This window comes from Streptomyces sp. NPDC041135, from assembly GCF_055592085.1.
In genome coordinates this window covers 56,549-143,096 of record NZ_JBVIYZ010000014.1, presented here as the reverse complement: position 1 = coordinate 143,096, position 86,548 = coordinate 56,549, and the positions used below count along the sequence as shown (strand labels likewise).

The following is an 86,548-nucleotide window of genomic DNA, read 5'->3' as shown; positions in this document are numbered from 1 at the left end:
CGGTCCGGGAGCAACGGCTCGATCCGCGTCCATTGCGCATCAGTCAACGGCACACCCGGACCAACGACCGACTGATCCAAACGAAACTGCCTAGTCCCCGTCCTCCCGCTCCTTCTCCGCCAGGTGGATCACGCACACGGTCACCGCGATCAGCAGCGCCGGGTCCGCGTCGTCCCGGACCACGTCCACGCCGTAGGTGTCCCGCAGGTGCAGCCAGCGGCGGGAGATCACCGCGAGCAGCTCACCGTCGTACTCGACGGCGAACTCGCGGTCCATGATCTTGCCGCTGACGTCCAGTTCCGTGCCGTCCACCAGGGAGACCCGGAAGTGGTGGCGCAGCAGGGACAGCCGCTTGCGCCTGATGGTGGCGAGGGGCTCGCCGTCCCGCTCGATCACCATCGTGTCGCGCAGCGCGAACATCTTCTGGTGGATGTCGATCAGGACCCGGCCGCGGGTGTCCTTCAGCTCGAAGGTGTCCCGCACCCGCATGGCCTTGCCGTCGATCAGGAACACCTTGTCGCCGTGCTCGTTCTCGATCCAGTAGTCGTCACCGAAGCCGAGGAGCCGGTCGCGCACGAGGAATCTCATGCCTGACGGATTCCCCGGACCCCGCCCCGGGACGCGGCCGGTAAGCCGATGGGATGACCCCCTCGGGCCGGGTGGCACCCTTGAGCCATGAGCGCGACGCCCCCGGCCCCCCGCCCCCGCCGCGCCCGTGTCCGCGCCCCCGGGCTGACCGGCCGGGGCGGCTGGCTGAACACGGGCGGCCGGGACATGCGGCTCGCCGACTTCCGGGGCCGCGTCCTGATCCTGGACTTCTGGACGTTCTGCTGCGTCAACTGCCTGCACGTCCTGGACGAGTTGCGGGAGCTGGAGGCGAAGCACCGGGACACCGTGGTGATCGTCGGGGTGCACTCGCCGAAGTTCCCGCACGAGGCCGAGCACCGGGCGGTCGCCGACGCCGTGGAGCGGTACGAGGTCACGCATCCGGTGCTGGACGATCCGGACCTGGCGACCTGGACGCAGTACGCGGTGCACGCGTGGCCCACGCTCGTCGTCGTCGACCCGGAGGGGTACGTCGTCGCCCAGTACAGCGGCGAGGGGCACGCCGCGGCCATCGAGCGGCTGGTCGGGGAGCTGGTGGCCGAACACGGGGCGAAGGGCACCCTGCGCCGGGGCGACGGCCCGTACGTGCCGCCGGAGCCGGAGGCGACGACGCTGCGCTTCCCCGGCAAGGCGCTGCTGCTGCCCTCGGGCACCTTCCTGGTCAGCGACACCGCCCACCACCGGCTGGTGGAGCTGGCCGAGGACGCCGAGACCGTGCTGCGGCGGATCGGGTCGGGTGAGCGGGGCCTGCGGGACGGGGGCCCCGGCGAGGCCCGGTTCAACGAGCCGCAGGGGCTGGCGCTCCTCGGGGACGGCTCGGTGGTCGTCGCGGACACCGTCAACCACGCCCTGCGCCGCCTGGACCCGGCGACCGGCGAGGTGACCACGGTGGCGGGCACGGGCCGGCAGCGGCGGCGGGGGTCGCCGTCCGGCGGTCCGGCCCGCGGGACCGGCCTCTCCTCGCCCTGGGACGTCGCGGTCCTCGGCGGCCGGGTGTGGATCGCCATGGCGGGCGTGCACCAGCTGTGGGTGTACGACCCGGCGCGGGACACCGTCGCGGTGGCGGCCGGGACCGCCGACGAGGGGCTGGTGGACGGCCCGGCCGGTGCGGCCCTGTTCGCCCAGCCCTCCGGCCTGGCGGCCACCGCCGACGGGCTGTGGCTGGCCGACGCCGAGGCGTCGGCGCTGCGCCGGGTGGACCCGGACGGCGGCGTCCGCACGGTCGTCGGCACCGGCCTGTTCGCCTTCGGCCACCGGGACGGCCCGGCCGGTCAGGCCCTGCTCCAGCATCCGCTGGGCGTCACCGCCCTGCCCGACGGCTCGGTGGCCGTCTGCGACACCTACAACCACGCCCTGCGCCGCTACGACCCGGCGACCGGTGAGGTGACCACGCTCGCCACGGACCTGCGGGAGCCCAGCGGCGCCGTCCTGGCGGGCGGGGACATCGTGGTGGTGGAGTCGGCCCGCCACCGGCTGACCCGGCTGCGGCTGCCGCCGCAGACGGTACGGGCCGAGCGGCCGGACACCCACCGCGCGGGGCGGGCGGTGACGGAGGTCGGGCCAGGAGCGCTGCTGCTGGAGGTCGCCCTGCGGGTCCCGGCGGGGCAGCGGCCGGACACCCGGTACGGGCCCGCGGCCCGTCTGCTGGTCTCCTCGGCCCCGCCCGGGCTGCTGCGCGCGGGCGCTGGAGCGGGCACCGCCCTCAGCCGGGAGCTGGTGCTCGACCCGGCCGTGCGCGAGGGCGTGCTGCACGTGTCGGCGACGGTCGCCGCCTGCGCCGGCGATCCCGCCGACGAGCACCCCGCCTGCCAGGTGCACCGGCGGGAGTGGGAGGTCGCGCTCCGCCAGGTGGACGGCGGCGCGAACCGGCTGCCGCTGGTCCTCGACGGGACGGACGGGCAGGAGCCGGAGCGGGCCCGCGTGCCGGGCCCGTGGGGAGGGGACGACCGGTCCCCGGGCTCACCGCCTGCGGTCAGCCCGCGGGACGGTCGTCACACGCCGTAGCCGTTGCTGTAGCCGTCACCGTGGTGGCGCTCCTCCTCGACGACGGTGGTCGTCGTCGCGGGCGGCACCATGACCCGCCTGCGCCGGGCGATGCTGCTGAACGTCGCGATGCCGATCAGGCCCACGGCCATCAGGATGACCCCGACGAGGTCGAGGTTGACCCCTTGCAGGTCCCAGTCGGTCGCGAACGTGAGGATGGCCCCCACGGCTATCAGGATGATGCATCCGCCGAGCCCCATGAGACGTCGCCTCCCCTTCCGGGTCCGGTCGTCCGGTCCTTCCGGACGTCCTGTCTCCCGGTCAACTCCGGGTACCCGGCGGCCCGCTGAACATGCGGAGGGCGGGCCTCACGCCGCGTCGGGGCGCCTGCCCCGGCGGCGCGGGGCCGGGGCGCTCAGGCCTCCAGGAAGGCCACCAGCGCGTTCGCCAGCAGGAACGGGTCGTCGGCGCCGCACAGTTCGCGCGCGCTGTGCATCGACAGGATGGCGACGCCGATGTCCACGGTCCGGATGCCGTGCCGGGCGGCCGTGATGGGGCCGATCGTCGTGCCGCAGGGCATGGAGTTGTTGGAGACGAAGGACTGGAAGGGCACGCCGGCCCGCTCGCAGGCGGCGGCGAACACCGCGCGGCCCGAACCGTCGGTGGCGTAGCGGTTGTTGACGTTCACCTTCAGGATGGGGCCGCCGTTGACCCGGGGGTGGTGGGTCGGGTCGTGCCGCTCGGCGTAGTTGGGGTGCACGGCGTGACCGGTGTCGGAGGACAGGCAGACGGTGCCGGCCAGGGCGCGGGCCCGGTCCTCGAGGGAGCCGCCGCGGGCGAACACCGAGCGCTCCAGGACGGTGCCCAGCAGCGGGCCGTCCGCGCCGGTGTCCGACTGCGAGCCGTTCTCCTCGTGGTCGAAGGCGGCCAGCACCGGGATGTACGGCGGCTCGGCGTCCGCGCCGGCCACCGCGGCCAGGGCGGCGGCCGCGGCGTGCACCGACAGCAGGTTGTCCATGCGGGGGCCGGCCACCAGCTCGCGGTCCCGGCCCAGGTAGGCGGGTTGCTCCACGGGGTGGACCATCAGGTCCCAGCCGGTCACCTCGCCGGCCGGCAGCCCGGTCTCCGCCTCCAGGAAGGCGATCAGCTCACCGTCGTCCGCCTGGCCGAGGCCCCACACCGGCTGGAGGTGCCGCTGCTTGTCGAGCTTGAGCCCGTCGGAGGACACCGCCCGGTCGAGGTGGATGGCCAGCTGGGGCACGCGCAGCAGGGGACGGTCGACGTTCACCAGGCGGCTGGAGCCGTCCCGCAGGGTCAGCCGCCCGGCCAGGCCCAGGTCCCGGTCCAGCCAGGAGTTGAGCAGCGGCCCGCCGTAGATCTCCACGGCGACCTGCCGCCAGCCGTGCGCGCCGCTGTCCGGCAGCGGCTTGACGCGCAGGTTCGGCGAGTCGGTGTGGGCGCCGACGATCCGGAACGGGGTGTGGGCCTCGGCGCCCTCGGGGACGTACCAGGCCACGATCGCGCCGCCGCGCAGCACGTACCGGCCGCCGCTCGTGCCGTCCCAGGCGTCCGTCTCCGCGACCTGCCGGAAACCGGCCTTGTCCAGCCGCTCGGCGGTGTTCGCCACGGCATGGTAGGGGGACGGGCTCGCCGCCAGGAAGGACATGAGGTCGTCGGTGTGGCCGCGGTCGAAGCGGGCTGCTGCGCTCATGCCGTTCACCTTAACCAGGACCCGGGTACGGCCGTGGGCCCGCTTCCCTCACGGAAGCGGGCCCACGGCCGTACGGGCGGCGTCCGGCCGGACGCCGCCCCAGGGGATCAGAACGCGGACTCGTCCAGCTCCATCAGGTCCAGGTCGACGTCGGAGGCCACCTTGCGGGCCAGCGTGACGCCGGGCAGGACGTTGGCGGCGAAGAACTTCGCCGCGGCGATCTTGCCCCGGTAGAACGCCGTGTCCTTGCTGGAGGCCGTCTCCAGCTTCTCGATGGCGACCGCGGCACCCTTCAGCAGCAGGTAGCCGACGATGACGTCACCGGAGGCGAGCAGCAGGCGGGTGGTGTTCAGGCCCACCTTGTAGATGTTCTTGACGTCCTGCTCGGTGGCGGCGAGGTCGGTCAGCATCAGGCCGACGATCGCCTCCAGTTCCACGGCCGCCTTCGCCAGGTGCTCGCGGGCCCCGGACAGCTCCTCGCCGCCGGTGCCGAGCGCCAGGAACTTCTTGATGTCCTCGGCGAGGGAGTTGAGCGCCGCGCCCTGGTTGCGGACGATCTTCCGGAAGAAGAAGTCCTGGCCCTGGATCGCCGTCGTGCCCTCGTAGAGGGTGTCGATCTTGGCGTCCCGGATGTACTGCTCGATCGGGTACTCCTGCAGGAAGCCGGAGCCGCCGAAGGTCTGGAGCGACTGGGCGAGCTGCTCGTAGCCCTTCTCGGAGCCGTAGCCCTTGACGATGGGCAGGAGCAGGTCGTTGAGGGCGTGCTCGGCGGAGGCGTCCTCGTCGGCGGCCTCCTTGACGGCTATCGCGTCCTGGACGGAGGCCGTGTAGAGGACGAGGGCGCGCATGCCCTCCGCGTACGCCTTCTGCGTGATCAGCGAGCGGCGCACGTCGGGGTGGTGGGTGATGGTGACCTTCGGCGCGGTCTTGTCCATGAAGTTCGCCAGGTCGGGACCCTGGACGCGCTCCTTGGCGTACTCCAGCGCGTTGAGGTAGCCGGTGGAGAGGGTGGAGATCGCCTTCGTGCCGACCATCATGCGGGCGAACTCGATGATGCGGAACATCTGGCGGATGCCGTCGTGCCGGTCGCCGATCAGCCAGCCCTTGGCGGGGTGGCGGTCGCCGAAGGTCATCTCGCAGGTGTTGGAGGCCTTCAGGCCCATCTTGTGCTCGACGTTGGTGGCGTAGACGCCGTTGCGCTCGCCCAGCTCACCGGTCTCGAAGTCGAACAGGTACTTCGGCACGAGGAAGAGGGACAGGCCCTTGGTGCCCGGTCCCGCGCCCTCGGGGCGGGCGAGGACGTAGTGGAGGATGTTCTCCGTCATGTCGTGCTCACCCGAGGTGATGAACCGCTTCACACCCTCGATGTGCCAGGAGCCGTCCTCCTGCTGGACCGCCTTGGTGCGGCCGGCGCCGACGTCCGAACCGGCGTCCGGCTCGGTGAGCACCATCGTCGAGCCCCACTGCTTCTCGACGGCGATCTGCGCGATCTGCTTCTGGGTGTCGTTGCCCTCGTCGTAGAGGATGCCGGCGAACGCGGGGCCGGAGGAGTACATCCACACGGCCGGGTTCGCGCCCAGGATCAGCTCGGCGTAGGCCCAGATCAGCGAGGGCGGAGCCGTCGTGCCGCCGATCGCCTCCGGCAGGCCCAGGCGCCAGTACTCGGAGTCCATGAAGGCCTTGAAGCTCTTCTTGAAGGAGGCCGGGACCGGCGCGGTGTTCGTCTCGGGGTCGAAGACCGGCGGGTTGCGGTCGGCGTCGGCGAAGGACTCGGCCAGCTCGTTCTCGGCGAGGCGGGTCAGCTCGTCCAGGACGCTCTTGGCGGTGTCGGTGTCCATCTCGGCGAACGGGCCGGTGCCGTACAGCTTGTCGCGCCCGAGCACTTCGAAGAGGTTGAACTCGATGTCGCGGAGGTTCGGCTTGTAGTGCCCCATGTGACGGCTCCGTATCGGACTCGGCGAGGCACTGGATCCTCGCATCTGGTTCAGCATCTGGTTCGCGTACCAACAAGTGGTTCCGATGATGCTACCCGTCGGTAATAAGAAGCAACCCCGGGCCGGTCATCTGTGACTGAGTACTCTTTCCGGCATGTACGGCTACGACCAGCCCATGAACGGGGGCGCTGCGCAGCAGCAGTACGGCGCCCCGCCGCAGCAGCCGATGTCCGGCGGCTACGGCCAGCAGCCGCCGCTGTACCCGGAGCCGTCCCCGCCCTCGCTCGCGGACGCGGTGCGCGCCTTCACCACGGGCCAGCTGTCCGCCGAGGACTTCCAGCAGGTCTTCGCCACCTCGAAGGTGTACTGCCCGCGCGGCGACAACCCCGGTTTCCTCGCGCTGCACAACACCCAGCAGCCGGTGATCCCGATGTTCACCTCCCTCAAGGAGCTGCGCCGGTACGCGGGCAAGGAGTCGAAGTACTTCGTCATCACCGGCGCCGAGGTGATCGACCTGCTGCCGACCGGCTACGGCTTCGTCCTGGACATGGAGGGTGAGCACCGGATGGTCTTCGATGCGAAGGCGGTCGAGCAGATGGTGGAGTTCGCGATGCGCAGGATGTACGGCTAGACGCCGTTGCCTCGCGGACGGCTGGACGCCGTTGCCCCGCAGACGGCTGAACCTGAGACCGCCCCGGTCGACCCCGGCCGGCGCCGGTGCCGTGAGCCCGGAGGGAATTCCCTCCGGGCTTTCTCTGTTCCGGCTGGCAGAAAGTTCAACGCTCAACTAAAGTGGGCGTACCAAGGAGGTACCGAGATGCCTGCAGTGACCGTCGAGAACCCGTTGACGCTGCCCCGTGTGACCGCATCCGCCGACGCCGTGGCACGCCCCGTGCTCGCCGTCACGACCGCTCCGGGCGGTTTCGAGGGTGAGGGCTTCCCGGTGCGCCGGGCGTTCGCCGGGATCAACTACCGCTACCTCGACCCGTTCATCATGATGGACCAGATGGGTGAGGTGGAGTACGCGCCGGGCGAGCCCAAGGGCACCCCCTGGCACCCGCACCGCGGCTTCGAGACCGTCACCTACATCATCGACGGCGTCTTCGACCACCAGGACTCCAACGGCGGTGGCGGCACCATCACCAACGGCGACACCCAGTGGATGACCGCCGGCTCGGGCCTGCTGCACATCGAGGCCCCGCCGGAGTCCCTGGTGATGTCCGGCGGCCTCTTCCACGGCCTCCAGCTGTGGGTGAACCTCCCGGCCCGGGACAAGATGATGGCGCCGCGCTACCAGGACATCCGCGGCGGCAGCGTCCAGCTGCTCACCTCCCCCGACGGCGGCGCGCTGCTGCGCGTCATCGCCGGCGAGCTGGACGGGCACGCCGGACCCGGCATCACGCACACCCCGATCACGATGGTCCACGCGACCCTCGCCCCGGGCGCCGAGATCACCCTGCCCTGGCGCGAGGACTTCAACGGGCTGGCGTACGTGCTGGCGGGCAAGGGCTCGGTCGGTCCCGACCGCCGTCCGGTCCACCTCGGCCAGACCGCGGTCTTCGGGGCCGGCGGTTCGCTCACCGTCCGCGCGGACGAGCGGCAGGACTCCCACACCCCGGACCTGGAGGTCGTCCTCCTCGGCGGACAGCCGATCCGTGAGCCCATGGCCCACTACGGCCCGTTCGTCATGAACACCAAGGACGAACTCATGCAGGCCTTCGAGGACTTCCAGAAGGGCCGTCTGGGCACCGTCCCCGCGGTGCACGGCATGTCCGCCGCCGGCCCCGCGTAGGCCCGCGCCCGGTCCCCGGCGGGCCGGAACAGACGAAGGAGCCCCGTCCGCCGTAGCGGACGGGGCTCCTCGCTGTCCGGGATGCGGGCGGGGATCGTCGCCGCGCCACCCGCCGGCGGGGTCATCGCGGCGGGCCGGCCGCCGGTCCGGCCGGTCCGCCGTGGCCGTCGGACTCGTAGAGGTCGAACCAGATGCTCTTGCCCTGGCCGCGCGGGTCCACCCCCCACGCGTCGGCGAGCAGCTCGATCAGCATCAGACCGCGCCCGGAGGAGGCCAGCTCCCCCGGGCGCCGCTTGTGCGGCAGGTCGTCGCCCGTGTCGGTGACCTCCACCCGCAGCCGCCGCCCGCCCGGCTCCCCGGCCACCTCGGCGAGCAGCAGCGCGTCGGCGTCGGTGTGCACGAGCACGTTGGTCAGCATCTCGGAGACCAGCAGGACCGCCGAGTCGACCTGTTCACCGGACGCCCAGTCGTGCAGCAGCTCGCGCAGCTGCTGGCGTCCCTCCGCGATCCGCTCGGGCTCGTCCTGGCCCACCGACAGCAGCGTGCGGCGCACCGTCGGCCACGTCTGCGGTGTGCCGGCGCGGCCGCGGTCCGCCCCGCCCCGGCACAGCAGCAGCAGCGCGATGTCGTCCTCGCGCCGGTCGGCCAGCGGACCGGTGGTGTGGTGCGACGACGGCCCGTGCACCCCCTGCACCAGGGAGTCGGCGAGCCGCTCCAGGGCGCCGTGGTCCGCCTCGCCGGCCGCCGGGTCGTAACTCTCCAGGATGGCGCGCAGCCGCCGCCAGCCGCTGTCCCAGTCGTGGCCGCCGGTCTCGATCAGCCCGTCGGTGCAGATCAGCATGGTTTCGCCGGGCTCCAGCGCGAACCGGGTCGTCGGGTAGTCGGCGTCCGGGTCGATGCCGAGGGGCAGCCCGCCCGCGGTCGGCCGCATCAGCACCGTGCCGTCCGCCATCCGGATCGCCGGTTCCGGGTGCCCGGCGCGGGCGATCTCCAGCATCCCCGTCGCCGGGTCGGCCGCCACGTACAGGCAGGTCGCGAAGCGCAGGTCGGCCAGCTCGTCGTCGTGGGTGATGCCGTGCAGGAAGCGGGAGGCGCGGGAGAGGACGGCGTCCGGGCGGTGGCCCTCGGAGGCGTAGGCGCGCAGCGCGATCCGCAGCTGGCCCATGAGCCCCGCGGCCCGTACGTCGTGGCCCTGGACGTCCCCGATGGCCAGCGCGAAGCGGCCGGCGGGCAGCGGGATCATGTCGTACCAGTCGCCGCCCACCTGGAGGCCGCCGCCGGTCGGGATGTAGCGCGCGGCCACGCTCATCCCGGGCACCTCGGGGCCGAGGGAGGGCAGCATGGACCGCTGGAGCCCCTCGGTCAGCTCCCGCTCCGACTCGGCCAGCCCGGCCCGGGACAGCGCCTGCGCCAGCATCCGGGCGACCGTCGTCAGCACGGACCGCTCGTCGGGCGTGAAGGCCACCGGGTAGGTGAAGGCCGCCATCCAGGCGCCGATGGTGCGTCCGCCCACCGTCAGCGGCAGGAACGCCCAGGAGCGGCGGCCGGAGTGCCGGCTGAGCGGCCAGGCCGCCGGATAGCGGGACCGGTACTCCTCGGACGAGCGCAGATAGACGGCCCGGCCGGTGCGGACGACCTCGGCGGCCGGGTAGTCGCTGCCGACGGACACGCGGGAGAAGGGCCCGTCGTCGCCCGGCTGGTGCCCGTGGTGGCCGATGGTCGTCAGCCGGTCGCCCTCCAGGCCGAACACCGCGAGCCCGTCCGGCGAGAAGCCCGGCATCGACAGCCCGCCCGCCACACGCAGCACCTCGGCCGTGGACCGCGCCTCGGCCAGCGCCCGGCCCGCGTCCAGCAGGAACGCCTCCCGGGAGCGCCGCCAGTCGCCGGTGACCGCGCGGCGGCCCGCCGGGGTGCCGGGCGCCGGTTCGGTGACCTCCTGGAGGGTGCCGATCAGCTCGTACGACCGCCGGGCCAGGTCGAAGGACGGCTTGGAGCGGCTGCGGACGACCCGCACGATCCGCCCCAGCTCGTCCATGATGCGGATGCGCACCTCGGCGAGCGTGTCCTCGGCGACCGCGAGCTGGATGACCCCGGTGATCTCGTTCCAGTCGACGGGGTGCATCCGGGCGCGGGCCTGGGCCTCGGTGAGGGTCGCCGGCTCGGCGGGGAGCCCGAGCAGCCGCGCCGCCTCCGCATCCACCGTGACCAGCCCGGTGGCGGTGTCCCAGTGCCACAGCCCGGTCGCGAGTGCGGTGAGGACGTCCCCGACGGAGGGCAGGGACTCGCCGGTGTGCATTGCCCCACTTTAAGAAGAGGGGATCGGTACGTGCCACCGTTGGCATGCGACACGGGAGCCGCCGGGCGGGCCCTATTGAGGAGAGCCGATCTTGGGGTGCCCGGTAGGCTTGGGGGAGTTTCACGTGAAACAACGCCCCGATCCGCGAAGACTGGATGAACGACGATGCATCGGTACAGGTCCCACACCTGCGGCGAGCTCCGCGCCTCTGACGTCGGCACCGACGTCCGGCTGAGCGGCTGGCTGCACAATCGGCGCGACCTGGGCGGCATCCTCTTCATCGATCTGCGCGACCACTACGGCATCACGCAGCTGGTCGCCCGCCCCGGTACGCCGGCGTACGAGGCCCTGGACAAGCTCTCCAAGGAGTCCACGGTCCGCGTCGACGGCAAGGCGGTCTCCCGCGGCGCCGAGAACATCAACACCGATCTGCCCACCGGTGAGATCGAGGTCGAGGTCGCCGAGGTCGAGCTGCTGGGTGCCGCGGCCCCGCTGCCCTTCACGATCAACACCGAGGACGGGGTCAACGAGGAGCGGCGCCTGGAGTACCGCTTCCTGGACCTGCGCCGCGAGCGCATGCACCGCAACATCATGCTGCGCACGGCCGTGATCTCCGCGATCCGCCACAAGATGGTCGCGCTCGGCTTCAACGAGATGGCGACGCCGATCCTGACCGCCACCTCCCCAGAGGGCGCCCGCGACTTCGTCGTCCCCTCCCGGCTGCACGCGGGCCGCTTCTACGCGCTGCCGCAGGCCCCGCAGCAGTTCAAGCAGCTGCTGATGATCTCCGGCTTCGACCGCTACTTCCAGATCGCGCCCTGTTTCCGCGACGAGGACGCGCGCGCGGACCGCTCGCCGGGCGAGTTCTACCAGCTCGACGTCGAGATGAGCTTCGTCGAGCAGGAGGACGTCTTCCGTCCCATCGAGCAGCTGATGACGGAACTCTTCGAGGAGTTCGGCGGCGGGCGGCACGTCACCTCGCCCTTCCCGCGCATCCCGTTCCGCGAGTCGATGCTCAAGTACGGCTCCGACAAGCCGGACCTGCGCGCCAAGCTCGAACTGGTCGACATCACCGACATCTTCGAGGGCTCGGAGTTCAAGGCCTTCGCGGGCAAGCACGTGCGCGCCCTGCCGGTGCCGGACGTCTCCGGCCAGCCCCGCAAGTTCTTCGACCAGCTCGGCGACTACGCGGTCTCGCAGGGCGCGAAGGGCCTGGCCTGGGTCCGGGTCGGCGAGGACGGTTCGCTCAGCGGCCCCATCGCCAAGTTCCTCACCGAGGACAACGTCGCGGAGCTGACCAAGCGGCTGTCGCTGGCCGCCGGCCACGCGGTCTTCTTCGGCGCGGGCGAGTTCGACGAGGTCTCGAAGATCATGGGCGCGGTGCGGGTCGAGGCCGCCAAGCGTGCCGGGCACTTCGAGGAGAACGTGTTCCGCTTCTGCTGGATCGTCGACTTCCCGATGTTCGAGAGGGACGAGGAGACCGGCCGGATCGACTTCTCCCACAACCCGTTCTCGATGCCCCAGGGCGGCATGGACGCCCTGGAGAACCAGGACCCGCTAGACATCCTGGCCTGGCAGTACGACATCGTCTGCAACGGCGTCGAGCTGTCCTCGGGCGCCATCCGGAACCACGAGCCGGACATCATGCTCAAGGCCTTCGAGATCGCCGGGTACGACCGGGAGACCACCGAGCGCGAGTTCGCCGGCATGCTGCGCGCGCTGCGCTTCGGCGCCCCGCCGCACGGTGGCATCGCGCCCGGCGTCGACCGCATCGTCATGCTCCTCGCGGACGAGCCCAACATCCGCGAGACGATCGCGTTCCCGCTCAACGGCAACGCCCAGGACCTGATGATGGGCGCCCCCACGGAACTGGACGAGTCGCGCCTGCGCGAACTCCACCTGTCGATCCGCAAGCCGCAGCCCAAGTAGGCGCCTACGCGCGGCGACGACAGCGACCCCGCACCACCCTCGGCCCCCTGCGGCATCCGGACCACCGGCCCGGACGCCACGGGGGGCCGACGCGTACCCTCCCCCGACCTGCCCAGCGCCTGCCACGCCCCGCTATCGACTCAGGCCGCCTGGGCGGTGGAATTGCCGAACAGATACGCGCGGCGGGCCTCCTGGTAACCCTCCTGCGCTCGGTCGGCATCCGTGATCTCCCAACGGGAATGGCTCATGGCGTGACCTCCGGCAGGTCAGGCTGGTGGTAGGTCGACTTCTGCCCATACGGTCTTGCGGGGGACCGGGCCGAGTCGTACGCCCCAGCGGTCGGCCAGGGACTCCACCAGGAGCAGACCCCGTCCGGACTCGGCGTCGGGTGCGGGCCGGTGGTGGCGCGGCAGCTCGTCACCGCGGGTGTCCGTGACCTCGACGCGGAGCACGGCCTCGGTGACCAGGAGGGCCAGGCGGAAGTCGCGTCCCCGCAGCCGGCCGTGCGTGGCGGCGTTCGCGGCGAGTTCGGCGACCACCTGCTCGGTGACCTCGGTGACCCGGTGGGGCAGGCCCCGGCTGCGGGTCCAGTCCGTGGCGAGCAACCGGGCGAGGCGGGCACCTCGGGGCGTGGGCGACAGCAGCACGCTGAAGTGGTCGACGGGCGAGAGAAGGTGGGTGGACTTTTCACTGTTCACCTCACCGAGCGTGGCCGCGCGTGCCTACCGTGAACAGTGACAGCGCTGATACGTAGGGTGACTGTCCGGAGCTTGTCGGTCGCTGTCCGGGCCGTCGGGAACGGGCCCCGCGCACAGCGCTGCGGCACGGCGGTACGACGGAGGGCGCGGTATGTCGGTGGACGGCGAGGCGGTACGGCTGCGGACCGAGGCGGACGAGCCGGGGTGGGAGGTGGACCCGGACGACGAGTGGGGCGTGGCCGTTCTCGCCACGGTGGGACGGCAGTTGAGGCTGCGACGCGAGTCGGTGGGGATGCGGGCCGCCGACTTCGCGGTGGCGGTCGGATACGGGGAGGACCTCGTCTACAAGGTCGAGGGCGGCAAGCGGATCCCCCGCCAGGAGTACCTGGACAAGGCCGACGAGGTGCTGGGCGCGGGCGGACTCCTCGCGGCGGCCTGGGAGGACGTGAAGAAGGTCCGATATCCGAAGAGGGTTCGGGAATTGGGGCAGTTGGAGGCGCAAGCGGTCGAGGTGGCGCTGTACAGCAATCACAACATCCATGGGCTGCTACAGACCGAGGAGCACATGCGGGCACTCTTCGACGCGTGGCTTCCTGCCTACTCGGACGAGGAGACGGAACGCATGGTGGCCGCGCGGCTGGCCCGTCGTTGCGTCTTCGAGCGGTCACCGGCGCCGACTCTGAGCTTCGTGCAGGAAGAGGTGACGCTGCGCCGCCCGGTCGGGGGCAGAATGGTGTGGCGGCGGCAACTCGAACGCCTGCTGGAACTCGGGCAGTTGCGGAACGTCTCGATCCAGGTGATGCCGACTGACTGCGAGGAGCACTTCGGCACCGGCGGATTGATCGAGGTGCTCAAGTTCTCGGACGGCACAGCGGTGGGGCGCTCCGAGGGCGCGTTCAGCAGCCGTCCGGTGTCCGAGCCGAAGCAGCTCAGGATCCTTGAACTGCGCTATGGCATGATCCGGGCGCAGGCTCTCACGCCCCGGGAGTCGCGGGCCCTCATCGAGCAGATGCTTGGAGAGACATGATCAGCACCTCAACCGGTCAGGACAGTTCCGCGCTGGTCTGGTTCAAGAGCAGCTACAGCAGCAGCGGCGACGGCAACGACTGCATCGAGATCGCCAAGGCCCCTGGCGTGGTGCACGTCCGTGATTCCAAGAACATAGGGGGCCCTCAGCTTCTGCTGACGCGCAATGCATGGGCCGACTTCGTCGCGTACACCTCCGGCTGAGTCCCACGGAGAAGAGGCCCGGAGACGCGTCGTCTCCGGGCCTCTGTGTGCGACTGCCTACGCGGTCGGCTTCTCCTCCAGGCGAGGGAAGAGCACCGCGCCCTTCGTCACCGTCGAGCCGGCCGGCAGGCGGCCCCACTCGCCGGCCTGCTGCACGCGCTGGTCGGCGAGGGCGCCCAGACCGGCCTCGGCGCCCAGGGAGTCCCACAGCTTCTGCGAGGTGTCCGGCATGACCGGGTTGAGCAGGACGGCGACCGCGCGCAGGGACTCGGCGGCGGTGTAGAGGATGGTCGCCAGGCGGGCCTTGCCCTCCGGCGAGTCGTCCTTGGCCACCTTCCACGGCTCCTGCTCGGTGATGTAGCCGTTGACCTGCTTGACGAAGTCGAAGACGGCCAGGATGCCGCCCTGGAAGTCCAGCTCCTCGCCGATCTTCCGGTCGGCCGTGGCGACCGCCTTGGCCAGACCGTCCTGGATCGCCTTCTCGGCCTCACCGGCGGCCGTCGCCGCCGGCAGCTCGCCGCCGAAGTACTTGCCGACCATCGCCGCCACGCGGGAGGCGAGGTTGCCGTAGTCGTTGGCCAGCTCGGAGGTGTAGCGGGCGGAGAAGTCCTCCCAGGAGAAGGAGCCGTCCTGGCCGAAGGCGATGGCCCGCAGGAAGTACCAGCGGTACGCGTCCACGCCGAAGTGCGAGGTCAGGTCCTGCGGCTTGATGCCGGTCAGGTTGGACTTGGACATCTTCTCGCCGCCGACCATCAGCCAGCCGTTGGCGGCGATCTTGCCCGGCAGCGGGAGACCCTGGGCCATCAGCATGGCGGGCCAGATCACCGCGTGGAAGCGGAGGATGTCCTTGCCGACCAGGTGGACGTCGGCCGGGAAGGTGGCCTCGAACTTCTCCTGGTTCTCGTTGTAGCCGACCGCCGTGGCGTAGTTCAGCAGCGCGTCGACCCAGACGTAGATCACGTGCTTGGGGTCCCACGGGATCGGGATGCCCCAGTCGAACGTGGACCGGGAGATGGAGAGGTCCTGGAGGCCCTGGCGGACGAAGTTCACGACCTCGTTGCGCGCCGACTCGGGCTGGATGAAGTCCGGGTTGGCCTCGTAGTGGGCGAGGAGCTTGTCGCCGTACTCGCTCAGCTTGAAGAAGTAGTTCTCCTCGCTGAGGATCTCCACCGGCTTCTTGTGGATGGGGCACAGCTTCTGGCCGGCGAAGTCGCCCTCGCCGTCGAGCAGCTCGCCCGGGAGCTTGTACTCCTCGCAGCCCACGCAGTACGGGCCCTCGTAGCCGCCCTTGTAGATCTCGTCCTTGTCGAAGAGATCCTGGACGAACTCCTGGACGCGGTCGGTGTGCCGCTGCTGCGTGGTGCGGATGAAATCGTCGTTGGCGATCTCCAGGTGCTCCCACAGGGGGCGCCACGCCTCGGTGACGAGCTTGTCCGCCCACTCCTGGGGGGTGACCCCGTTGGCCTCGGCCGTGCGCATGATCTTCTGACCGTGCTCGTCCGTGCCGGTGAGGTACCACACCTTCTCGCCGCGCTGACGGTGCCAGCGCGTGAGCACGTCGCCTGCGACGGTCGTGTAGGCGTGGCCCAGGTGAGGAGCGTCGTTGACGTAATAGATGGGGGTGGAGACGTAGTACGCCTTTCCACCCTGCTTCTCGGATCCAGTGGCCGCCATAAGTCGAAATCCTACTGGGCCGCCGAAGATCGGCTCACCCGCGTTTCGGGGGGTGGACGGGGGTGTCCACCCCCCGAAAGGGCGCGGGGCGGGGCTTACGGACGCCAGTTCGCCAGGAGACCCTCGTACAGCTCGGTGTCCGTCAGTTCCAGCGGGGCCGGGCCCGCGTGGAAGAAGGACGTGTTCGGGGTCTTCAGCTTGCGCAGGTAGTCGAAGGCCTTGTTGTCGTGCTCACCGAACGCGACGAAGGCGAAGAACACGGCGGGGTGCTTCTCCGCTGCCTCGGTGAGTGCCTGGGTGGCCGGGGTCTTGGCGTCCGGGGCGCCGTCCGTCTGGAACACCACCAGGGCGGGGGCGGCGGGGTCGGCGGACTTGCGGTGCAGGTCCAGTACGGCTTCGACGGCGGCGTGGTAGCTGGTACGGCCCATGCGGCCGAGGCTCGCGTGCAGGTCGTCGATCTTGGTCTCGTGGTCGGCGAGGGTCAGCTCGGCGGTGCCGTCCACCTCCGTGGAGAAGAGGACGACCGGGACCGTGGTCTCGGGGGCGGGGTCGAGGTGGGTGGCGAGGGCGAGGGTCTGGTCGGCCAGGGCCTGGGCGGAGCCGTCCTTGTAGTACGGGCGCATGGACGCGGAGCGGTCCAGGACGAGGTAGACCTTGGCTCGGGTGTCGGTGAGGTTGTTGGCGCGGAGGGTGTTTTCGGCGGCGGTGGTGGCTGTCGCCAGGCTTTGGGGGGTTTGGGGGGCGAGGTCGGTGGACTCCGGGTGCGCCTCGGCTTCGCCTTCGGCGGGAGTGTTCCCACCCGCACCACCCGTGCGGGTTTCGTCGTCGGGTGCGGGTGGCCCCTGTGGGGCGTCCTCGCCGTCGGCGGCCGACGGTGCGGTGTCCGCGGCCGGCGCCTCGTCCGTCTCGGGGGCCGTCTCGGGCTCTGCCTCAGCGACAGCCTCCGGCTGCGCCTTGGCCTCCGGCGCGACCTCCGCCTCAGCCTCTGCCTCAGCCTCGGCCTCCGGCTCAGCTTCTGCCTCCGGCTGAGCTTCAGCCTCCGGCTCGGTCTCGGGCTCCGCCTCCGGCTCGGCCTCGGCCTCCGGCTCAGCTGTCGGCTCTGCCTCGGCCTCCGGCTCTGCCTCCGGCTGCGGCTCGACCCCCGGCTCGGGCTCCGCCTTAGCGACAGCCTCCGGCTGCGCCTCTGCCTCCGGCGCGACCTCCGCCTCAGCCGCGGCCTCCGGCTCTGCCTCCGGCGCAGGCTGCGCCTCGACTTCAGTTACCGGCTCCGCCTGAGCTTCGGGCTCCGCCTCGGCCTCCGGCTCGGCCTCAGCTGTCGGCTCCGCCTCAGCTTCGGGCTCCGCCTCCGGCTCAGTGTCTGCCGTCGGCTCCGCCTCGGCCTGCGGTGCCGTGACCGCCTCGGCCTCGGGCTCGGGCTCCGGTGTCTCCTCGGTGACCGCGACCGGCTCCTCCGCCTCAGCCGCCGGCTCCGCCGCAGCCGGGGCTTCCGGCTCCGCCGCAGCCGGGGCTTCTGCCTCGGCAACCGGGGTTTCCAACTGAGCCACAGGCTCCGCCACAGCCGGGGCTTCTGCCTCGGCAACCGGGGTTTCCGGCTCCGCCGCAGCCGGGGTTTCGGCCTTGGTGGCAGGGGCCGGGGTCGCCGGGGGCGGGGTGGTGGTTACCTTGTCGAAGGCCGCTGCCACCAGCTCGTGTTCCCCGGCGGAGTCGTCCGCGGGGCGGGGGGCGGGGACCGGTGTCGTGGGCTCGGAGGGCTGCGACGGGCGTCGCTCCGCACCCTCTGCCTCGGCGGTGACGGGTTTGCGTGACCGGCCGAATGCGTTCCGCAGGAGAGTGAGAATGCCCATGTGCGCACCCCTTCGCGTAAGTTGATGCCCGTCGATCCCTGGCCAGGACGGACACGTAAGGTTAGCGGCCTCCCGGGGTGATCTTGGGGCGGGGCGGTGGGCCTACGGGTGGGCGTCCACCCGCGCCAGGAAATGCGCCAGCGCCTCGTTGAACTCCCGCGGCCGCTCCAGGTTGGGCAGGTGGGCGGCGCCCTCGATGATCCGGAGCGTCGCGTCCGGCAGCGCCGCGTGCAGGGTGCGGGCGCCGGAGACGGGGGTGTAGGTGTCGTCCGCGCCGACGACGACCAGCGTGGGCACCGGGGCCGCCGCCAGCAGGGCGCGGTAGTCGGGGCGTTCGGCGCGGCCGCGCAGCGCGGCCGCCGCGCCCTCGGGGGAGGTGGCCGTCATCATGCGGTGGACGTGCGCCTTCACCTCGGCCGGGGCGTACGGGGCGACCATCTTCTCCAGCACCTCGTCGGCGTACCCCCGCATGCCCTCGCGCAGCAGCCGGTCGGCCATGGCGGCCCGTGCGCGCCGGCCGTCGGGGGTCTCCGCCTCGGGGGAGGTGTCGGCCAGCACCAGGCCGCGTATCCGGTGCGGGAACTGCCGGTAGCACTCCATGACGATCTGGCCGCCCATGGACAGCCCGGCCAGCACGCAGCTGTCCACCGCCAGCTCGTCCAGCAGGTCCGCCAGGTCCCGGGCGAACGCGTCGAGCGGGGTGGTGCCCGGCGTCACCGGCGAGGCGCCGTAGCCGCGCAGGTCGGGGGCGATCACCCGGCGCCCGGCGGAGAAGGCGGCCAGCTGGGGCGCCCACATCGTGCGGTCGAAGGGGTGGCCGTGGACCAGCACCAGCGGGACCGGCGAGGGAATCGCGGGGGTGGCGGGAACCTGGGGAGCGGGGTGGACCGAGGGGACCCGGGAGACTGCTTCGGGGCCTTTGTCCTCATATGCGAGGAAGGGGCTCATGAGGACGACTCTAGGGCGGTCAACTCATCGGTGCAATAAGCTCTTTGCCCTCGGTGCAATGCACCGGCCGCGGACGGAGGAACCTGTGGACGACTACCGGCGCATCGCCGACCGCATCGCCGACGACATCACGCGCGGCCGGCTGCGGCCCGGTCAACGGCTGCCCCCGCAGCGGGCGTTCGCCCGGCGGCGCGGGATCGCCCCGTCCACCGCCGGCCGGGTCTACTCCGAACTGGTGCGGCGCGGACTGGTGGTGGGCGAGGTCGGACGCGGGACGTTCGTGCGCGCCACGCCGGCCGGTCAACCGGGCCGGGCCCTCACCGAGGCGACCACCGCCGCGCCGGTGAACCTGGAACTGACCTACCCCGCCGCGCCCGGCCAGTCCGAACTGCTCGCGCCCGCCCTCGCGCCCCTGCTGCGCGCCGACGCGCTGGGCGAGGCGCTGCGCCCGGCCGCCGCCGACGGCACCGCCGCCGCCCGGGAGGCCGCCGCCGAGGTGCTGGCCGCGGGCGGCTGGCGGCCCGACCCGGACACCGTGCTGTTCACCGGCAACGCCCGCCAGGCCATCGCGGCCACCCTCGCCTCACTGGTCCGGCCCGGCGGCCGGGTGGGCGTGGAGCCGCTGACGTATCCGCTGGTCAAGGAGATCGCCGCCCGGCTCGGCATCGTGCTGGTGCCGCTGGAGGCGGACGCGGACGGCCCGCTGCCGCGGGCGCTGGCCGCCGCCCACCGCGGCTCCCCCCTGTCCGCCCTGTACCTCCAGCCGACCCTGCACAATCCGACCGCCCTGACCATGAGCACCGGGCGGCGCGTCCAGCTCGCGGAGGCCGTGCAGCGGCTGGGGGTGCCGGTGGTGGAGGACCGCATCTGGTCCTTCCTGCACCCCGGCGCCGAACCCCCGTTCGCCGCCCTCGCCCCCGGCCTCACCCACGTCGTCGACGGCCTGTCCAAGCGGGTGGCGCCCGGTCTGACCGCCGGCTTCGCCGTCGTACCGCCCGGGCGGACCGCCGCGGTGGCCGCCGCGGTGCGGTCCGGGGGCTGGAGCGCGGGCGGGTTCGCGCTGGAGGCGGCCGTGCGGTGGGTGCGGGACGGGACCGTGGCGCGGCTGGTGGCCGCCAAGCGGCGGGACGCGGGGCGGCGGCAGCGGCTGCTGGCCGAGGAACTGCGCGGCTTCGCCGTACGGTCCGACCCGGCCGCCTACTTCGCCTGGTGGGAGCTGCCCGCGCCGTGGCGGGCCGACACCTTCACCGCGGCGGCCGCGGCGCACGGGATCGCCGTCACCCCGGGCACGGCCTTCGCGGCCGGCCCCGCCCGGACTCCGGACGCGGTCAGACTCGGGCTCGCGTCGGTGCCGGAGCCGGAGCTGACGCGGGCGCTGCGGACGCTCGCCGACGTCGCCCGCGCAGGACGCGCGGGCCGCCCGGACGGCGCCGGCACCGGCTGAGCCGGACGGCCAGGGCGACCGCGAGACCGGTCCCGAACAGCAGCCAGGCAACGGTGCGCAGGGTGGCGGTGAGCGCGTCGTAGACCGCGCCGGCGGCCGGGTGCGGGACGCCGGCGGGCAGGTCGGCGAGGGTCAGCCGGCGGCCCGCGGCGACGGCGAGGCCGAGGACGGCGCCGCCCAGGGCGATGCCGAGGGCGGTCGCGGTGACGGCGCGGCGGCGGCGGACGGCCAGGGCCAGACCGGCGACGGCGAAGACCGCCGCCGCCACCGGGAGCCAGAGACCGGCGACTTCGAGCACGCGGTATCCCTTCCGCAGCTCGGCCAGCCCGCTCGCGGGCAGCACCGCGACGGCGGTGTGCTGGACCGGGATGCGGGCGGCGAGCGGCATGTGGTCGTCGACGAGCTGGGCTCTGACCCGCGCGGCGACGGGGGCGAAGTCGACGGTGACCGGGCCCGGGGGCCCGGTCCGCTCGCCCGGCTCCTCGCGCAGCGCGCGCAGCACGGCGTCGTGGGTGACCCGGTTGCCGGTGTCCCAGGCGAGCCGGAAGGCCCGGGTGCGGGTGAAGGAGCGCACCGCGTCGTGCACGAAGGGCGCCACGCTGCCGCGTACCGGGGCCACGTCCATCCGCAGGTCGACCTCGCGCATGACGCCGTCCCCGAGGGCGGCCGCGACGGCGTCCCGCACGTCGGGGTCGGTGGCGAGGGGCGCCAGCGCGGAGACGTAGCGGCCGGTGTCGGCGAGCCCGTACGCCGCCCAGGCCGCCAGCGCGCCGAACGGCGCGAGGAGGCAGGACAGCGTGAGCAGGGCGGCCGACAGGACGCTCCGGGAGCGGGAGGACACCCCTCAAGGCAACGGCCCCGCGGGCGGGGGCGCGAGCGGGGCGGACCCGCACGGGTGAACGTCCCACCCGGCACGCGGCGGGCCCCGGCAGGAACGCCGGGGCCCGCCGCGTGCCGGGTGGGACGCGGTCAGTGGATGCGCTGTCCGCCCGCGTCCTCGCACGTGTAGTAGTGGTAGAAGCACGCGGCGAAGGTGGCCACGGCGATCGGCAGCCCGATGCTCGTCGCGCCGAGGACGGTGCCGCCGCTGGAGTTGTACAGGAAGCCCGCGGCGCAGCCGGCGAAGACGGCCCACATCAGGGCGTGCACCTCACGCGGCCGGCGCGGGGCGGCGTTCTGGATGAGCATGAACAGGGCCATGAACACGAAGGCGGTGACGAAGCCGTACAGCAGGTTCCAGCCGGTGACCGGCCCGCCCTGGCGGCGGTTGGCCGCGGCCCAGAGGCCGTAGACGAGTCCGAGCACCACGGGCACCACCACCCGGGCGATCGCGTGCGTGCGCGCGTCGAAGACGTCGGGCGTGCGGCCGTGCTGGACCGGGCCGCCGGACGTGGGTGCCGCTTGAGCCATCGGAGCACTCCTTCCTCTCCTCGCCCCCGGTTCCAGGGCACACCTGCGACCACGCCCTGGCAAGTCGGCCGGGGAGCCGGGCGGGGAGGCGGCCGGGCGCCCGGTTCCCCGGATGCGGGCCGTGCGCCGGCGTGCTTCGCTGAGGTGCGTGACGGACGAGGAGGATCTGCGGCGCCGGCAGACGCTGCGGTTCCGTGGCCGGAGCGTGTCCTGGCTGCCACCGCTGGCGCTGCTCGTCCTCATCCCCGCGGTCGACGACGCCACCCCCGACCGGCTGCGGATCATCTCCTGGATCGTGCTGGTGCCCAGCATCGCCGCCGCCATCTGCGGGGTGAGCACCACCGCCGTGTTCGCCGTGCTGGCGGTGATCACCTACGTCGTCCTGGACCGCACCTGGCCCCGCCAGTTCCAGGTCGGCTGGCCCGACCTGGTCCTCGTCGCCGTCGGCGGCGCCCTCGCCACCCTGGCCTGCACGGTCCGGATACGCGGGGAGCGCCGGATGCTGCACATGCGGGACATCGCCGAGACCGTCCGCCGCACCGTGCTGCGCCCCCTGCCACCGGGCTGGGGCGGCCTGGAGCACGCGGGCGTCTACCTCACCGCCGACACCGAGGCCCGGGTCGGCGGCGACTTCTACGACATCCAGCCCGGCCCGCACGGTGCCCGGGTGCTGGTCGGCGACGTCCAGGGCAAGGGGCTCGGCGCGGTGGAGACGGCGGCCGCCCTGCTCGGCACCTTCCGGGAGGCCGCCTACCACGAGCCGGACCTGGCGGTCGTCGGCTCCCGCCTGGAGGTGCGGATGCGCCGGCACCGCGGGCACAGCGCCGCCCTCGGCCGCGACGACGGCGACCGGTTCGCCACCGCCGTGCTGCTCGGCTTTCCCGCCGACGACCCCGGGACGCTGGAGTACCTCGCCTTCGGCCACGACGCGCCGCTCGTGGTGAGCCCCCGCGGCGTGAGGGCCCTGCCGCCCGGCGACCAGCTCCCGCTGGGCCTCGCCGAACTCGCCGGTGAGGGTCCCGCGCGGGTGCGGCGGCTGCCGCTGGCCCCGGACGAGACCCTGCTGCTGGTGACCGACGGGGTGACCGAGTCCCGGGACGGCACGGGCGCCTTCTACCCGCTGGCCGAGGAGCTGTCCCGGGCGGTCGCCAGGGACCCGCGCACCGCCGACCCCGACCGGCTGGTCGCCCTCGTGCGCGACGGCACCCTGCGGCACTGCTCCGGACGGCTCTCCGACGACACCACCGTGTTCGCCGTCCGGCGCCCGGACGCCGCCCCCGGCCAGGGCCCGCCGCGGGGTCCGGGCCCGGACCCGGACGCCGCCCCCGGAGAGGGACCTCCCGCGTTCTGACACCCCCGGCCGCGGCCGCAGCGGTTACGGTGCTGGCGTACTGATCGACAGGGGAGGGGACCATGCCCGGAACCGTGCTGCTGCTCGCGGCCTCGCCGATGGGCAAGGGACGCCTGGTGGACGCGGCCAGTGTGCTTCCCGTGCTGGCGGCCGTCGCCCCCGCCGTGCTGTCCGGCACCGACACCGCCAACGTGGTCGAACTCGCCGACCCGCTGGAACCGCAGGCCGTCCTCACCCGGCTGCGCGCCGCCGCGGCCGCCCCCGGCCCGCTGACCGTGTTCGTCACCGGGCAGCTGCACCTCGACCGCCGCCAGCGCCTGCCGCACCTGGCGCTGGCCCGCACCACCGCGGCGAGCCTCCGCTACACCGCCCTGCCCTGGCACTGGCTGCGCGAGGAACTGCGGCTGCGGCCCTCCGGCGCCACCAGCCTCTTCCTCGACCTGCACGCGGACGCCGAGACCTGGCAGTGGCTGGCGGCGCACCCACTGGACTGCGGCCGCAACAACGCCGTGCACGGCCGGGTGGCGCCGCCGCCCGCCCGGCGCGGGATCGCGCAGCCGACGTACATGAAGGCGGTGGCCACCCTGCTGCGCAGCGGGCACCGGCCGGCGGCGGCGGAGCTGCACCGGCTGGCGCTGGACCGGATCGCCGACGAGAGCGCCACCGGCCTGCTGCTGGCGGCGCACGCCCCGGACGCCGGTGACCCGCACGAGGCGATCAGCGCGGCCGTGCGGGACGGCAGGCACGCCGAGGCCGACGCGCTCGCCGCGCGGTGGGAGCAGGCGGCGGCGCGGGCGCACGGCCCGGGCTCGCCGGACGCCCTGCACTGGGCGGAGGTCCGGGCCGACCTCGCGATGTTCGCGGGCGACCACGTGCGCAGCTGCCGTACCTGGCTGACCGTCGCCGCCGCCCGGCTGGCCGCCGGGCAGCCCGCCGACGCTCCCGACGTGGAGGCGGCCGCCGACCGGGCCCACCACCAGTGGGGGCGGATCGACGACCGAGCGCGGGCCCGTGAACTCGGGCCCGCGCTCGCGGAGTTGAGACTGCGGGTGCCGGGCCGCCGGGAAGGCGCGCTGGACCACGTCCAGCAGCACCTGCGGCAGCTCCAGACCCAGGGCTGAGCCCGGCCGGAAACCGGGCCGGGCCCGGCCCGGCTCAGCTGGTGAAGGTGAAGTACTTCCAGCCGCCGTACGTCGTGGAGTTCACCGTGTCACCGGAGGTGCCGTTGATGTACGCCGAGCGCACCCGGAACCGCCAGCCGACGTCCTCGCCGTGGTTGCCGGTCAGCTCCACCGTGGAGGTGCCGTCCGAGGCCAGCGGGAAGTACTGCGAGCCGCCGTCGTACCAGGAACCCTGGTAGTACACCTCGAACTGCAGGCGCTGCTCGCGCTTGGGGTAGTACGACATCTTCGTCGTGAACAGCGGGTTCTTGGACTTGTGGAAGAAGTAGTACGTGTGGCCCCACGTGCTCTTCGTCCTGTAGTGCCGGCTGGGCGTGGTGGACACGCTCACCTTGGCGCCGACCGTGCTGGTCACCGAGCGCGGCTGGTAGCGGGCGTCACCGGCGAACTTCGCGGTGATCTTGGCGTCCCGCTTCAGGTCCAGGACGACCGACAGGTTGCCGTCGGAGTTGACCTTGCCGGACTTCACCAGCTTGTTGGGCTTGTCCCCGCCGAAGGGGTCGGCCCAGATCTCCACCGTGCGGTTCTTGTACGTCGTCCCCAGGTGCGCCGTGAACTTCACGTCGGCGCCGTAGGAGTACACCTTGCCGTTGTTGTTCAGCGACAGCACCGGCTTGGCGCGGGAGACGTCGACGCTGTCCTTGCCGGAACCGGCCGCGTGGTCGGCGTCACCGGCGTAGGACACCTTGTAGGTGACCTTGCCGCCGGCCGGCGGGGTGTCGCTGAAGGAGAAGGTGCCGTCGGCCTTGACCGCCACCGGGGTGAGGGCCTTGCCGTCCGGGGACTCCACGTCGGTCCGGGTGACCGCGAGCCGGGTGCCGGCCGCCAGCGGGATGGTGCTGGTGACCTCGCCCTTGACGGTGAGCGCCTTGGCGCGGGTGGCCGTGGCGGGCGCGTCCACCGTGATGGCGGTGGCCGCCTTGGCCGGGGCGTCGAACGTGCGCAGCGAGTACACGCCGCCGTCGTTCTCGGTCACCGCGAACAGCCGGCTGCCGTCGGGCGCCCAGGCCAGACCGCCCGGGGCCAGGGTGTCCGAGCCGGAGCTGTGCCCGGTGTTGGGGAAGTCGTAGGTGCGTACGGCCTCGCTGCTGCCCGGCCGGAAGACGTACACGTCCGGGTCGTACCAGGCGAAGCTGCCCCCGGCGACCGTGCCGTCGGCCGCGATGGCGACGGAGTTGGGGTAGGCGGTGCTGACGTACTTGCCGTCCTCGTCGAGGTCGGCGGTCTTGAACACCTGGTGGTAGTAGGGCGCCCCGCTGGCCACCACGACGTCCTTGCCGTCGGGGGTGACCTGGAGGTCGCCGAGGTTGTCGCCCGCCTCGCGGGTGCTCGCCAGCTTCTGCGCGGTGCCCGAGGAGACGTCGTAGGAGGCCAGCACGGCCGGGCTCTGCCCGAGTGCGCCCGCCACCAGCGTGCCGGAGCCCGGCGCGGCGTCCAGCACGGGGGCGGAGTACCAGTCGCCGTCCTGGTCGAGGGTGACCTCGTGCTGCTCGCCGGTCAGGTCGACGGAACCGAGGTTGCCCTCGGCGTCGCCGCCGTAGCCGAACCAGAGCCGGCCGCCCGCCAGGGCGACGCTCAGCGGCTTGTCGCCGACCGCGTAGCGGCCGGTCTCGGTGTCGGTCGCGGTGTCGATGACGGCGACCGCGTCGAGGTCCCGCACGGCCGCGTAGAGGGTGCCGGAGTCGGCGGACAGCTCCAGGCCCGTCACACCGGACAGGTTGGTGGCGAGCTGGGTGACGACGGTGCCCGAGTAGTCCGTGACGACGATCTTGCCGTTGGTCGGGTCACTGATGAAGACCTGCCGGTGGACGCCGTCGACGACGATGTCACCGCTCCGCGTCACGGGCAGGGTCCTGCTGGAGTCGGCGAAGGCCGGAGCGGCGGCCAGGGCCGCCGAGCTGAAGACGACCGCCAGGGTGGTGGCAGCCGTGAGAGTGCGCATACGCACGCTGATTCGAACCCCCCGGAACGAAAGCGAAAGGAAGAGTGAGGCGCCCCGGACACCGCAGCGACGTGCGTGTCCCGTGAGCCAGGTGGCGCATGAGGAGCCTAGGCGGCGAACACTAGGTCATGCCACTGACAAAAGCGCGGGGGACCCAGGGTTCCCCGGGCCGCCGCCGCGGTTTTGCCCCCCTCACCCCGGGTAGTCGGGAGGCCCCCGGGTGGGGACGCCGCCCGGAGGCTCCCTACTGCTGCGCCGAAGCGAAGGAGGCGACGGGTGTGCTGCGGGTCGCCGAGACCATCGCCGAACGGCTGCGGGACGCGGCGCCCGCGGACGTGCCCGCCCGGCTGTGCACCCTGGTGACCGAGCTGCTGCCGGTGCGCGGGGCGAGCGTGTCGCTGTTCAGCGAGGGGCTGCCCGTGCAGGTCGGCGCGAGCGACCCGGCGGCCGCCGGCATGGCCGAGATGCAGGCCACGCTGGGCGAGGGCCCTTGTGTGCACGCCGTCGAGACGGTCGCGCCCGTGCTCGCCCGCGATCTCACCTCGGGCCCGGACCTGCTGCGCTGGCCGGTGTTCGCCCAGCAGGCGGTGGAGGCCGGCGTCCGGGCGGTGTACTCGCTGCCGCTCGGCAACGACGCCGTCTGCGTCGGCACCCTCGACCTGTACGGCGCCGTGCCCGGCGAGCTGAGCGGGCCGGACCTGAGTACCGCGCGGCTGGTCGCGGGCGTGCTGACGGTGGCCCTGATGGCGCTGCCCGGCGCGGACGGCGACGACGAGGACGTGACCCGGCCCGGTTCCTCCTGGCTGAACGGCCTGACCACCGGGCACGACGAGATCCACCAGGCCATCGGCATGATCATGGCGCAGCTGGGCGTCGGCTCGGCGGAGGCGCTGGCCCGGCTGCGCGGGTACGCCTTCGCCCGCGACCGGACGGCGCTGGACGTGGCCCACGAGGTGGTCAGCCGCCGCCGGCGGATCGACCGCGACTGAGGCGCAGCGGCGCCGGGGCCGCCGTCAGGCCTGCGCCGTCAGCGTCGTCAGGCCTGGACCCGGCCCTGTTCGCGGACCTCGGCCAGCCGCCGGGCGCCGGTCTCCAGCGCCAGTCGCAGGGCGTCCATGGGCGGCGTGCCGAGGGCGCCGTCGGTGAGCACGATCGTGTCGTCGCCGAGTCGGACGGCGGCCACGTCCACGGTCAGGGTGAGCGGTGCCGTGTCGCCGTCGTTCCCGCCGCCCTCGCTGGTCAGGGTGACCCGCAGCGCCCCCCGGGCGTCCCCGAGGGCGGGCAGCTCGGCGCCGGTGACCTCCACGTACTGGGTGCCGGCCGCGGTGGTGGCCGCCGTGAATCGCGCGCAGGTCCGCGGCAGCGTGCGCAGCCAGCCCAGGGTGCGGTCCACGTCGGCGGGGCGCCGGGCGGAGACCTGGTAGCGCAGCTGGGCCACGTCGTCACCGTCGTCGAGCACGGTCACCGCCTGGCCGGCGGAGGGGCCGCCGAGCAGTTCGTCGGCGTACAGGGCGTCCAGCAGGCGCTGGCAGTCCGGGACGGCCGTGGTCGCCTTCAGCAGCCCGTCCCGCCAGGTCGCCGTCCCGTCGGCGGGCGTCCACGGCACGCCCAGGTCGGCGTCGGTGATCAGCGCGGCCCGCGCCTGGTCCGCGGTGAGCGCGGGGACCGCCACGGGGTCCGCGGCGCGCGGCGCGCCGGTGGGCGAGGCGGCCGCCTGCCGCGCGGCGGGCCGCGGGGCCCCCGTGCAGCCCGGTACGGCGAGCAGCGCGGCCGCCGCGAGACCGGCGGCGGTGAGGAGGCGGGCCGGGGGGAGGGACATGGGGGAGCCTCCAAGGGGTGCCGGGACCGGACGGGCGGCGCGCGGTGGGCCGGGGCCGACGGACGGTGCGGTGCGTGCTCCCACGGCACCACCGGCCCGCCCCGGCCACCAGCGCTCCGGGCCGTCCGGGTGAGCCCGCGGGAGGCACGAGTCGGGCGGGACCTCGCGGACACGACCTAATGTCGATCGTGACGGAAGGAGCCCGCCGTGACCGGTCAGCCCATCCCCGTGATCATCGACTGCGACACCGGTGTCGACGACGCCCTGGCCCTGCTGTTCGCCGTGCGCCACCCGGGCCTGGACCTGCGCGCGGTGACCTGCGTGGCCGGGAACACCGACGTGGACGGCGTGGTCCGCAACACCCTGACCGTGCTGGAGCGGGCGGGCGCGCCGGACGTCCCGGTGGCCCGGGGCGCCGGGCGGCCGCTGCTCGAACCGCCCCGCTCCGCCCGGCACGTGCACGGCTCCGACGGCATGGGCGACCTGGGCCTGCCCGCGCCGCTGAGGGCGCCCGTGGCCGAGGACGCGGTGAGCCTGCTGCGCCGCGAGATCCTCGCCTCGCCCCGCCCGGTCACCCTGATCCCGACCGCGCCGCTGACCAACATCGCGCTGCTGCTGCGCACCCACCCCGAGGTGACCCGCAACATCGAGCGGATCGTGTTCATGGGCGGTGCGGTCGCCGGCGGGAACGCCACCCCGGTGGCCGAGTTCAACGTCTGGCACGACCCCGAGGCGGCGGCGATCCTGCTCACCGCCGGGGTGCCGATCACGATGTACGGCCTCGACGTCTTCATGCGGGTCGTCGTCCCCGGCCCCGACGTCCACCGGCTGCGGGCCGGCGACGACCCCGGCACCCGGCTGGCCGGCGACCTGCTCGCGCACCGGCCGACCACCCAGGGCGGCCCGGCCGAGGCCGAGGAGGCGGGCGGTCTCGGCGACGCGGGCGCGGTCTGCGCGGTGGCCGACCCCGCGGGGCTGGTCACCCGGCCGCTGCCCGTCGAGGTCTGCCTGGCGCCGGGACCGGCCCGGGGCCAGACGATCGTCGACCTCCGGCCCCGCCCCGGCGAGTCCGAGATCCACGGCGGGGCCCGCGCCCGGCCGCTGGTGGACGTGGCGCTGGAGGTCGACGCGGACCGTTACGTCCGGCTCTACCTGGAGACGGTCACGCGCTGAGCCGCAGGCGGGCTGCGGACGGCCCGTCCGGCCTGATCCGCACGAGCGACCCTAGTCGGCCTCCGCCGCCCGTACCGTCCAGCGCTGTTCGACCTTGGCCACCTTCCAGTAGCCGATGGCCGCCGCCCACACCACCACGAACAGGGCCACGATGACGTATCCCACGCTGTCCAGGTTCAGGCCGGCTATCCAGCCGGTGACGGCGTCGCTCAGGTCGAGCTTGTCGTGCAGGACGCCGACCAGCTCGATGGTGCCGATGAAGAGGGCGACGGCGATGGACAGCCCGGTGATGGTGAGGTTGTAGAAGACCTTGCGGACGGGGTTGGAGAACGCCCACTGGTAGGCGAAGTTCATGAAGGTGCCGTCCAGGGTGTCGAACAGGCTCATCCCGGCGGCGAACAGCAGCGGCAGGCACAGGATCGCGTACCAGGGCAGCCCGGCCGCGGCGCCGGAGCCCGCCATCACCATCAGGGTCACCTCGGTCGCGGTGTCGAAGCCCAGCCCGAAGAGGAAGCCCAGCGGGTACATCTGGCCCGGCCGGGAGACGGACTTGGTCAGCCGGCCCAGGACGCGGTTCATGAACCCCCGCGAGTCCAGGTGCTGTTCGAGTTCCCGTTCGTCGTACGTCCCCGCCCGCATGGACCGGAAGACCCTCAGGATGCCGGCCAGCGCCACGACGTTGAGGACGGCGATGAGGTAGAGGAAGGTGCCGGAGACGGTCGTGCCCAGGAAGCCGAGCACCTGGTGGGTGGTGGAGTCCTCGCTGGTGATCCGGCCGGCGAGCTGTGTGCCGCCCGCGATCAGCGAGGCGAGGAGCACGACCACGCTGGAGTGGCCGAGCGCGAACCAGAAGCCGACCGAGACCGGCCGCTTGCCGTCGGCCATCAGCTTGCGGGTGGTGTTGTCGATCGCGGCGATGTGGTCGGCGTCGAAGGCGTGCCGCATGCCGAGCGTGTAGGCGGTGACACCGAGCCCGATGCCGAACGTCTCGCTGCCGACCCGGTAGTGGCCGGGGGCGACGAGCAGGAACAGGATGCCGAAGGCGGCGACGTGCAGGGCGGCGATGGCGGCCAGCAGGCCCGCCGTGCGGACGGTGTCCTCACGGCGCCAGCGGAAAACGGCAGGGTCGGTCATACGGTCACGCTCCAGCACCTCGTGGATCACTTCGTGAGCTGCCGTGGCCGGTCTCCTGGCTTGGGGGTCGTACGCCCGCCGTCCCTGCCTTCCCAGCCGGACGACCGGCCAGTGGCCCGGCGGCTGCCGGACGGGACGGGGACTTCCCCCTTCACAGTGGCGAGGGCCGCGTCGGCATGGGTCCTTGACGGACCGTCACCGACTTCCCGAGCACCACGGCCCGTCCACCGTAGGGGGGAGGGCCGTTCCCTGCATAGCTGCACATGTGCGCAGGTATGGAAGATCACAATCGGGAGGCCTGCGAGGATGAGGACATGCATCTCGTGCCTGCCGACCGCGCGGACCGTCGTTCCATCGACGGCCACCGGGTGTGCGACGCCATCGCCGCGATCGGCGAGCCGGGTCATCTGCGCGCCTGGTCCGACCGGTTCTCCCTGCTCGCCGACCCCAAGCGGCTGGCGCTGCTGCTCGCCCTGCACCGCACGGGTCCGCTGGCGGTGTCCGACCTGGCGATCGCCACCGGAATGAACGACCCCGCCGTCTCGCAGGCCTTGCGGCTGCTGCGGGCGGCGGGGGTCGTGGAGGGCGAGAAGGAGGGGCGGGTGGTGCGGTACCGGGTGATCGACCGGGACGTGCGGGCGCTGCTCGCACACTGCGCGGCGGACACCGCCTGACCCACCGGTCCACCTGTGTGACTTACCGGTCCACCTATGTGACCCCCCGGTCCACCGAGGTGACTCACCGGTCCGCCGGTGTCACCGCCTCACCGTCCGCCCGTCCGTCGTCAGCGCTGGGCCGTACGGCGGCGCCGGGTGGTCATGACGATCGCGGCGCCGCCCACCAGCAGGACCGCCGCGCCGCCGGCGATGACGCCGGTGTCGCCGCCGCCGCCGGTCTCGGCGAGGTCACCGTCGTCGCCGCCGGTGGCCGGGGCCGCGCCGGACTCCGAGGTGGCCGGGGCCGCGGTCGGGGTCGCTGAGGCGGCGCCGGACTCGGTGGTGGTGGGTGCCGGGGTGGTGCTCTGCGTCGCCGGGGCGGACGGGGTGGCGGAGCCGGACGCGGAGTCGCTCGGCGCCGGCGCCGGCGTCGGGGACTGCGACTCGGCGGCCGTGCAGTCCTTGGTGCCGCCGTTCCAGGCCGCGATCAGCTTGTCCTTGATGACCGCGTGGTCCGGGCCGGCCGGCAGGTCGCCGTGCTCGAAACCGTCACCGGCGTCCGTCTTGCCGTCGAACCTCACCGCGCCGCGGTAGAGGTCGATCTGCGCGAAGCAGCCCGCGTCCGGCACCGCGATGTCGAGGGTGTCGGTCGCGCCCGGCTTGACCGTCACGGTGTCGAAGTCCACGAACACCTGCTCGCCGGAGGTGGCGAAGGAGGAGCCGTGGGCGAGGTAGGAGGCGAGGGAGGCGGTGCAGGTGGCCGCGTCACCGGCGGCGCGCACGGTGATGTGCACCTTGCCGTCCGCGGAGGGCCGCAGGCTCTGGTCGTCGACCTTCACCGAGTCGAAGAAGCTGGTGCCGTCCAGGGAGAACTGGCAGCGGTCGGTGCCCGTCTCCGTGCCCGCACCCGTGCCCGGCTTGTAGGTGCCGCCGGCCTTCCAGCCCTCACCGCCGGGCGTGCCGTGGGCCCAGGCGCCGGAGGCGCCGGCGACGGAGGCGGCGCAGAGGGCGAGGGAGGCGGCGCCGGCCCCCAGCAGGCGGCGCGCGGTGACAGGTCTGGCTATGGACATGGGCATCCCATCTAGAAACAGAAGCTCAGCAGCTCACGCGGAGCGCGGCGGAGCGCGGCAGAGCGCGGGAGAGCCGAGGAAGGCTAGGAAGGCTCAGAAGACATGGCGGAGCGCTGGGCTCATTGGTCACATCGGCCACATCAGCCACAGGCTCCGGTCATGGTCATGCGCCCCGGCGATACCTGTCAACCTGCGGAAACGCAAGGAGACTTCGAAGAGTCGTCACCATGTCAGCACACAGGGAACGTTCCGCTCCGCATCGGTCCGCACCAGTCGGCACCACTCGAAGGTTCCCTTTCCGGGCAATGTGGACAGAGTCACTACTGTCGCTCTCTCGAAGGGAACCCGCGTGGCAGACCTCTCGTCCAGGAACCCCGACTGGTGGCGCCAGGCCGTCATCTACCAGATCTACCCCCGCAGCTTCGCCGACGCCGACGGCGACGGACTCGGCGACCTCAAGGGCATCACCCGCCGCCTCGGCCACCTCGCCGCCCTCGGGGTCGACGCCCTGTGGCTGAGCCCGTTCTACCCCTCCGAACTCGCCGACGGCGGCTACGACGTCGCCGACCACCGTGACGTCGACGCCCGCCTCGGCACGCTGGACGACTTCGACGCCATGGCCGCCGAGGCGCACCGGCTGGGTCTGAAGGTCATCGTCGACATCGTCCCCAACCACACCTCCCACCTGCACCCCTGGTTTCAGGAGGCGCTGCGCGCGGCCCCCGGCTCACCGGCCCGTGAGCGCTACGTCTTCCGCGCCGGCCGCGGCTCGCGCGGCGAACTGCCGCCCACCGACTGGCAGTCCGTCTTCGGCGGCAGCGCCTGGCAGCGGGTCCCGGACGGCCAGTGGTACCTGCACCTCTTCGCCGCCGAGCAGCCCGACCTCAACTGGGACAACGAGGAGGTCCGCGCCGACTTCCGCACCACCCTGCGCTTCTGGTCCGACCGGGGCGTGGACGGCTTCCGCATCGACGTCGCCCACGGCCTGGCCAAGGACCTCACCGAACCGCTGCGGGACGTCGGCGGCCTCGGCGCGACCGGCGAGGAGGCGCTGCTGCGGGTGGCGCCCGGCAGCCACCCCTACTGGGACCGCGACGAGGTCCACGAGATCTACCGCGACTGGCGCAAGATCCTCGACGCCTACTCACCGCCGCGCACCGCCGTCGCCGAGGCCTGGGTGCCGGGAGCCCGCCGGGCCCTGTACGCCCGCCCGGACGAACTGGACCAGGCCTTCAACTTCGAGTACCTCCAGACCGGCTGGGACGCGGACGAGCTGCGCCAGGTCATCACCGACTCCCTCGCCACCGCCCACGCGGCCGGCGCCTCCGCCACCTGGGTGCTGTCCAACCACGACGTCGTACGGCACGCCTCCCGGCTGATGCTGCCGCCCGGCACCGACGACAACGCCTGGCTGCTGTCCGGCGGCCGGGCCCCGGCCGTCGACGCGGAGGCGGGCCTGCGCCGGGCGCGCGCGGCGACCCTGCTGATGCTGGCGCTGCCCGGCTCGGCGTACGTCTACCAGGGCGAGGAACTCGGCCTGCCGGAGGTCGCCGACCTGCCCACCCAGGTGCTCCAGGACCCGATCTGGGAACAGACCGGGCACGTGCGCAAGGGCCGCGACGGCTGCCGGGTGCCCCTGCCGTGGACGACGACCGGCCCGTCCTACGGCTTCGGGGAGCGGGGTTCCTGGCTGCCGCAGCCGCCGTCCTTCGCGGCGTACGCCGTCGATGCCCAGGACGGCACCGAGGGCTCCACCCTGGAGCTGTACCGGGCGGCCCTGCGGCTGCGCCGCAAGCTGCTCGAGGGCGAGTCGCTGACCTGGGCGGCCGGTGCCCCCGACGGGGTGCTGCACTTCAGCCGTTCGGACGGCTGGCGGTGCGTCACCAACCTCTCCGGCGCGCCGGTCGAGCTGCCGCCGGGCGAGGTGCTGCTGAGCAGCGCCCCGCTGCCCGAGGGCGGAGCGCTGCCGCCGGACACGACCGTCTGGCTGTCCTGACCACCGCTTGGGCCCCCGGCCGGCCGGTCGGCCTCAGCCCACGGTTGGGCTGGGGCTGGGGCCGGGCGCGGGCGTGGTGCTCCTGGTGCCGCCGCCGGTGCCCGCACCGCCTCCGAGGAGACCGCTGAGGTCCAGCGGGGTGGAGGTTTCGGTCGGCGGCGGGGTGAGCACCACCTCGGGCTGGCCGGCCGGCGGGGGCGGCGGGGTCAGGTCGGAGGACGGCAGCTTCGGCGGGGTGGTCTGCTGGAAGATGGTCTGGTCGAAGTCGACCAGACCGGTCTTCTCCATCACCGTCATGTGGTCCAGCACCGTGTCGTTGGCCTGGTCGGCGAGCGCCCGCACCAGGGAGTTCTTGGTGGTGGAGCGGATCTTCGCGATCGAGTTGAAGATGGAGCCGTGCGTCATCCGCAGGATGTTGGCGAAGTCGGTGTCGAACTGCTTGCCGCTCTCCGCCTTCAGGGTGGTGACGAAGGACTCCTGCTGGGGACTGGCCACATTGGGCAGGGTGATGTTCAGCATCGGGGCGATCTTGCGGCAGGAGGCGTCCAGCGCGGCGTGCCCGTCGATCAGGTGCTTGCTGGCGGTGATCACCCCGGGCGTGCTGCCCTTGCTCAGTCCGATCTGGCCGAGCGGGTACTCCCACAGGCCGGCCGCGCGCACCCTGACCACGAAGTCCCGGTCGCCCTCGGTCAGGGGGCCCCACTGGGTCTGGGCGACGATGCGCGTCGGTGAGCTGGAGACGGTGTCCAGACCGAGCATCCCCGGATACGCGAGCGCCGCGAGTGTCAGGGCCATCGCACCGCCCACGAAGAGAGTTCCCGTCGCGTTCCGCGAAAAGCGCACCGTGCCTCCTGCCCGGTCATGAACCCGCCCGCGGGCGGCTCGACACACAGGAGTACGGACGGAAGGGCGAGTTGTCTCTGCCGCGCCGGTAAAAAAATCTCCCGGCGGGTGCTGCCGGCCCGCCGGGGGGGGGCTTCGCGCGCCAAGCGCTAGTAGCGCAGGGCCGTTCCCACCTCGGCCCGCACCTGGCCGGACAGCTTGCGCCTGCTGCGCGCCGTGGCGTGGCCGGACGAGCCGGCCTTCACGTCGCCGACCGTGACGACCACGACGTCGAGCGGATTGCCGCCGCTGTCCTTGAAGGTGACCTGGACGGCGAAGGACTTGGTGGAGCCGGCCGTGTTGCGGGCGGTGACCGCGGCCGTGGCCCGTCCCTCGGAGTCCGTGGCCACCGAGCCCAGCGTGACGTCCTTCTTCGCGTCGACGCCGCCCTTCACCTCCGCCAGCCGCCGCCCCGCCTCCGCGGTCGCCGACGCGTACGCCTCCGGGGCCCGGGAGGCGTACGACGCGGCCTTGCTCACCGTCGAGGAGGGGCTGCTGTCGTCGGAGCAGCCGCTCAGCGCCAGCGCCAGGGCGGCGAGCAGCGCCAGCGCCGCTCCGGTACGGGTCCTCACCATGTCGTCCTCCGTCCGCGTGCCGCCGCTCGGCGGTCCCGACCAGTCAAGGACCAAGGCGGCGCCCCCGCACCCCGGGTCACCCGTTCGGCCCACCCGCGTGGTCGTCTCCCCCGCCAAACCGGATCGTCGTACCCACGACTCATCACTGCTCCCCGGTGGAGGTAGGGCCATGGCACAACAGGCGAGGCAGGCGGGCGCGACGGACCGGCACGACGGCTGGGTGGCCGGAGGGATCGTCTTCGCGGGCGTCCTGCTGCTGCTGAACGGCATCCTCGCCGTTCTCCAGGGCATCTCGGCGATCGCCACCGACAACGTGTACGCGGCGATCAACAATTACGTCTACCGGATCAACCTCACCGGCTGGGGCTGGATCCTGCTGATCCTGGGCGTGATAGGCATCGTGGCCGGTCTCGGCGTGCTGCGGGGCGCCGAGTGGGCGCGGGCGGTCGGCATCGCCCTGGCGTCGCTGAGCATCATCGCCCAGTTCCTCTTCCTGCCCTACGCGCCCGTCTGGTCGCTGCTCATCATCGCCATCGACGTCTTCGTGATCTGGGCGCTGGCGACCTACCGCCCGGGCGGGGCGACGGGCCGGCCCTGACACCGGCCCGGCCCCGCCCCGGCCGCCCCGCCGGCCCGCCCGCCCGGACCTGTGACCAGGCGGGCGGTCCGGGCCGCGTCAGTGACGGGCCGGGCCGTGGTCCAGGATGACCCGGTGACAGACCAGACGACCGGGCGCGCCGCGCAGCCCGCACCCCGGCCCGCGCCCCTCCCCGTCCCGGCCCCCGCGCTGGAGCCCGTCGACCGGGTGGCGTGGCTCACCGTGGCGGCCCTGCTGCTCGCGGGCGCCGCCCGGGTGGTGCGGGCCGCGTGGGAGTTCCGGCTCGCGGCGGCCGGGGAGCCCGCATCGGGTCCGCCGGACCAGGGCGGCGGGGCGCACCGGCCGCCGACCGCGCTGGAGAACTCCTTCCACACCGTGGACACCCTCGGCAACGCGGCCGCGTTGCTGTGCGCCGTGGCGTTCCTGACCTGGATGGGCCGGGTATATCGCAACGGCCGCGCGCTGTCCGGGCAGCGGCCGCGTCACGCGGCCGTCTGGGTGTGGCTCGGCTGGCTCGTGCCCTTCGCCAACCTCTGGATACCGCGCGGCGTCATCGCCGACGCCTACCGCCGCAGCGCCCCCGGTCGCCGGCCGCCGTACTCCCTCACCTGCTGGTGGGTGCTCTGGCTGGCCGGCACCCTCGGTGGGGTGGGGCTGGTGTACGACGACTCGGTGGACGAGATCGTCGCCCGGGCCTACACGGACGTCTGGTCGCTGGCCGCCTGCGACGCGGCCCTGGCGGGCGCGGCCGTCGCCGGCGCGCTGGCCGTCCGCGCCGTCACGGCCGTACAGCTGGAGCGGACGGGCGGGCGGGGACGCCAGGCGGCGGCGGTGCCGACGGCGAGCCCGGAGCCGGCGCCGGAGCCGGTGCCTCAGGGGTGAGCCGGGGGCCGGGAACGGGTCACCCTGCGTGTGCGGCCGTTATGGGTGAACATGGTGATATTGGCCGTATTGCTCTCTTCAAGGGGGCCCAAAGATGGCTGTGGAGATCCCTCCGCTGATGAAACCCTCCCGGCTCAGGAGCCGCGGCGGGCTGCTGGGTGAATGCCTGGCCGAGTTCCTGGGGACCTTCGTCCTCATCTCCTTCGGATGCGGTGTCGTGGCCATGGCGGTCGCGGCGCTGCCCGGTTCGGGCCGCACCGCCGGGCCCACGACGTTCTTCCTCGGCGCCGGCGACTGGCTGCTGATCACCTGGGGCTGGGGACTGGCCGTGGTCTTCGGCGTGTACGTCGCCGGCGGCGTCAGCGGCGCCCACCTCAACCCCGCGGTGACCCTGGCCTTCGCCGTGCGACGCAAGTTCGCCTGGGCCAAGGTCGTCCCCTACTGGGTGTCCCAGATCATCGGCGCCTTCACCGGGGCGGCCCTGGTCTACGGCGTCTACCACGACGCGATCAACACGTTCGACCAGGCCATGAAGGGGCCGAAGACCAACGGGCACACGCTCGCCTCCTTCTCCATCTTCGCCACCTTCCCGGCGCCGTACTTCCACGGCGGCGTCTGGGGGCCCCTGATCGACCAGATCGTCGGCACCGCCTTCCTGGTCCTGTTCATCGTGGCCCTCATCGACCTGCGCAACACGGCGGTGAAGGCGAACCTCGGCCCCCTGGTGGTCGGTTTCGCCGTGGCCGCCATCGGCATGTCCTACGGCGCCAACGCGGGGTACGCCATCAACCCGGCCCGTGACTTCGGTCCGCGCCTGTTCACCTGGTTCGCCGGGTGGGGGCACCTGGCGTTCCCGGGGAGCGTGCCAGGGGCGTTCAGCGACTACTGGTGGATCCCGATCGTCGGGCCGCTGATCGGCGCCGTCATCGGTGTCCTGGTGTACGACCTGTTCATCGGCGACATCCTGCACGCCCGCGCCGAACAGGGCGAACTCCCCGAACCCGGCCGCACCCGGGAGGTGGTGACCGAGGACGACGAGTGACGGCCGCTCCACGGGCGCCGCTCACCAGCCGGTCAGGAGCAGGTGGTTGAGGAGCAGCGCGAGGACCGCCTGCGCGGCCAGCCACGCACGGGGACGCGACAGGTACGCGCAGGCCGGCAGCAGCCACGCGGCGAACGGCAGCCAGATGCGTTCGGTCTCCGCCTTGCTCATCCCGGACAGGTCGGCGATCAGCAGGCAGGCCAGGGCGGCACCCACCAGCAGCGCCAGCCGGGCGTCGGCGGACGCCGCCCGGGCCCCGGCGGACGCGGTGCCGGACGCGGGCCCGGTGGCGGCACCGGTGCGGCGGGGGAGGAGCGCGACGGCGGCGCGGCGCAGGCCGGCCGCCGTCGCGGGACCGGTGATCAGGGCCGCGCAGGCCAGGTCGGCCCACACCCAGTAGCCGTAGGGGCGGACACCGCCGACGCCCTGGTAGTAGCGGGTGACGAGCAGGCGGTAGCCCTCCCACCAGTCGAAACCGGCCACCGTGAACACCACCGGTACGACGGCGGCCCCCGCGAGCAGCAGCGCCGCGAGGGCGAGGGGGCGGCGCCGGACCCGGTCGCGGCCCAGCAGCAGGACGGCCGCCGCGATCGGCGCGAACAGCGTCAGGCCGTAGGAGAGGTAGCAGGTCAGGCCGAACAGCAGCCCCGAGGGCGCGGCCCACCACAGACAGCGGCCGGTGACCGCGAGCGCCAGCAGGGCCACCGCCCACGCGGCGACCGCCGTGAAGTACCCGTCGGCCGAGGTGCCCGTCCACACCGCCGCCGGGGCCAGCACCAGGAACGGCGCCGCCCGCCGGGCCCGCGCCTCCCCGGCCAGCGCGCGCACGGCGACCAGCACCGCCGCGCACGCCGTCGCCCCGGCGGTGATGCACCAGGCGCCCGCCCAGCCGCCGCCGTGCAGCCCGATCCGGTCGAGCAGGACGAAGGTGACCGTGGCCGCCGGGGGGTGACCGGCGACGTGGGCGGGCCAGGGCGCGGGGGACCCGGCGACGATGTGGCGGGTGAAGTCGCCGAGGGCGGCCGGGAGGTCGTGGAAGCGGCCGATGACGGTGAGGTACTCGTTGCGGGTGGTGAGCCGGCCGGCCACGCCCCGCCGCCAGCCGTCGACCAGCGCCAGCGACCAGGTCCACGCCATCGCCGTGGCCACGGCCGCCGCGAGCAGCGCCCGCCACGGCAGCCGCGCGGCGAGCGCGGGCCCGTACGCCACCACGGCCGCCGCCACCAGTACGGCCGCCGGGGTGCCCGGGCCCAGGTGCGGGTCCCACTCGGCGAGGACCGGGGGCCAGTGCACGAAGAGGGTGTGGCGGGTGTCCTGGATGTGGCGGCCCACGAGGGCGGCCGCCAGCACCAGCAGGGCGGCGGCGCCCGCGGCGCAGAGGTCGGGGGCCGCGCGGCGCAGGGCACCGCGCGGGCGGGGCGGTGCGGGGGCGGCGGCGGTGCGGCTGGGGCGGGTCACACCGGAACGCTAGGGCGGCGGACGGCGTCCGCACGGTCACCGGCGCCGGACGTCAGCGTTTCGTCATGGGTCGCGGGCCCGCGGAGCGGCCCGACCAGGCCTACCGTCGGACCATGCGAGACGACGACCCCCGGCTCCCCTCCTCGCCCGGCTTCTGGCGCAGTCCCGTGCGCGGGCCCCGGTTCACCGCCGTGCTGGGTCTGGTCCTGCTCGCCGGCATCACCGTGCTGTTCGTGACGGGCCTGCTCAGCTACGCCGCCTACAACCCGGGCCTGTCCCGGGTGAACGACCAGACCCCGGGCAAGGGCCTGCTCGGCTTCTACCTCTTCGCCTGGCCGACCGACCCGCCCTGGCTGTACCGGCTCACCCAGGGCACCCACGTCACCCTCGGCATCGCCCTGGTCCCGGTGCTGCTGGCCAAGCTGTGGTCGGTCGTGCCGAGGCTGTTCGCGCTGCCGCCCGCGCGCTCCCTGACGCACGCCCTGGAGCGGCTCTCGCTGCTGCTGCTCGTCGGCGGTGCGCTGTTCGAGTTCACCACCGGCATCCTCAACGTCCAGCTCGACTACGTCTTCCCCGGCTCCTTCTACCCCCTGCACTTCTACGGCGCCTGGGTCTTCTTCGCCGCCTTCCTCGCCCACGCGGCCCTGAAGACACCGGCGGCCGTCCGCACGCTGCGGCAGGCGCGCGAGGCGGGAGAGGCCGGAGAGGTGACGCACACGCCGGGGGCGCGGGAGGCGGGGGAGGCGGCCGGGCTGGTGTCGCCGCGGCCGGATGCCCCGACCGTCTCCCGGCGCGGCGCGCTGTGGTTCGTGGGCGGCGCCTCCCTGCTGCTCCTCGGCACGACGGCCGGGCAGAGCATCGGCGGCCCGCTGCGGCGCACCGCCCTGCTCGCCCCGCACGGCGGCCCCGACCCCGGCACCGGCCCCCACCGCTTCCAGGTCAACAAGACGGCCCGGTACGCGGGCATCGACCCGGGCGAGACCGGCGAGGAGGCGTGGCGGCTGGTCGTCACCGGCCGCTCCGGCACCGTCCGGCTCGGCCGCGCCGACCTGCTGCGGATGCCCCGGCACGACAGCGCGCTGCCGATCGCCTGCGTCGAGGGCTGGTCCACCGGCGACCAGTCGTGGAGCGGCGTACGGCTGCGGGACCTGGCGGCCCTGGTGGGCCACGGCGACGACGGCGACCCGCCGGACGTGCTGGTCGAGTCCCTTCAGCGGCACGGCGCCTTCCGGCACGCCGCGCTGCGCGGCAACCAGGTCGCCGACCCGCGGTCCCTGCTCGCCCTGCACGTCAACGGCGCGGACCTGTCCCCCGACCACGGCTACCCGGCGCGCGTCATCGTGCCCGCGGCACCCGGTGTGCTGAACACCAAATGGGTGGCCCGGCTGACCTTCGGAGACCTGTGATGCCCCGCCGCCCCGCACCCGCGCCCCCGGCCCGCCCCGGCCGCCGCCTGCCCACCGGCTTCCGGCTCCCCGCAGGCCTGCGCCGCGTCCCTCCCGGCCTGCGCCGCGTCCCTCCCGGCCTCCGGCTCCCCCTCGGCAGTCCCCTGCACCTGCTGCTGCTCGCCTGCTCGTTCGCGCTCGCCGGGTACGCGGGCGTACGGCTCCTCGCGGGCGACCCGCTCGGCGTGGCGCTGTGGTTCGCCGGCGCGGCGCTGCTGCACGACCTGGTGCTGGTGCCGCTGTACGCGGTCGCGGACCGGGCGGTCGTCCGCGGACTGGGCGCGGCCGGGCGCCGGTCGTGGGCGCTGTACGTCCGGGTGCCGGCCGCGCTGTCGGGGCTGCTCCTGCTGGTGTGGTTCCCGCTGATCAGCGGTGCGGTGGACGCGCGCTACCGGTCGGCCACCGGACTGTCCGCCGACGGCTTCCTGGCCCGCTGGCTGCTGATCACCGCCGCGCTCTGCGGCGGCTCGGCGCTGCTGCTGGCGGTGCGGGTGGCGCGCGAGCGCAGGGCGACGAAGCGGCGCGAGCCCGACGTCCACTGAGCGGCCGTCCGCCACCCGGCCTCCCGGGCGCGGCCCAGCAGGGCCGGGGTGCCGAGCCGCGCCCACGGGAACGGGCTGCCGGCCGCCTCCTCGCCGGTGACGCCGACGACGCGCACCAGGGACCGCTCGTCGACGTCCACCGCGGCCGTCTCGGCGATCAGCAGGCCACCGGGGGCCAGCAGCCGGGCCGTCCGGTCGAGCAGGGCGCGCGGATCACCGCCGATGCCGACGTTGCCGTCCATGAGCAGCACGGTGCCCCAGCGGCCCTCGCCGGGCAGCGGCTCGAAGACGGAGCGGCGCAGCGCCTGCCCGCCGAGCGCGACGGTCCGGGCGACGGCGGCCTCGCTCACGTCGATGCCGAGGACGCTGCGACCGCGCCCGGCGAGATCCGCGACCAGCCGGCCGGGCCCGCAGCCCACGTCCAGCACCGCGCCCTCGCAGCGGTCCAGCACCTCCCGGTCGACCCGGTCGGCGCGCGCGCACCAGCGTTCCACCTCCAGCGGCAGCAGCCATCCGTCGGCACGCCGCAGGAACAGCGGGCCCCGCCCGGTGCGCAGCGCTGCGGCGTAGGGGTCGGCGGCGGCCCAGGCGAGGGCAGGGGCGGGGGCGGAGGCCGTGGCGGGTGCGGTGCTCATCGTGCGTCCGCCGCCCCGCAGCGGGCCAGGCGGGCCGCGAACCGGCTGTGCGGGGCGAGGGCGGCCACCTCCCGGGCGTCCGCGGCGGTGTCGACGTCGCGCAGCGGGGGCAGGTCGCGCACCCGCAGCCCGGCGCCGGTCAGCCGGGCCCGCTGGACGGCGCCCGTCCGCGCCACCGACATCGGCACCCCGAGCAGCAGGGCCGGGTCGGGCCGGGCCAGCCCCAGCGCCCAGAAGCCGCCGTCCCGGGCCGGCCCGAAGTACGCGTCGCACCCGGCGAAGTCCACGGTGAGCAGCTCCGGCGTCACCTGCGGGGTGTCCATGCCGATCAGCAGGGCGGGGCCCGGGCAGCGGGCGAAGGCGTCGGCGAGCCGCACGTCCAGGCCGCCCGGGCACTGCGCCACGACGTCGAAGCCGGGCGGCAGCCAGGCGCCGGGGCGGCCGTCGAGGACCAGCACCCGCCGGTCGGCCGGGGCGGCGGCGACCGCGCCCAGGGTGTCGGTGAGGGCGGCCTCGGCGAGCGCCGCCGCCTCCTCGGGCGTGAACGGCGGGGTCAGCCGGGTCTTTACCCGGCCCGGCCGGGGCTCCTTGGCGATGACGAGGAGAGTGGTCACCGGGGCGTCCCTCCCGGCGTCGGGGCCGGTGGCCCGGCCAGGACGCGGCTCATGTCACGGACCGCCTGCCACGTGCCCCGCCAGGTGCCGGTCACCTTCGAGGCGCCGGTGCGCGGCAGGTACGGCACGTCGTGCTCGGTGACCCGCCAGCCGGCGTCGGCGGCCCGGACCACCATCTCCAGCGGGTACCCACTGCGCCGGTCGGTGAGACCGAGGCCGAGCAGCGGCTCGCGGCGGGCGGCGCGCAGCGGACCGAGGTCGTGCAGGCGCAGGCCGGTGCGGCGGCGCAGCATCCGGGCGACGGCGAGGTTGCCCACCCGGGCGTGCGCGGGCCAGGCGCCCCGGCCGCGAGGGCGCCTGCGGCCCAGCACCAGGTCGGCGGCGCCGGAGCGGACCTCGGCGGCGAACGGCACCAGCAGCGCGGGGTCGAGGGAGGCGTCGCAGTCGCAGAAGCAGACCACCTCCGCGGTGGCGGCGCTCAGCCCGGCGTGGCAGGCGGCGCCGAAGCCGCGGCGCGGTTCGTGCACGACGCTCGCGCCGAGGGCGCGGGCCACGTCCGCCGAGCCGTCGGTGGAGCCGTTGTCCACGACGATCGCGCGCCAGCCGGGCGGGATGCGGCCGAGCACCCAGGGCAGGGCGCCGGCCTCGTTCAGACACGGGAGCACGACGTCGGCCACGGCGGCGCCGGCGCGGGGCGCGGCCGCGGGCCGCGGGGGCGGGGAGGGGGTCGTCACGGCTTTCACCCTACGAACGCGAAGAGGACTTACCGGACTTCGGCTCCTTACGAAACGCGGACGTCGGGGCCCGTCGTGCACCGGGCCGCCCCGCCGCCGGCCCCGCGGTGCCAGGCTGGCGGCATGCAGCAGCCGTACCAGCCCCCGCCCCCGGGCGCCGCCCGCGTCCTGGTCGTCGACGACGACCCGACCGTCGCGGAGGTCGTCGCCGGATACCTGGACCGGGCCGGGTACGTCGTCGACCGGGCCGACGACGGCCCGTCCGCCCTGGCCCGCGCCGCCGAGCAGTGGCCGGACCTGGTGGTCCTCGACCTCATGCTGCCCGGCATGGACGGGCTGGAGGTGTGCCGCCGGATGCGCGGCCAGGGGCCCGTGCCGGTCATCATGCTCACCGCCCGGGGTGACGAGGACGACCGCATCCTGGGCCTGGAGGTGGGCGCCGACGACTACGTCACCAAGCCCTTCAGCCCCCGCGAGCTGGTCCTGCGGGTGGAGTCGGTGCTGCGCCGGGCCCGCCCCGCCGCCCCCGGACGGGCACTGGCCGCGGCCGGTCTCAGCGTCGACCCCGACGCCCGCCGCGCCTCCCGGAACGGCACCGCGCTCGCCCTGACCCTGCGGGAGTTCGACCTCCTCGCCTTCTTCCTGCGCCACCCGGGACGGGCCTTCGGCCGCGAGGACCTGATGCGCGAGGTGTGGGGCTGGGACTTCGGCGACCTGTCGACGGTGACGGTGCACGTGCGCCGGCTGCGCGGCAAGATCGAGGACGACCCGGCCCGGCCCCGGCTGATCCAGACCGTCTGGGGAGTGGGCTACCGCTTCGACCCCGGCCCGGAGCCTGCCCCCGGCCCCGACCCGGCCACCGACCCCGGCACCGCCGGCCCTGGTACCTCCTCCGGCGGAGAGGCGGACCGGCCGTGAACACCATGGTCCTCATCGCCCTGTACGCCTTCGCCGGCGCCGCCGTGACCGGGCTGGCCGGAGCCGTGGTGCTGCGGCTGATCCGGCGGCGCTCGCTCACCGCGTCCCTCGCCGTGGTCGCGGCGGTCGGGGTGGTCGCGATGCTCGCCGGGACGCTCGCGGTCGCCTGGGCGATGTTCCTGTCGCCGCACGACCTGAGCGTCGTCACCACCGTCGTGGCGATGGCCGCGGTGGTCTCGCTGGCCACCGCGCTGCTGCTGGGCCGCTGGGTCGTCGCCCGCAGCCGGGCGCTCGCCGTCGCCGCCCGCTCCTTCGGCGACGGCGGCGACTTCGCCGCGCCCGCCGGCGCCGCCACCGCCGAACTGGAGGCCGTAAGCCGTGAACTGGCCGCCACCAGCGCCCGCCTCGCCGCCTCCCGGGACCGCGAACGCGCCCTGGAGACCTCCCGGCGGGAACTCGTCGCCTGGATCTCGCACGACCTGCGCACCCCGCTCGCGGGCCTGCGCGCCATGGCGGAGGCGCTGGAGGACGGCGTGGCCGCCGACCCCGACCGCTATCTGCGGCAGATCCGCACCGAGGTGGAGCGGCTCAACGACATGGTCGGCGACCTCTTCGAACTCTCCCGCATCCACGCCGGCACCCTCCCGCTGAGCCCGATGCGGATCTCCCTGTACGACCTCGTCGGCGACGCCCTCGCCGGCGCCGACCCGCTCGCCCGGGAGCACGGGGTGCGGCTGGTCGGCGACCGGGTGGAGCCGGTGCCGGTCGAGGTGGACGGCAAGGAGATGAGCCGGGTCCTGGGGAACCTGCTGGTCAACGCCATCCGGCGGACCCCGGCCGACGGGACGGTCGCGGTGGCCGCCGAGCGTTCGGCGCACGGCGTGGTGCTGTCGGTGACCGACGGCTGCGGCGGCATCCCCGAGGAGGACCTGTCCCGCGTCTTCGGCACCGGCTGGCGCGGCACGCACGCCCGGACCCCGCCGGCCGGGGCGGGCCTGGGCCTGGCCATCGTGCGGGGCATCGTGGAGGCCCACCGGGGCCGGGCCACCGTCCGCAACATCCCCGGTGGCTGCCGCTTCGAGGTGACCCTGCCGGCCGCGCCCTGACCGCGCCCGGCGGCCTCGCCGGGGCACCCGTCACTCGCTCCGGGCGAACTCCCGCATCCCCTCCGCGAAGCCGACCCGCGGCCGCCAGCCCAGCGCGGCCCGCAGCCGCGCCGAGTCCGCGGTGATGTGCCGCACGTCGCCCAGCCGGTACTCCCCGGTGACCACGGGCTCGGGCCCGCCGCAGGCCAGCGCCAGCGCCCGCGCCATCTCGCCGACCGTGTGCGGCTCGCCGCTGCCGGTGTTGTAGACGGTGAGCACCCCGCCCGGCGCGTCCGCCTCCAGCGCCGCCACGTTCGCCGCGGCGACGTCCCGCACGTGCACGAAGTCCCGCCGCTGGCGGCCGTCCTCGAAGACCCGGGGGGCCTCGCCGCGGGCCAGCGCCGAACGGAAGAAGGAGGCGACCCCGGCGTACGGCGTGTCCCGGGGCATCCGGGGGCCGTAGACGTTGTGGTAGCGCAGCGACACCGCGCCGCCGCCCGTCGAGCGGGCCCAGGCGGCCGCCAGGTGCTCCTGGGCGAGCTTGGTGGTGGCGTACACGTTGCGCGGGTCGGCGGGCGCGTCCTCGCCGACCAGCCCGGGCGCCAGGTCCGCCCCGCACGCCGGGCAGCCCGGCTCGAAGCGGCCCGCGTCCAGATCGGCGACGGCCCGCGGACCCGGCCGCACGGCGCCGTGGCGGGGGCACTCGTAGCGGCCCTCCCCGTACACGACCATCGACCCGGCCAGCACCAGACGGCGTACGCCCGCCCGGGCCATCTCGGTGAGCAGGACGGCGGTGCCGAGGTCGTTGCGGGAGACGTACTCCGCCGCGTCGGCGAACCCGGTGCCCAGGCCCACCATCGCCGCCTGGTGGCACACCGCCCCGGCACCCGCCAGCGCCCGGGCGACGGCCGCCGGGTCGCGCACGTCGGCGCCGGGATCGCCCCGCACGTCGAACACCACCGGCTCGTGCCCGCGCGCCGCGAGCGCCTCGACGACATGGGACCCGATGAACCCGGCACCGCCGGTGACCAGTACACGCATGCCGCCACGCTAGGCACGCCGCCATCCGGACGCGGTGTCCGCGCCGCGCACGTCATGACTTCGTAAGGCGGCGGCGCCGGCCGGGGCGTTCGGAAATCTGTGGCTGCCGAGGCAGGGATTGCACCGGAGCGACTAGAGTTTCCCAGGGGAGTCCAGTAACCCCGCGGCGGGCCGCTGCCTCCGATGGCCCGCGGAAAGGCGCACATGCCCTCGGAAGACCGGCCGCACGCCCTCGACCGGCTCGACGACGACGACCACCCGGCGTACACCATGGGCCGGGCGGCGGAAGTCATCGGCGCCTCACCCGGTTTCCTGCGGGCCCTGGGGGAGGCGGGGCTGATCGAACCCGTGCGGTCCGACGGCGGGCACCGCCGCTACTCCCGCCACCAGCTGCGGCTGGCCGCCCGCGCCCGCGAGCTGGTCGACCAGGGCACGCCCATCGAGTCCGCCTGCCGCATCATCGTCCTGGAGGACGACCTCGAGGAGGCCCTGCGCCTCAACGAGGAGCTGCGCCGCCCCGAGGGCGACTGAAAATCTCCCGTCGCCGGAGCAGGATTCCCGCAGACGCCGAATAGAGCTTATATCCCGCACGCCAGTCGGTATTTCGCGACACGGCGAATTACCCGGGCCGGCCGATCGACCCCGTGCTAGGCTGGAACGCAGTTGCAGATGTGGTTGCCATTTTTCCGGTTTCCGGTGGGTGATCATCGCAGCGATGAGGATTCTCACGAGGTGTGGGTTTCCAGCACTGCGTTACAGGAGAAATGACATGGCCACGGGTACCGTGAAGTGGTTCAACGCTGAAAAGGGCTTCGGCTTCATCGAGCAGGACGGCGGCGGCGCCGACGTCTTCGCCCACTACTCGAACATCGCCACCTCGGGCTTCCGCGAGCTCCAGGAAGGCCAGAAGGTGAGCTTCGACGTCACGCAGGGCCAGAAGGGCCCGCAGGCGGAGAACATCGTTCCGGCCTGACCCTCGCTTAGAGAGTCTCGCGCGTAATCGCGTAACAGGGACCCGCACCTTGGGTGTGGGTCCCTGTTTCGTTTACCTGTTTTTCAGCTTTACTTCTCCGCCCAGGGTTTTCACTGGAGGCACCATGCGCTGTGTAATCGCCCGTTACCCCTTCGAACTGGTCAAGTCCGACGTGGAGACGGCGGTGGCGGGCATCCGGCCCGAGCCGGTCACCGGGGCCTGCGTGGCCATCGGACGCGAGCTGTACCCGGTGAAGCAGGTGGGCCAGGTGGTCACCGGTCAGGACCGGCGTGACTTCACCGCCCTGGAGATGACCAACGCGCTGACCCGCCTCGGCTTCACCTGCCACGCCACGCCCCCGCAGCAGCCGGCCGCCGACTTCGCCTAGACCTCCGGGTCCGAAGGCTTTCCGGGGTGGAGGCGCTTGTCACAGAGCCCGCCCCGGGGTCCCGTGCTAGTGTTGATATCAGTTGCAGTTATGGTTCCCAGCACTTCCAGTGCTCCCAAGCGCTCCCAAGTGCTTTTGTGTGGCCCGGATTCTCCGGACGGGGTAATCATCGCAGCGGCGCGGGGCTCGCACAGTGCGGGCCCCCGGGTACTGCCCCGAAGGAGAAAAATTATGGCTACCGGCACCGTGAAGTGGTTCAACTCGGAAAAGGGCTTCGGCTTCATCGAGCAGGATGGTGGCGGCCCCGACGTGTTCGCCCACTACTCGAACATCGCCGCCCAGGGCTTCCGTGAGCTCCAGGAGGGCCAGAAGGTGAACTTCGACGTCACCCAGGGCCCGAAGGGTCCGCAGGCCGAGAACATCACGCCTGCCTGACGCTCACGCGTACTTCGTGGCTGGGGCCCGCACCTTGGGGTGCGGGCCCCAGCCCATTGCTTTGACGGGGCGGCTCGCCCGCGGGGTCCTCACCTCATGAGGTCCCTCCGACGGGGTAACGCCGCCCATCCGTTCGTCCAGTCCCCCGGACGGCCGCCCCCGGCGTTCCGCACGCCCGAGGCAGGCTCCGTCCGATCACCGGTTCGTTCATGCGGTCCCGGCAGCCGCGCGCACCCCGCGCGGCCCTTCTCCCCGCCGGGAATTCCTTGCAACGTGCCGCACACAAGGAAGGTTCTGCGTGAACCGCACAACCCGTAGGAACAACCGGTACGACAACCCCCGTTCGGAGGGCTCGGCCGGCTACCGCGGCGGCGCCCCCGCCCAGGGCCGAGGCCGCTCCGGCGCCGGCAGCCGCTCCACCGCCAAGGGCGGCCGCCGCCCCAGCGCGGTGCAGGGCGAGTTCGCCCCGCCGGTCACCGTCACCCCGGCCCTGCCGGCCGTGGAGTCGTTCGCCGACCTGGACATGCCCGCGCCGCTGCTGGCCGCGCTCGCGTCCGAGGGCGTCAGCGTGCCGTTCCCGATCCAGGCGGCCACCCTGCCGAACTCCGTCGCGGGCCGCGACGTGCTCGGCCGGGGCCGTACCGGCTCCGGCAAGACCCTGGCCTTCGGGCTCGCCCTGCTGGCCCGCACCGCCGGCCGCCGCGCCGAACCCAAGCAGCCGCTGGCCCTGGTCCTCGTCCCCACCCGGGAACTGGCCCAGCAGGTCACCGACGCCCTCACCCCCTACGCCCGCTCGCTGCGGCTGCGCCTGACGACCGTGGTCGGCGGCATGTCGATCGGCCGGCAGGCCAGTGCCCTGCGCGCCGGCGCGGAGGTCGTCGTGGCGACCCCCGGCCGTCTCACCGACCTCGTCGAGCGCCGGGACTGCAGCCTGGACCAGGTGGACATCACCGTCCTGGACGAGGCCGACCAGATGACCGACATGGGCTTCATGCCCCAGGTCACCAAGCTGCTCGACATGGTGCGCCCCGGCGGCCAGCGGATGCTGTTCTCCGCCACCCTGGACCGCAACGTCGACCTCCTGGTCCGCCGCTACCTCGACGACCCGGTCGTGCACTCCGTCGACCCCGCCGCGGGCGCGGTCACCACGATGGACCACCACGTGCTGTACGTGCAGGCGACCGACAAGTACGCGACCACCACCGAGATCGCGGCGCGCGACGGCCGGGTGATCATGTTCCTGGACACCAAGCACGCCGTCGACAAGCTGGTCAAGCACCTGCTGGCCAGCGGCGTCCGCGCCGCGGGGCTGCACGGCGGCAAGTCGCAGCCCCAGCGCACCCGCACCCTCGCCCAGTTCAAGAGCGGCGCCGTCTCCGCGCTGGTGGCGACCAACGTCGCCGCGCGCGGCATCCACGTCGACGACCTCGACCTGGTCGTCAACGTGGACCCGCCCGCCGACCACAAGGACTACCTGCACCGCGGCGGCCGTACCGCGCGGGCCGGCGAGTCCGGCAGCGTCGTCACGCTGGTGCTGCCCGAGCAGCGCCGCGAGATGAGCCGCCTGATGTCGGCCGCGGGCATCACGCCCCAGGCCGCCCAGGTCCGCTCCGGCGAGGCCGAGCTGAGCCGCATCACCGGTGCCCGGCGCCCGTCCGGCGTCCCGGTCACCATCCCGGCGCCCGCCGCTCCCGAGCGCCCCAAGAGCGCCGGCGCCGGCTCCTCGCGCGGCCGCCGTGGCCGCCCCGGCCGCTCCCGCCGCGCCGGTACCGCATCCACCGGCGGCAACCGGTCCGGCACGGGACAGCAGGGACGGTCCTCGTACAGCAGCGCCGCGTAGGACCGGCCCTCACCCGGACCGGAAGGCGTCCCTTGACCCTGACCGCGGTACCACCGCTGCGGCCGCAGCGCACGCACAGCGCCACGGCCACGGCAGCGGTCCCGGGCACGGCGACGCCCTCGGGGACGGTGCCGGCGACGGGCAGGTGCGCGGGCCTGGTGACCCGGGACCAGCTCACCGCCCACCGCGGCGGGACCTGGTACACCGAGCGCGCCCGGCTGCGGGACGTCGCCCACGACCGGGGTCCGGGCGCCTCGCCCGTGGTCGGCCCCGACGGCTGCGCGCCGGGCGTGCTCGCACTCCCGGCCTGACGGCCCGCACCACCTCGCACCACCGGCCTCCGGTCGGCGGGCCGCCGCATCGCCGGCGCCCGCCGTACCGGGGGCTCACTTCTTGGCGGAAGGTTTCTTCGCCGCCGGGGGCTTCACCGTGACCGGCGCCTTCACCACGTCCACGTCGTCCGCCCGGACATAGGCGAGCCGGTAGCCGAACTGGATCTCGTAGTACTGCTGACGGCCCTTCACCACCAGGTTGGGCAGCTCGCCGAAGGACTTGCCGGTCCACGAGCCGACGACCCGGGAGCGGGTGACGTACCGCTGGCCCGCCTGGAGCCCGTACGGCAGCGGGGACTCCGGCTGCTCCGGCACCCCCTCCGGATAGGCGTCCTCGTCCGGCAGCGCCCGCCCGTACACCGGGATCTCGCTCAGACCCGCCTTCGGCGTCACCATCTCCCCGCCCGCGCCGACGGCCGTCGGATGCGCCTTCGGATTGCGGAACCACGCCTTGCGGCCCAGGTACCAGATCGCCGTCCAGTCGCCGCTGCGCCCGGCGACCGCGTAGCTCTGGCCGGCCGACACCCGCGAGCCCAGGTCGCTGACGTCCAGCGTGGAGTCCTCGCCGTCCGGGCGGCGGCCCGGGTCCTGGATCAGCGGCGCGTTGTCGCCCGGCTCGGTGTGCAGCCGTACGGCGCTGGAACCGTGCGGCGCGCACGGCTCACCGTCCTCGACGCAGCCCGTGTACGGCGGCTTGTGCGTGGCGTAGTCCGGCAGCACGGTGACCATGGGGCTGTCCGGTCCGGCCGTCGCCTTCAGCGGCGCGCCGAGCAGGTCGAAGTAGTGCCGCCAGTCCCAGTAGGGGCCGGGGTCCTCGTGCATGTCGGGGATGCTGTCGCCGGTCGGCGCCGGCACGCTGTCGTGCCCGAAGATGTGCTGCCGGTCGAGCGGGACGTGGTACTTCTTCGCCAGGTAGCGCACCAGCCGGGCCGAGGAGCGGTACATCCGCTCCGAGAACCAGGTGTCCGGATGCGTCAGGAAGCCCTCGTGCTCGATGCCGATCGAGCGGGCGTTGACGTACTGGCTGCCCGAGTGCCAGGCCTCGTCCCGGGTCCTGACGTGCTGGGTGACATGGCCGTCACGGGAGCTGATCGAGTAATGCCAGGACGACTCCGTGGGGTCCTGCACGGTCTCGAACATGCTCCACAGCGGCGCCTCGGTGTCGTGGATGACGATGTACTCGATCTTCTGGTCCCGGGGCCGGTCGGCGAGGTCGTGGTTGCCGTAGTCGCCCTCGCCCTCGTCCAGTTCGGCGTAGGGCGCGCCCAGCCAGGAACAGGCCAGCTCCGGCGGGCACTCGGCCTCCGGCGCCCGTGTGCTGCCCGCCCTGGCCGTGGTCCGCGGGCGCACGCGCGGGCTGGCGGCGAGGCTCACCTGCTGCCCCTCGGCCGTGGTGCGGTGCGCGCCGGTCCGGATCACCTCGAAGACGTCCCGCGCGTAGGCGGCGGCCGACGCGGTGTCGGTCGTGCCCGAGGAACGGGCCACCGCCTCCCACCAGTCGGCCGGGTCGGTACTGAGCCGCCTGCCGAGCGCGCGCTGCGTCGCGGCGAGCAGGGCCGCGCCGCCGCGCACGTTGGCGGGCGGGTCCGTCCGCAGCCGCTCCGCCGGCGTCCGGGTCAGCCGGGAGGCCCGCTCCAGGTCCGCCCACTGCTCGGAGTGGCTGTCCGAGGAACGCGCCGGCACCGGCGACCTGGCCGCGCCGGCCGCGCCCGCGGCACCGGTGTCACCGTCCGCGCCGGTGCCGGTGACCGTTCCCGCGCCGGTGGCCGTGTCACTGCCCGGCGGGGGCAGCTCGGGCAGGCCGTGGCCGGAGTCCACCAGGTGCATGGGCCCGTAGCCGCCGGCGACGCTCGGGGTGCCCGGGTGGGCGTCCCAGCGCGACTGCACGTACGACACGCCCATCAGCACGCTCACCGGCACGTGGTACGCGTCCGCCGCGTCCCGGAAGTCGCCCTGCAGGCGCCGCTCGGCCACTCCCCCGGAGTCGTCCGGTGCGGCGACGAGCAGCGGGACCAGCAGCGCGGCCGACGCGGCCACCCACACGATCCGGCTGTGCCCGCGTACGGCGCCGGCGACCCGGGTAATGACACGTCCGCCCATGTGCAAGTGCCTCCAACCACGCTTGTCGCGCCCGGCGCGAAGCCGCTCCGCACGCCACCTCGTACGCTTCCGTGTCCGCGGCGCCACGTCGCGCCGAGCGTCACTGGCGTGGACCAGTCGTCCGGCAGAGCCACCCGGTCGGCGGCAGCCGCGGCGGCACCCCGCGCGCCGGCGCCCGCCCCTCGGCCCACGTCCCGGCTCACTCCTCGACGGGGTCGCTCCGCCAGTCGGGGTGGCCGGGCATCGGCGGGGTCAGCGGCCCGTACAGCCAGGGACGCAGAAAGGCCGTCAGGTCCCGTCCGGCGACCTCGGACGCCAGCGCGACGAAGTCCCGGGTGCCGGCCGCCCGGCCCCGGTACCGCGTCACCCAGGATCGTTCGATCCGCCCGAACGTCTCCTCGCCGACCTCCTCCCGCAGGGCGTACAGCACCAGCGCCGAGCCGTCGTAGCGGATGTTGCGGAACAGCGTCGCCTCGGTGGGCTCGGCCGGGGCCCCGTCGTCGTGCCGCCACTGGTCGTGCTGCTCGTACGCCGCCCGCATCGCCTCCTCCAGGTCGGCGCCGCCGTGCGCGGCGGAGTACAGCCGCTCGTAGAACCGGGCGTGACCCTCACTCAGCCACAGGTCCGACCAGCGCCGGACGGCCACACTGTCCCCCGTCCAGTGATGGGCCAGCTCGTGCACCAGGTTCCGCTCGGCGCCGACCTGATCCCCCAGCAGGTCCTCCCTCGGCACCGCCGACAGCGACTGCGTCTCCAGCGCCACCGGCAGGTCGGTGTCGCCGACCAGCACGCCGTACCGGCGGAACGGATACGGGCCGAGCCGCTCCTCCAGCCAGGCCAGGTGATCGGGGGTGCGCGAGCGGTACTCCTCGGTGGCGTCGACGAGACCGTCCGGCACCGCGTCCCGCAGGGGCAGCCCGTGCGGTCCGGTGCCGTCCACGAACGCGAACCTGCCGATCGCGATCTGCACCAGCTGCGCGGCGAGCGGCTCCTCGGAGTCGTACGTCCACCGCACCCGCCCGCCGGGCCGCGCGAGCCGCTCGACGAGCCGGCCGTTGGCCACCGCGCTGACACCGGGCGGAGTGGTGATGCGGAAGGTGACCGGCGCGCGCAGGCTGGGGTGGTCGTCCGCCGGAAAGATCATCTTGGCGCCGTCGGGCTGCGGGTAGGTCATGACGCCGTCGGGCGTCGGCACCCAGCCGTAGGTGCGGATGGCGTCCCCGCGGTGACGCTGCCGCGTGGGGTCGGCGGTGTAGGCGACCCGCACGGTGAAGGCGCCGCCCTTCGGCACCGGCTTGGCCGGAGTGACGACCAGCTCGTCGCCCTCGCGCCGGGCGGCCGCCGGGGCACCGCCGACGGTGACCGTGTGCAGCGCGTTGCCCGCGAAGTCGAGGTCGAAGCGGGACAGCGCCTGGGTGGCGGTCGCCCGTACGGTCACCGCGGCCTCGAACGGCGTCCCGGGCGCCCGCCAGTCGAAGGCGAGTTCGTAACGCCGGACCGTGTACCCGCCGTTCCCGTCCAGCGGCAGCAACGGGTCCCCGATGCCCGGGGCACCGGGCGACGGCACGTCGGACCCCGGCGCGGTGCCGGAGGGGGCGGCGTGTCCCGGGGCGCGGGTGCGGCCGCTCCCGGGCGCGGGACGGCCACCGGCCCCGCAGGCGGCCATGCCGGTGCCGGCGAGGAGGGTGAGGGCGGTGAGGAGGAGGGTCGCGCGCGGGGGACTGCGGTGGCTGTGGGCGATCATGGCCGCAATATGCCAACGGGTGGGGGGCGCCGCGACTTTTGTGCCGGTATGCGGCCGGCGTGGTGACGGTGTGACCGTGTGACGGTGCCGGCCTCGTCACGACCGCACGCGTGGGGTCGTACACACCCACGCGACGGCGGTCAGGAAGCCGACGTACCCGGCCCGGGAGCGTACCCGGACGTGACGCCGTACCCGGCCATGGGGGCATGCCCAGCCATGGGGGCGACCTGGCGACAGCCCTGCGACAGCCCTGTACCGGCCATGGGCCCGTACCCGACATGGGCCCGTACCCACCTGGGTCCGTACCCGGCCATGGGTAGGACGGCCACCGTGTGTCCGGTGGCCGACGCCGTACGGCTAAGCGGCCTCGGGCCGCGCCGCACGCGTGCCGGACGCGGCGGGTTCCTGCGCGTCCTCGAGCGGCCAGGTGTCGTCGTCCCCGAAGTCCGGAGCCTGGAAGGGGTTCGTCGCCGGGGTCGGCGATGCCGCGGCGGAAAAGCGGAACTGCCCCTCCGGAGCGGAGAACAGCGATGTGGGTTCGATGAGAGGCCCTCTTTCGTCACAGGTCCCGGAAAGGGGCCCTTGGGTGCCGTGGCCGCGCGCAGCGGTCCTACAGCTTGGTCATCTTGGTGTACGGGCTCAGGATCCGCATCTGGGCGGAACCGAAGTCCACGAGCGCCGCGATGTCGTCCTCCACGCCGATCACCCGGCCGAGGCCGTATACGTCGTGAGTGACCTGGTCGCCCACGGCGAAGTGCTTGCGGGGCGGTGCGACCGGCGCTTTGAAGGGGCTGGTAGGCAAGTGCCGCTTAGGTGCTACAGGCTTAGTCATCAACCACAGTATGCGCCTAGGTGGGCGCAGTCCGCTGTGGTCACCGGCACAGTCCTGGCGGCGGCACGTCGCCTTCGGGCGCCGCGCGCTCGCCGATCCGGCCGACGCTCGATTCACGCGCCTGTGACCTGCGGGTTTCTCGTGGCACGGGTCAAGGGAGCCAAATGCCCCGGTCGGAAGATCACAAAATTCTCTTCCGGGATGATGGCCTCGATCTTCCCCGCGGCCGTCCCGCACCGGCCGCCGAGCGGTGTGGTGCGCGCCACAGGAACCGGGTGCGGGCCGCGGAGAGTACAGAGTGTGAGCCATACAGAACCAGCGCATGCGGAACTGGCGCAGTCGTCGAGGGCGCGCATCCGGGCGGGTGACCGTGCGGCGTTCGCCGAGATGTACGACCAGCACGCGCGGGCCGTCTACAACCACGCCCTGCGGCTGACCGGGAACTGGGCGGAGGCGGAGGAGGTCATGTCCGAGACCTTCCTCGCCGCCTGGCGCACCCGGGAGGCGGTGGAGCCGGAGGGCGGCTCGCTGCGGCCGTGGCTGCTGGGCATCGCGACGCACAAGGCGCACAACGCCAACCGCGGTCTGCGCCGGCGGCTCGCCTTCCTGGCGCGCAGCCCCGAACCCCGCCCCGTCGAGGACTTCGCGGAGGAGACGGCCGGCCGGATCGACGACGCCCGCCGCCTCGCCCAGGTCCACGAGGCCCTGGGCCGGCTGCGCCGCCAGGACCGCGAGGTGTTCACCCTGTGCGTGGCGTCCGGGCTGGACTACCAGCAGGCCGCCGAGGCGCTGGGCATCCCGGTCGGCACCGTACGGTCGCGGCTCTCGCGCGCCCGCGCGCGGCTGGCCCGGCTCAGCTCCGGGCGGTCCGGGCGGTCCGGGCGGGAGAAGAGGGAACCCCAGGGGTCCCGCGGAGAGATGGAGAGTGAGGCCGCGTTCGCGGCCCTGTTCCTGCAGGAGGAAACCCGATGAACGCCGAGCACACCCCCCGCGCCGGCTCCGCCCGGAGCGAGGCGGAGGAACTGCTGGCCTCGGCCGAATGGGACCTCCCGCCGGGCCGGCACCTCCGTCACAAGGAAACCCTGATGCGACAGATCGACCACGACCAGGCCCCCTCCACCACCGGGACCTCCGCTCCCGCGGCCCCGGCACCGCGCCGCCGCCGGCTCCCGCGCCCGGCCCTGCTGGTGCCCGCCGCGTCGCTGGCCCTGGCCGGGGCGCTCGTCGTCACCTTCTCCGGCGGCGGCCACGGCGACGCCCCGGCTGCCGGGTCCGGCACCACGTCCGCCCCGGCGAACAACGCCTCCGTCACCCTGGACCGCATCGCCGCCGCCGCGATGAGGACCGACGCGACGCCGGTGAAGGACGGCCAGTTCGTCTACGTCGAGAGCCTGGTGCGCGAGAACACCGGCGACTTCAACGGCCCCGTGCGGCTCGGCGCCCGGCACAAGCGCGAGGTGTGGTCCGCGCAGACCTCCCGCCCCGTCACCCGGTCCGGCTGGATGCGGGAGACCGGCAAGGACGCCGTCATGCCCGGCGAGCGGCTGCCCATCGAGTCCTCCGAGCCCGTCCCCGCGGGCATCCACCGCCCCACCTACACCTGGCTGGCCTCGCTGCCCACCGACCCCGACGCCCTGCTCCGGCTGCTCTACGCCCAGACCGAGGTGGAGTCCGGCGACTCCAAGGACCAGGCCGTCTTCGGGACCGTGGGCGACCTGCTCGGCGCGACCGTCATGCCGCCCGAGACCGCCTCCGCCCTCTACCGGGCCGTCGAACGCATCCCCGGCGTCACCCAGCTCCCCGACGCCGTCGACGCCGCCGGCCGCCACGGCATCGGCATCACCCGCGAGGACAGCGGCTCCGCGACCCGCGACGTCTGGATCTTCGACAGGCACACCCTCACCTACCTCGGCTCCCGCTCCTACATCACGCACGACCCGGCCCGGGACATCACGACCGACACCCTGTACGGCGTCGACGCGGTGATGACCCGAGCGGTGGTCTCCGACCCGAGCGGACACCGGACGACGCGCAGGAGCTGACCTGCGGGGGAGTCACGCCGGGAGCCGGAAGCCGCGGGCGTCCGCGGTCCTCGGCACGGGGCTGGGCGGCCACCCGTGCCGGGGACATCAGGCCAGGGCCGATCAGGACGAGGTCGTGCCGGCGCCGCTGAACGTCCACTTCTGGTTGCCGGCGCCCGCGGAGGTGTAGGTCCACCGCTGGTCGCCGCGTCATGAACGAGCACGGGGAGATCTCGTGTTCGCCCAGCGTCGGGGCGAGAGGACCGCACGGCTCTCGCACAGCGACGCGGACTGGAGATCCTCGTCGGCGACCACTCGAGTCGGCTCGACGGCCCGATGGACGGGATGATCACTGCCGCCGGCTTGATCATCACCCGCGAGGAGGCGACATGGCTGTCCTCCTGCCTCGCCGCCTCCCGCCACCTACGGCACGGACCTGCCTGACCGCCTCCTGGGGCTGAGGGAACGGGCCATGGGTGCGCCGGCAGCACCAACTCCCCCTGATGCGGGCCTCGATGCCATGGCCCGGGCTCTGTTCCAGGCAGCCGAGAACGAGAAAGTAACCGCCGAGCCCTCTGGCACGGATTCGGCACGCGAGCGCTGATCGCCTCGTACAGCAAAAAGGCCCAGGTCTCTGACCTGGGCCTTCATCATGGAGCGGGTGACGAGAATCGAACTCGCGCTCTCAGCTTGGGAAGCTGATGTTCTACCATTAAACTACACCCGCGTAAGACGGACGGACCCCGGTGAAACCGGTGGCCGAACGCTCGCTCACTGTACCTCATCGCAGGCCCCGGGCGCCCGAGCCCCCGGGGCCTGATTGTGTCTCAGGCATGGGATCGCGCTGCCGGGGAACCGAGTTGAGGCGTACGGTGTGAGGCGTGGGGGAGGGTCCGGGCGGGCCCGGGGTGCCGCCTGTCGAGTCGTCTCTTTGATCCCGTAATGTGGCTTTTGGCGTCGGGCGAGCAGCAGCCTGACGCGGCTCTTGGGGAAGGGACTAAAGGGACTTGATGGAACACACCGTCGTCCGTTGTGCCGATGGGCACATCTTCAGCACCGCTTCGTTCCCGATGCAGCAGGCCCAGCGGCTCGGCCCCGGCCGGCTGCTGAGGTGCCCGCGGTGCGCCCGGCTCCGCAGCGTGGTGCCGGTTCCGGTGGCCGTCCCGGCACCCGCGCCCGCGCCCGGGCCCACGTCGGCGGCCGCGCCCGTGCTGGGCGTCGTACCGGTGGCTCTGGAAGCGCGGTAACCGCACCCTCGGCAGGCAGGGCAGGCGCAACGTCACGCAGGGTACGGAGGCGCGCGGGGCCGTCGCGGGTGTCACGGCTCCGCGCGCCTTGCGTATCCTCGGGACGTGCTTCTCTCTGACAAAGACATCCGGGCCGAGATCGCCGCCGGGCGTGTGCGGATCGATCCCTACGACGAGTCCATGGTGCAGCCCTCGAGCATCGATGTGCGGCTGGACCGTTACTTCCGGGTGTTCGAGAATCACCGGTACCCGCACATCGACCCCTCGATCGAGCAGGCCGACCTCACGCGGACGGTCGAGCCCGAGGGGGACGAGCCGTTCATCCTGCACCCCGGGGAGTTCGTGCTCGCCTCGACGTACGAGGTCATCACGTTGCCCGACGATCTCGCCTCGCGCCTGGAGGGGAAGTCCTCCCTCGGCCGGCTCGGGCTCGTCACCCACTCCACCGCCGGGTTCATCGACCCCGGCTTCTCCGGGCACGTGACCCTGGAGCTGTCCAACCTCGCCACGCTCCCGATCAAGCTGTGGCCCGGTATGAAGATCGGGCAGCTGTGCATGTTCCGGCTCAGCTCGCCGGCCGAGTTCCCCTACGGCAGCGAGCGCTACGGCTCCCGGTACCAGGGGCAGCGGGGACCGACCGCCTCCCGGTCCTTCCTCAACTTCCACCGGACGCAGGTGTGAGCGGCGTGAGCGGCACCGAGGACGTACGGGAGAACCTCACCTACGAGGGGTTCGGCGCCGCCGTGCGGGAGCTGGCGCAGAGCATCGCCGACGACGGGTACGAACCCGACGTCGTCCTGAGCATCGCGCGCGGCGGGGTGTTCGTCGCCGGCGGGCTCGCCTACGCCCTGGACTGCAAGAACATCCACCTGGTGAACGTGGAGTTCTACACCGGCGTCGGGACCACCCTGCCGATGCCGTTCATGCTCGCTCCCGTGCCCAACGCGATCGACTTCTCCGAGAAGAAGGTCCTGATCACCGACGACGTCGCCGACACCGGCAAGACGCTCAAGCTGGTGCGGGACTTCTGCCTCGACGCCGTCGCCGAGGTGCGCTCGGCCGTGATCTACGAGAAGCCCCACTCGCTCGTGAAGTGCGAGTACGTCTGGAAGCGTACCGACGCCTGGATCAACTTCCCGTGGAGCGTCTTGCCTCCAGTACATAGGTCGGGAGGAGTGGCCAAGCCGAACAGAGAGGCCCTGTAGGTCGCCTCTGTCAAGGCCGGCGTGGGAGTGTCATGTGAAGTGTGCGAAATGCCCACTGAAACGTCCCAAGTGTCGGTCGGGCGCCGTGGATCAAGCCTCAGAGCGTCAGCACCGACCGATATGCTTCTGCCGTCCACTTCCGGTCCATCCCGAGCTTCGGACCTAAGAGCCGAAGACCCCTGTAACCGGGGGTTGGCACGACCGGACTGGAAGTGTGACATGGCAGATCTGCGAAAGCCGGAAGAGCCGGACCGCGATCGGAGGCCTCGCCCCGCAAAGGTCGAGATCTTGATGGCGATCCTCACGGCGATCACGGCGCTCGCAGGCTGTGTGGAGCAGCTGGCGCGCTAGCGTCAACGTTTAGCGGTGTGCCGGACGAAGGCAGGGTAAAGCAAAGCGAGCCCGGCCGTTAGATAGTCGGCCGGACCCGCTTAACGACTCCACGCAGGGGCCCGGATCCTGGCTGCAACCAGGACCGGGCTCCTTTGCGCAGAGCCAGCTTTTGGCGCTGAGAGCGTCTCTTCGAGCGAGTGATGAGCTCGCCTTGTGCACGCGTGCACATCCCGACTATAGGTTCATGGCCTAGGTGTGTGTCCGGACAGGTTGGTGACGCGGCTGGCCGGTGGTTGGCCGCTGATGCCGGTGTGGGGTCGGTGGTAGTTGTACCAGTTCAGCCGATCGGGAAACGCTGCCTGACGTTCGCTGTCCGAGATGTAGGGCCGCATGTAGGCCCATTCGTCGAGCAGGGTGCGGTGGAAGCGTTCGACCTTGCCGTTCGTCTGCGGCCGCCAGGGCCTGGTCCAGCGGGGGCTGATCCCCAGGTCGAGGCAGGTGTCACGCCAGGTGTTCTTGGTGTAGGCCCGAGCGTTGTCGGTCAGAACCCGCTCGACGGTGATGCCTTGCTGTGCGAACCAGGCAGTGGCGCGGGTGAGAAAGGCGGCGCAGGTTGGGGCGGTCTCGTCGGGGAGGTCTTCGGTGTAGGCGAGGCGGGTGTGGTCGTCCAGGGCGGTGTGCAGGTAGGCGTAGCCGGTCCCGGTCCGGTTGCGTCGGCCTTCGGCGCGGCCCTGGGTGCGGTGCCCGCCGCCGTCGGGAATCCGCCCCAGCTTCTTGACGTCGATGTGGATCAGTTCGCCGGGCCGTGCACGCTCGTATCGGCGGATGGGTTCGCCGGTGGCCCGGTCGACGGCGGCCGGGACGGGCAGGCCGTGCCGGCGCAGGATGCGGTGGGCGGTGGAGGCGGTGACGCCGGTGCGCGCGGCCGGCCGCAGCGGGCCGATACGGTGCTCGCGCCGCAGCCGCACGACCCGCGTGCGCTCGTCTTGTACGGACGAGCCTGATCATCAGTGCCAGACGGGCTCGATCAAGGTCGGATCAAAGATGCGGCGTCCCCGCCCTGCCGGATGAATGATCACGGCCGAGAGGCTGTGCAACACGAGCTCCTGTTGCCGCTCGATCGGTAGCCCGAAGAACTCGTCAACAGACAGCTTCGTTGTATCGCCCTTGGCCTCCGCCTGCCGTTGCTCCTTGTAAAAGCGGGCTCGCTCCAACTTCAGTTCGTCGCGCAACCGCTCCTTGGCCGGCAAGAGCTGCAAAAGGGTGGTCACGGTGATCTGCCTTGTACGCTCGGCCTCGACCAGTTGGGCAATGTCCTCGTTGACCTGCTCCAACTCGGCCTCTCTAGACCATCGCTGTTCGACAGGTATCCCTGTCACGGAGGCTCGTGCGCGCTGCTCCTCCAACACGAGTTGAGCTATCAGCCGGTCGACGGGCTCTCCACTGCGGCCGACCTTGCCGCAGCCCCCGTTCACCACCGAGCACTGGTAGCTGAACCTCGCCGCCTTGGATTCTGGCTTCCAGCGCTGGTTGATCTGGCCGCGGATCTTGGTCTTGCACAGCCCGCAGCGTGCAACCCCAGACAGCAGGTACTTGCGGGCAAGGGACTTCCCTGGGTGCTTCTGCTTCCGCTCGGCGACCGCCGCGCACACCGCTTCCCACTCTTCGAGAGTGTTGATCGGTTCCCACTCGCCCGTGACCGGGTGGCCGTCCTCGCCGTAAAGGATCTCGCCGTGGTAGGTCCGGTAACCGACCAGCCTGGGGTTGGTCAGGATGTGCTCGACGTGGTGGTGGGCCATGCGTTTGGTCCCCTCTCGGGGGTTCCCCAAGCCCTGCTCCTGCCAGCTCGTGCGGATGGTGCCGATGCGGACACCGGCCAGGATCTGGCGCTGAGCATCGCGGATGGCCTTGGCTGCTTCCGGGTCGACCTCGGCGCGGTCATCCTTCCGCCACCCGTACGGCGCCGGTCCGCCACTGTCCTTGCCTTGCTGGGCCAACTCCAAGTGCTTCCGCCTGCTGCGGCGCGAGGCGTCGTGCGACGACTTGTTGGCGAAGGCGACCATGATGCGTGCCATGGTGCGGCCGTCGGGCGACCCTAGGTTGATGTCGTTCGTGACCGTGGCGAACTCCAGCCGCGGGCGCTCGTCGAAGATTTCGATGAGGCGTTCCAGGTCCTTCGGCTGTCGAGCCAGCCGGTCAAGGTCGTACGCCATGATGCCGTCGATCAGTCCAGCGCGCAGGTCCTTCAACATCAGCTCGAACTCTTGGCGCACGACAGCGCGCTTGAACGCGGACACGTCGTTGTCCTCGTAGACCTTTACGGCCTGCCACGACCGCAGGTCCGCCAGACGCTCGCAGTCCTGTTGCTGCCGGGCGACACCGAGGGCGTCGCCTTCGTCGTCCCGCGAAATACGGGTGTAAATCCCCACCCTGCGTGCCAAGATCGGGCCTCCCCTGCCTCTGAGCAGGACTCAGGCTACTACCATCATCGAGTCAAGCCAGCCCGAGCGCCGAACCGCCCGTGGTGCGGCGGGACGGGCAGGTGCTCGACGCCTGACGACGGCCCCGGCGGCACGAGCGGCCCGGCAGCGCAAGATGAAGGACCCCCGGCGGATCGGCTGCCGGGGGTCCTTCGTCGTCGTGCGGCTCAGCGCGGGCGGGGCGCCGCCCAGGTGGTCAGAACGTGCCCAGCTTCACGATCGACAGCAGGGCGATCAGCTGGATCGCCGACGCGCCCAGCGCCTTCGGCCAGGGCAGGTCGTGGGAGCGGGCGACCATGCGGGTGAGCAGGAAGCCCGCGGCGACCCAGGTGACCCAGCCGAGGAGCTGGACGAAGGTCGCGTTGCCGCCGGCGAACATGGCGAAGACCAGGCGGGGCGTGTCCGTGAGCGACATGATCAGCATGGAGAGGCCGACCGTGGGCTGCCAGGCGCCGTCGCCGCCGAGCTGGCGGGCCAGGGTGTGGGTGACCACGCCCAGGACGAAGGCGCTGAGCACCATCGCCACGGCCGTCGTCAGGACGATCGGGACCGCGTTGGAGAGGGTGGCGGTGATGGCGTCCTCGCGGGCGCCGTCGAAGCCGAAGACGGCGAGCAGGCCGTAGAGGAAGGTGACGACGAGGGCCGGGCCCCACATCGTGTAGTCCCGCATCCGCAGGAAGGTCTGGTCGGGGGAGAGGACGATGCCCCGCAGCAGTTCCTTCCAGTGCAGGGGCGGGCCGACCGGGCCCGGTGCGGCGGCCGCACCGGCGTGGTAGGTCGCGCCCTGGGTGTAGTCGCTCTCGTCGATGGAGAACGCCTGGGTGTGGCCCGGGTTGTTGGCCGCGTACGGGTCCGGGGTGCCCTGGCCCGGCCGGCCGCCGTATCCGTCGCCCTCGCCGTCGCCGAAGTACTCCGGCCCGTCGCCGCCCTGACCGCCCTGACCGCTCTGTCCGCCCGGGTAGCCGCCGCCCGCCTGCTGCCAGGGGGCCGCGCCGCCGCGGTACGGCGGTTGCTGCTGCGGGTACGGCTGCGGCGCCGAGGGATAGCCGTACGACGGTCCCTGCGGCGCCTGCTGCTGTCCGTGCGGGGGGTGTTGCGGTCGCGCGTGCGGGGCACGGTCGTCCCGGCCGCCGCGTCCGTTCCTGAATCCAGCCACGTCATCGAACGTACCCGGTCCCGGAGAGCGGCGTGCCGGGGCGGGCGGTCCCGGGGCGGCTTTGCGGCTGAGCTGTGACATCCCCTAGGGGTTCCCGTACGGGAGGACCGGGAGCGGGAATGCGGGGCACCCGGTGCGCACGGACCGGGCGGCTGGGCCAGGATGGGCTCATGAGCGTAGTGAAGATCAATGTGCTGACCGTGCCCGCCGAGCAGCGGGAGACGCTGGAGAAGCGGTTCGCCTCGCGGGCCCACGCGGTGGAGAACTCCGACGGGTTCGAGTGGTTCGAGCTGCTGCGGCCCGTCGAGGGCACCGACCAGTACCTCGTGTACACCCGCTGGCGGGACGAGGAGGCCTTCCAGGCGTGGATGGAGGGGCCGATGAAGGCCGCGCACCAGGGCGGCGGCGAGCGCGGCGGCGAGGGCGGCGGCGAGGGCGGGCGTCCGAGGCCGGCGGCCTCCGGCTCGTCGCTGTGGTCCTTCGAGGTGGTCCAGCAGGCGGCGCCGAAGGGCGCGTAGGCGCCCCAGGGTCGTACCCGGGGTCGTACGGAACGGCGGCGCCCCCTGACCGACACGGTCAGGGGGCGCCGCCGTACGCGGTGGTGCGGGGCGGTTACTTCACCGGCTCCGGCTCCGGGGCGTTCTCGGAGTCGGCCGTGCCCGCGGGGGGCTCGTCGTCCGGGACCGGGGTCCTGACGGAGTCCAGCAGCAGCTGGGCGACGTCCACGACCTGGATGGACTCCTTGGCCTTGCCGTCGTTCTTCTTGCCGTTGACCGAGTCGGTCAGCATGACCAGGCAGAACGGGCAGGCGGTGGAGACGATGTCCGGGTTGAGGGAGAGGGCCTCGTCGACGCGCTCGTTGTTGATGCGCTTGCCGATCCGCTCCTCCATCCACATCCGCGCGCCGCCGGCGCCGCAGCAGAAGCCCCGCTCCTTGTGGCGGTGCATCTCCTCGTTGCGCAGGCCCGGGACCTTGCCGATGATCTCGCGCGGGGGCGTGTAGATCTTGTTGTGGCGGCCCAGGTAGCAGGGGTCGTGGTAGGTGATGATGCCCTCGACCGGGGTCACCGGGACCAGCTTGCCCTCGTCCACCAGGTGCTGGAGGAGCTGGGTGTGGTGGATGACCTCGTAGTCGCCGCCGAGCTGCGGGTACTCGTTGCCGATGGTGTTGAGGCAGTGCGGGCAGGTGGCGACGATCTTCTTCGCGGACCTCGGCTTCCGGGACTCCGCCGTGACCTTGCCCTCGTCGTCCAGCTCCTCGCCGAACGCCGAGTTCAGGGCCATGACGTTCTCCATGCCGAGTTCCTGGAACAGCGGCTCGTTGCCCAGGCGGCGTGCGGAGTCACCGGTGCACTTCTCGTCGCCGCCCATGATCGCGAACTTCACGCCCGCGATGTGCAGCAGCTCGGCGAAGGCCTTGGTGGTCTTCTTGGCGCGGTCCTCCAGGGCGCCGGCGCAGCCGACCCAGTAGAGGTACTCGACCTCGGTGAGGTCCTCGATGTCCTTGCCGACGACCGGGACCTCGAAGTCGACCTCCTTGGTCCACTCCAGCCGCTGCTTCTTGGCCAGGCCCCAGGGGTTGCCCTTCTTCTCCAGGTTCTTGAGCATCGTGCCCGCCTCGGAGGGGAACGCGCTCTCGATCATGACCTGGTAGCGGCGCATGTCGACGATGTGGTCGACGTGCTCGATGTCCACCGGGCACTGCTCGACGCAGGCGCCGCAGGTGGTGCAGGACCACAGGACGTCCGGGTCGATGACGCCGTTCTCCTCGGCGGTGCCGATCAGCGGCCGCTCGGCCTCGGCGAGCGCGGACGCCGGGACGTCCTTCAGCTGCTCCTCGGACGCCTTCTCCTCGCCCTCCACCGTCTTGCCGCCGCCGGCGAGCAGGTAGGGCGCCTTGGCGTGCGCGTGGTCGCGCAGCGACATGATCAGCAGCTTCGGGGAGAGCGGCTTGCCGGTGCTCCAGGCGGGGCACTGCGACTGGCAGCGGCCGCACTCGGTGCAGGTGGAGAAGTCGAGCAGGCCCTTCCAGGAGAACTGCTCGACCTGGGAGACGCCGAAGACGTCGTCGTCGCCCGGGTCCTCGAAGTCGATCGGCCTGCCGCCGGAGGTCATCGGCTGGAGGGCGCCCAGCGCGGTGGCGCCGCTGCTCTCCCGCTTGAACCAGATGTTGGGGAAGGCCAGGAAGCGGTGCCAGGCGACGCCCATGTTGGTGTTGAGCGAGACCACGATCATCCAGACGAACGAGGTCCCGATCTTGATCATGGCGACCAGGTAGACCAGGTTCTGCAGCGTGGCGACGCTCAGGCCCTTGAAGGCGAGGACCAGCGGGTACGACGCGAAGTACGCGGCCTCGTAGCCGCCGACGTGGTGCAGGGCGCCCTCGAGTCCGCGCAGGACGTAGATCGCCAGGCCGATGGTGAGGATGACGTACTCGACGAAGTAGGCCTGGCCGGCCTTGGAGCCGGCGAAGCGGGACTTGCGGCCCGGGCGCGACGGCAGGCTCAGCAGGCGGATGACGATCAGCACGGCGATGCCGAGGGTCGTCATCACCCCGATGAACTCGATGTACAGCTCGAACGGCAGGAAGTCGCCGAGCCACGGCAGCATCCAGTCGGCCTCGAACAGCTGTCCGAAGGCCTGGGCGAGCGTGGGCGGCAGGGTCAGGAAGCCCACGGCGACGAACCAGTGGGCCACGCCGACGATGCCCCAGCGGTTCATCCGGGTGTGCCCGAGGAACTCCTTCACCAGCGTGACGCTGCGCTGGTAGGGGTTGTCGGTGCGGCGGCCGGCGGGGACCGGCTGGCCGAGCTTGAAGTACCGGACGAACTGGCCGATGGCGCGTGCGAGCAGTGCAACGCCGACCACGGTCAGGACCAGCGACACGATGATCGCGGCGAGTTGCATGGGGGCTCCTCGGGCCTGCGCGGGAGAGATTACTAAGCGGTAACTTATGCAGTCCGTTCGAGACTACCCGTATCCGTTCTCGCACTGTAGTCAGGCACTGAGTGATCTGGGTCGCTGAGGGGGAGCGATCAAACCAACAGGCAATCCGATCGTGTTATTCATACCGAATTGGTGCATTCGCCCCTAACTTAGAGCCGTGCTCTACGGGATCGCAGCAGCAACCGCCGCCCTGCTCCTCACCGCCGTGCTCGCGGCGCTGCTCCGGGTGCCCGGACTGCGGGCCGGGATCCTGGACCGCCGGCGGCAGCGGCCGGTGCCGGTGCTCGGGGGCGTCGCCGTGGTGACCGTCACCTGCCTGGTCGCCTGGGTCGGGGACGCCAGCCGGGTCGCCCGGCTGGGTGAAGGCATCGGGCGACTGCTCGTCGCGGGCGCCGGGCTCGCCCTGCTGGGCCTGGTGGCCGACGTGTGGCGGCTGCGCGCGCGGGTACTGGTCGCCGGTACGGCCGTGGCGGCGGCCTGGGTCGTGCCGTACCAGGAGACCGGTGTCCCGGGCGGCGTCCTGGCGGTCGGCTGGATCGTGTTCGTCGCGCTCGCCTTCAAGGGGCTCGACCACGCCGACGGGCTGGCCGGCACGGTCGGGGTGGTCACCGCCTTCGCCGTGGGGGCCGTGGCGGCCGCCGAGGTGATGGACGGGCTGGCCGTGCTGCTGAGCGTGTTCGCGGCCGCCCTCACCGGGTTCCTGATGCACAACTGGCATCCCGCGCGCGTGGGCCTCGGCGCGTGCGGCTCACTGTTCACCGGGTTCCTGCTCGCCTCGGCCGGGGTCTTCGTGCGCGCCGGCTACGACCTGGGCGCCGGCGCGGGGGTGCTGTTCTGCCTGACCGTGGTGGCCAGCGCCGACGCCGTGCTGGTGGCCCTCTCGCGGCGGCTGGCGCGGCGGGCGCTGCTGCGCGGGGCGCCCGACCACCTGGCGCACCGGCTGCGCCGGATCGGGCTCACCCCGCAGGGCGGTGTGGTGCTGCTGGGTGCGGGTGCCTTCTCGGGGGCACTCGTCGGGGTGCTCGTGCACACCGGATGGACGGGCGAGGGGGCCGTGCTGTGGGTGGCCGGCGCGGTGCTGCTGGTGGTGCTGGTGCTCCTTCGAGTGCCGGTCTACGGGGCGCGGCGGCCCCCGGCCACACAGCTCGGCGCACCGGTGAACACGCAGGTCAGGCGGCAGATGGGCGAGCGGTCCGACACGCACTTGCGCGTAAGGAACGGATAAGACTTGAGCCCGATCGACTCAGGTCTGTTGACCGAGGGCCGGACCTCATGCACACTTGAGTCTGTTCCACTCAAGTCAGCTGGAGGAAATCACCATGGCACGTGCGGTCGGCATCGACCTGGGCACGACTAACTCCGTCGTCAGCGTTCTGGAGGGCGGCGAGCCCACCGTCATCACCAACGCCGAGGGTGCCAGGACCACGCCGTCCGTCGTCGCCTTCGCCAAGAACGGCGAGGTGCTGGTCGGCGAGGTCGCCAAGCGCCAGGCGGTCACGAACGTGGACCGGACCATCCGCTCGGTGAAGCGCCACATGGGCACCGACTGGAAGATCCAGCTGGACGGGAAGGACTTCAACCCCCAGCAGATCTCCGCGTTCATCCTGCAGAAGCTCAAGCGGGACGCCGAGGCCTACCTGGGCGAGAAGGTGACCGACGCGGTCATCACCGTTCCCGCCTACTTCAACGACTCCGAGCGCCAGGCCACCAAGGAGGCCGGTGAGATCGCGGGCCTCAACGTCCTGCGCATCGTCAACGAGCCCACCGCGGCCGCGCTCGCCTACGGCCTCGACAAGGACGACCAGACGATCCTCGTCTTCGACCTCGGCGGCGGCACCTTCGACGTGTCCCTGCTGGAGATCGGCGACGGCGTCGTCGAGGTGAAGGCCACCAACGGTGACAACCACCTCGGTGGTGACGACTGGGACCAGCGCGTCGTCGACTACCTGGTCCAGCAGTTCAAGTCCGGCCACGGCGTGGACCTGGCCAAGGACAAGATGGCCCTCCAGCGCCTCCGCGAGGCCGCCGAGAAGGCCAAGATCGAGCTGTCCTCGTCCACCGAGACCTCGATCAACCTGCCCTACATCACGGCGTCCGCCGAGGGCCCGCTGCACCTGGACGAGAAGCTCACCCGCGCCCAGTTCCAGCAGCTGACGGCCGACCTGCTGGAGCGCTGCAAGACGCCGTTCCACAACGTCATCAAGGACGCCGGCATCCAGCTGTCCGAGATCGACCACGTCGTCCTCGTCGGCGGATCCACCCGCATGCCCGCCGTCGCGGAGCTCGTCAAGGAGCTGACCGGCGGCAACGAGGCCAACAAGGGCGTCAACCCGGACGAGGTCGTCGCCATCGGCGCCGCGCTCCAGGCCGGTGTCCTCAAGGGCGAGGTCAAGGACGTCCTGCTGCTCGACGTCACCCCGCTGTCCCTCGGTATCGAGACCAAGGGAGGGATCATGACCAAGCTCATCGAGCGCAACACCACGATCCCGACCAAGCGGTCCGAGATCTTCACGACGGCCGAGGACAACCAGCCCTCCGTGCAGATCCAGGTCTACCAGGGCGAGCGCGAGATCGCGGCGTACAACAAGAAGCTCGGGATGTTCGAGCTGACCGGTCTGCCGCCGGCCCCGCGCGGTGTCCCGCAGATCGAGGTCGCCTTCGACATCGACGCCAACGGCATCATGCACGTGACCGCGAAGGACCTCGGCACGGGCAAGGAGCAGAAGATGACCGTCACCGGCGGCTCCTCGCTGCCGAAGGACGAGGTCGACCGCATGCGTGAGGAGGCCGAGCGCTACGCGGAGGAGGACCACAAGCGCCGCGAGGCCGCCGAGACCCGCAACCAGGGCGAGCAGCTCGTCTACCAGACCGAGAAGTTCCTCAAGGACAACGAGGACAAGGTCCCGGGCGAGATCAAGACCGAGGTCGAGGGCGCGATCGGCGAGCTGAAGGAAGCCCTCAAGGGCGAGGACACCGCCGAGATCCGCTCCGCGACGGAGAAGGTCGCCGCCGTCTCGCAGAAGCTGGGCCAGGCCATGTACGCCGACGCCCAGGGTGCGCAGGCCGCCGATGGCGCGTCCGCCGGCGCGGGTGAGGCCAAGGCCGACGACGACGTCGTGGACGCCGAGATCGTGGACGACGAGCGCAAGGACGGTGCCGCGTGACGGAGGAGACCCCGGGCTTCGAGGAGAAGCCCGACGTCCCCTCCGGCGCCACCCCCGACGACGCCGAGCCGAAGGCCGCCTCCCCCTCCACGGAGGAGGGGGCGGCCCCGGCCGGGGACGCAACAGCACAGGACGCCGGTCTGGTCGCCCAGCTGGACCAGGTGCGCACGGCGCTCGGTGAGCGCACGGCGGACCTCCAGCGGCTCCAGGCCGAGTACCAGAACTACCGCCGCCGCGTCGAGCGCGACCGCGTCGCGGTCAAGGAGATCGCCATCGCGAACCTCCTGACCGAGCTGCTGCCCGTGCTCGACGACATCGGCCGGGCCCGCGAGCACGGCGAACTGGTCGGCGGCTTCAAGTCGGTGGCCGAGTCGCTGGAGACCGTCGCGGCCAAGATGGGCCTGCAGCAGTTCGGCAAGGAGGGCGAGCCCTTCGACCCGACGATCCACGAGGCCCTGATGCACAGCTACGCGCCGGACGTCACGGAGACGACGTGCGTGGCGATCCTGCAGCCCGGGTACCGCATCGGCGAACGCACCATCCGCCCCGCGCGGGTGGCCGTCGCCGAGCCGCAGCCCGGAGCGCAGGGCGGCAAGGGCGACGAGGCGACGGAGGCGGCCGACGACAAGGAGAGCGGTGGCCCGGACGAGGGCTGATGTCATACCGGTGGGACGGCCCGCGGAGCTGACGAGGAAGGAGGGACGTCGGGGATGAGCACCAAGGACTTCATCGAGAAGGACTACTACAAGGTCCTCGGCGTCCCCAAGGACGCCACCGAGGCCGAGATCAAGAAGGCCTACCGCAAGCTGGCCCGCGAGTTCCACCCGGACGCCAACAAGGGCAACGCCAAGGCGGAGGAGCGCTTCAAGGAGATCTCCGAGGCCAACGACATCCTCGGCGACCCCAAGAAGCGCAAGGAGTACGACGAGGCGCGCGCGCTGTTCGGCAACGGCGGGTTCCGGCCCGGGCCCGGTGCCGGCGGCTCCTTCAACTTCGACCTGGGCGACCTCTTCGGAGGCGGCGCCCAGAGCGGGGGCAGCTTCGGCGGCGGCATCGGTGACGTCTTCGGCGGCCTGTTCAACCGCGGCGGGGCCGGCGGTGCCGGCGGCACCCGTACCCAGCCGCGGCGCGGCCAGGACATCGAGTCCGAGGTCACGCTCAGCTTCACCGAGGCCATCGAGGGCGCCACTGTGCCGCTGCGGATGTCCTCCCAGGCCCCGTGCAAGGCCTGTTCCGGCACCGGCGACAAGAACGGCACGCCGCGCGTGTGCCCGACCTGCGTCGGCACCGGCCAGGTGGCCCGGGGTTCGGGCGGCGGCTTCTCGCTGACCGACCCCTGCCCCGACTGCAAGGGCCGCGGCCTGATCGCCGAGCACCCCTGCATGGAGTGCAAGGGCAGCGGACGCGCCAAGTCGTCGCGGACCATGCAGGTCCGCATCCCCGCCGGGGTGACCGACGGCCAGCGCATCCGGCTGCGCGGCAAGGGCGCGCCCGGCGAGCGGGGCGGACCGGCGGGCGACCTGTACGTGGCCGTGCACGTCGGCGACCACCCGGTGTTCGGCCGCAAGGACGACAACCTCACCGTCACCGTCCCGGTGACCTTCACCGAGGCGGCCCTCGGCGGAGAGGTCCGGGTGCCCACCCTCGGCGGCCCCCCGGTCACGCTGAAGCTGCCGCCGGGCACGCCCAACGGCCGCACCATGCGCGCCCGGGGCAAGGGCGCGGTCCGCAAGGACGGCACCCGGGGCGATCTGCTGGTCACCGTCGAGGTGAGTGTCCCCAGGGACCTGTCGGGGAAGGCTCGTGACGCGCTGCTGGCGTACCACGAGGCGACCGCGGACGAGGACCCGCGGGCGGAGCTGTTCGAGGCCGCGAAGGGAGCTTGAGAGTGATGGACGGCCGTCGACGCAACCCGTATGAACTGACCGAGGAGACCCCGGTCTACGTCATTTCGGTGGCGGCCCAGCTCTCCGGGCTCCACCCGCAGACGCTGCGCCAGTACGACCGCCTGGGCCTGGTCTCCCCCGACCGCACCGCCGGCCGGGGCCGCCGCTACTCGGCCCGCGACATCGAACTGCTGCGCCAGGTGCAGCAGTTGTCGCAGGACGAGGGCGTCAACCTGGCCGGCATCAAGCGCATCATCGAACTGGAGAACCAGGTGGCCGCCCTGCAGTCCCGGGTGGCGGAGCTGCAGGCCGCCCTGGAGGGCGCGGCGGCCGCGATGCAGCAGCGCGAGGCCGCCGTCCACGCCTCCTACCGCCGCGACCTGGTGCCCTACCAGGAGGTCCAGCAGAGCAGCGCGCTGGTCGTGTGGCGGCCGAAGCGGCAGCCCTCGGCGGACTGACCCACGCACGACGACGAAGGGGCCCGGAATCCGGGCCCCTTCGTCGTCGCGCTTCTGGCCGGGTTCGTTCGGTCCTGTGCTCGGACCGGCGCAGCGGCCGGCGGCTGCCCGGGATCGCGACTCGCGGGGGATGGAGCCCGTTGTCCGGATCTTTACCGAGCCATGAGGCTCCGTTTGGAAGGAGGGTCCGTAAAGGGTGTGTTGAGACGGTTCCGCTCTTCCTTCACAGGTGCAGCGGAGCGTGGTGTTGCGCACTCGTTAAGTAGTTCCGCTTGACGCCGGGTGGGCCGTCCGCGTTGGCTTTTCAGACACCTGGGTCGTAAAGCAGCGCCCACGTCCGGATCGCACCTGAAGTGAGCCCCCGAATGCGTCGTATCGCCATATCCGTGGCTGCCTCCGCCATGACCCTTTCGCTCGCCGGCTGCGGCGTGTTCGACGCGGCGAGCGACGGTGCGAGCGCCGGCCCGACCAAGGGTGACGACATCACCGTGGGCCTGCTGCTGCCGGAGAAGGCGAACACGCGGTACGACAAGTTCGACTACCCCATCATCAAGAGCAAGGTCGCCGAGCTGACCCACAAGCGGGGCAAGGTCGCCTACTCCAACGCGGACGCGGACGCCGGGCGCCAGGCCGACCAGCTCCAGACGATGATCGACGACCACGTCGACGTCATCCTGCTCGACGCGGTCGACTCGCACGCCATCGCGAGCGGCGTGAAGAAGGCCGAGGACGCGGGCATCCCGGTCATCGCCTACGACCGGCTCGCCGAGGGCCCGATCGACGCCTACATTTCCTTCGACAACGAACTCGTCGGCGAGGTGCAGGGCCGCTCGCTGCTGGAGGCGCTCGGCTCGGACGCCGACACCTCAGACAAGATCGTCATGGTGAACGGCTCGCTCACCGACCCCAACGCCAAGCAGTTCAAGCAGGGCGCGCTGTCCGAGCTGAACGGCAAGGTGACCATCGCGAAGAGCTACGACACCAAGGACTGGAAGCCGGAGATCGCCCAGGAGAGCATGGCCAGGGCGATCAACGAGATCGGCAAGGACAACATCGCCGGCGTCTACTCCGCCAACGACGGCATGGCCGGCGGTGTCATCGCCGCCCTCAAGGCGGCCGGCGTCTCCCATCTGCCGCCGATCACCGGGCAGGACGCCGAACTGGCGGCCGTGCAGCGCATCCTGCTGGGCGAGCAGTACATGAGCGTCTACAAGTCCTACCCCGACGAGGCCGAGGCCGCCGCGCAGATGGCCGTCGCCAAGATCCAGGGCAAGGACATCCAGTTCGACGCCCTGACCCAGGACAAGGTCGACAGCCCCACCAAGAAGGACATCCCCGCCCAGCTGGTCGCGGTCAGCGCGCTGACCAAGAGCAAGATCGAGGACACGGTCGTCGCCGACGGCATCTACAGCGTGTCGGACATCTGCACCGCCAAGTACAAGGCGGCCTGCGCGGCGGCCGGCGTCAAGTAGCCCGCCCGCGGCCGCGGAGGCGGCGACCCGGGACGGCCCCGCCGCCCGCCCGTCCCCGCGCCCGTCTGCGCGGCCCCTGTCGCGCCGTCAAGGGCACGCCCCCGGGAGGTCACCCGCGCGGGTGGGACGGGCCCGGGAGCCCGGCAGGGGGCGCTCACGGCAGGCCGTGCCCGCGGCCGGGAAGGGCGCTCGCGGCCCGGTGGAGACGGGACGGCGGCGGGCCGGGCCCGGCGTTTACGACGGCCCCGCCGTGGAGAGCCGTGTTGCGGACAGGGTCGGGGCCGCGCATAGTTGCGCTGCGGATGTGGCAGCAGACCGGGGGGTGGAATGGGCGATGGCCGGGCACGGGGCCACAGAACATCCACACGGTGCCGACCGACTGTGCGCGGCCGGGGACCGCGTGTACTCCCGGGCCGTGCGCCGGGGGCGGGTGCCGCGCACGGACGCCGAGCCGGTGCCCTGCCTGCTGGAACTGGCGCTGCTGCACCCTGACCCGGACGACATGGACTGGCTGGTGCCGACCTCCCCGCAGGAGGTCATGACCCGGCTGCTGCGCGGCGTCCACGACGAGGTCAGGGAGAGCCAGCGCAGGGTGGGTTCGGCCGTCGCGGCCTTCGAGTGGTACGCCGGTCTCGGCCGCCAGCTCCAGGCGCTGTCCGCCCCCGGCGAGGGCACGGCGATCCGCGTCCTGGACGGGCTCTCCCGCATCCAGGCCGCGATGGACGAGGCCACGGAGGCGTGCACCACCGAGGTGCTGACCGTGCAGCCCGGCGGCATCCGGCGCGAGGCCGAGCTGACCGAGGGTCTGCACCGGGCGCTGGCGCTGCGCGGCCGGGGCGTGCGCATGCGCGACCTCTACACGCACGTGGCCCGGCACGGGCAGGGGCTGCTCAACTACCTGGAGCTGATGGGCGGCACGGTCGAGGCCCGCACGCTGGACGAGGTCATCGACCGGCTGATCCTCTTCGACCGCACGGTCGCCTTCGTGCCCGCCAACTCCGAGCGCACGATGGCGCTCGAACTGCGCCACCCGGCGCTGGTCGAATATCTTGTGACGGTGTTCGAGCGGCTGTGGCGCCTGGCCATCCCGCTGACCGCGTCACTGCCCGACACCGGCATCGAGGGCATCTCGCACCGGGAGCAGTCCATCGCCGCGCTGCTCGCGGAGGGGCACCAGGACGCGGTGATCGCCGAGCGCCTCGGCATCAGCGTGCGCACCTGCCGCGCGCACATCGCCCGCCTGTCGGAGACGCTCGGGGCGGCGAGCCGGACCCAACTGGGCGTGCGGATCGCCCAGGTGGGCCTGGACGGGCCGGCGCGCACCGCCGGCCCCGCCGAGGCGGCCGGACCCGCCGCGCCCCCGGCGTCCGCCGCGCTCGGCATCCCCGGGCAGGGGCCCCGGACGGTGCGCTGACGCACGGGCGGGGGCGGACGGGCGGGTGCGTACGGCCCCGCTGGACCGCCCGAAGGGGTCACCGGCAACGCCCCGAAGGGGTCATGGGGTCGAGCGGGTCACGGGGCCGTTTCGCCGTCCGAGGAGGAGGTGTCCTGGTTCAGGATGCCGGAGCGGGCGATGAGGTAGCCGAGCTGGGCGCGGCTGCCGCTGCCCAGGACCTGGGCCAGCTTGGCGATGTGGGCGCGGCAGGTGCGGACGTTCATGCCCAGCCGGCGGGCGATGGCCTCGTCGACGTGCCCCTCCACCAGGAGCTTGGCGATGGAGTGCTGGATCTCGGTGATGCCGTCCGAGGCGGGCTCGTACGGGCCGCCGGCGCCCATCGGGACGGCCCGGTCCCACAGGTACTCGAAGACCTTGGCCAGATACCGGACGATCCCCGGGTGCCGCAGTTCCAGGGCGACCTGCTGGTCCTCGCGGGCCGGGATGAAGGCGACCGTCCCGTCGCAGATGATCAGGCGCTCCACCAGCTCGTCGATGGTCCGGTACTCGACCTTGCCGTTGGAGAGCTGGGCCACGTAGGCCAGCTTCTCCGGGTTGTAGCGGGCCGTGTGCTGATAGAGGCTGCGGACCTTCACACCACGTTCGATCAGCGGGCGGTCCCGCTCCAGGCTGCGCAGCAGGCTGCTTTCCGAGATACGGTCGGTCGGCTGAACGGTCATCAGCTGGGACTGGCACTGGGCCGTGGCCAGGTTGAGGGCCGCGTTGATGCGCTCGCCGCCCTCCAGGACCGTGATGGAATCGCTGGAGGCGCCGCCCTCGGCGCTGAGTGCCATGAACGGCTCGAAGATGTGGGCGAGTTCGATCGACATCCGCCGTCGTTCGGTGATCTCCTGCTCTATCGGGTTCAGCCGCTGGGCCAGGGCGACCGCCGGCGGCACCGGCCGCAGCCAGGTCGGATCGTCCGGGTCCGGGTGGAGCAGGGCGAACTCCATCAGGCAGGGGGCGGCCGCGGTGTCCGCGCGGGCCACGCGTCCGGTGCGCAGGGCGATGGCGTAAAGGCGACTGCCTTCCTCGCACCAGTCGGTGACCGCGTGGGGATGTCCCGCTTCCGACCGATTCGTTGCCAAATCTCCACCCCCCAGGCTCCTGAACATGCAGGAACATGATGCACTGATTGTGTGGCCACCACGTGCCCGAATGAGCCATCGTCGTACCTGACGGGGGAAAAGGGGACCTTCAAGTGAGGACGAAGCCGACTATGGGTAACAAACTGCTTCGCTCGGTACTTGTCGCCGCCTTCTCCGCCGTGGTGGCCCTCGGGGCGCTGAATGGTCTGTCCGGCGCGAAGGGCGACGAGCGAGCGAATACCCAGTGGCCGACGGTGGCGGTGAACACCGGCGCCACGGTGAGTAGTGGTGAGGCATCTTCCGCGACAGCTGGAGTGGGGAGCTGATGTGACCACTCCACCTGACGACCGGTCCTTCCGGCGCGAGATGGCCACCGCCTATCGCTCGGGCTGGCACTTCATCGACCTGGTCACCGCCATCCCCCACAGCGGTGACTCGCTCATGGTGACCGTCTTCGGCGAGCCGGTCGTCGTCACCCGGGACGAGGACGAGGACGTGCGGGCCTACCGGTGCCTGCGCAAGCCGCGAGGCGCGCCACAGCCGGTACGGTGCGCCGTCCGGTACGGAATGATCTTTGTGAACCTGGACCAACGGGACCACCGGCTGGCAGAGCCGGACGTCCCGGACGTAAGGACCATCTCGGCCACCCCCCGCAGTGCCTGACGCGATTCCCCCGTCGTAAAAGATCGCTCAGGTACTTCCCCCCGCAGCGGCGTCACCGTGACCTGAACACGGTGACGCCGCTGTCGTTTCCGGGGACATCTCCGGGTATGGCGGCGTTTCGGCCGCGCCGCACGGTGGCTTGATCTCAGCCGCGCCCCAGGGTCCGCCGGACCTCGATCTCGATGACCACCCGGTCGGGGTTGGGCGCGGGCACCCGCTCGTAGCGCTCGGCGTAGCGCCGCACCGCCTCCGCGACCCGTTCCGGCTCGGTGCGGACGAGGGCCCGCCCCTCCAGGGTCGCCCAGCGCCGGCCGTCCACCTGGCACACCGCGACCGGGGCCCCCTCGGGACCGGCCGCCCGCACATGGGCGACCTTGGCGCTGGTCCGGTTGGTGATCACCCGGGCCAGCCGCGCCCCGGGGTCGTAGGTCACCCCGACCGGCACCACGTGCGGGCTGCCGTCGGGGCGGATCGTGGTGAGGGTGCACAGATGCCGCTCCCGCCAGAAGCCGAGGTAGGGCTCATCCGGGGCACCCGGGTCTACGGAGTACGTCGCCATGCCCGGAAAACCTAGTCCCCCGGCACCGCATCCGCCGCCTTGAGTGGAATAGACTCAACTTTGTGTACGTTGGTCAAGTCAGTGGGTGCGCAGCCCACGACGACACCGCGCGCCGGCGGTGTGCGCCGGCAACGGCCCCGCATCGGCCCTGGAGACGGAGGAGAGAGCGAACGTGGACGCCGAGCTGACCAACCGGAGCCGGGACGCGATCAACGCGGCCAGCAACCGGGCCGTGACCGAGGGACACCCGGACCTCACCCCCTCCCACCTTCTGCTCGCCCTGCTCCGGGGGGAGGACAACGAGAACATCACCGATCTGCTCGCCGCCGTCGACGCCGACCAGGCCGCCGTGCGCTCCGGCGCGGAACGCGTGCTCGCCGGGCTGCCCAGCGTGACCGGTTCCACCGTCGCGCCGCCGCAGCCCAACCGCGAGCTGCTGGCCGTGATCGCCGACGCCACCGAGCGCGCCAAGGACCTCGGCGACGAGTACCTGTCCACCGAGCACCTGCTCATCGGGGTCGCCGCCAAGGGCGGTGCGGCCGCCGAGGTGCTCCAGCGGCAGGGAGCGAGCGCCAAGAAGCTGCTGGAAGCGTTTCAGAAGGCCAGGGGAGGCCGCCGCGTGACCACCGCCGATCCCGAGGGTCAGTACAAGGCCCTGGAGAAGTTCGGCACCGACTTCACCGCCGCCGCCCGGGAGGGCAAGCTGGACCCGGTCATCGGCCGGGACCAGGAGATCCGCCGGGTCGTGCAGGTGCTGTCCCGCCGTACCAAGAACAACCCCGTCCTCATCGGAGAGCCGGGCGTCGGCAAGACCGCCGTCGTCGAGGGGCTCGCCCAGCGCATCGTCAAGGGGGACGTGCCCGAGTCCCTCAAGGACAAGCGGCTCGTCTCCCTCGACCTCGGCGCCATGGTGGCCGGGGCGAAGTACCGGGGCGAGTTCGAGGAGCGGCTGAAGACCGTCCTCGCCGAGATCAAGGACTCCGACGGGCAGATCATCACCTTCATCGACGAGCTGCACACGGTCGTCGGCGCGGGCGCCGGCGGCGACTCCGCGATGGACGCGGGCAACATGCTCAAGCCCATGCTCGCCCGCGGTGAGCTGCGCATGGTCGGCGCCACGACGCTGGACGAGTACCGCGAGCGGATCGAGAAGGACCCCGCCCTGGAGCGGCGCTTCCAGCAGGTGCTGGTGGCCGAGCCGACCGTCGAGGACACCATCGCCATCCTGCGCGGGCTCAAGGGCCGCTACGAGGCCCACCACAAGGTGCAGATCGCGGACTCGGCGCTGGTGGCGGCCGCCACCCTGTCCGACCGCTACATCACCTCCCGCTTCCTGCCGGACAAGGCCATCGACCTCGTCGACGAGTCGGCCTCCCGGCTGCGCATGGAGATCGACTCCTCGCCCGTGGAGATCGACGAACTCCAGCGCGGCGTCGACCGGCTGAAGATGGAGGAGCTCGCCCTCGCCAAGGAGACCGACCCCGCCTCCCGGGAGCGGCTGGAGAAGCTGCGCCGCGACCTCGCCGACAAGGAGGAGGAACTGCGTGGCCTGACCGTGCGCTGGGAGCGCGAGAAGCAGTCCCTGAACCGGGTCGGTGAGCTGAAGGAACGCCTCGACGACCTGCGCGGCCAGGCCGAACGCGCCCAGCGCGACGGCGACTTCGACACCGCCTCCAAGCTGCTGTACGGGGAGATCCCGCAGCTGGAGAAGGAGCTGGAGGCCGCCTCGGAGGCCGAGGAGGAGGTCAGCCGGGACACCATGGTCAAGGACGAGGTCGGCCCCGACGACATCGCCGACGTCGTCGCCGCCTGGACCGGCATCCCCGCCGGACGGCTGCTGGAGGGCGAGACCCAGAAGCTGCTGCGCATGGAGGACGAGATCGGCCGCCGGCTCATCGGCCAGAGCGAGGCCGTACGGGCCGTCTCCGACGCCGTCCGCCGCAGCCGCGCCGGGATCGCCGACCCCGACCGGCCCACCGGGTCCTTCCTCTTCCTCGGCCCGACCGGTGTCGGCAAGACGGAACTGGCCAAGGCGCTCGCCGACTTCCTCTTCGACGACGAGCGGGCCATGGTCCGCATCGACATGTCGGAGTACGGCGAGAAGCACAGCGTGGCCCGGCTGGTCGGTGCCCCGCCCGGCTACGTCGGCTACGAGGAGGGCGGGCAGCTGACGGAGGCGGTGCGCCGCCGCCCGTACAGCGTCGTGCTCCTCGACGAGGTGGAGAAGGCCCACCCGGAGGTCTTCGACGTGCTGCTCCAGGTGCTCGACGACGGCCGGCTGACCGACGGCCAGGGCCGCACGGTCGACTTCCGCAACACCATCCTGGTCCTCACCTCCAACCTGGGCAGCCAGTACCTGGTCGACCCGATGCTCAGCGAGGCCGAGAAGAAGGAGCAGGTGCTGCTGACCGTGCGCGCCTCCTTCAAGCCGGAGTTCCTCAACCGCCTCGACGACCTGGTCGTCTTCTCCGCCCTCGGCAAGGACGAGCTGGCCCGGATCGCCCGGCTCCAGATCGACCGGCTCGCCCGGCGGCTGGCCGAACGGCGCCTCAGCCTGGACGTCACCGACGAGGCCCTGGCCTGGCTCGCCGACGAGGGCAACGACCCGGCCTACGGCGCCCGCCCGCTGCGCCGCCTGGTGCAGAGCGCGATCGGCGACCGCCTGGCCAAGCAGATCCTCTCCGGCGAGGTCAAGGACGGCGACACCGTCCGGGTCTCCGCCTTCGGCGACGGCCTGCTGGTCGGCCCGGCCACCGGCAAGACGCTGTAACCGGCGCCCCCGCGATCCGGCCGGGCATCCCGCCGGCACCGGGCCCGTCACCCACCCGGGTGGCGGGCCCGGTGCCGTTTTCGCGGCGGTGTGTCAGGACCGCCCCGGCACGGGTACCCGGCCAGGTGAGCGCCCGGGTGACCGGATCGTGTCTGCCGTGGGCTGACAGGGCCGCCGGGGCTTGCCACGCCCCTCCCCGGATGGGGGAGGATGGCGGGATCCGTACGAAGGGAAAAACACGGTGACCATCGACCCGTCCTCGATTCCGAATTTCGGGGGCCAGCCCGAACCGCAGCCCCAGGGACCTGTGGGCCCCGTCGTCCCGGATCAGGACCTTGTGAAGCAGCTCCTCGAGCAGATGGAGCTGAAGTACGTCGTGGACGACGAGGGCGACCTCGCGGCGCCGTGGGAGCAGTTCCGTACGTACTTCATGTTCCGCGGGGAGGCCGAGCAGGCCGTCTTCTCGGTGCGGACGTTCTACGACCGCCCCCACCCGATCGACGTGAAGCCGCAGCTGCTGGAGTCCATCGACGACTGGAACCGGCGCACCCTGTGGCCCAAGGTCTACAGCCACACCCACGACGACGGCACCGTCCGTCTCATCGGTGAGGCGCAGATGCTGGTCGGCACCGGCGTCGACCTCAACCACTTCGTCTCCTCCACGGTGAGCTGGGTGCGCGCCGCGATCGAGTTCGACAAGTGGCTGGTCGAGCAGCTGGGCCTGGAGCAGGAGGTCAACGAGGCGGAGAAGCCCGAGGACGACGGCGAGTGACCTCGCGCTGACCCGGCGCGGCCCCGCGCCCCCGTACCGCGGGAGCCCGGCCAGGGCACCGGCCACCAGGCCGCGTGCCGCGCCGGGCTCCACCCGTTTCCGGGGCGCGTCCCCGGGTGCGTACGGCCCGTCACGGGACCGGGCCGCGCGAGGCCGTCACAGCCGCCGCAGGCGGTCCGCGGCCTCCCGCAGGACCTCTTCGCGCTTGCAGAAGGCGAAGCGGACGAAGGGGGCGCCCGCCTCGCGGTCGTCGTAGAAGACGGCGTTGGGGACGGCGACGACGCCCGCCCGCTCGGGCAGGGCGCGGCAGAAGGCGAAGCCGTCCTTCTCGCCGAGGGGGCTGATGTCGGTGGTGACGAAGTAGGTGCCGGCCGGCTTGAAGACCTGGAAGCCCGCCTCCGCCAGCCCCGCCGCCAGGATGTCCCGGCGGGCCAGCATGGAGGCGCGGAAGCCGGCGAAGTAGGCGTCCGGCAGGGCCAGCGCCTCGGCCACCGCGTACTGGAACGGGCCCGACGCCACATAGGTCAGGAACTGCTTGACCGAGCGCACGGCGGCCACCAGCGCGGGCGCGGCCGTCACCCAGCCGACCTTCCAGCCGGTGAAGGAGAACGTCTTGCCGGCCGAGCCGATGGTCACCGTGCGCTCGCGCATGCCGGGGAAGCCGGCCAGCGGCAGGTGCTCGGCGCCGTCGAAGACCAGGTGCTCGTAGACCTCGTCCGTCACCACCAGCAGGTCGCGCTCCACCGCCAGCTCGGCGATCGCGGCCAGCTCGGCGCGGGTCAGGACGGTGCCCGTCGGGTTGTGCGGGGTGTTGACCAGCAGCAGCCGGGTGCGGTCGGTGACCGCGGCGCGCAGTTCGTCCAGGTCCAGCCGGAAACTCGCGCCCGCCGCGCCCGTCTCGTCCGTCTCGTTCACGTGCGGCCGCAGCGTGACCGGGACGCGCGTGCCGCCCGCCATGGCGATGCTCGCCGCGTAGGAGTCGTAGTACGGCTCCAGGGCGACCACCTCGTCACCGGGCTCTACCAGGGCGAGCAGGGCGGCCGCGATGGCCTCGGTGGCGCCGGCCGTGACCAGGACCTCGGTGTCGGGGTCGTACGCCAGGCCGTAGTGGCGCTGCTGGTGCGCGGTGATCGCGGTGCGCAGTTCGGGGACGCCGGGGCCTGGCGGGTACTGGTTGCCGTGGCCCTCGCGCAGCGCGCGCACGGCCGCCTCCCTGATCTCCTCGGGGCCGTCGGTGTCGGGGAAGCCCTGGCCCAGGTTGATCGCGCCGGTGCGCGCGGCGAGCGCGGACATCTCGGCGAAGATCGTCGTGCCGAACGGGGCGAGCCGGCGGTTGAGGAAGGGGCGCGCTGAGGAGGTCATGCGGGCCATCCTGCGCCCAAGCTCTGGACTTCCTCAACTGTGCTTTGGCGGCGGTGGCGACCGGGCATCTCCCGGTCACGCGGCCGCAAGGCAGTGCGCGGAGCGCCCACGGGGGGCCGCTTCGGGGGAACGGAAAGAAGGTGACGCGCATGGGCACCGTCTTCATCGTGGCGGCGGCGGCGATCGTCTGCCTCGTCGTCGTCGGGTCCGCCGCGAGCCGGGGCGGACACCTCAAGGGCTCGGGCCGCCGCGGCGGCGGGTCGTCGTACGACGGCGGCAGCAGCTGGTGGGCGGGCGGGGGCGACGGCGGTTCGTCGTCGGGCGGCCACCACTCGGGCGGTCATCACTCCGGTGGCCACTCCTGCGGCGGCGGTCACTCGTCGTGCGGCGGGGGCTCGTCCTGCGGCGGCGGCTCGTCGTGCGGGGGCGGGGGCGGATGCGGGGGAGGCAGCTGACACGGGGCAGCTGAGCTTCACCAGCGGGGGGAACCGCGTCCGGGCCGCACGGGGCGCCCGCCGGAAGGACAACTTCCGGCGGGCGCCCGCCTCTTGTGTGCCGGGCCCCCGGCGCACGCGGGTGCTTGAACAGTTGAACTGTTGAGCCCTCTGAGGGATGGAAACCGCACGAAGTTGGGTAAAAACGCTGTGTGAAGACCGCAGTCCATGATTCCCTCTAAGCCACCGACGCAGCCCCTCGGGCGTCTCTGGGACACCCCCCGCCCGGCGGGGCCGGCTGAACCGACCGGGCTGACACGGCCGGTCATCCGGTGCCGACCGGGACGCGACGGACCACACTCCCTCCTCCTTGCGCGTTAGCGGAGCCGATCCATGCTCACGACCCTCAACACCTCCTACACCGACACCCGCGCGGACGACCTCGCCTGGGCCCTGGGACGCGAGCCGCTGCCTGCCCTGGCCACCCTCGACCTGGAGCTGGCCGGAGCCAGGCTCCAGCTGCGGCTGCTCGGCGCGTCCCACCAGGTGCTCCTGGAGGAGGAGCGGGGCGTCTGCTCGGAGACGGTGGCGTGCATCGCCGGGTCCAGCGACCCGCTGCCGCTGGGCGTGGCCAAGCGGATCGACGACTGGGAGTACGAGTTCGCGGCGCGGGTGGAGGTGCTGACGCCGGGTTCGTTCGCGGGCCGTGCCCAGGAGCTGCTGGCCCTCGTCTCCGACCATCCGCACGGCCTGGCCGGCGTCTTCCCCGGCAGCCCGCACGCCTTCACCGCCATGCTCGCCCGGTACCAGGAGGGCCAGGTCCACTGGCGCACCTGGCACGCCTACCCGCAGGACGGACAGCTGGTCGCCACCTGGACCCGGGTCGGCGCACGGGTCCCGGTGGGCATTCCCTGAGCCGTTGCGCGCGCCGGTCGCGCCGGTATAAACCCCGGATGCGTCGACTGCCCGTGATTCCACACGTGTGGGTGACGAAGCGTGCCGCACCGGTGACGTAACGTCGCAGCGTGATCGATTCGCACGCGCCCGCCCCGCCCGGCACCGCGCCGCCCTGGGGCGCGCCCGCGCGGCTGCCCGTCCGCCCCGCGACCGGGCGGTTCCTGGTCCTCGCGTGCGTCTTCGTCTGCGCGGCCTGCGGTCTGGTGTACGAACTTGAACTGGTCGCCCTCGCCTCCTACCTGATCGGCGACTCCGTCACCCAGGCCTCCGTGGTGCTCTCCGTCATGGTGTTCGCGATGGGCATCGGCTCGCTCGCCGCCAAGCGGCTGCGCTGGCACGCCGCCGCCGCGTTCGGCGCGGTCGAGGCCGTCCTCGCGCTGGTCGGCGGATGCAGCGCGATGGCGCTGTACGCCGTCTTCGCCTGGACCGGTGACTGGGGCGGCCTGTGGGCGCAGGGCCCGCGCTGCCTGCTGGTCGCCTTCTCCCTCACCATCGGCCTGCTCATCGGCGCCGAGGTGCCGCTGCTGATGGAGCTGATCCAGCGCATCCGCCACCAGGACGCGGGCGGCGCCGTCGCCGACCTCTTCGCGGCGGACTACGTCGGCGCCCTCGTCGGCGGCCTCGCCTTCCCCTTCCTGCTGCTGCCGTTCCTCGGCCAGCTGACCGGCGCGCTGCTGACCGGCACGGTCAACGTGGTCGCCGGCACCGCCCTGGTCCTCGGCCTGTTCCGGCGCGACCTGACGGGCCGGGCCCGCTGGACGCTGCTGGCCGCGAGCCTCGGCGTGCTCGGCGTGCTGGCCTGCGCCGCCGTCCTCGTCGGCGACTTCGAACGCGCCGCCCGGCACGCCGTGTACGGCGACGGCGTCCGCGTGGCGCTCCAGACCGACGTCCAGGAGGTCGTCCTCACCGGCGGCACCCGCGGCCGCCCCCTCGACCTCTACCTCGACGGCCGGCTGCGGGTCGGCGGGGCGGACGAGCGCCGCTACCACGAGGCGCTGGTGCACCCCGCGATGGACGGCCCGCACGCGCGCGTGCTCGTCCTCGGCGGCGGCGACGGCCTCGCCGCGCGCGAGGTGCTGCGCCACCGCGGGGTGCGCCGGGTCGACGTCGTCGAACTCGACGCGGGCCTGGTCCGCCTGGCCCGCCGCGACCCCGGCCTGTCGGCCCTCAACCACCGCGTCTACGACGACCCGCGCGTGCACGTCACCACCGCCGACGCCTTCGGCTGGCTGCGCGGGGCGCCGCGTTCGTCGTACGACGTGGTGGTCGCGGACCTGCCCGACCCGGGCATCACGGCCAGCACCAAGCTGTACGCGCAGGAGTTCTACGGCCTGACCCGGCAGGTGCTGGCCCCCGGCGGCCGGCTGGTGGTGCACGCCGGGCCCCTGTCGGCCCGCCGCCGGGCCTTCTGGACCGTGGACGCCACCGTGCGCGCGGCCGGGCTGGCCACCGCCCCCTACCGGGTGCCCGGCCAGGAATCCCGCTTCCCGGCCGGCCCCGACCGCTTGGCCGGTGCCGCCCGCGCCCCGCAGGACTGGGGCTTCCTGCTGTGCGCGCCGGGCCGCAGGGCGCCGACGCTGCGCCTGGACCCGCGCGGGCCCCGGCCGCGCACGCTCACCCCGGCGGCGCTGACGGCGGACGCGCGGGCGGCCCGCTCCACCCGCGTCCCCGGGCTGAGCGCGTCGACCCTGGTGCATCCGCGCTACTGATACGCCGTCGGCGGGGACCCGCGACGGGCCGCCGGCGCACGGGAGGGTAGCTTCCGGCCACCACTGGGTAGGCTCAGCCGACATGGAGCACCAGGTCTTCGTCCCGGTCCCGGCCGAGCGGCTCAGGGAGGCGCTGGCCGACCCCCTCCGGGTCGCCCGGGCGGTGCCCGGGCTCCAGCAGGACGCCGGTGCCGAACCCGTCGCGGGGCGGCTGAAGCTGCGCGTCGGCAGCCACTCCGTCACCTACCGGGGAACGGCGCGCGTCACGGCCGGGCAGGACGGCGCGTTCCGGGTCGAGGGCGCCGCCACCGAGGTCCGCGGCAGCGGCACGGCCCGCCTCGACCTCACCCTGCGCCTCGCCGGCACCGACGGCGGCTGCACCGTCACCGTCGAGGGCACCGCCTCGGCGGACGGACGCCTCGCGGAACTGCCGGCGGAGGCGGTGACCTCGGCGATGACCCGGCTGGTCAGCCGCTTCGTGACTGGGCTGGGCGAAGCCGCGGGGGCGCCGGACGCGCCGGACGCGCCCGGCGGGCAGCGGCCCGCCGGTGCCGAGCCGGTGCGGGAGGCCGCCGACCGCGATCCCGCGAGCGCGACCCCGGTGCGGGAGGCCGCCGACGCCGGTGACCCCGGCGAGGAGCCCGGCGAGGGGGACCCCGCCGATTCCGCGTCCGCCCCGCCGCCGGATGCCCCGCCCCCGGAGCGCGCCTCGGTCTTCGACGTCGACGTCCCGCCCTCCTCCCTCGGCCCGGACGAGGACGGCGAGGACGGCGAGGACGGCGACCCGCCCGGGGACGGGACGCGCAAGGAGCCGGGCGACGTGGCGGGCGGCTTCGCCGAGGCGTACCCGGAGGACTTCCCCGACCCCGCCGAGCCCCCGGCCGAGGCCGCGCACGCCCGCCGCACGATGATCGGCCGCAGCGCCGAGGAGGTGGACCACGCCCCGCCGCGCGGCCGTTACGCCCCCGTGCCCGCGCCGCAGTCCGCCGGGGCCCGCACCACGCTGCGCTGGGCGGCCCCCGCGGCCGCGCTGGCGGTGGCGTCGGCGATCGTGGTGGGCCGGGCGCTGCGCAGGCGCCGCTGACCGGACCGGCCGGGAGCCGCGGCGTCAGGAGGGTGCGGGCGAGGCCCTCTTGATCGCCCCAGTAGGGTCATCACGTGAGTAACGAAGACATCACGCTGACCGCGGGTGACGCGGAAGTGCGCGTGCAGCCCGGCAACGGCGGCCGCGTCGCAGGACTCCGGATCGGCGGCGTGGAGCTGCTGCGGCAGGGAGAGCGCTTCGGCTGCTTCCCGATGGTGCCCTGGTGCGGCCGGACCCGGGACGGCCGCTTCCTGGACGGCGCCACCGTGCGCCACCTGCCGCTCAACGCGCCGCCGCACGCCATCCACGGCACCGCCCGGGACGGCGCCTGGCGCACCGCCCGCGTCTCGGCGGACGAGGCGGTCCTCACGTACGAACTGACCGAGCCCTGGCCGCATCCGGGCCGGGTCACCCAGGTCGTGGCGCTCACC

77 protein-coding genes, 1 tRNA gene, 1 pseudogene and 1 riboswitch (1 of these 80 only partly in view) are annotated in these 86,548 nt (G+C 72.8%); of the genes and pseudogenes, 46 read left to right on the top strand and 33 right to left on the bottom strand.

Features of this window, described 5'->3' with window-relative positions:
- Positions 1–90: 90 nt before the first annotated feature.
- Positions 91–588, bottom strand: coding sequence for an LURP-one-related/scramblase family protein (locus ACZ6CZ_RS27540; RefSeq protein ID WP_469026298.1), 498 nt, complete (start codon positions 586–588; stop codon positions 91–93).
- 87 nt (positions 589–675) lie between these two features.
- Here ACZ6CZ_RS27540 and ACZ6CZ_RS27535 point away from each other — a divergent pair, with 87 nt between their 5' ends.
- The gene (locus tag ACZ6CZ_RS27535) at positions 676–2,610 is read left to right on the top strand and encodes an NHL domain-containing thioredoxin family protein (RefSeq protein WP_469026296.1); all 1,935 of its coding nucleotides are present in this window, start codon (positions 676–678) and stop codon (positions 2,608–2,610) included.
- Here the strand turns inward: ACZ6CZ_RS27535 and ACZ6CZ_RS27530 are convergent.
- From ACZ6CZ_RS27530 to ACZ6CZ_RS27520, 3 genes are all read right to left on the bottom strand, one after another.
- Positions 2,598–2,849 carry a DUF6458 family protein gene (locus ACZ6CZ_RS27530; protein WP_469026293.1) on the bottom strand — a complete coding sequence of 84 codons (252 nt, stop codon included), beginning with the start codon at positions 2,847–2,849 and terminating at the stop codon, positions 2,598–2,600. The two genes, ACZ6CZ_RS27535 and ACZ6CZ_RS27530, sit on opposite strands and share 13 nt — an antisense overlap.
- Before the next feature lie 155 nt (positions 2,850–3,004).
- The gene (locus ACZ6CZ_RS27525; protein WP_469026291.1) at positions 3,005–4,300 is read right to left on the bottom strand and encodes a M18 family aminopeptidase; all 1,296 of its coding nucleotides are present in this window, start codon (positions 4,298–4,300) and stop codon (positions 3,005–3,007) included.
- Between the two features lie 107 nt (positions 4,301–4,407).
- On the bottom strand, positions 4,408–6,234 hold the full coding sequence (locus ACZ6CZ_RS27520) for an acyl-CoA dehydrogenase (protein WP_469026288.1): 1,827 nt from the start codon (positions 6,232–6,234) through the stop codon (positions 4,408–4,410).
- A 154-nt stretch (positions 6,235–6,388) separates the two neighbouring features.
- Between ACZ6CZ_RS27520 and ACZ6CZ_RS27515 the strand changes: the two genes are divergently transcribed.
- Positions 6,389–6,865 carry an SseB family protein gene (locus tag ACZ6CZ_RS27515; protein ID WP_469026286.1) on the top strand — a complete coding sequence of 159 codons (477 nt, stop codon included), beginning with the start codon at positions 6,389–6,391 and terminating at the stop codon, positions 6,863–6,865.
- Between the two features lie 186 nt (positions 6,866–7,051).
- Positions 7,052–8,026, top strand: coding sequence for a pirin family protein (locus tag ACZ6CZ_RS27510; RefSeq protein ID WP_469026283.1), 975 nt, complete (start codon positions 7,052–7,054; stop codon positions 8,024–8,026).
- 121 nt (positions 8,027–8,147) lie between these two features.
- Here ACZ6CZ_RS27510 and ACZ6CZ_RS27505 read toward each other — a convergent pair whose 3' ends face one another.
- Positions 8,148–10,322 carry an ATP-binding SpoIIE family protein phosphatase gene (locus tag ACZ6CZ_RS27505; RefSeq protein WP_469026280.1) on the bottom strand — a complete coding sequence of 725 codons (2,175 nt, stop codon included), beginning with the start codon at positions 10,320–10,322 and terminating at the stop codon, positions 8,148–8,150.
- A gap of 165 nt (positions 10,323–10,487) precedes the next feature.
- Between ACZ6CZ_RS27505 and aspS the strand changes: the two genes are divergently transcribed.
- Positions 10,488–12,251 (top strand): aspartate--tRNA ligase, encoded by a 1,764-nt coding sequence (gene aspS / locus ACZ6CZ_RS27500; RefSeq protein WP_469026277.1) that lies wholly within the window; start codon positions 10,488–10,490, stop codon positions 12,249–12,251.
- A 266-nt stretch (positions 12,252–12,517) separates the two neighbouring features.
- Here the strand turns inward: aspS and ACZ6CZ_RS27495 are convergent, their stop codons facing one another.
- The gene (locus ACZ6CZ_RS27495) at positions 12,518–12,949 is read right to left on the bottom strand and encodes an ATP-binding protein (RefSeq protein WP_469026275.1); all 432 of its coding nucleotides are present in this window, start codon (positions 12,947–12,949) and stop codon (positions 12,518–12,520) included.
- 151 nt (positions 12,950–13,100) lie between these two features.
- On the opposite strand from ACZ6CZ_RS27495, the gene ACZ6CZ_RS27490 reads away from it, so the two are divergent.
- Both ACZ6CZ_RS27490 and ACZ6CZ_RS27485 read left to right on the top strand, forming a co-directional pair.
- Positions 13,101–13,976, top strand: coding sequence for a helix-turn-helix domain-containing protein (locus ACZ6CZ_RS27490; RefSeq protein ID WP_469026272.1), 876 nt, complete (start codon positions 13,101–13,103; stop codon positions 13,974–13,976).
- Positions 13,973–14,179, top strand: coding sequence for a DUF397 domain-containing protein (locus tag ACZ6CZ_RS27485; RefSeq protein ID WP_469026270.1), 207 nt, complete (start codon positions 13,973–13,975; stop codon positions 14,177–14,179). The genes ACZ6CZ_RS27490 and ACZ6CZ_RS27485 overlap by 4 nt, the downstream gene beginning before the upstream one ends.
- A 57-nt stretch (positions 14,180–14,236) precedes the next feature.
- Here the strand turns inward: ACZ6CZ_RS27485 and metG are convergent, their stop codons facing one another.
- The 3 genes from metG to ACZ6CZ_RS27470 form a co-directional block, all read right to left on the bottom strand.
- A complete protein-coding gene (gene metG, locus ACZ6CZ_RS27480) occupies positions 14,237–15,853 on the bottom strand; it encodes a methionine--tRNA ligase (protein WP_469026268.1) in 1,617 nt (538 codons plus the stop codon).
- Positions 15,854–15,948: 95 nt separating this feature from the next.
- Entirely contained in the window at positions 15,949–17,697 is a 1,749-nt protein-coding gene (locus ACZ6CZ_RS27475; protein ID WP_469026265.1) for a VWA domain-containing protein, read from the bottom strand.
- A gap of 102 nt (positions 17,698–17,799) precedes the next feature.
- On the bottom strand, positions 17,800–18,645 hold the full coding sequence (locus ACZ6CZ_RS27470) for an alpha/beta fold hydrolase (protein WP_469026263.1): 846 nt from the start codon (positions 18,643–18,645) through the stop codon (positions 17,800–17,802).
- An 85-nt stretch (positions 18,646–18,730) separates the two neighbouring features.
- Here ACZ6CZ_RS27470 and ACZ6CZ_RS27465 point away from each other — a divergent pair, with 85 nt between their 5' ends.
- Complete coding sequence (locus ACZ6CZ_RS27465; protein ID WP_469026260.1) at positions 18,731–20,089, top strand: aminotransferase-like domain-containing protein; 1,359 nt, start codon at positions 18,731–18,733, stop codon at positions 20,087–20,089.
- Here the strand turns inward: ACZ6CZ_RS27465 and ACZ6CZ_RS27460 are convergent.
- Complete coding sequence (locus ACZ6CZ_RS27460) at positions 19,974–20,930, bottom strand: hypothetical protein (protein ID WP_469026258.1); 957 nt, start codon at positions 20,928–20,930, stop codon at positions 19,974–19,976. The genes ACZ6CZ_RS27465 and ACZ6CZ_RS27460 overlap by 116 nt on opposite strands.
- 128 nt (positions 20,931–21,058) lie before the next feature.
- Complete coding sequence (locus tag ACZ6CZ_RS27455; protein ID WP_469026255.1) at positions 21,059–21,499, bottom strand: hypothetical protein; 441 nt, start codon at positions 21,497–21,499, stop codon at positions 21,059–21,061.
- A gap of 112 nt (positions 21,500–21,611) precedes the next feature.
- Here ACZ6CZ_RS27455 and ACZ6CZ_RS27450 point away from each other — a divergent pair, with 112 nt between their 5' ends.
- Together ACZ6CZ_RS27450 and ACZ6CZ_RS27445 are read left to right on the top strand one after the other, a co-directional pair.
- Entirely contained in the window at positions 21,612–22,850 is a 1,239-nt protein-coding gene (locus tag ACZ6CZ_RS27450) for a PP2C family protein-serine/threonine phosphatase (RefSeq protein WP_469026253.1), read from the top strand.
- 62 nt (positions 22,851–22,912) lie between these two features.
- Positions 22,913–23,971 carry a hypothetical protein gene (locus ACZ6CZ_RS27445; RefSeq protein WP_469026251.1) on the top strand — a complete coding sequence of 353 codons (1,059 nt, stop codon included), beginning with the start codon at positions 22,913–22,915 and terminating at the stop codon, positions 23,969–23,971.
- Positions 23,972–24,005: 34 nt separating this feature from the next.
- Here the strand turns inward: ACZ6CZ_RS27445 and ACZ6CZ_RS27440 are convergent, their stop codons facing one another.
- A complete protein-coding gene (locus ACZ6CZ_RS27440) occupies positions 24,006–25,973 on the bottom strand; it encodes an Ig-like domain repeat protein (protein ID WP_469026248.1) in 1,968 nt (655 codons plus the stop codon).
- 278 nt (positions 25,974–26,251) lie between these two features.
- On the opposite strand from ACZ6CZ_RS27440, the gene ACZ6CZ_RS27435 reads away from it, so the two are divergent.
- Positions 26,252–26,962: a GAF and ANTAR domain-containing protein gene (locus ACZ6CZ_RS27435; protein WP_469026245.1), complete on the top strand. Its 711-nt coding sequence runs from the start codon at positions 26,252–26,254 to the stop codon at positions 26,960–26,962.
- A gap of 47 nt (positions 26,963–27,009) precedes the next feature.
- Here ACZ6CZ_RS27435 and ACZ6CZ_RS27430 read toward each other — a convergent pair whose 3' ends face one another.
- The gene (locus ACZ6CZ_RS27430; RefSeq protein ID WP_469026243.1) at positions 27,010–27,792 is read right to left on the bottom strand and encodes a hypothetical protein; all 783 of its coding nucleotides are present in this window, start codon (positions 27,790–27,792) and stop codon (positions 27,010–27,012) included.
- A 207-nt stretch (positions 27,793–27,999) separates the two neighbouring features.
- Here ACZ6CZ_RS27430 and ACZ6CZ_RS27425 point away from each other — a divergent pair, with 207 nt between their 5' ends.
- Positions 28,000–28,965 carry a nucleoside hydrolase gene (locus ACZ6CZ_RS27425; RefSeq protein WP_469026241.1) on the top strand — a complete coding sequence of 322 codons (966 nt, stop codon included), beginning with the start codon at positions 28,000–28,002 and terminating at the stop codon, positions 28,963–28,965.
- Between the two features lie 51 nt (positions 28,966–29,016).
- On the opposite strand, the gene nicT is transcribed toward ACZ6CZ_RS27425, so the two are convergent.
- The gene (nicT, locus tag ACZ6CZ_RS27420; RefSeq protein WP_469026238.1) at positions 29,017–30,099 is read right to left on the bottom strand and encodes a Nickel transporter NicT; all 1,083 of its coding nucleotides are present in this window, start codon (positions 30,097–30,099) and stop codon (positions 29,017–29,019) included.
- A gap of 28 nt (positions 30,100–30,127) precedes the next feature.
- Positions 30,128–30,332, bottom strand: a riboswitch (cobalamin riboswitch).
- 81 nt (positions 30,333–30,413) lie between these two features.
- Here nicT and ACZ6CZ_RS27415 point away from each other — a divergent pair.
- Positions 30,414–30,773 carry an ArsR/SmtB family transcription factor gene (locus ACZ6CZ_RS27415; RefSeq protein ID WP_469026235.1) on the top strand — a complete coding sequence of 120 codons (360 nt, stop codon included), beginning with the start codon at positions 30,414–30,416 and terminating at the stop codon, positions 30,771–30,773.
- A 110-nt stretch (positions 30,774–30,883) separates the two neighbouring features.
- Here ACZ6CZ_RS27415 and ACZ6CZ_RS27410 read toward each other — a convergent pair whose 3' ends face one another.
- Entirely contained in the window at positions 30,884–31,825 is a 942-nt protein-coding gene (locus ACZ6CZ_RS27410; RefSeq protein WP_469026233.1) for an LAETG motif-containing sortase-dependent surface protein, read from the bottom strand.
- Between the two features lie 349 nt (positions 31,826–32,174).
- On the opposite strand from ACZ6CZ_RS27410, the gene ACZ6CZ_RS27405 reads away from it, so the two are divergent.
- Positions 32,175–33,821 carry a glycoside hydrolase family 13 protein gene (locus ACZ6CZ_RS27405; protein ID WP_469026230.1) on the top strand — a complete coding sequence of 549 codons (1,647 nt, stop codon included), beginning with the start codon at positions 32,175–32,177 and terminating at the stop codon, positions 33,819–33,821.
- 33 nt (positions 33,822–33,854) lie between these two features.
- Here the strand turns inward: ACZ6CZ_RS27405 and ACZ6CZ_RS27400 are convergent, their stop codons facing one another.
- Both ACZ6CZ_RS27400 and ACZ6CZ_RS27395 read right to left on the bottom strand, forming a co-directional pair.
- Entirely contained in the window at positions 33,855–34,628 is a 774-nt protein-coding gene (locus ACZ6CZ_RS27400) for a DUF4142 domain-containing protein (RefSeq protein ID WP_469026313.1), read from the bottom strand.
- 185 nt (positions 34,629–34,813) lie between these two features.
- Positions 34,814–35,278, bottom strand: a complete 465-nt coding sequence (locus tag ACZ6CZ_RS27395; protein WP_469026227.1) for a hypothetical protein — start codon at positions 35,276–35,278, stop codon at positions 34,814–34,816.
- Positions 35,279–35,447: 169 nt separating this feature from the next.
- Here ACZ6CZ_RS27395 and ACZ6CZ_RS27390 point away from each other — a divergent pair, with 169 nt between their 5' ends.
- From ACZ6CZ_RS27390 to ACZ6CZ_RS27380, 3 genes are all read left to right on the top strand, one after another.
- Positions 35,448–35,876, top strand: coding sequence for a DUF7144 family membrane protein (locus ACZ6CZ_RS27390; RefSeq protein WP_469026225.1), 429 nt, complete (start codon positions 35,448–35,450; stop codon positions 35,874–35,876).
- Positions 35,877–35,990: 114 nt separating this feature from the next.
- A complete protein-coding gene (locus tag ACZ6CZ_RS27385; protein ID WP_469026222.1) occupies positions 35,991–36,758 on the top strand; it encodes a DUF4328 domain-containing protein in 768 nt (255 codons plus the stop codon).
- Between the two features lie 94 nt (positions 36,759–36,852).
- Positions 36,853–37,800: an MIP/aquaporin family protein gene (locus ACZ6CZ_RS27380; RefSeq protein ID WP_469026220.1), complete on the top strand. Its 948-nt coding sequence runs from the start codon at positions 36,853–36,855 to the stop codon at positions 37,798–37,800.
- A gap of 21 nt (positions 37,801–37,821) precedes the next feature.
- Here ACZ6CZ_RS27380 and ACZ6CZ_RS27375 read toward each other — a convergent pair whose 3' ends face one another.
- On the bottom strand, positions 37,822–39,258 hold the full coding sequence (locus ACZ6CZ_RS27375) for a hypothetical protein (protein ID WP_469026218.1): 1,437 nt from the start codon (positions 39,256–39,258) through the stop codon (positions 37,822–37,824).
- A 113-nt stretch (positions 39,259–39,371) separates the two neighbouring features.
- On the opposite strand from ACZ6CZ_RS27375, the gene ACZ6CZ_RS27370 reads away from it, so the two are divergent.
- Positions 39,372–40,664, top strand: a complete 1,293-nt coding sequence (locus tag ACZ6CZ_RS27370; protein WP_469026216.1) for a molybdopterin-dependent oxidoreductase — start codon at positions 39,372–39,374, stop codon at positions 40,662–40,664.
- Positions 40,665–41,091: 427 nt separating this feature from the next.
- Here ACZ6CZ_RS27370 and ACZ6CZ_RS27365 read toward each other — a convergent pair whose 3' ends face one another.
- The 3 genes from ACZ6CZ_RS27365 to ACZ6CZ_RS27355 are packed head-to-tail and all read right to left on the bottom strand — an operon-like array spanning position 41,092 to position 43,228.
- A complete protein-coding gene (locus tag ACZ6CZ_RS27365; RefSeq protein ID WP_469026213.1) occupies positions 41,092–41,880 on the bottom strand; it encodes a class I SAM-dependent methyltransferase in 789 nt (262 codons plus the stop codon).
- On the bottom strand, positions 41,877–42,494 hold the full coding sequence (locus tag ACZ6CZ_RS27360) for a TIGR04282 family arsenosugar biosynthesis glycosyltransferase (protein ID WP_469026211.1): 618 nt from the start codon (positions 42,492–42,494) through the stop codon (positions 41,877–41,879). Before ACZ6CZ_RS27360 ends, ACZ6CZ_RS27365 begins: the two co-directional genes overlap by 4 nt.
- Entirely contained in the window at positions 42,491–43,228 is a 738-nt protein-coding gene (locus ACZ6CZ_RS27355; RefSeq protein WP_469026208.1) for a glycosyltransferase family 2 protein, read from the bottom strand. The genes ACZ6CZ_RS27360 and ACZ6CZ_RS27355 overlap by 4 nt, the downstream gene beginning before the upstream one ends.
- A gap of 123 nt (positions 43,229–43,351) precedes the next feature.
- Here ACZ6CZ_RS27355 and ACZ6CZ_RS27350 point away from each other — a divergent pair, with 123 nt between their 5' ends.
- Complete coding sequence (locus ACZ6CZ_RS27350) at positions 43,352–44,146, top strand: response regulator transcription factor (RefSeq protein WP_469026206.1); 795 nt, start codon at positions 43,352–43,354, stop codon at positions 44,144–44,146.
- A gap of 5 nt (positions 44,147–44,151) precedes the next feature.
- Complete coding sequence (locus tag ACZ6CZ_RS27345; protein WP_469026310.1) at positions 44,152–45,252, top strand: sensor histidine kinase; 1,101 nt, start codon at positions 44,152–44,154, stop codon at positions 45,250–45,252.
- A gap of 30 nt (positions 45,253–45,282) precedes the next feature.
- On the opposite strand, the gene ACZ6CZ_RS27340 is transcribed toward ACZ6CZ_RS27345, so the two are convergent.
- The gene (locus ACZ6CZ_RS27340; RefSeq protein ID WP_469026204.1) at positions 45,283–46,272 is read right to left on the bottom strand and encodes an NAD-dependent epimerase/dehydratase family protein; all 990 of its coding nucleotides are present in this window, start codon (positions 46,270–46,272) and stop codon (positions 45,283–45,285) included.
- Positions 46,273–46,476: 204 nt separating this feature from the next.
- Between ACZ6CZ_RS27340 and ACZ6CZ_RS27335 the strand changes: the two genes are divergently transcribed.
- From ACZ6CZ_RS27335 to ACZ6CZ_RS27310, 6 genes are all read left to right on the top strand, one after another.
- Complete coding sequence (locus tag ACZ6CZ_RS27335) at positions 46,477–46,803, top strand: MerR family transcriptional regulator (RefSeq protein ID WP_469026201.1); 327 nt, start codon at positions 46,477–46,479, stop codon at positions 46,801–46,803.
- Between the two features lie 238 nt (positions 46,804–47,041).
- A complete protein-coding gene (locus tag ACZ6CZ_RS27330) occupies positions 47,042–47,245 on the top strand; it encodes a cold-shock protein (protein WP_053661143.1) in 204 nt (67 codons plus the stop codon).
- A 124-nt stretch (positions 47,246–47,369) separates the two neighbouring features.
- Complete coding sequence (locus ACZ6CZ_RS27325; RefSeq protein WP_469026198.1) at positions 47,370–47,633, top strand: SCO5918 family protein; 264 nt, start codon at positions 47,370–47,372, stop codon at positions 47,631–47,633.
- Between the two features lie 231 nt (positions 47,634–47,864).
- On the top strand, positions 47,865–48,068 hold the full coding sequence (locus tag ACZ6CZ_RS27320) for a cold-shock protein (RefSeq protein ID WP_469026195.1): 204 nt from the start codon (positions 47,865–47,867) through the stop codon (positions 48,066–48,068).
- A gap of 298 nt (positions 48,069–48,366) precedes the next feature.
- On the top strand, positions 48,367–49,908 hold the full coding sequence (locus tag ACZ6CZ_RS27315; RefSeq protein ID WP_469026193.1) for a DEAD/DEAH box helicase: 1,542 nt from the start codon (positions 48,367–48,369) through the stop codon (positions 49,906–49,908).
- Positions 49,909–49,940: 32 nt separating this feature from the next.
- Complete coding sequence (locus ACZ6CZ_RS27310; RefSeq protein ID WP_469026190.1) at positions 49,941–50,219, top strand: hypothetical protein; 279 nt, start codon at positions 49,941–49,943, stop codon at positions 50,217–50,219.
- A gap of 75 nt (positions 50,220–50,294) precedes the next feature.
- Here ACZ6CZ_RS27310 and ACZ6CZ_RS27305 read toward each other — a convergent pair whose 3' ends face one another.
- From ACZ6CZ_RS27305 to ACZ6CZ_RS27295, 3 genes are all read right to left on the bottom strand, one after another.
- Positions 50,295–52,340, bottom strand: a complete 2,046-nt coding sequence (locus ACZ6CZ_RS27305; protein WP_469026187.1) for an N-acetylmuramoyl-L-alanine amidase — start codon at positions 52,338–52,340, stop codon at positions 50,295–50,297.
- A 199-nt stretch (positions 52,341–52,539) separates the two neighbouring features.
- Complete coding sequence (locus ACZ6CZ_RS27300; RefSeq protein WP_469026185.1) at positions 52,540–54,084, bottom strand: M1 family metallopeptidase; 1,545 nt, start codon at positions 54,082–54,084, stop codon at positions 52,540–52,542.
- A 610-nt stretch (positions 54,085–54,694) separates the two neighbouring features.
- The gene (locus ACZ6CZ_RS27295) at positions 54,695–54,916 is read right to left on the bottom strand and encodes a hypothetical protein (protein ID WP_469026182.1); all 222 of its coding nucleotides are present in this window, start codon (positions 54,914–54,916) and stop codon (positions 54,695–54,697) included.
- Between the two features lie 387 nt (positions 54,917–55,303).
- On the opposite strand from ACZ6CZ_RS27295, the gene ACZ6CZ_RS27290 reads away from it, so the two are divergent.
- Both ACZ6CZ_RS27290 and ACZ6CZ_RS27285 read left to right on the top strand, forming a co-directional pair.
- Positions 55,304–55,888, top strand: coding sequence for an RNA polymerase sigma factor (locus tag ACZ6CZ_RS27290; protein ID WP_469026308.1), 585 nt, complete (start codon positions 55,304–55,306; stop codon positions 55,886–55,888).
- Positions 55,885–56,958: a CU044_5270 family protein gene (locus ACZ6CZ_RS27285; protein ID WP_469026180.1), complete on the top strand. Its 1,074-nt coding sequence runs from the start codon at positions 55,885–55,887 to the stop codon at positions 56,956–56,958. Before ACZ6CZ_RS27290 ends, ACZ6CZ_RS27285 begins: the two co-directional genes overlap by 4 nt.
- Before the next feature lie 632 nt (positions 56,959–57,590).
- On the opposite strand, the gene ACZ6CZ_RS27280 is transcribed toward ACZ6CZ_RS27285, so the two are convergent.
- Positions 57,591–57,664, bottom strand: a tRNA-Gly gene (locus tag ACZ6CZ_RS27280).
- A 625-nt stretch (positions 57,665–58,289) separates the two neighbouring features.
- Between ACZ6CZ_RS27280 and dcd the strand changes: the two genes are divergently transcribed.
- On the top strand, positions 58,290–58,865 hold the full coding sequence (dcd, locus tag ACZ6CZ_RS27275; RefSeq protein ID WP_469026178.1) for a dCTP deaminase: 576 nt from the start codon (positions 58,290–58,292) through the stop codon (positions 58,863–58,865).
- Positions 58,866–58,870: 5 nt separating this feature from the next.
- Positions 58,871–59,389, top strand: coding sequence for a phosphoribosyltransferase (locus ACZ6CZ_RS27270; protein WP_469026175.1), 519 nt, complete (start codon positions 58,871–58,873; stop codon positions 59,387–59,389).
- Between the two features lie 575 nt (positions 59,390–59,964).
- Here the strand turns inward: ACZ6CZ_RS27270 and ACZ6CZ_RS27265 are convergent.
- The 3 genes and pseudogenes from ACZ6CZ_RS27265 to ACZ6CZ_RS27255 all read right to left on the bottom strand — a co-directional run.
- Positions 59,965–60,699: pseudogene (locus tag ACZ6CZ_RS27265) on the bottom strand (IS481 family transposase); the annotation flags it as partial.
- A gap of 30 nt (positions 60,700–60,729) precedes the next feature.
- Positions 60,730–62,163 carry a recombinase family protein gene (locus tag ACZ6CZ_RS27260; RefSeq protein ID WP_469026173.1) on the bottom strand — a complete coding sequence of 478 codons (1,434 nt, stop codon included), beginning with the start codon at positions 62,161–62,163 and terminating at the stop codon, positions 60,730–60,732.
- A 235-nt stretch (positions 62,164–62,398) separates the two neighbouring features.
- Entirely contained in the window at positions 62,399–63,439 is a 1,041-nt protein-coding gene (locus ACZ6CZ_RS27255; RefSeq protein ID WP_469026171.1) for a Yip1 family protein, read from the bottom strand.
- An 89-nt stretch (positions 63,440–63,528) separates the two neighbouring features.
- Here ACZ6CZ_RS27255 and ACZ6CZ_RS27250 point away from each other — a divergent pair, with 89 nt between their 5' ends.
- On the top strand, positions 63,529–63,876 hold the full coding sequence (locus ACZ6CZ_RS27250; protein ID WP_469026168.1) for an antibiotic biosynthesis monooxygenase family protein: 348 nt from the start codon (positions 63,529–63,531) through the stop codon (positions 63,874–63,876).
- A gap of 94 nt (positions 63,877–63,970) precedes the next feature.
- Here ACZ6CZ_RS27250 and ACZ6CZ_RS27245 read toward each other — a convergent pair whose 3' ends face one another.
- Positions 63,971–66,265, bottom strand: a complete 2,295-nt coding sequence (locus ACZ6CZ_RS27245; RefSeq protein ID WP_469026166.1) for a (Fe-S)-binding protein — start codon at positions 66,263–66,265, stop codon at positions 63,971–63,973.
- Between the two features lie 196 nt (positions 66,266–66,461).
- Between ACZ6CZ_RS27245 and ACZ6CZ_RS27240 the strand changes: the two genes are divergently transcribed.
- From ACZ6CZ_RS27240 to ACZ6CZ_RS27210, 7 genes are all read left to right on the top strand, one after another.
- Positions 66,462–67,529: an MraY family glycosyltransferase gene (locus ACZ6CZ_RS27240; protein ID WP_469026164.1), complete on the top strand. Its 1,068-nt coding sequence runs from the start codon at positions 66,462–66,464 to the stop codon at positions 67,527–67,529.
- A gap of 94 nt (positions 67,530–67,623) precedes the next feature.
- The gene (gene dnaK, locus ACZ6CZ_RS27235) at positions 67,624–69,468 is read left to right on the top strand and encodes a molecular chaperone DnaK (protein ID WP_469026162.1); all 1,845 of its coding nucleotides are present in this window, start codon (positions 67,624–67,626) and stop codon (positions 69,466–69,468) included.
- Positions 69,465–70,124 (top strand): nucleotide exchange factor GrpE, encoded by a 660-nt coding sequence (gene grpE / locus ACZ6CZ_RS27230; RefSeq protein ID WP_469026159.1) that lies wholly within the window; start codon positions 69,465–69,467, stop codon positions 70,122–70,124. The genes dnaK and grpE overlap by 4 nt, the downstream gene beginning before the upstream one ends.
- 54 nt (positions 70,125–70,178) lie before the next feature.
- Positions 70,179–71,354 (top strand): molecular chaperone DnaJ, encoded by a 1,176-nt coding sequence (gene dnaJ, locus ACZ6CZ_RS27225; RefSeq protein WP_469026157.1) that lies wholly within the window; start codon positions 70,179–70,181, stop codon positions 71,352–71,354.
- A gap of 5 nt (positions 71,355–71,359) precedes the next feature.
- Positions 71,360–71,812: a heat shock protein transcriptional repressor HspR gene (locus tag ACZ6CZ_RS27220; RefSeq protein ID WP_469026154.1), complete on the top strand. Its 453-nt coding sequence runs from the start codon at positions 71,360–71,362 to the stop codon at positions 71,810–71,812.
- Between the two features lie 365 nt (positions 71,813–72,177).
- A complete protein-coding gene (locus ACZ6CZ_RS27215) occupies positions 72,178–73,284 on the top strand; it encodes a substrate-binding domain-containing protein (RefSeq protein ID WP_469026152.1) in 1,107 nt (368 codons plus the stop codon).
- Between the two features lie 334 nt (positions 73,285–73,618).
- A complete protein-coding gene (locus ACZ6CZ_RS27210) occupies positions 73,619–74,698 on the top strand; it encodes a helix-turn-helix transcriptional regulator (protein WP_469026150.1) in 1,080 nt (359 codons plus the stop codon).
- Positions 74,699–74,796: 98 nt separating this feature from the next.
- Here ACZ6CZ_RS27210 and ACZ6CZ_RS27205 read toward each other — a convergent pair whose 3' ends face one another.
- Complete coding sequence (locus ACZ6CZ_RS27205; RefSeq protein WP_469026148.1) at positions 74,797–75,834, bottom strand: helix-turn-helix transcriptional regulator; 1,038 nt, start codon at positions 75,832–75,834, stop codon at positions 74,797–74,799.
- Between the two features lie 116 nt (positions 75,835–75,950).
- On the opposite strand from ACZ6CZ_RS27205, the gene ACZ6CZ_RS27200 reads away from it, so the two are divergent.
- Together ACZ6CZ_RS27200 and ACZ6CZ_RS27195 are read left to right on the top strand one after the other, a co-directional pair.
- A complete protein-coding gene (locus tag ACZ6CZ_RS27200; RefSeq protein ID WP_469026305.1) occupies positions 75,951–76,133 on the top strand; it encodes a hypothetical protein in 183 nt (60 codons plus the stop codon).
- 40 nt (positions 76,134–76,173) lie between these two features.
- Positions 76,174–76,470, top strand: coding sequence for a (2Fe-2S)-binding protein (locus ACZ6CZ_RS27195; protein WP_351317863.1), 297 nt, complete (start codon positions 76,174–76,176; stop codon positions 76,468–76,470).
- Between the two features lie 145 nt (positions 76,471–76,615).
- Here the strand turns inward: ACZ6CZ_RS27195 and ACZ6CZ_RS27190 are convergent, their stop codons facing one another.
- Positions 76,616–77,029, bottom strand: a complete 414-nt coding sequence (locus ACZ6CZ_RS27190) for a pyridoxamine 5'-phosphate oxidase family protein (protein ID WP_469026147.1) — start codon at positions 77,027–77,029, stop codon at positions 76,616–76,618.
- A gap of 172 nt (positions 77,030–77,201) precedes the next feature.
- Between ACZ6CZ_RS27190 and clpB the strand changes: the two genes are divergently transcribed.
- Positions 77,202–79,799, top strand: a complete 2,598-nt coding sequence (gene clpB / locus ACZ6CZ_RS27185; protein ID WP_469026146.1) for an ATP-dependent chaperone ClpB — start codon at positions 77,202–77,204, stop codon at positions 79,797–79,799.
- 241 nt (positions 79,800–80,040) lie between these two features.
- Positions 80,041–80,571, top strand: a complete 531-nt coding sequence (locus tag ACZ6CZ_RS27180; RefSeq protein ID WP_469026145.1) for a type III secretion system chaperone family protein — start codon at positions 80,041–80,043, stop codon at positions 80,569–80,571.
- 156 nt (positions 80,572–80,727) lie between these two features.
- Here ACZ6CZ_RS27180 and ACZ6CZ_RS27175 read toward each other — a convergent pair whose 3' ends face one another.
- A complete protein-coding gene (locus tag ACZ6CZ_RS27175; RefSeq protein WP_469026143.1) occupies positions 80,728–81,942 on the bottom strand; it encodes a pyridoxal phosphate-dependent aminotransferase in 1,215 nt (404 codons plus the stop codon).
- Between the two features lie 140 nt (positions 81,943–82,082).
- Between ACZ6CZ_RS27175 and ACZ6CZ_RS27170 the strand changes: the two genes are divergently transcribed.
- From ACZ6CZ_RS27170 to ACZ6CZ_RS27150, 5 genes are all read left to right on the top strand, one after another.
- Entirely contained in the window at positions 82,083–82,388 is a 306-nt protein-coding gene (locus ACZ6CZ_RS27170) for a hypothetical protein (RefSeq protein ID WP_469026141.1), read from the top strand.
- A gap of 372 nt (positions 82,389–82,760) precedes the next feature.
- Positions 82,761–83,282 carry a DUF2617 family protein gene (locus ACZ6CZ_RS27165; RefSeq protein ID WP_469026139.1) on the top strand — a complete coding sequence of 174 codons (522 nt, stop codon included), beginning with the start codon at positions 82,761–82,763 and terminating at the stop codon, positions 83,280–83,282.
- A 110-nt stretch (positions 83,283–83,392) separates the two neighbouring features.
- On the top strand, positions 83,393–85,033 hold the full coding sequence (locus tag ACZ6CZ_RS27160; RefSeq protein ID WP_469026136.1) for a polyamine aminopropyltransferase: 1,641 nt from the start codon (positions 83,393–83,395) through the stop codon (positions 85,031–85,033).
- 82 nt (positions 85,034–85,115) lie between these two features.
- Positions 85,116–86,117 carry an SRPBCC family protein gene (locus tag ACZ6CZ_RS27155; protein ID WP_469026134.1) on the top strand — a complete coding sequence of 334 codons (1,002 nt, stop codon included), beginning with the start codon at positions 85,116–85,118 and terminating at the stop codon, positions 86,115–86,117.
- A 74-nt stretch (positions 86,118–86,191) separates the two neighbouring features.
- Positions 86,192–86,548, top strand: partial view of an aldose epimerase family protein gene (locus ACZ6CZ_RS27150; protein WP_469026132.1) — the beginning only. Its footprint extends 432 nt past the window's final position; only the first 357 of its 789 coding nucleotides appear in the window; its start codon is at positions 86,192–86,194; its stop codon lies off the right edge, out of view.

What these genes read in the sequence shown, in the direction of transcription:
- ACZ6CZ_RS27540 (WP_469026298.1), bottom strand. Translation starts at nt 588, where the DNA reads ATGAGATTCCTCGTGCGCGACCGGCTCCTCGGCTTCGGTGACGACTAC.
- ACZ6CZ_RS27535 (WP_469026296.1), top strand. Translation starts at nt 676, where the DNA reads ATGAGCGCGACGCCCCCGGCCCCCCGCCCCCGCCGCGCCCGTGTCCGC.
- ACZ6CZ_RS27530 (WP_469026293.1), bottom strand. Translation starts at nt 2,849, where the DNA reads ATGGGGCTCGGCGGATGCATCATCCTGATAGCCGTGGGGGCCATCCTC.
- ACZ6CZ_RS27525 (WP_469026291.1), bottom strand. Translation starts at nt 4,300, where the DNA reads ATGAGCGCAGCAGCCCGCTTCGACCGCGGCCACACCGACGACCTCATG.
- ACZ6CZ_RS27520 (WP_469026288.1), bottom strand. Translation starts at nt 6,234, where the DNA reads ATGGGGCACTACAAGCCGAACCTCCGCGACATCGAGTTCAACCTCTTC.
- ACZ6CZ_RS27515 (WP_469026286.1), top strand. Translation starts at nt 6,389, where the DNA reads ATGTACGGCTACGACCAGCCCATGAACGGGGGCGCTGCGCAGCAGCAG.
- ACZ6CZ_RS27510 (WP_469026283.1), top strand. Translation starts at nt 7,052, where the DNA reads ATGCCTGCAGTGACCGTCGAGAACCCGTTGACGCTGCCCCGTGTGACC.
- ACZ6CZ_RS27505 (WP_469026280.1), bottom strand. Translation starts at nt 10,322, where the DNA reads ATGCACACCGGCGAGTCCCTGCCCTCCGTCGGGGACGTCCTCACCGCA.
- aspS (WP_469026277.1), top strand. Translation starts at nt 10,488, where the DNA reads ATGCATCGGTACAGGTCCCACACCTGCGGCGAGCTCCGCGCCTCTGAC.
- ACZ6CZ_RS27490 (WP_469026272.1), top strand. Translation starts at nt 13,101, where the DNA reads ATGTCGGTGGACGGCGAGGCGGTACGGCTGCGGACCGAGGCGGACGAG.
- ACZ6CZ_RS27485 (WP_469026270.1), top strand. Translation starts at nt 13,973, where the DNA reads ATGATCAGCACCTCAACCGGTCAGGACAGTTCCGCGCTGGTCTGGTTC.
- metG (WP_469026268.1), bottom strand. Translation starts at nt 15,853, where the DNA reads ATGGCGGCCACTGGATCCGAGAAGCAGGGTGGAAAGGCGTACTACGTC.
- ACZ6CZ_RS27475 (WP_469026265.1), bottom strand. Translation starts at nt 17,697, where the DNA reads ATGGGCATTCTCACTCTCCTGCGGAACGCATTCGGCCGGTCACGCAAA.
- ACZ6CZ_RS27470 (WP_469026263.1), bottom strand. Translation starts at nt 18,645, where the DNA reads ATGAGCCCCTTCCTCGCATATGAGGACAAAGGCCCCGAAGCAGTCTCC.
- ACZ6CZ_RS27455 (WP_469026255.1), bottom strand. Translation starts at nt 21,499, where the DNA reads ATGGCTCAAGCGGCACCCACGTCCGGCGGCCCGGTCCAGCACGGCCGC.
- ACZ6CZ_RS27450 (WP_469026253.1), top strand. Translation starts at nt 21,612, where the DNA reads ATGCGGGCCGTGCGCCGGCGTGCTTCGCTGAGGTGCGTGACGGACGAG.
- ACZ6CZ_RS27445 (WP_469026251.1), top strand. Translation starts at nt 22,913, where the DNA reads ATGCCCGGAACCGTGCTGCTGCTCGCGGCCTCGCCGATGGGCAAGGGA.
- ACZ6CZ_RS27440 (WP_469026248.1), bottom strand. Translation starts at nt 25,973, where the DNA reads ATGCGCACTCTCACGGCTGCCACCACCCTGGCGGTCGTCTTCAGCTCG.
- ACZ6CZ_RS27430 (WP_469026243.1), bottom strand. Translation starts at nt 27,792, where the DNA reads ATGTCCCTCCCCCCGGCCCGCCTCCTCACCGCCGCCGGTCTCGCGGCG.
- nicT (WP_469026238.1), bottom strand. Translation starts at nt 30,099, where the DNA reads ATGACCGACCCTGCCGTTTTCCGCTGGCGCCGTGAGGACACCGTCCGC.
- ACZ6CZ_RS27415 (WP_469026235.1), top strand. Translation starts at nt 30,414, where the DNA reads ATGCATCTCGTGCCTGCCGACCGCGCGGACCGTCGTTCCATCGACGGC.
- ACZ6CZ_RS27410 (WP_469026233.1), bottom strand. Translation starts at nt 31,825, where the DNA reads ATGTCCATAGCCAGACCTGTCACCGCGCGCCGCCTGCTGGGGGCCGGC.
- ACZ6CZ_RS27395 (WP_469026227.1), bottom strand. Translation starts at nt 35,278, where the DNA reads ATGGTGAGGACCCGTACCGGAGCGGCGCTGGCGCTGCTCGCCGCCCTG.
- ACZ6CZ_RS27390 (WP_469026225.1), top strand. Translation starts at nt 35,448, where the DNA reads ATGGCACAACAGGCGAGGCAGGCGGGCGCGACGGACCGGCACGACGGC.
- ACZ6CZ_RS27380 (WP_469026220.1), top strand. Translation starts at nt 36,853, where the DNA reads ATGGCTGTGGAGATCCCTCCGCTGATGAAACCCTCCCGGCTCAGGAGC.
- ACZ6CZ_RS27370 (WP_469026216.1), top strand. Translation starts at nt 39,372, where the DNA reads ATGCGAGACGACGACCCCCGGCTCCCCTCCTCGCCCGGCTTCTGGCGC.
- ACZ6CZ_RS27365 (WP_469026213.1), bottom strand. Translation starts at nt 41,880, where the DNA reads ATGAGCACCGCACCCGCCACGGCCTCCGCCCCCGCCCCTGCCCTCGCC.
- ACZ6CZ_RS27350 (WP_469026206.1), top strand. Translation starts at nt 43,352, where the DNA reads ATGCAGCAGCCGTACCAGCCCCCGCCCCCGGGCGCCGCCCGCGTCCTG.
- ACZ6CZ_RS27345 (WP_469026310.1), top strand. Translation starts at nt 44,152, where the DNA reads ATGGTCCTCATCGCCCTGTACGCCTTCGCCGGCGCCGCCGTGACCGGG.
- ACZ6CZ_RS27340 (WP_469026204.1), bottom strand. Translation starts at nt 46,272, where the DNA reads ATGCGTGTACTGGTCACCGGCGGTGCCGGGTTCATCGGGTCCCATGTC.
- ACZ6CZ_RS27335 (WP_469026201.1), top strand. Translation starts at nt 46,477, where the DNA reads ATGCCCTCGGAAGACCGGCCGCACGCCCTCGACCGGCTCGACGACGAC.
- ACZ6CZ_RS27330 (WP_053661143.1), top strand. Translation starts at nt 47,042, where the DNA reads ATGGCCACGGGTACCGTGAAGTGGTTCAACGCTGAAAAGGGCTTCGGC.
- ACZ6CZ_RS27325 (WP_469026198.1), top strand. Translation starts at nt 47,370, where the DNA reads ATGCGCTGTGTAATCGCCCGTTACCCCTTCGAACTGGTCAAGTCCGAC.
- ACZ6CZ_RS27320 (WP_469026195.1), top strand. Translation starts at nt 47,865, where the DNA reads ATGGCTACCGGCACCGTGAAGTGGTTCAACTCGGAAAAGGGCTTCGGC.
- ACZ6CZ_RS27305 (WP_469026187.1), bottom strand. Translation starts at nt 52,340, where the DNA reads ATGGGCGGACGTGTCATTACCCGGGTCGCCGGCGCCGTACGCGGGCAC.
- ACZ6CZ_RS27300 (WP_469026185.1), bottom strand. Translation starts at nt 54,084, where the DNA reads ATGATCGCCCACAGCCACCGCAGTCCCCCGCGCGCGACCCTCCTCCTC.
- ACZ6CZ_RS27295 (WP_469026182.1), bottom strand. Translation starts at nt 54,916, where the DNA reads ATGACTAAGCCTGTAGCACCTAAGCGGCACTTGCCTACCAGCCCCTTC.
- ACZ6CZ_RS27290 (WP_469026308.1), top strand. Translation starts at nt 55,304, where the DNA reads ATGTACGACCAGCACGCGCGGGCCGTCTACAACCACGCCCTGCGGCTG.
- ACZ6CZ_RS27285 (WP_469026180.1), top strand. Translation starts at nt 55,885, where the DNA reads ATGAACGCCGAGCACACCCCCCGCGCCGGCTCCGCCCGGAGCGAGGCG.
- ACZ6CZ_RS27255 (WP_469026171.1), bottom strand. Translation starts at nt 63,439, where the DNA reads ATGTCACAGCTCAGCCGCAAAGCCGCCCCGGGACCGCCCGCCCCGGCA.
- ACZ6CZ_RS27250 (WP_469026168.1), top strand. Translation starts at nt 63,529, where the DNA reads ATGAGCGTAGTGAAGATCAATGTGCTGACCGTGCCCGCCGAGCAGCGG.
- ACZ6CZ_RS27245 (WP_469026166.1), bottom strand. Translation starts at nt 66,265, where the DNA reads ATGCAACTCGCCGCGATCATCGTGTCGCTGGTCCTGACCGTGGTCGGC.
- dnaK (WP_469026162.1), top strand. Translation starts at nt 67,624, where the DNA reads ATGGCACGTGCGGTCGGCATCGACCTGGGCACGACTAACTCCGTCGTC.
- dnaJ (WP_469026157.1), top strand. Translation starts at nt 70,179, where the DNA reads ATGAGCACCAAGGACTTCATCGAGAAGGACTACTACAAGGTCCTCGGC.
- ACZ6CZ_RS27220 (WP_469026154.1), top strand. Translation starts at nt 71,360, where the DNA reads ATGGACGGCCGTCGACGCAACCCGTATGAACTGACCGAGGAGACCCCG.
- ACZ6CZ_RS27215 (WP_469026152.1), top strand. Translation starts at nt 72,178, where the DNA reads ATGCGTCGTATCGCCATATCCGTGGCTGCCTCCGCCATGACCCTTTCG.
- ACZ6CZ_RS27210 (WP_469026150.1), top strand. Translation starts at nt 73,619, where the DNA reads ATGGCCGGGCACGGGGCCACAGAACATCCACACGGTGCCGACCGACTG.
- ACZ6CZ_RS27205 (WP_469026148.1), bottom strand. Translation starts at nt 75,834, where the DNA reads ATGTTCAGGAGCCTGGGGGGTGGAGATTTGGCAACGAATCGGTCGGAA.
- ACZ6CZ_RS27195 (WP_351317863.1), top strand. Translation starts at nt 76,174, where the DNA reads ATGGCCACCGCCTATCGCTCGGGCTGGCACTTCATCGACCTGGTCACC.
- ACZ6CZ_RS27190 (WP_469026147.1), bottom strand. Translation starts at nt 77,029, where the DNA reads ATGGCGACGTACTCCGTAGACCCGGGTGCCCCGGATGAGCCCTACCTC.
- ACZ6CZ_RS27175 (WP_469026143.1), bottom strand. Translation starts at nt 81,942, where the DNA reads ATGGCCCGCATGACCTCCTCAGCGCGCCCCTTCCTCAACCGCCGGCTC.
- ACZ6CZ_RS27170 (WP_469026141.1), top strand. Translation starts at nt 82,083, where the DNA reads ATGGGCACCGTCTTCATCGTGGCGGCGGCGGCGATCGTCTGCCTCGTC.
- ACZ6CZ_RS27165 (WP_469026139.1), top strand. Translation starts at nt 82,761, where the DNA reads ATGCTCACGACCCTCAACACCTCCTACACCGACACCCGCGCGGACGAC.
- ACZ6CZ_RS27155 (WP_469026134.1), top strand. Translation starts at nt 85,116, where the DNA reads ATGGAGCACCAGGTCTTCGTCCCGGTCCCGGCCGAGCGGCTCAGGGAG.